This is a genomic window from Micromonospora vulcania, assembly GCF_042658605.1.
Classification (GTDB): domain Bacteria; phylum Actinomycetota; class Actinomycetes; order Mycobacteriales; family Micromonosporaceae; genus Micromonospora; species Micromonospora vulcania.
The window spans coordinates 1-112,917 of the sequence record NZ_JBHSQS010000016.1 but is presented as its reverse complement, the minus strand read 5'-3'; the positions used below and the strand labels follow the sequence as shown (position 1 = coordinate 112,917).

Sequence of the window (112,917 nt, the reverse complement as noted above, 5' to 3'; positions counted from 1 at the left end):
TGATCGACCTGCCCCGGTTGGCCCGGCCGGTGTGGCCGGTGCCCACCGGCACACCGCTGTCCGAGGCCCAGCGCCGGCGCGCGGAGGGCGGTCAGCCCCGCGCCGCGCTGCTGGTCACCGACTCCACCGGCCGGCCGGTCGCGCTGGTCGACCCGGCCGCCGCCGAGGCGGTACCCGCCGCCCGCCGCCCGTGGCTCGCGGTGGACGCCGTGGCCCGGTCGCTGGGCGCGTTCCCCACCCTGGCGGTCGGGCTGGACGGGGAGCGGGTGATGGAGGCCGTGCAGACCCACCCGGGCGCGCAGTACGTGGTGACGTCAGGCGAAGATGTCGTCGGCGTCCTGCACATCGCGGACCTTGCGCAGCTCCTCGAACCCAACCGGAAGATGACATCGTGACCGCAACTCCCTCCACCGTCCCGGCCGACGCCGCCACCCCGGCGCTGACACCCGTGCACCGCGGGCCGTTCCGGCCCGGCGACCGGGTGCAGCTGACCGACCCCAAGGGGCGGATGCACACCGTGACGCTGGAGCCCGGCAAGGAGTTCCACACCCACCGCGGCATCCTCGCGCACGACGCGCTGATCGGGCTGCCGGACGGCAGTGTGGTGACCACCACCGGCGGCGGCACCGCGTTCCTGGCGCTGCGCCCGCTGCTGTCGGACTACGTGCTGTCCATGCCGCGCGGCGCGCAGGTGATCTACCCGAAGGACTCGGCGCAGATCGTCGCGATGGGCGACATCTTCCCCGGCGCGAAGGTGCTGGAGGCCGGGGCCGGCTCCGGCGCGCTGAGCTGCTCGCTGCTGCGCGCGGTCGGCACCGAGGGGGAGCTGCACTCGTTCGAGCTGCGTGACGACTTCGCCCAGATCGCCCGGCGCAACGTCGAGGCGTTCTTCAACGGGCCGCACCCGGCGTGGCAGCTGCACGTCGGTGACGTCGCCCAGTGCCAAGAGACCGGCTTCGACCGCATCATCCTGGACATGCTGACGCCCTGGGAGACGCTCGACATGGTCGAGCGGGCTCTCCTGCCCGGCGGTGTGTTCATCGGCTACGTGGCCACCACGCCCCAGCTCTCCGAACTGGTGGAGGCGCTGCGCGAGCGGGGCGGCTGGACCGAGCCACGGGCCTGGGAGTCGCTGGTGCGGGACTGGCACGCCGAGGGTCTCGCGGTCCGTCCGGACCACCGGATGATCGCGCACACCGCGTTCCTGGTCTCCGCGCGCAAGCTGGCCCCCGGGGTCACCGCGCCGCCCCGGCGACGCAAGCCCAGCAAGGGCACCGAGGCGTACGTGCAGCGCCGGCAGGTGCTGCGCGAGGCCGAGGCGGCCCGGCAGGCGGCCGCCGCACAGGCCGCAGGCGTGCAACCGGACGCGACGGGGGAGATGGACAGGCCGTGATCATCGAGCTGGGCGGGCCGGCGTGAGCGCGCGGGTCGGTGCGAGCGCCCGGGCCGGCGTGCGCGGGCGGGTCGGTGCGGGGGAGCGGGCCGGCGTGGTCGAGCGGTGGGGGGCAACGGTATGAGCCGACCGGGCTACGGCGGCGGTGACCTTCCCGCGGTGTTTCCGGACTGGTCGCCGTACCAGGATCTGGAGTCGGCGGCACGCGCCTACCTGCGTGACCCGGACGTCGCCCTGGAGGCGCTCGGCGGGGTGCTGCGCGGCGCGTCGGTACTCGGCTTCACCCTGGAACGCTTCGTCAACGAGGTCAACGGCGTGTGGCAGGAGGTCGTGGTCTGCGACGGCAGCCGACTGATCCTCTGGCACGGCGAGGACGTGCCACCGACCGAGGGTCCGCCGGGGTCGATGACCTCGTCCCTGCGGGTGGTTCCGGTCTCCACCGTCACCGAGGTCGGCTGCCGACGCCGACTCAACCGCTCCGACAGCGGTGAGATCCGGGTCGACAGCATCGACGTCTACCTGCTGCTCACCTCATTGGACGAGGCACCGCCGAGCGAGGAGATGGCCGGTGCGCCGCGCCACGACGCGCTGCGCTTCGGCAAGACCCTCGACGACGGGGGCGCCGGGCAGATCGCCCGGCTGGAGGAGTTCGCCCGGCTGGTCGCCTCGGTGGTCGGCCGCCCGCTGCTCTGAGCCGTACCTCCCGGGCCCGGCCGGCCCGCGCGCACCGCGCGGCCGGCTGGGTGGCTCAGTCTTCCTCGGCGTCCGGGCCGGCGACCTCGACACCGTCACCGCGCACCACGTGGATGCAGTCGCCGGGGCACTCCTTCGCGGAGTCGATCACTTCGAGGCGCAGGTGCGCGGGCACGTCGACCCGGCTGCCCGGCGCCATCCGCAGCTCACCGTCGACACCCTTGACGTACGCCAGACCGTCGATGTCGAACTCGAAGACCTCCGGCGCGTACTGCACACAGAGCCCATCGCCCGTGCACAGGTCCTGGTCCACCCAGACCTGCAACTGGTCGGTCGCGACCTCGGCCACCGGTGCACCCCCCATGTTCTCGCGTCCTACGCCCCGACGGTACCCGAACACCCGTACCGGCCCGCCAGGCCACCCTTGGCGATCAAGGTTCGGTGACGAGGGCGTTGCATGGGACCGAATCGGCCTCATAGCGGCTAGTGTTAGGGCAGAACGTTCAAGCCCCCCGGGGAGGTGGGACGTGGCAGCACGCAGCGACGACGCGGACTCGCGCGCCGCACGGTGGGAAAAGGAAGCCCACGATCTCTCCACGCAGGTCGCGTTCCTTCAGGAGGAACTCGCTCTGGTGCGGCGTAAGTTGACCGAAAGCCCCCGACACGTCCGGCAGCTCGAAGAGCGGCTGGCGGCCACCCAGGCACAGTTGGCGCGGCTGACCGAAAACAACGACCGGCTGGTGAGCACCCTCAAGGAGGCTCGCACGCAGATCGTGACGCTCAAGGAGGAGATCGACCGCCTCGCGCAACCGCCGAGTGGTTACGGCGTCTTCCTGGCCAAGCACGACGACGGCACGGTGGACGTCTTCACCGGCGGTCGCAAGCTGCGGGTCGCCGTCTCACCCTCGCTGGACGTGGCCGAACTGCGCCGCGGCCAGGAGGTCCTGCTCAACGACGCGCTCAACATCGTCGACGCGTTCGGCTACGAGCGGGTCGGCGAGGTGGTGATGCTCAAGGAGATCCTGGAGGGGCCGGGCGGCGGGCCGGGTGACCGGGCGCTGGTGGTCTCGCACTCCGACGAGGAGCGCATCGTGCACCTCGCCGAGACGCTCATCGGCTCGACGATCCGTGCCGGGGACTCGCTCATGATCGAGCCCCGCTCGGCGTACGCGTACGAGCGGATCCCCAAGAGCGAGGTCGAGGAGCTGGTCCTGGAGGAGGTGCCCGACGTCGACTACTCCGACATCGGTGGCCTCCAGTCGCAGATCGAGCAGATCCGCGACGCGGTGGAGCTGCCCTTCCTGCACGCGGACCTGTTCCGTGAGCACCAGCTCCGGCCGCCCAAGGGCATCCTGCTCTACGGCCCGCCCGGCTGCGGCAAGACGCTGATCGCCAAGGCGGTGGCCAACTCGCTCGCCAAGAAGATCGCCGAGCGGCAGGGCAAGGAGAAGCACACCAGCTTCTTCCTCAACATCAAGGGCCCGGAGCTGCTCAACAAGTACGTCGGCGAGACCGAGCGGCACATTCGGCTGATCTTCCAGCGAGCCCGGGAGAAGGCCGGCGAGGGCACCCCGGTGATCGTGTTCTTCGACGAGATGGACTCGATCTTCCGGACCCGCGGCTCCGGCGTCTCCTCGGACGTGGAAAACACGATCGTCCCGCAGCTGCTCAGCGAGATCGACGGCGTCGAGGGCCTGGAGAACGTCATCGTCATCGGCGCCTCCAACCGGGAAGACATGATCGACCCGGCGATCCTGCGCCCCGGCCGCCTCGACGTGAAGATCAAGATCGAGCGGCCGGACGCCGAGGCGGCGAAGGACATCTTCTCCAAGTACATCCTCTCCGGGCTGCCCCTGCACCCCGACGACCTGGCCGAGCACGCAGCCGACCCCCAGGCCACCGTCGCGGCGATGATCGACGCCGTGGTGCTACGGATGTACTCGGAGACCGAGGAGAACCGCTTCCTCGAGGTCACCTACGCCAACGGCGACAAGGAAGTCCTCTACTTCAAGGACTTCAACTCCGGCGCGATGATCCAGAACATCGTCGACCGGAGCAAGAAGATGGCCATCAAGGAATTCCTCACCTCCGGCCGCAAGGGCCTGCGCCTGCAGCACCTCCTCGACGCCTGCGTCGACGAGTTCCGGGAGAACGAGGACCTGCCCAACACCACCAACCCCGACGACTGGGCGCGCATCTCCGGCAAGAAGGGCGAACGGATCGTCTACATCCGTACGCTCGTGTCCGGCGGCAAGGGCGCCGAGGCCGGCCGGTCCATCGAGACCGCCAGCAACACCGGCCAGTACCTCTGAACCACAGCTAGCACCACCGGAGCCCGGGACGCGACGCGTCCCGGGCTCCGCCCATCGCACCCGACGCGCCGATGCTCCGACGATCCGCACGCTCTGGCATCGAATCGATACGCTGAGTCGTCTGAGCTCTCCGACCGTCGAGGATTCGCGTGCTGTCCGAACGCACTCGCACCGGCCCGCAGGCGCGGCCGACGATCGCCCCGGACCCCTCGTCGCCCGCCCGCGCGTACCGTCGGCTGCTCGTCGCGCTGAGCGCGGCCTGGCTGGTACCCGCGACGGCGTACCCCCTGCGCCTGGCCTGGCTGCTGCCGCCGCTGATCCTGCTGGCCACGGCCAGCCTGCTGCGCGGCGGGCGTAGCCTGCTCGACCGTCTGTTGCTCGCCCTGCTGTTGCTGGCCGGCGCCACCACCGTGGCCGGTCTGCTCTTCTCGATCTGGCCCTGGGGGCTGCATCCGGTACCGGTCAGCGGCACCGCCCTCACCGTGCTCACCCTCACCGCCGCGGCCACCGGCCGGCGCCCCGCCCTGCCCCGCCCCGGCCGGACCGACCTGCCGCCGGTCGCCGCCACCGCCGCCATCGTCTGCTGGCTCGCCCAGCCCTGGCTGCGCGCCGACAACCTCGCCGGACGGCTCACCCTGCTCGCCCTGGGCGAGGACAACTTCCGCCACGTCGCTCTCGTCGACGCCATCGGCCGGCTGGGCGGGTACGTCTTCCTCGACCCGAGCGCCGCCCGCGAGCACGTCGTCTCCGTCCTCGTCCGGTATCCGCAGGGGTGGCACCTGAGCACCGCGCTGCTCGACGGACACCTCCGCTCGGCCACCGGCACGCCCAGCTTCGACACCTACGCCTGGTGGTGCACGGCGACCCTCGGGCTGCTCGTGCTCACCCTGCTCTGGGCCGCCCACCGGCTCGCCGGGCCGCTGCATCCGCTGCACCAGGGCGTACTGACCGTCGTCGTCGGTGCGCTCGTCCTCGGCAGCCAACTGCCCCGCCTGCTGATCGCCGGCTACCCCAGCGAGGCCATGGGGCTCACCCTCGCCGTCGCGCTGGCCGCCCTGGTCGTCCGCCCGCTGCCCGGCAACCGCGAACAGCTCCTGCTGCTCGGTGCGCTGCTCACCGGCATCGGCATCACCTACTACCTGTTCCTCCCGCCAGCCGGGCTGCTGGTGCTCGGCTGGCTGCTCACGCACCGCCGGGAATTGGCCCGGGTCCGCTGGGCGCTGCTCGCCGTCGGCCTGCCCACCACCCTGCTCGCCCCGCTGCCGCTGCTGCTCGGCGTGCTCGGGGCCAGCCAGACCGGGGCACTGGACGCCGAGGCCGGCCCGGGACTCGTCGCGGAGGCCTGGCGGGTCATGCTCTGGCTCGGCCCGATCGTGCTGCTCGCCCTGCTGGTCCGAGCCCGCCGGACCGACCCGGCCTGGCGCCGGCACCTCGCCGCCACGCTGCTGGCGGTCGGGTTCGCCCTCGCCATCGCCCTGGCCAACAACCGGAACGGCACCCAGCCCGCCTACTACTTCACCAAGAGCGTCCACCTCGTCACCGTGCTGCTGATCGTCGGCACCGCCGCACTGGTTCGGCTGCTGCCCGTCCCGTCCGGCGCCGACCGGCCACACCGGGTCCGGTCCACCGCCGTCGCGACCTTCGCCGCCGCTCTGGCCATGGGCACCGCCGCGGCCCTGTGCGGGCTCACCGGCTGGCAGCGCAGCCTGCTGGTGGTCGACAAGCACAGCTGGACCCGGACCTGGGTCGAGCAGCAGGTCGACCAACCGTCGAGAGTGGCCCAGGTCTGCGCCACCGCGTACCGCCGCCATCCGCCCCAGCCGGGCGTCGTCACGATCGTGCTGGACCGTGGCGGATACCGCGGCTACGTCGAATCGATCTGCCTCTCGGCACTGCAGAACACCACCGCCCAGACCGAGCGCGGCACCTACCTGCCGGAGTTCGAGGAACCCGGCCGCACCGCGACGATCCTGAGCGAGGCACGCGGCCCGATCCGGCTGCTGATCAGCGACCCACTCGCGCAGCGGCGGCTCGACCGCCTGCTGCGAGAATCCCCGCAACTGCGCCCCCGGGTCACCATCGTGCCGATGATCGTCGCGTACTGACCGCGGCTCACGTCCGCATTTGCCCCACGACACCGTGACTCCGGCTGCGGCGGCGTGCCCCCGTCACCGAACTGGCGGACTACGCTCGACGTGACGGGGGCCGGGTCGGGCGAGCGAAGCGGGTAGGTCGATGAGCGTAAGACGGATCATGGGCACCGAGGTCGAGTACGGCATCTCCGTGCCCGGCCAGGCCGGAGCCAACCCGATGGTGACCTCGTCCCAGGTGGTCAACGCCTACGGGGCCCGCCCCGAGCTCAATCGGGGCGGCCGGGCCCGGTGGGACTACGAGGAGGAGTCGCCGCTGCGCGACGCCCGAGGCTTCACCTACTCCGGGGCCGCCTACGACCCCGCCGAGGCCCTGGCCGATGAGGACCTCGGCCTGGCCAACGTGATACTCACCAACGGAGCACGGCTCTACGTCGACCACGCGCACCCCGAATACTCCACTCCCGAGGTCACCACCCCGCGCGACATCGTGCGTTGGGACAAGGCCGGCGAGCGGGTGATGGCCGAGGCGTCCCGGCGGGCCGCCACCATCCCCGGCACCCAGCCGATCCACCTCTACAAGAACAACACCGACAACAAGGGCGCCAGCTACGGCGCGCACGAGAACTACCTGATGCGCCGGCAGACGCCGTTCGCCGACATCGTGGCGTACCTGACGCCGTTCTTCGTCACCCGCCAGATCGTCTGCGGCGCCGGCCGGGTCGGCATCGGGCAGGACGGCGGCCAGAGCGGCTTCCAGATCTCGCAGCGCGCCGACTTCTTCGAGGTCGAGGTGGGCCTGGAGACCACCCTCAAGCGGCCGATCATCAACACCCGCGACGAGCCGCACGCGGACGCCGACAAATACCGCCGGCTGCACGTCATCATCGGCGACGCCAACCTCTCCGAGATCTCCACCTACCTGAAGGTCGGCACCACCGCGCTGATCCTCACCATGATCGAGGAGAAGGCGCTCGGCGCCGACCTGGGCATCGCCGACCCGGTCAACGAGTTGCGCGCGGTCAGCCACGACCCGTCGCTGGCGCACCTGATGCGGCTGCGCGACGGTCGCCGTCTCACCGCACTGGATCTGCAGTGGGCATACCTGGAGCGGGTCCGGTCCTTTGTCGACGACCGGTACGGCACCGACGTCGACGAGCAGACCAGCGACGTGCTCGACCGGTGGGAGAGCGTGCTGGACCGGCTCGGCCGTGACCCGATGCTCTGCGCCGACGAGCTGGACTGGGTGGCCAAGCTGCGTCTGCTGGAGGGCTACCGGGACCGCGAGAAGCTCGGCTGGGGCTCGCACAAGCTCCAACTGGTCGACCTGCAGTATTCCGACGTCCGGCCGGAGAAGGGCCTCTACCACCGGCTGGTGTCCCGGGGGGCGATGAAGACGCTGCTCACCGACGAGGAGACCCGCAGCGCGATGACCGAGCCCCCGGAGGACACCCGCGCCTACTTCCGTGGCCGCTGCCTGGCCCAGTACGCCTCCGAGGTGGTCGCCGCGAGCTGGGACTCGGTGATCTTCGACGTCGGCCGGGAGTCGCTGGTCCGGGTGCCGATGATGGAACCGGAGCGGGGCACCCGCGCGCACGTCGGGGCGTTGTTCGACCGCTGCGCCAGCGCCAAGGACCTGTTGGAGACGTTGACCGGCGGCTGAACCCGTGTCCGGATGCCCGTCGGGTGCCGCCAGCCGGCGCGCGGCGGGCTTTTCGTCGCCCGCGCGAGGTAAGTTCATCGCAGACGATCGTGGAGGAGACAGCCATGGCCACTCATGACAGCGGCGGCCAGTCGCAGTCCGGCAAGTCCCGGCAGAGCGAGGACATCGAGGACGTCACCACCGAGGCCAACCCCGAGGTGGCCGAGCGGCACGCCGAGATCACCGAGGACGTCGACGACCTGCTCGACGAGATCGACTCCGTTCTCGAGGAGAACGCGGAAGAGTTCGTGAGGGGTTACGTGCAAAAAGGGGGAGAATAGGGCTTATGTCCGGTTTGGCCGGGCAGTCGGACAAGATGTGCCCGCAGTGTAAGCGGGTGCTGGCTCCGACGGAGTTTCACCGTGACCGTCGGCGAGTGGATGGGCTCGCCTTCTATTGCAAGGCGTGTGCCGCTGTGCGGTCGGCGGCGAGCCGCCGCAAGCGTGGCATGGCGCCGAAGCGGAGATCCGCCGTGCCCGTGGCAGAGGGTCTCAAGTGGTGTCCGGACTGCGATCAGATCAAGCCGCTGGCCGATTTCCCCACCACCAGGACAAAGGCGAGTGGCCGGCACAGCTACTGCAAACCCTGCCATAATGCCCGGGGCAAGGAGACCGCGCAGCGGCTCTACGGCGGAACTCGCGAGTACCACCTGCGGCAGCGGTACGGCGTTGGGGAGAAGGAGTTTCAGGAGCTCCTGGCCGAGCAGGGCGGGGTCTGCGCGATCTGCGGCGGTGCGGACCCGCAACATCTGGACCACGATCATCGCACCGGGTGGGTGCGCGGGATACTCTGCTTCAACTGCAACGGTGGTCTTGGCCAGTTCCGTGACAGTCCCACGAGGCTGGCCAGGGCGATCACGTACCTGAGAGGAACCACGTGGCAGCGGGCTTTGATCCATCCGGGCGTCTACCAGATGTGTTCACCAACGCGGGGACGTCCTCCTTCACCACGTTCCTGAGCCGGGTGGCACCCGAGATGCTGCCCGGTCGACGGCCGCTGCCGCCGGGCATGGCCGCCGACCTGGCGCCGCACGCGACCACCATCGTGGCCATCTCGGCCGCCGGTGGCGTGGTGATGGCCGGCGACCGGCGGGCCACCATGGGCAACCTGATCGCCCAGCGCGACATCGAGAAGGTGCATCCGGCCGACGCGTACTCGCTGGTCGGCATCGCCGGCACCGCGGGCATCGGGATCGAGCTGATGCGACTGTTCCAGGTGGAGCTGGAGCACTACGAGAAGATCGAGGGCGCGATGCTCTCGCTGGACGGTAAGGCCAACCGGTTGGCCTCGATGATCCGGGGCAACCTGGGCGCCGCGATGCAGGGGCTGGCCGTGGTGCCGCTCTTCGCCGGGTTCGACCTGGCCGCCGCCGACCCGACACGGGCTGGCCGGATCTTCAGCTTCGACGTGACCGGCGGCCCGTACGAGGAGACCGGCTACGACGCGATCGGCTCCGGCTCGCTGTTCGCGAAGTCGGCGCTGAAGAAGCGCTTCCGGGCGGGTCTGTCCGTCGACGACGCGACCCGGCTCGCGGTCGAGGCGCTCTACGACGCCGCCGACGACGACACCGCGACCGGCGGCCCGGACCTGACCCGCCGGATCTACCCGGTGGTGATGACGGCGACCGCCGAGGGCACCCGCCGGCTGACCGACGCCGAGACGGCGGCGATCGCCGAGGGCGTGGTCGCCGGCCGGATGGAGAACCCGGGCGGTTAGGCCCCGTCCACCCCCACCAGTCAGCAGTCGTCAGCACAGCGCCGTAAGGAGAACCGCCGCCGTGGCCATGCAGTTCTACGCCTCGCCCGAACAGATCATGCGCGATCGCTCCGAGCTGGCCCGCAAGGGCATCGCCCGGGGCCGCAGCGCGGTGGTCCTGAGCTACTCCGGCGGCGTGCTCTTCGTCGCGGAGAACCTCTCCAGCGCCCTGCACAAGGTCAGCGAGATCTACGACCGGATCGGGTTCGCCGCCGTTGGCCGATACAACGAGTTCGAGAACCTGCGTCGGGCCGGCGTACGGATGGCCGACCTGAACGGGCTCAGCTACGACCGGCGGGACGTCACCGGCCGGGCGTTGGCGAACGCGTTCGCGCAGACCCTCGGCGCGATCTTCACCGAGCAGTCGAAGCCGTTCGAGGTGGAGATCTGCGTGGCGGAGGTCGGTGCCACCCCCGATGACGACGAGCTCTACCGGCTCACGTACGACGGCTCGGTCAACGACGAGCCGGGGCGGATGGCGATGGGTGGTCAGGCCGAGGCGATCACCGGGGTGCTGAAGTCGCAGCATCGGGCGGACATGTCCCTCGCCGAGGCTGCCCGGGTGGCGGTGCAGGCGTTGAGCACGGTCGGCGGGGAGGGCGGCGCCGCTCGGACGATCGCCGCCAACCAGCTCGAGGTGGCGGTGCTGGACCGCCAGCGGATCGGGCGTACGTTCCGCCGGATCACCGGCGCGGCGCTGACCGCGTTGCTCGACGGGGACGTGTCGGCCGCCGAGCAGCCGGCGGAGGCGGGCGGCCCGGACACGCCGGCGCAGCCGACCACCGAGGCGCACAAGCCGACGACGTCGGCGGGGTCGGCCGACCTGGAGGACAAGCCGGCGGACGGCCAGTAACACCGGGCAGGCGACGGCGGGGGCCGGTGTTGCCCGGCCACCCGCCGTCGCGCCGTGAACGGGGTGGCGAGCGCCCTCAGGTGGTCAGTACCGCTTGAGCAGTGGCTTGGCCAGGGTCCAGTAGCCCCCGGCCAGCACGTTGAAGACGCCGAGCCCGGGTGCGGCGACGTTGGACGGGGCGAGCCGGCCGGTCATCAGCTCGGCGATGACGCCGTCGGGCACTCGGCGTTCGGCCTGGAGCTGCCGGCGGCGCGTACGCAGCCAACCCCGGTGCTGCCACAGCCAGCGCCACCCGTGGACCTTCTGCCGGGCCCAGCCGCCGGTCAGTGCGGTGGCGAGCATGGCGGCCTCGGTGAGGAGCAGGCCCGGGGCGAGGACCAGCAGCGTGCGCGTCTGGTAGGTGGTGAGCAGCGTGGCCAGCCGGTTGCGTTCCACCAGGTAGAGCTTGAGCGTGTTGCGGGAGAACTCGTAGTGGTGGCGTACGACCGCGTCCGGCACGTACTCCAGTCGCAGGCCGCGTTGGCGTAGCCGCAGGCTCAGTTCGGTGTCCTCGTGGTAGGCGAAGTACTCGGCGGCGAAGCCGTCGAGCGCCTGCCAGAGCTGCCGTTCGATGACGAAGCAGCAGCCGCTGAGTGACGGTACGGAGCGCCGGCGGGAGTGCGCGGTGGCCGGCTCGCCGTTGCCCCCCGCCCAGGACAGGCCGCTGAAGTGCAGCGGGTTGCCGGCCGTGTTGATCAGGTCGGGTCGGTCGGCCAGCCGGATGGACGCCATGGCGGCGCCGACGCCGTCCTCGGCGGCCACCGCGGCGGTCTTGGCCAACGCGTCGGGTGCCACGATCGCGTCGGAGTTGACGAAGGCGAGCCAGTCCCCGGTGGCCTCGGCGGCACCGAGGGCACAGCCGCCGGAGTAGCCGGTGTTGCGGTCGGGGCGGAGCACCCGAACCCCGGACAGGCCCTTGACGACGTCGATCCCGTCGCCGGTGCAGCCGTTGTCGACGACGATCAACTCGGCCGTCACGTCGGTGCTGGCGAGCACGGCCTGTGCGGCGTCGACGAGGTACGGTTCGGCGCCGTACGCCAGCATGACGACGGTGATCCGAGGTGGTGCCATGGTCAGGTCCCTCCGGGTACTCCAGGCATGACGGCCTCGAGGGGAGGGGCCTTGACAGGGGTCGTGCGAGGGGTGCGGGTGCGCAGCAGGATCGCCATGACGGCGGCCACCACGACCGAGCCGATGGCGTAGCCGAGCTCGACGCGCAGCGCGGTGGTGACCGGGGCGAACGTTGCGGCGACGAGCGCGGCCACGCCGATGGCCCAGGCGAGCGCCTGTGCCCGGTGCCGGTCGAGGGCGAGCAGCGCCTGGCCGAGCACCATCGCCCAGAGGTAGGCGAGGGTGGCGACCGCGAGCCAGGCGAAGTCACCGTGGCCGAGGACAGCCGGCGCGTCGAAGAGGGTCTGCACCAGCCAGGGGCCGAGCAGTACGGCGAGCACGGCGCCGGTGAGGCCGAGCGCGCTGACCACGCCCAGTGCCCGGCGCAGCAGGCTGTGGAAGCCGGCGTGGTCGCCGGTGGTGGCCGTGGTGGCCAGGCCGGGCAGCAGGGACGCCTGCAGCGAGGCGAACACGAACAGCGGGATCCGGACCAGGACCAGTGCGGAGAGCAGCGCCCCGGCGGTCGCCACGTCGGACGGGGCGAGCACCCGAACGTTGATCACACCGATGTTGACCACGACCTGGGAGAGCAGGCTGGACACGGTGAGCAGGCCGAGGCCGCGCAGCAGCGGCGCCCAGGCCACGGGTACGCCGCCGCCCACCGCGCGCAGCACCGGTGGGGCGGTGACGGCCACCCCGATCAGCGGTGCGGCGACCAGCACCGCGCCGTACCAGACGGGGGAGGTGACGCCGGTCAGACCGAGCAGGGCGACCAGGGCGATCCGGAGCCCGCCGTCGACGCCGAGCTGGGTGCCGTACCAGGGGAACAGTTGCAGGCCGGAGAGCACACCGCGGGTGGTGTGCGCGACGGCGAGCGCCGCGAGCGCGCCGATCAGCACCGCGACCATGCTGCCGTCGCCGGCGAAGAGCCGGTCGGCGAGCGGTTCCCGGGCGGCGATGATCAGCGCGACCATGGCGGCGAGCAGGCCGGCGGCCAGGTCGGCGCCCCGGGCCAGCACGTGCCCGTGCGGCAGGCCCTGGCTGTGCCGGCCGGCGACGATCCGGGCGACCTCCTGCTCGACCGGCATGAACAGGCCGATGCCGAGGGTGAAGACGATCGACCACAGCACCGAGAGGGACGAGTAGTCCGCCTCGGTGAGGCTGTGGCCGGCGACGGCCAGGTGTACGTAGGAGGCGAGCCCCAGCAGGGCCAGGCCGGCGCCGACGGCGACGGTGCCCGGTGGGACCAGACTCAGTAGCCGCCGGATCACCGGCGAATGAGCGCCAACGTGAGTACGGCGAAGGCGCGGCCGAGATAGAGCATCGCCTTGGCCGGGGAGTGGCTGGGGGTGCCGGCCATCCGCTTGCGCATGGCCACCGGCACCTGGCGGATGGTGTAGCCGCGGCGGGCGGTGTGCACCAGCGTCTCCACGGTGTCGCCGAGGTATTCCACCGGGTACCAGGTCGCGAACATGTCGATGACCCGGCGGTTGGCGGCCCGGAACCCGGAGGTCGTGTCGGTGAGCTTGGTGCGCGCGACGCGGGACAGCACGCCGGAGAGCATCACCATGGCCCAGCGGCGGGGGCCGCGCACCATGTAGTCGCCCTCGCCGGCGAACCGGGCGCCGATCACCAGGTCGGTCTCGTCGAGCAGGTCGACGAGCTTGGGCACGTACCGGGGGTCGTGCTGACCGTCCGCGTCGATCTGGATCGCCACGTCGTAGTCGTGGTCCCGGGCGTACCGGTAGCCGAGCCGCATGGCGCCGCCGACGCCGAGGTTGTAGGGCAGCTTGGCGACCCGGGCACCGGCGGCGACGGCGACGGCGGCGGTGCGGTCGGTGGAGCCGTCGTCGACCACGAGGACGTCGATGCCGGGCAGCTCGCCGCGAACCTCGCGGACCACGTCGGCGATCGAGCCGGACTCGTTGAGCGCCGGAATGATGATCAGAACCCGCTTGCCGTTAACCATCGCTGGACACCAGTTCGTCTCGGGCCGCCCGGTCCGCGTCGATCTCGGCGCGGAGCAGGGCGAAGTCTTCGGCCAGGGTGCGGGTCTCTTCTTCCAGGGCGCTGACCTCCCAGCTGAGGTGCACGCAGACCAGCAGCAGGAAGACGATGCCGAGGAAGAGCACGAGGCTCACGCCGGAGGCGACGCCGAGCAGTTCGGCGACGTTGTCCAGCAGGCGGGGGAAGAGGGACAGCGGGATGACGATCACCAGGACGCCGAGCCAGAGCATGCCGTACTTCTCGCGCAGCTGCCGGCGGCGCAGCAGCTCCACGATCGTGGCCAGCAATATCAGGCCGGTCAAGCCGGTGACGAGGGTGAGCTTCATGCGACCTTCCACGGGGCGGGTGGAGCGGCGGAGGCGAACGCGGCGGCCAGGGTGGTGTGCCAGCCCACAAGGGGTGACAGACCCGCGGCGGCCCAACGGCCGTGCCCTAGCACACTGTACGCCGGTCGGGGGACGAACCGGGGGAAGCGGTCACTGCTACTCGGCGGGGCCGGCCTTCAATGGCTCCCACCAGGCGCGGTTGTCGCGGTACCACTGCACGGTCCGCGCCAGGCCGTCGACGAGGTCGATGCTCGGGGCGTACCCCAGCTCCTCGTTGATCTTGGTGATCGCCAGCGAGTAGCGGCGGTCGTGGCCCTTGCGGTCGGCGACCGGGACGACCCGGTCCCAGTCGGCGCCGCACGCCTCCAGCAGGCGGCCGGTGAGCTCCTTGTTGGTCAGCTCGGTGCCGCCGCCGATGTTGTACACCTCACCGGCGCGGCCCTTCTGCTGCACCAGCGCGATGCCCCGGCAGTGGTCGTGCACGTGCAGCCAGTCCCGGATGTTGCCGCCGTCGCCGTAGAGCGGGACCGTGCCGCCGTCGAGCAGGTTGGTGACGAACAGCGGGATGACCTTCTCCGGGAACTGGTACGGCCCGTAGTTGTTCGAGCAGCGGGTCACCACCACGTCCATGCCGTGGGTGCGGTGGTAGGCCAGCGCGAGCAGGTCGGAGCCGGCCTTCGAGGCCGAGTACGGGGAGTTCGGGGCCAGCGGCCAGGTCTCCGTCCAGGAGCCCTCGTCGATCGAGCCGTAGACCTCGTCGGTGGAGACGTGCACGAAGCGGCCGGTGCCGTGCCGCAGCGCGGCGTCCAGCAGCGTCTGGGTGCCCAGCACGTTGGTCGTGACGAACGGCGCGGCGCCGGCGATCGACCGGTCGACGTGCGACTCGGCGGCGAAGTGCACGATCACGTCGTGACCGGCGACAACCTCGTCGACCACGGCCGGGTCGCAGATGTCGCCCCGCACGATCTCCAACCGCGGGTCGGCGCGCACCGGCTCGAGATTGGCCAGGTTGCCCGAGTAGGTCAGCTTGTCGAGCACGGTCACGCCGGTGGGCTCGATCGGGGGCACGCCCGACGAACTGCCACCCGGCACGCCCAGCAGCATGCGGACGTACTCCGAACCGATGAATCCGGCACCGCCGGTGACGAGGATCCTCACGGGTCCAGGAGTGTACGCGAACCGGCGGCACGACCGTCGAACGGCGACCGCTGACATGCCGGACGCTCGGGTGCGGCTAAGCTCCCCGGGTGCGTGGAATCCTACTCGCTGGCGGCACCGGCTCCCGGCTCTGGCCGATCACCCGGGCGGTCTCCAAGCAGCTGATGCCGGTCTTCGACAAGCCGATGATCTACTACCCGCTCTCCACCCTGGTGATGTCCGGGGTGCGGGAGATCCTGGTGATCACCACTCCGGAGGACCAGGACCAGTTCCGTCGCCTGCTCGGCGACGGGAGCCAGTTCGGCCTGCGGCTGGAGTACGTCACGCAGGCCCGACCCGAGGGCATCGCACAGGCGTTCGTGCTGGGCGCGGACTTCATCGGCGACGACTCGGTGGCGCTGATCCTGGGCGACAACATCTTCCACGGCGTCGGGCTGGGCCGGCAGTTGGCCGCCCACGGCGACCTGGTCGGCGGCCGGGTGTTCGCGTACCCGGTGGCCAACCCGCAGGAGTACGGCGTGGTCGACTTCGACGCCGACGGACGGGTGCTGTCGATCGAGGAGAAGCCGGCCCGGCCGAAGTCCCGGTACGCGGTGCCCGGCCTGTACTTCTATGACAACCGGGTGGTGGACATCGCCGGCAAGCTCACCCCCAGCGCCCGGGGCGAGTTGGAGATCACCGCGGTCAACGAGGCGTACCGGGAGACCGGTGAGCTGTCCGTGACCGTGCTGGACCGGGGTACCGCCTGGCTGGACACCGGCACCTTCGCCTCGATGATGCAGGCCGGCGAGTTCGTCCGGGTGATCGAGGAGCGGCAGGGCCTCAAGATCGGCTGTGTCGAGGAGGTGGCCTGGCGGGCCGGCCTGATCGACGACGCGCAGCTGCGCGCCCTGGCCGAGCCACTGACCAAGAGCGGCTACGGCGACTACCTGTTCGGCCTGCTGGCCGAGAAGCACGGCACGCAGGTGGGTCGATGAAGATCCGCGAGCTGGGCATCGAGGGCGCCTGGGAGATCACGCCGCAGCAGCACGGCGACCCGCGCGGCATGTTCATGGAGTGGTACCGCTTCGACAAGCTCGCCGAGGTGGTCGGGCACCCGCTGCGGCTGGCCCAGGCCAACCTGTCGGTCTCCGCGCGTGGGGTGGTGCGCGGCATCCACTTCGCCGACGTCCCGCCCGGGCAGGCCAAGTACGTCACCTGCGTGCAGGGCGCGGTGCTCGACGTGGTGGTGGACCTGCGGGTGGGCTCGCCCACGTTCGGCCGGTGGGAGGGCGTCCGGCTGGACGACACCGACCGCCGGGCGGTCTATCTCAGCGAGGGCCTCGGGCACGGGTTCTGCGCGCTGACCGACGACGCCACGCTGAGCTACCTCTGCTCGGCCACGTACAACCCGACCGGCGAGCACGCGGTGCACCCGTTGGACGAGGAACTGGGCATCGAGTGGCCGGCGGACGTACCGCTGCTGTCGGCCCGCGACGACGCGGCGCCGACGCTGGCGCAGGCCCGCGAACAAGGGCTGCTGCCGCGGTACGACAGCTGCCAGCGGTTCGTGGCGAGCATCGGGACGGACGGAATGTCGCACTCAGCCGGTATGTGACCGTACCCGGGGCACGACCTGTGGTGTGACAGTGACGAACCGGGCCTCCGGGCGGCTAATGTCACATCATGGAGCGGCGAATCTTCGGCCTCGAGACCGAGTACGGCGTCACCTGCACCTATCGCGGGCAGCGGCGGCTGTCCCCGGACGAGGTCGCGCGGTATCTGTTCCGGCGCGTGGTGTCCTGGGGCCGGTCGAGCAATGTCTTCCTGCGTAACGGGGCCCGGCTCTACCTGGATGTCGGGTCGCACCCGGAGTACGCCACGCCGGAGTGCGACTCGGTGACCGACCTGGTCGCCCACGACCGGGCCGGCGAGCGGATCCTGGAGGGCCTGCTCGTCGACGCGGAGAAGCGGCTGCACGACGAGGGCATCGCGGGTGAGATCTACCTGTTCAAGAACAACACCGACTCGGCCGGCAACTCGTACGGCTGCCACGAAAACTATCTGGTCTCCCGGCACGGCGAGTTCGGGCGACTCGCCGACGTGCTCATCCCGTTCCTGGTCACCCGGCAGTTGATCTGCGGGGCCGGCAAGGTCCTGCAGACCCCACGCGGCGCGGTCTACTGCCTGTCGCAGCGCGCCGAGCACATCTGGGAGGGCGTCTCCTCGGCGACCACCCGCAGCCGCCCGATCATCAACACCCGCGACGAGCCGCACGCCGACGCCGAGCGCTACCGGCGGCTGCACGTGATCGTGGGCGACTCCAACATGAACGAGGTCACCACGCTGCTCAAGGTCGGCACGGCCGACATCGTGCTGCGGATGATCGAGGCCGGGGTGGTGATGCGCGACCTGTCGCTGGAGAACCCGATCCGGGCGATCCGGGAGGTGTCGCACGACATCACCGGCCGCCGCAAGGTCCGGTTGGCCTCCGGCAAGGAGGTCAGCGCGCTGGACATCCAGCAGGAATACCTGGCCAAGGCCACCGAGTTCGTCGAGCGGCGCGGCGGCGACCAGGCCGCCAAGCGGGTGGTCGAGCTGTGGGGCCGGGTGCTCAACGCGGTCGAGACGGGCGACCTGGAGCCGGTCTCCCGGGAGATCGACTGGGTCAGCAAGCTGCGGCTCATCGAGCGCTACCAGCGCAAGCACGATCTGCCGCTGTCGCACCCCCGGGTGGCGCAGATGGACCTGGCCTACCACGACGTGCGCCGCGGTCGCGGCCTCTACGGGCTACTGGAGCGCCGGGGCGAGGTGGACCGGGTGGCCACCGACCCGGAGATCTTCGAGGCCAAGGAGACCCCGCCGCAGACCACCCGGGCCCGGCTGCGGGGCGAGTTCATCCGGCACGCCCAGGAGAAGCGGCGGGACTTCACCGTCGACTGGGTGCACCTCAAGCTCAACGACCAGGCGCAGCGCACCGTGCTCTGCAAGGACCCGTTCCGGGCGTACGACGAGCGGGTCGAGCGGTTGATCGCCAGCATGTGACGGGTGTGGTCGGCTCCGGCGGTGGTGTCCGCCGACGGGGCCGACCGGCCCGGTAGGCTGGGCGCGCCATGACGACTTCCGGACCTTCCGACCGCTCGCAGCGCGGCACCGAGCGGCAGAACTGGGTCGAACGCCGCCGGGAAAAGATCCGCGCCGAGATCGACCGTAACCGGCGCGGCGAATACACCGTGCCGACCTGGGTGTTGGCCGCCGCGTTGGTGCTCATCGTGGGCGGCTGGCTCGCCCTGATCTTCCTCGTCTGATCCCGCCTCCCGGGCGGCGTTCGTCGGGTGACCCACCGGGGCCAGAGGTTGGCCCGGCCGGGTCGCCCCGGCGGGTACCCGTTCGGCGTCGCCGCCGCGGTCAGCGTTCTTCAGGTCAACCGCATCGGCGGCACCAGGACGCGACGACGCGGGAGGCAATCATGGTCGACGACAAGACGGTGCCACAGCCGATACGGGACGGCGGCGGCTGGCAGGACCCCGGCCCGCGCGACGTGGTCCGGGACCGGCAGAACCCGAACCTGCTGACCCCACCGAGCACGGACGCGGGCACGCTGCCCAACCTGAGGTTCTCCTTCTCCGACACGCACACCCGGATCCAACGTGGCGGCTGGACCCGCGAGGTCACCGTGCGGGAGCTGCCGATCGCCACCGAGCTCAGCGGCGTGGACATGGCGCTGGAGCCGGGCGGCTACCGGGAGATGCACTGGCACAAACAGTCCGAGTGGGCGTACGTGTCGCACGGCAGCGCCCGGATCAGCGCGGTCGACCAGGAGGGCCGCAACTTCCTCGGCGACGTGAGCGCCGGCGACCTGTGGTTCTTCCCGCAGGGCGTGCCGCACCACATCCAGGCCCTCGACGAGGGGGTCGAGTTCCTGCTGGTCTTCGACGACGGCGCGTTCACCGAGAACGGCACGTTCCTGATCAGCGACTTCTTCGCGCACACGCCGAAGGACGTGCTGGCGAAGAACTTCGGCTGGCGGCCCGAGCAGCTCGACTCGATCCCGGAGCGGGAGAAGTACATCTTCGCCGGGGAGGTTCCGGGGCCGCTCGATCGCGACAAGGTGGTCAGCCCGACCGGCGACGTGCCCCGCTCACTGAGTTACCGACTGCTCGCCCAGAAGCCGGAGCGGTTCCCGGGCGGTCAGGTGCGCATCGTCGACGTGAACAAGTTCCCGGCGGCCACCACGATCTGCGCCGCGCTGGTCGAGGTCGACCCGGGTGGGATGCGGGAGCTGCACTGGCACCCCACCGACGACGAGTGGCAGTACTACCTCTCCGGGCACGGTCGGATGGGTGTGTTCGCCAGCCAGGGCGTGGCCGGCACCTTCGACATGCGCTCCGGCGACGTCGGGTACGTGCCGTTCGCCTACGGCCACTACATCGAGAACCTCGGCACCGAGCCGCTGGTCTTCCTGGAGATGTTCCGCAAGCCCCGGTTCGAGAGCGTCTCGCTGACCCAGTGGATGGCGAACACCCCGGCCCAGGTCAGCGCGGACACCCTGAACCTGCCCCGGGAACTGATCGAGGCCCTACCCCGCGACATGCGCCCGGTCGTCCGCTAACCCGCCGCCCACCCCACCCGGCCCCGCGTGCCCCGTGCGCGCCGCCCGCGCGGGCAACAACTTAATGATCAACGCGGGCGGGTGGGGCGGGGGGACTAGGAAAGGAGGGTGCTGGCGTGGCGGCCGGCTGCGGCGGCGGCCAGGAAGTAGGCGTGGTCGGCGTCCAGGGCCCGGCCCATCGTGGACAGGGGCACGGGGCTGGCGCGTAGCGCGGCGTCCAGGCCGTCGGTGGGTACCCGGACGATCCGGTGCCGGGACTCCAGCGGGGCCAGTGCCGTGTGCACCTCGTCGGCCAGCTCCGGGTCCAGGTCGGCCGGCACCACCAGGTCCGCGGCGGCGAGGGCCACCCGGCCGTACGCGGTGAGGCTGTGGTGCGACACGCCCCGATGCCGGGGGCGGGGGTCGGCCGCGGAGATCCGCAGCGAGCCGATCGGCCGGCCGCCCAGCGTGGCGATCGCGTTGACCGCCTCGCCGACCGCGACCCCGGAGAAGCCCCACCGGGTGCCGGTGCCCAGGTTGCCCGGACCCTGCGCGACCACGGCCACGTCGGCGCGCAGCACGTACCGGGCGGCGAGCAGGCCACCGTGCAGGGTGGTGGCCTCCAGATCGCCGCCGAAAGCCTGCCCGACGGTGATCGTGCCGACCAGGTCGTCACGCAGCCCGGCCAGGGTGCGGGAGAACCAGGCGGGTAACGCTCCGCCGTCGGTGAGCAGGTACGCCACCCGCGCGTGCGGGGCGTCGGCCCGGATGCCGGCCAGGATCGCCGGCAGGGCCGAGTGCAGGTCGGCGGTGACCACCGGCAGCCCACCCAGGTCGTCCGCGTCGGCCAGCAGGTCCCGGTGCGGGGACGCCTCCTCGTCGACGCCGAGCAGGATCGGCTGCAGCGGGGTGTAGCGGGCCTTCACCAGGTGCCCGGAGTCGCGGGTGTCGCCGGCGGCCGGCGGGTCCGGCGGCAGCCGGTCCGGCAGGGCCACGACCAGGGCGTACCCGCCGGTGCCCAGGCCCATCAGCAGCGCTCCGGCGTTGAGCAGCACCCGGTCGCCGGGCTCGGGCATGCCGACCAGCTCGGGGTAGGCCAGCGCCCGCAGTCGGGTGCCGTCGGGCAGGTCGACGTCCAGCTCCACCGCCCCGGTCCACTGCCGTCGCAGCGCCGCCACCGTCCCCGCCCGCCATCGCACCATGACGGGCACGCTAGCCGCGCGGGCCCGACACCCCGCGTCCGGGTGGTCCGGCGGGGCTCAGGTCGACCCGGGTTCGCCGCCCGCGTCCGGATCCGGCGGGGCCTGGGTGTGCCGGGCCTGGCCCTCGGCGCCGGGCTGCGACCGGGTGGGGTCGAGGAAGACGTAGCGGATCTCCGGGTACCGCCCGGTGAGCCGCCGTTCGGCCTCGTCGGCGGTGGCCTCGATGGCCGCGCCGGTGGCCTCGTCCCGGAAGTCGACCTTCGCGGCGACCAGGATGTCGTCCGGGCCGAGCTGCATGGTCAGCAGCGTGTCGATCCGCTCCACCTCGGGCAGCCTGGCCAGGTCCTGCTCGATCTCGCGGCGCAGCCGTTCCGGGACCGCCCGGCCGACCAGCAGCGACAGGTTGTTGCTGGCCAGGATCCCGGCGACGGCCAGCAGCAGCAACCCGATCAGGATCGACGCGACGCCGTCCCACACCTCGTCGCCGGTGGCCTGGGACAGGCCGACCCCGAGCGCGGCCAGGACCAGACCGATCAGGGCCGCGCTGTCCTCCAGGAAGACCGCCTTGACGGCGGTGTCGGCGGTCAGGCGCAGGAACCGCCGAGGCGTCGTACGCCACCGCTTGGACTCGCGGCGGACCTGGCGTACGGCCCGGGCCAGCGAGATCGACTCGATGACGAACGACACCGCCAGCACGATGTACGAGACCAGGTAGTCGCCGCTGTGCTGGTGCACGAGGATCGTGGTGACGCCGTGGGTGACGGCGAAACCGGCGCCGGCCACGAAGGTGAACATGGCGGCGAAGAACGCCCAGACGTAGCTCTCCTTGCCGTACCCGAAGGGGTGTCGGGTGTCCGCCGGGCGCGAGCCCCGGCGTATCGCCTGGTAGAGCAGCACCTCGGTGGCGGTGTCGGCGACCGAGTGCGCCGCCTCGGAGAGCATCGCGGCCGAGCCGGAGATCAGCCCGGCGATGAGCTTGGCCACGGCGATGGCGAGGTTGGCCGCACCCGCGACGACCACCGTGCCGACGCTCTCGCTCTCGGTCTTGACGTCCGCTTCCGACATGAGGGTCACCTTATGGCCGTCACCGCCGACGCGTCGGGCGAGTAGCCCGGACAGCACCGATCCGAACAAGTGTGCGGCACGCCCGCGCGGGTGCGTGTTCCGGGCGCGTCGGCTGCTAGCGTCTACCCGTGTCGCGGACCCGCACCGAACGCCTGGTCAACCTGGTGATCTGCCTGCTGTCCACGCGACGGTTCCTGACCGCCGCGCAGATCGCCGCGACCGTGCCCGGTTACGAGCACGATCCCGATGACGCGCGGGATCACGAGGCCTTCCAGCGCAAGTTCGAACGGGACAAGGCCGAGCTGCGTGAACTGGGCGTCCCGCTGGAGACCGGGACGGCCAGCGTCTTCGACGCCGAGCCCGGCTACCGGATCGCCCACCGCGAGTACGCCCTGCCCGACATCCCGCTCGAGCCGGACGAGGCCGCCGCGGTGGGCATCGCGGCTCGGTTGTGGCAGCACGCCGGGCTGGCCGCCGCCGCGTCCTCCGGGCTGGCCAAGCTGCGCGCCGCCGGGGTGGACGTCGATCCGCAGGCCACCCTGGGCCTGGAGCCGATGGTCACGGTCGACCCGGCGTTCGCGCCGTTGACCGCCGCCGCCCGGGACCGCCGCGAGGTCGGCTTCGACTACCGGGTGCCCGACCGGGACGCGCCCAGCCGCCGCCGTCTGCAACCGTGGGGCGTGGTCTGCTGGCGCGGCCGGTGGTACGTGGTCGGTCACGACCTGGACCGCGCGGCGACCCGCTGCTTCCGCCTGTCCCGGGTCGTGGGGGCGGTCCGGGTGACCGGCACGCCCGGCGGTTACGAGCCGCCGGCCGGCGTGGATCTGATCAGTCACGTGGCCCGCTGGTCCGGGCCGGTGGAGCGCACCGGCCGGGCCACCGTGCTGGCCGCACCCGGTCGGGCCGCCGGGCTGCGCCGCTGGGCGGTGCAGGTGACCGCCGGCCGGGACGGTGACCTGCTGGTGCTGCCCTACGCCGACCCGGACGGGCTGGCCGGCCAACTCGTCGGCTACGGTCCGGACGTGCGAGTGCTCGATCCACCGGAGGTCCGTGAGGCGGTCATCCAGCGGCTCAAGGAGATCGCCGTCCGGCACGACGACCTGGCCGCCACCGGTGGTGCCCGATGACCCGTCCGGCCGCCCGTGGCGGCTCCCGGGCCTCCGCCGACCGGCTGGCCCGACTGCTCAACCTGGTGCCCTACCTGCTGGCCCGGCCGGGGATCGAGATCGCCGAGGCGGCCGGCGACCTGGGCGTGACCGAGCGGCAGCTGCGCGAGGACCTGGAGCTGCTCTGGGTGTGCGGGCTGCCCGGGTACGGCCCCGGTGACCTGATCGACATGGCGTTCGACGGCGACCGGGTGACCATCACCTACGACGCCGGCATCGACCGACCGCTGCGGCTCACCCCCGACGAGGCACTCGCGCTCGTGGTGGCGCTGCGGATGCTCGCCGAGACGCCCGGCGTGGCCAACCGGGAGGCCGTGGAGCGGGCCCTGGCCAAGATCGAGGACGCCGGAGACCTGGTCGGTGCTCCGGTGGCGGTCCGGCTGCCCGGGGACAACCGCCGGGTGGAGGCGCTGCGCGCCGCCGTGGAGGGCGGCCGGGCGCTGCGGATCACCTACTACACGGCCGCGCGGGACGAGACGACCGAACGCGTCATCGACCCGCTGCGGATGCTGATGGTCGGCGGTCGGGCGTACGTGGAGGCGTGGTGTCGTCGCGCGGAGGCGGTCCGGCTGTTCCGGGCCGATCGGATCGACGCGATCACCGAGCTGGCCGAGCCGGCCACCGTGCCGCCGCAGGCCCGCCCGCACGACCGCACCGAGGGCATCTTCCGTCCCTCGCCCGACCTGCCACTGATCACCCTGCGGATCGGCCGCAGCGAGCGGTGGATCACCGAATATTATCCGTGCGAGCTGGTGGAGGCCGGCGACGGCGACCAGTGGCTGGTTTCGCTGCGGGTCACCGATCTGGGCTGGGCCCGTCGTTTCGTGCTCGGCCTCGGCCCGGACGCCACCGTGGTCGCCCCGGTCGAGTTGGCCGAGCAGGTCCGGGCGACGGCGGCAGCCGCGCTGGCGGCGTACGCGGTCCCCGGACCCAGCACCGCGCCTCGGCTGCCGGTACCCGACCCGGCGACTCCTGACCTGGCGGATCGGGCGGGCACGCCGTCGGGCGACCCGGCGGTGGCCGGCCGTACCCAGTAGGCTGACCGCCGTGCTGATCTGGATCGTGCTCGCGGTGGTGCTGCTCCCGCTCGTGGTGCTCGCCCTGGCCGTGCGCCCGGTGCTGGCCCGACTGCCCGGTCTGCGCCGTGCCGCGGTGGCGTTGCAGCGGCGGGCCGCCGCTGCCGAGGAACTGCGGGAGACCGCCGAGGCGCTCCAGGAGCGTGCCGAGGGCGTGCAACGTCAGCTCGACACCACCCAGCGACGGCTCGCCGTGATCAAGGCCCGTCGGGGCTGATCGACCCTCGTCACAGCGCTGGCCCGGCCGGCCTGGGCCGGCTGCGCGGCCGACCGTTCGGTGACGGTTGACGGATCATCGCGGTTGGTCAAGACTTCACCGGCCGGGCCCGGACCACCACCACCCGGCGGGTGGCATCCGGCCGATCCGCACGTACGATGGGCTGCGTACCACCCCCGGACACACAGAGCGACTGGAGTTTTCCATGGGTGCCCTCAAGCCGTGGCACATCGCCGTACTTGTGGTTGTGCTGGTCCTGCTCTTCGGTGCGAAGCGGCTCCCCGACGCGGCCCGCTCGCTGGGCCGCTCGCTGCGGATCATCAAGGCCGAGACCAAGAGCCTGCAGGACGACGACCGCGACCTGGCCGAGAAGGCCGACGCGCAGGCCGGCTACCAGCCGCTGCCGCCGCACGCCGGGCAGCCGCAGCAGGCGCCGTACCAGGCCCCGCCGCAGCAGCCGGTCGTCGACCCGGTGCACCGCGTCCGCGACAACTGACCGAGGGGCCCGATAACCGTGGCCTTCGCACTCCGTAAACGCGGCCCGAGCACCTTCGAGCGAGCCGCGGACGGCTCGATGACCCTCATCGAGCACGTCCGCGAGCTGCGCGATCGGCTGTTCCGCGCGTCGCTGGCGATCGTTGCTGGCCTGATTCTCGGCTTCTTCCTGGCCCAGCCGGCATTCAACCTGCTCAAGGAGCCCTACTGCAGCCTGCCGGATGCCACCGACGCACTCGGCAACTGTCGGTCGTTCCTTCAGTTGTCGCCTGCGGACGGCTTCATCCTGAAGCTGAAGTTGGCGCTCTGGATCGGCCTGATCGCTGGCGCGCCGGTGTGGCTCTACCAACTCTGGGCCTTCATCGCGCCCGGGCTGCACCGACACGAGCGCAAGTGGGCGTACGTCTTCGTCGCGATCGCGGCTCCGCTGTTCGCGGGTGGTGCGGTCCTGGCTTACCTCGTCGTGGACAAGGGCCTCGCGTTCCTGTTGGAGGCGGGCGTGACGGGCCTCTCCACCCAGTTGGAGGTCACCCGCTACATCTCGTTCGTGACGAACATGATCCTGTTGTTCGGAGTCGCCTTCGAGTTCCCGCTCATCCTGTTGATGCTCAACTTCACCGGCGTAGCCAGCGCCCGGCGACTGTTGAGCTGGTGGCGAGCGGTGATCTTCATTTCCTTCGCCTTCGCGGCGATCGCCACGCCGGACCCGGGTCCCTTCGGGATGACCCTGCTGGCAGCCTCGCTCTCCCTGCTCTACTTCGTCGCGGTCGGGGTGGCGTTCATCAACGACAAGCGACGCGGGCGTGGCAAGGAGGTCTACGCCGGTCTCGACGACGACGAGGTGTCGCCGCTGGAGTTCGACCCGGAGCCGGTCGAGGCCGGGCAGCGGGTCGACGCGACCGCGCCGATCGACGTACCCGAGCCGATCGCCAAGCCGGCCCCGATCGACCGTCGCTACGACGACATGACCTGACGGCCCCGCGCCGCCTGGTTCGCCGACGCCGTCCCCGTTCGCCGGGGGCGGCGTCGCCGCGTTCAGCCCGCTCTCACGGTCACCGATCGCACCGGTTCCGGGACCGCTCGTGACGTCGTCCGCCCCCGGTGAACGGCGGGTGTCCGACCGGTACGGTGCTGCCCGTGACCGCAGACGCTCACCTGTCCGGCCCGATCGCCGTGCTGGTCAACCCGACCGCCGGCCGGGGCCGCTACCGGGGCCTGCTGCCCCAACTGCTGGACGGGCTTGCCGCCGCCGGCCGACCGGTCCGGCTGCTGCCCGCGTCCAGCCCGGACGAGGCGGAGTCGGCCTGCCACGCGGCGGTCGCCGACGGTGTCGCCGCGCTGGTCGCGATCGGCGGGGACGGCACCGTACACCGGGCGATGCAGGCCGTCGCGGGCACCGACGTGCCGTTCGGCCCGGTGCCGGCGGGCACCGGCAACGACTTCGCCCTCGACACCGGCTTCCCGGCCGACTCCCTCGCCGCGGTGGCGATGATCGCCGACGCGTTGCGCGCCGGCCGGACCCACCCGGTGGACCTGGCCCGGATGACCGGCACGGACGGCACCGAGCGCTGGTACGGCGCGGTCCTCGCGGCCGGCTTCGACGCGATCTGCAACGAGCGGGCCAACCGGATGCGCTGGCCGCGCGGCCCTCGCCGGTACGACCTGGCGATCCTCGTCGAGCTGGCCCGGCTCCGGCCCCGCCGCTACACCCTGCGGCTGGACGGGGTGCCGCACGAGCTGGACGCGGTGCTGGTGGCGGTGGGCAACTGCCCGACGTACGGCGGCGGAATGCGGATCTGCCCGGACGCCGACCCGACCGACGGGCTGCTCGACGTGGTGGTGGCCGGCCGGGTCAACCGGCGCACCCTGATCCGGGTCAAGCCGCGCATCTACCAGGGCACCCACATCAGTCACCCGTTGGTGAGCAGCTACCGGGCCCGAACGGTGGAGCTGACCGCCGAGGGCATCACCACGTACGCCGACGGGGAGCGTTCGCTGGACCTGCCGGTGACGATCAGCGCCGTGCCGGGCGCGCTGCGGCTCTTGCGCTGACCCGTACCGCGCCGATGCTGGCCGCGATGACCAGTGCGATGGCCACGCACTCCAGCACGGTCAGCGCCTGGTGCAGCACCAGCCAACCGGCCAGCGTGGCGATGGCCGGGCCGAGGCTCATCAACACCGCGAAGGTGGCGGTGGGCATCCGGCGCAACGCCAGCAGCTCCAGGGTGTACGGCAGCCCGGAGGCGAGTACCGCGAGGGCCGTGCCGAGCGCCAGCACCTCCGGTTCGAGCAGCACCGGGCCGCCGTCGAGGATGCCCAGGGGGAGGGTGACCAGCGCGGCGAGGGTCAACGCCAGGGCCAGGCCGTCCGCGCCCGGGAACCGGCCGCCGACCCGGGCGCTCAGCACGATGTACGCGGCCCACATCGCCCCCGCGCCGAACGCGAAGGCCACCCCGGACGGGTTGAGCCGGTCGAAGCCGCCCTGACCGAGCAGCGCCACCCCGGCCAGCGCCAGCCCCGCCCAGCACCAACTGCCGAGCCGGCGGGCGGTGAACACCGACAGTGCCAGCGGGCCGAGCACCTCCAGCGTCACCGCCGGGCCCAGCGGGATCCGTTCGATGGCCTGGTAGAACAGCGAGTTCATGCCGGCCAACGCCAGCCCGAACGCGCCCGCCGCCATCCAGGCGGACCGGTCGTGACCGCGCAGTCGAGGCCGGCACACGACGAGCAGCAGCACCGCCGAGATGGTCAGCCGCAGGGTCACCGCGCCGGCCACCCCGGTACGCGAAAAGAGCAGCGCGGCCACGGCGGAGCCGAACTGCACCGACAGGGCCCCGCCGAGCACCAGCCCCACGGCAGCGACACCTCCGCGCGGGGCGGCCGGCGCGTCGGCGGCTCGTGGCTCGGGCAGCAGGGTCTCTGTCACGGGCACGACGTTATGCGGTCTGCTCCGGCTGCCCTGCGGCGGTCCACCAAACCGAGCAGGGCGTGGCTGAGGCGATGGCGATCTACCGGTGATTCACATCCCGGTCTGACGGTCAGGCCGGCAGGGCCAGGTCCAGGACGGCACCGAGCCCGTTGTCCCGGCCCGGGTCGGCGGCCGGCAGCACCAGCACCGCGCAGCCGGCGCGCACCGCGCCCGCGTCGGCCGGCGTGTCGCCGACCATCAGCGTCTGTTCCGGGTCCACGCCGAGCAGCCCGCAGGCGCGCAGGAAGATCGCCGGGTCGGGCTTGCACCGCCCCACCTCGTAGGAGAGCACGAACGCGTCGATCAGCCCGGTCAGGCCCCAGGCGTCGAAGAGCGGCCGCAGGTCGAAGCCGATGTTGCTGACCACCGCCACCCGTACCCCGGCGTCGCGCAGCGCGGCGAGGGTGGGCGCGGTGTCCGGGTACGGCACCCAGCCGTCGGCGACCAGCAGCCGCTCGTACAGCGCGTCGGCGAACCCCTCGATGCCGGCGTCGACGGTCTCGGCCAGCCCCGTGTAGGCGCCCCGGTGGGCGTGCGCGTAGAGGTCCCGGTCGGCCCACAGCTCGGCCAGCCGGGGCGGTACCCGGGCCGGCAGCGGGCCGCCGGCGCGTCCGGCGGTCAACAGCCGGTCGGCCAGCGAGGTGGCCCGGACCCGGTCCAGGGTGACCCCGCAGGCCGCCGCGGCCGTCTGCACCCACCGGCGGGGTTCCTCCACCTGCGCCAGGGTGCCGTGGAAGTCGAAGAGCACCGCCTTGACGGGCCGGCGGGACGCCCGGGGAGCGGCGACGTCCTCGGCGCTGCCCGGCGAACGAGTCTGGGGGGTTTCGACATGGTCCGGCACGCCGTGCACCCTACCGACCGCCGCCGACGGCCCTCCCGGACGGCCTTGTGGGGTGCCGTGTCCAGGCACGCACTAATCTTGGTGCCATGTCGAGCCCCGCCGAGCGGTACGCCGCGGACCGCCGCCGGGCCGCGCAGGCCTCCGAGTTCCCGGCGCTGGACGAATTCGCCCGTGACCTGGGCTTCGACCTCGACGACTTCCAGCGCGAGGCGTGCCAGTCGTTGGAGCGGGGCAGCGGCGTGCTGGTCTGCGCCCCCACCGGCGCCGGAAAGACGGCGGTCGGCGAGTTCGCCGTACACCTGGCGTTGCGCGGACGGCCCGACCAGCCGGCGGCGGCCGACGACCCGGCCACGCCCCCGGCCCGGCGCAAGTGTTTCTACACCACCCCGATCAAGGCGCTCTCCAACCAGAAGTACCACGACCTGGTCGCCCGGTACGGCGCCGAGCAGGTTGGTCTGCTCACCGGGGACAACGCGATCAACGGCGACGCGCCGGTGGTGGTGATGACCACCGAGGTGCTGCGCAACATGCTCTATGCCGGTTCCAGCACGTTGCAGGGGCTGGCCTACGTGGTCATGGACGAGGTGCACTACCTCGCCGACCGCTTCCGTGGCGGGGTGTGGGAAGAGGTGATCATCCACCTGCCCGCCTCGGTCACGCTGGTCTCGTTGTCGGCGACCGTCTCCAACGCCGAGGAGTTCGCCGACTGGCTGGTCACCGTGCGTGGCGAGACCGCGGTGGTGGTCAGCGAGCACCGGCCGGTGCCGCTGTGGCAGCACATGCTGGTCGGCAAGCGGATGTTCGACCTGTTCCACGACGCCGACGCCGCCCGCAAGCACGACGTGCACCCGGAGCTGCTGCGCTACACCCGCGAGCAGACGCGTCGGCTGGAGCTGGGCGAGGGGCGCGGCGCCGGCCCGGGTGTCGGCCGACGCGGCCCCCGCTGGCGCGGGCCGATGCGCCCGGACATCGTCGACCGGCTGGACCGGGAGGGCCTGCTGCCGGCGATCCTGTTCATCTTCAGCCGGGCCGGCTGCGCCGCCGCCGTGCAGCAGTGCCTCGCCGCCGGTCTGCGGCTCACCTCGCCCGAGGAGCGCACCGAGATCCGCCGGGTGGTCGAGTCCCGGGTCACCGCCATTCCGGGCGAGGACCTGTCGGTGCTGGGCTACTGGGAGTGGCTCGACGGGCTGGAGCGCGGCCTGGCCGCCCACCACGCCGGCATGTTGCCGGTGTTCAAGGAGGTCGTCGAGGAGCTGTTCGTCCGGGGCCTGGTCAAGGCGGTGTTCGCCACCGAGACCCTCGCGCTGGGCATCAACATGCCGGCCCGTTGCGTCGTGCTGGAGCGGCTCGTCAAGTACAACGGCGAGGCGCACGTCGACCTGACCCCGGGGGAGTACACCCAGCTCACCGGCCGGGCCGGCCGGCGCGGCATCGACGTGGAGGGCCACGCGGTGGTGGTGTGGTCCCCGGAGACCGACCCGCGGCACGTGGCCGGGCTCGCCTCCACCCGCACCTACCCGCTGCGCTCCAGCTTCCGGCCCTCGTACAACATGGCGGTCAACCTGGTGGGCACGGTCGGCGCGGAGCCGGCCCGGGCCCTGCTGGAGTCGTCGTTCGCGCAGTTCCAGGCGGACCGCTCGGTGGTCGGCCTGGCCCGGCAGGTGCAGCGCAACACCGAAACCATCGAGGCGTACGGCGCGGAGGCCGCCTGCCACCACGGCGACTTCGACGAGTACTTCGCGCTGCGGGTGGCGATCGCCGACCGGGAGAAGGCCATTGCCCGGCAGGGGCAGACGCAGCGCAAGGCCGCCGCGGTGGCCTCGCTGGAGCGACTTCGGGTGGGCGACGTGATCCGGGTGCCGTCGGGCCGTCGGGCCGGGTTGGCCGTGGTGCTGGACCCGGCGACCGGCGGGTTTGGTGAGCCCCGGCCGTTGGTGCTCACCCAGGACCGCTGGGCCGGGCGGGTCAGCCCCGGCGACTTCAACACCCCGGCCGAGGTGTTGGCCCGTATCCGGGTGCCCAAGCACTTCAACCACCGTTCGCCGGCCGCCCGTCGGGATCTCGCGGCCGAGGTCAGCGGCACGGGGTTGGACCGGCACGGCGGGCGGCGCGGTGGCCGTTCCCGGCAGGCGGCCGGCGAGGACCACCGGCTCACCCAGCTGCGGTCCGAGCTGCGCCGGCACCCGTGCCACAACTGCCCCGAGCGGGAGGACCACGCCCGCTGGGCGGAGCGTCGCCGGCGGTTGGAGGGCGACACCGAGGAACTGCGCGAGCGGGTCTCGGGGCGTACCGGGTCACTGGCTCGGACCTTCGACCGGATCGTCGCGCTGCTGACCGACCGCGGCTACCTCGCCCGCGATGGTGCGGTGACCGACGCCGGCCGGATGCTCGGCCGGATCTGGACCGAAGCCGACCTGCTCGTCGCCGAGTGCCTGCGCCGGGGGGTGTGGGACGGGCTGTCCCCGTCCGAGTTGGCCGCCGCCGTGTCGGTGGTGGTCTTCGAGGCGCGCCGCGACGTCGACGAGCGGGCGTCGCTGCCGCGCGGGCCGGTGGCCGACGCGGTGGACGAGACGCTGAAACTGTGGGGCGAGATCGAGGCCGACGAGGCGGCGCGGGGCCTGACGGCGACCCGGGAGCCGGACCTCGGCTTCGCCTGGCCGGTCTTTCGGTGGGCGCGGGGCGAGGCGTTGTCCAAGGTGCTCGGTAGCGGTCACGAGATCGACGGCGAGATGCCGGCCGGTGACTTCGTCCGGTGGGCGCGGCAGGTGGTCGACCTGCTCGGCCAGCTGGCCGATTCCGGGGGCGCATCTGCGGAGCTGCGTTCCACCGCCCGGCAGGCGATCGGCGCGATCAACCGGGGCGTGCTGGCGTACCACACCACCGCCTGATCATCACTTTCGGTCATAGACCACCGCGCCGGACAGTCACTGTGACAGCACCCCTCGGATTGAAGGGGGGTGCTGTCACGCCTGTCCGGGACACCCTCGATCATTGCCCGGACGCAAGCTTTACGCGCCGGTAACCAATGGGGGGGAAGGCCGCTGTGGCGGAGATCAATCACTTTGAGTACGGGTGGATCACACCCGCGTTGAGCTACGCGCTGTCCGTGCTCGGCTCGATCCTCGGGCTGGTCTGCGCCGGGCGTATCCGTATCGCCGGCAGCGCCGGCCAGCGCGCCCTGTGGGGGCTGCTGTCCGCCTGGGCCCTCGGGGGCACCGCCATCTGGGCGATGCACTTCATGGCCATGCTCGGCTTCGCCGTGCAGGGCACCCGGATCCGGTACGACGTGCCGCTCACCGCCGCCAGCACGGTCATCGCCGTGGTGGCGGTCGGCATCGGCCTGGCCATCGTGGGCACCGGTCGGCTCAATCCGGTACGGCTCGTCGGCGGTGGGATCTTCACCGGTGTCGGCGTGGCCGCCATGCACTACACCGGGATGGCGGCGATGCGCCTCAAGGGCAGCCTCGGCTACGACGGCACCCGGGTGGTGCTGTCGGTGGTCATCGCGATCGTGGCGGCCACCGTGGCGCTGTGGCTCGCGATGACCGTCCGCCGGCCGCTGGCGATCGTCGTCTCCGCGCTGGTCATGGGCGTCGCCGTGAACGGCATGCACTTCACCGGCATGAGCGCTCTCTCGGTGCACCCGCACGAGGGCCAGGAGGACGTGTCCGGGGCCGGGGTGACCACGCTGCTGGTGCCGATCGTGCTGGCGGTGATTTTCGGGGTGGTCGGTCTGGTCTACGCCCTGCTCGCCGCGCCCACCGCCGACGATCGGGCGGCTGCCGCGTACCTGGACGGGCGGCGGATCCCGGAGCCGGTCGCGCCGGCCCCCGCCGCCGCGCCGGACCCGGTCGGGCTGCGCGCCCGCTCCACCCTCGGCACGCCCGGCACCCCGTTCCCGTCCCGCCGGGACATGCCGCCCCGCTGACGCGGACGGTCGGCCAACGGTGCGCGCCGATTCCCGGCGCGGCGCGCACCGTCCGCCGCGCGGTCGGTAACCCCGATCGCGAGTACGAACGAGGCGTCCCGCGCCGAGCGACGTGAAGTGTCACAGCGATGGTGGATGCTGTCGGCCGTGGACGTGAATGGCTTTTGGGAAATCGTGGAGCGGGCCCGAGGAGCGGCCGGTCCAGCAGCGGACAGGGCGAAGGACGACGGCCAGCCGAGTGAGGTCGCCGAGGCACTGGTGACGGAGTTGGCGCGCCTCACCCTGCCGGAGATCGTCGCGTTCGACCGGGTGCTCAGCGACGTGATCGACGGCATCGACACCTGGGACGTCGCGGCGGCGTGCTGGATCATCGAGCACGGTTTCCTCTCCGACGACGGCTTCTCCGACTTCCGCGCCGGGCTGGTCGGCCTCGGTCGCGGGGCCTTCGAAGCCGTCGCCACCGATCCCGACACCCTCGCCGGGAACCCCGCCGTGGCGGAGATCGCCGCATCGGCCGACGACAAACTCTGGATCGGCGACGAGGAGCTCCTGTTCGCGGCGCAGAAGGCGTACGAGCGGCGCACCGGCGACTCCGACGCGTTCTGGGAGGCCGTCGAGGTTGGACCCGCTCCGCAGGCCGACGGTCCGGAGCCCGAGGAGGAGCGCTGGGACCTGCACGACGCAACCGAGTGGCGTACGCGGCTACCCGGGCTGGCCGGGCTGTTCCTGGCTGTTCGGCGCGTACCGGATTAGGCCCCTGCCGAGCTGGTTCAACTCGTCCGCGCCACAGCGGCCGCACAGAACTCGGGTGGTGGCAGGTACTCGTGAGCGGCCACGTAGTGGGTCATCAGCTGCGGTGCGGCGTACACGACGTCTCGGCCCCGTACCCGGAACTCAGCGCTCTCGCGGGCGATCAGGCCCTGCCGAACGGCATCTCTGGCGTCGTCGCCCAGGTCCCGGACGCAGAGTTCGCAGTAGTGGTAGCCGCGCGTTTGGCAGACTCGGACCGTGGCCAGCTCCGTCAGTGCGGGCAGCAACCCGTCCGGGGCGACGCCCGTCACGAACGGATGCGAGGAGTCCAGCCACCCGACGTTGAGCAGGGGCACGTCCGGCCACGGCTCGTCGGGTGCCCACCGGCCGTTCCGGTCGTCCGGCTCAAAATAGGTGTACGGCGTCAGGTCCTCGAAATAGGCCATGAGCAATGCCTACCATCGGCCCGCCCCGATCCGGGCACCACCTCGCACGGATCACGAGACGCGCGGAAGCGCGAGCCACTCCTGCCAGGTGATGTCACGGCCCAGGTAACGGGGCTGCCGGAAGGGCCAATCGGTGGCGATCCACTGCGGCACCAGCGCGTCGAGGGCGCGCTCGACGTCACTGCCGACCAGGTCGTCGACGACCCACCAGGAGATCTCGCCGTCCGAGCCGGTGCGCTCGGGCGGGTCGACGTAGACGCAGCCGAGCAGCGCCGTCTCCTCCGCGTTCAGCAGCGCATAGTTGAACGACACGTGCGCGGCGATCTCCCTCTCGTGCCGCAGCAGGTCGATGCGGTCCTCTTCGTAGGTCATCGTCGCCGGGGGCCACGCCCAGGCCGGGCCGAAGATCTCCCACATCAGGCAGCCAACTCACGAGGCCCGAGGCTACCGTCCGCCGGCGCGGACTGATGTATGCGGTCCGACGACCACCGGCCTCCGAACATGGCCGCGGTCGGGGATGCTGGTTCACGTGACTGCCGTGCGCTCCGTGGTCCTGGTGGGCTTGTTCTCCGCGAAGGACCGCGACCACCAGGAACGCCTCGATGCACTGGAGGCGCGGGTGATGGCGCTGGGGGGACGGGTCCTGGACCGTTTCACGCAACGCAGGGGCGTCTCCGACGGCGGCGTCCGGCTGATGACGACCCCGTTGTCGCGACGCTTCCTCATCGGTCGGGGAAAGTTGGAGGAGATCGTCGCGACCTGCTCCAACAAGGACGTTGACGTGGTGGTGTTCGTCAACGACCTGAACGACTATCAGCGCCGTTGGCTGTCGACCCGGCTCGAACGCCCCGTCCTCACCCAGGCCGACCTCGATCGGTCGGTGCCGAGCCTGGACAGCCTGGCCCGATCCCAACCGCCCACACGTCGGAGATCCACCCGCCGTTCCCGCCAGTACGGTCGTTGAGTTGCTGCCCCGACCTGCCGCTCTCGCGAACCGCGCTGCTGGTCCGACAAGGTGAGCACGGACGCCTCTGGTGGTGTGATGATCACCTGCGTCGTGCACCACGGCTACTTCCTGCCCGCCGAAGGCGCCAGCGACCAGGCGGAAGCGTTGTTCAGCTTCGAGAGCCTGGCCGCCTACGAGCGGTACCGCGCACAGTTCGGCACGGACCCCGAGTTCGTCGCGGCCGACCGCATCCGCGACGACTCGGGCTGTGTCGTGCGGTACGAGCGGACCTTCATGCGCCCGCTCCTACCGACCGACTGAGTCACCTGGCGAGCTGCCGGAGCACCGTGGTGTCGGTGATCTTGTCGTCGGCGGCGAGCATGATCGCCTTGGACAGGATCGTGGACAGCATGGGGTCGTCATCGAAGGGCAGGTGCAGCCGCCCGGTGCGGTCGCGTGCCTGGACGATGCACAGGTAGGCGTCGTCGGGCTCCATCATGATGTTGCCGGAACCGAGGTGTATCCGGTAGCTGCGCAGGTTGCCGCGCACGTGCAGGAACCGATCCGAGAGGTCCACCCGATCGGCGATGGTCATTCGTGGAAGCAGCCGGGTCAGCGCGTCCCGGCGTACCTCCGCCGACGGGGTCAGCGCGCCGATGACGGCGCTGCGCCAGTAGGCCTGGAACCGGTCCTCGCCGCGATCGGCCCACTCCGGGTCGTTGGCGATCGAGGTGACGCCGACGAAGAGGTCCACGTCGCGCATGGCCTCGGTGAAGACCAGCGGTGGTACGTCCACGACCGACGCCGGCTGCCAGGTCGCCCCGTCGCGCCGGGCGAAGCGCACCTGGTCGGTGGAGCAGTACTGGACGTCGTACCTCTGTGGGTCGGCGTTGTCGACGAGTTGGTGGTCGAAGGACGCCCGCCAGGCGCCGCCGCCGAACAGCTTGGTGGCCTCGCTGTGGTAGCCGCCGTCCCAGGTGCCGAGGTAGCCGGCCTGCCAGCCCCGGACCCGCATCAGCGCATTCGCCTGCCGGTAGCGCAGGATGTGCGCGGCGAACCGGTTGGAGTAGCTGAGCGTCTTCTCCTCGGCGGGCGTGAGCAGGTAGACCTCTCGAAAGGCCTGCTTGAACGGCTGTGCCAGACCAGCGGCGAGCAGGTGCCCACGCCACGCGAGAACCTCGTCCGTGCTGGCCCGGATGGGATGCCACAGCCTGACCCGCTCGCTGGGAAGGGCGCGGCCATCCAGGTCGGCGAGCGTCCATCCGTCGGCATCGAGCCGGGGCAGGCCCGCCGACCAGCTGCCTCCGTCGGCGCTGGTCTCCCACAGCAGCCGTCGACCGTAGGGCCCGGTGATCGGGTGTTCGAGGAGCCGGGACACCCAGTCCGGGTACGCCCAGACGCGGTCCTCGGACAGCAGCCCCTCCACCCGCTGACGCTCGGCCACCAACGTCGCACCGATGCTCTTGACCAAGCCACGCAGCGCCTTGAGCTCGTCGCCGTACGCCTGCTTGACCTGGGCCGGGACGCCCTTGCGCGGGACGCCGTCGCGAGCGAACGTCAGGCGTGCCTTCTCGCCGAGAACGTCGATCGTCGCCTCGTAGGGCCCCACCTGTGCGCGCAGGCACCCGTCGGCACCGAGCCCGTGGTCATCGACGGCGAGTTCCAGCACTTCGCTGAGCGACCAACCGCGCAGTGCGCCGAGGCGGGCCAGCGCGTTCTGGACCCGGCTCCGCACAGCCTTGTTCTTGACTGTCACGGCCAGCCTCGCCAACGTCCGCACCGGAACCTCTCCGGCGCGCCCTGCGAGCAGCTGCACCGCCGCGATCGCCGCGCGCTGGGCATGGGGGAACCCGGACGACTGGCGGGGTGCCGCCGCCGCGGCCGCGGTGACTCGCGCCAACAGGTCCGTCGCCGCGTCGTCAGCCTCCTGCGACAACGCCCAGACCAGCCCACGGATGAGGCGGTCCGAGTCGTCGTGCACCGCGCGTCCGTGGGCGGCAAACGTCTCCAGGATTCCGTGAACCGCCTGGGAAGCATCCCGTGCGGTCGCGCGGAGTTCATCGAGGCGGCGCAGCCATTTCGCCGGTGCTGCTGGCTTGTCGAGCGAGGCGCAGTGCGCCAGCAACTCCGGCACGCCCGGCGTGGCGAGGATGTCACCCAACTGGGCGCGGACCCGGGGCCCGAAGCTGTCCCCGTCATGCAACAGCCAGGACGGCACGCGGCGACCGGCGGCATGATCGAGCGCCTGCCCGATCAGCTGGACGGCGCGTCGTCGAGGCTCCACCGCGATGAAGTAGTCGTCGGCCAGTTCCGTGAGCAGCGCGGACAGGGCCGGTATCAGGTCGGCCAGCTCCGCGGGCGCCAAACGCTGGGCGATCACCGTCGGTAGCTCCAGGTGGGTGCCGTTCTGGTAGCAGTATCCGCGCCCGGCAACCTCCAGGCACCACAGGAGATCCGCCCGCGTCCAGGGCAGGTCACGGTCGGCGAGACGCCGCACCGCATCGTTCAGCGCGTTGGGAATCGACCCGGCCGCCGCCTCCAGGTGCATGGACAGGGCGGCACGACGACGGTCCTCGACCGGCCAGGACTCCACGACAGCCCACGCCGGCTTGCTGGTCACGACGGACGCCCAGTAGTACGTGTGGGTGGTCGTGTCCGGGAGCAGGGCCCTGATCCGAGCGTCGACCTCAACGAGACCAGACTCGATCTGCCGACGCTCGGCATCGGTCAGGGCGGGAAGCAGATCCGTCCAGTCACCCACGTCAGCCACCCACCAGCGCAACGAGCCGTACGAACGCCACGTCCGGGTCGGCGAGCAGGTCGATCTCCTCGTCGAGGTCCTCGACCTGGTGGTCACCGACCAGCAGCACGAACCCGTTACGGGCGAAGGCGGCGCAGGCCTTGTCCGCCTGTTGCTCCCAGTCGAGCCGCCTGCCCCGGGCGACCCGATAGCCGTTCAACGTGGCCTCCGTATCGGTCGGCTGCACCAGCCCTCGGAAGTGCTCGGGCTGGTTGGCGTTGAAACGTGCCACCTCTTCGCGGACCCGCAACCGGACCAGCTCCCGAGCGGAGATGCGCTCCGGCAGGCCCGCTATCGGCCACCGATCGATCGCCCTGCCGGTCGCAGTCTCGTCCCGAACGAACACCGTGGCCATGCCGCTCTGCTCCTCGCCTTGGGGTGAGCGGCATCATGGCATGGCGCTCCGACGAAACCGGGAGACGATCCGCCCAAGCGGCGACTTGCGACTATCCCGTTGGCGTCGCCTCGTCGAACGGCTCGTCACTCCAGCGCCACCACGCCTCGTCACCCTCGATGTGGAGAAGGAATTCAGGAACGTCCTGCCCGTTCGGGTACCGAAGTGTGACGTCGTTCCGGACCGCGTCGTACGCGCATTCCCAGGATTCGACATCCTCGTCGATGCCATCGAGCAGCCGTAGTTCCTCGGCGAAGAGCGGACGAACCTCGGCGAGTTCTCTCCGCGGTTCGACACGAGCGTTGAGCCATGGGAAGTCGCCACCGGTCACCACGAGATCAGCGAGTAGTCCGCCGTCGTCGCGCCTGTGCAGCGTCCAGACATCGCCGTGATGATCGCCCATCGGGACGACGCTAGGGCACGCCACACCCGCCGGTTTCGGCCCCCACACGGGGCTCGGGTCGACCCGAGCCCCGTATTCGAGTGAACGGCAGCCGCGCCTACGCGCCCGCGATGGCCTTGAGTGCCGTGTCGAGTGCCTGGTCTGCCGGGACGGGTACGTCGGGGACCACTCCGACGCCCTCCCAGTTGCTGCCGGTGACGCTGTTGATGGTCCGGGCGGTCGGCACGGTCACGAGGATGTGTTCGGTGACCGGGTGCCGGGCCGTCGGGTGCGCGCCGCCACGTGTCGTCTCACCGACGACGACGGCCCGGCCGTGGGCCTGAAGGGTGTACGCCACGTCCTCGCCCCCGGAGAACGTCATCGCGCTGGTGAGCGCATAGATCGGGCGGTCCGTATAGCGTGGCGCGGGGAGGTGCGCGGTCGTCCAGAACTGGCGTGTGGCACCGGTGGACCGTTCGTAGAAGTCGTTGAGGTGCACCTGGTCGTCGCGGAAGAAGTAGCTGCACCACATCGCGGCTCCCTCCGGCGCTCCGCCGGCGCAGGCGCGCAAGTCCAGGATGAGCGCGGAGCTGAGGGCGACCAGTTGCATGGCCGCGCCGATCGCGTCGGCGCCCTCGACCGCGTACGCGATGCGCCGCACGTCGATGAGCCCGACGTTCCCGTCCAACTGCTCGACCCGGCGGATCCCCTGGTTCTCCGTCCTGAGCAGCGCTTGGAACGCGGCCTGCCCCCCGTCCTCGTCCGCTGGATCCAGCGACTGCGGCTGGTCCGTCCACAGCAGCCGCAGATGCTTGTCCGGGCACACCTCCTGAAGGTGGGCGGTCACCGTCTGGCAGAGCACCGGCCCGTACAGGCCCTCGTACTCGCCAGCCGCGAGACGGCGCCGGATCGCGGTGTCGATGTCCGCGACCTTCTCCGGGAAGACGTACCCTGCCCCGATCCGATCCAGGGCCTGTCCGATTATCTGTTCGTTTGAGAGCACGGCGGGCCATGCTAGACCGCTAACAGCCTCATGACCATCGAATTGCCCGCTGGCCCCGGCGCCAGGAGGTTGCCCGTAGCCGCCCCGCCGGCGGGAACTCGCCGACGCAGGGTCAGCGGAGACGGCTCGCGCGCCGATCCAGTCTGGCCAGGAGCGCGTCCAGGGGCAGATCCGCCGCACTGGGCAGCAGAAGGTCCGCGGCCGTGAAACGGCGGTGGTCCGCGTGTGGGTTCGGCACCGCAACGCACCGAAGCCCACAGGCGTGCGCCGCCGCCACGCCGTGCGCGGTGTCCTCGAACGCGACCGCCTGATCCGCGGGCAGTCCGAGTCGATCCAGCGCCAGCAGATAGACAGCCGGATCGGGCTTGTGCGCGGGAACTTCCTCGCCGGTCGCCAGCACCTCGAACCGCGCCCGCAGCCCCGCCTGGTCCAGCATCGCGCCCACGTGTGTGATCGGGGAACTGCTCGCCACGGCGAGCCGTAGCCCCAGCTCGGCGGCCCGATCCAGCCACGCGACGATGCCGGGTGCCGGCTCCAGCGCCGCATTCAGCTTCGCCCGGTGCGCCATCCGCAGCGCGTGGCTCGACGTACGGTCGTAGGCCCGACCGACCGCCGCTTCGAGCGCGGTGTAACGCGCCTCGTTCGCGTCGCCACCGTGGTCGGCGAAGAAGCCCGTCGGGTCGAGCTGCAGGCCGTGCCGCCGCCACTCCCAGCGCCAGCTCTCCAGCAGCGTGGTCTCCGTGTCCATCAGCAGACCGTCGAAGTCGAAGATGAGGGCCTTGATCGTCACCGCAGCAGTATCCCCTGGCAGGTGAAGAGCGCGTCCGGCCGTCACCGCGCGCCGGTGCGGGCGTCCGTCGTCGTCCAGGCCACGCCCGAGAGGTACGCCCTCCGTCGCTGCGGTTCGAACTTCTCGATGGCGTACCGCAGCATGACCCGCGGCATGACCCGGTAGGTCCGGGCCAGGAACTCCTCCTCGGCGGCCCTGTCGCGGTTGCCGACCTCGCGCAGCATCCAGCCCACCGCCTTGTGCACCAGGTCATGCGGGTCGTGCAGGAGCCGCTCACTGAGCCGGAAGGTCCAGTCAAAATCGCCGGACTTGATGAACGCGAAGGTCGCCATGATGGCGATCCGCCGGTCCCACACCAGGTTCGACGTGGCCAGCCGATCCAGGACGCCGCGGTCCTTGTCGAGCAGCCAGGGACCGACGATGTACGGCGCCGACGAGTCCGCCAGGTCCCAGTTGTTGATGCGGCTGGTGTTGGCCAGGACGAGGTCGAAGATCCGGCCCCGTTGCTCCTCGTCGCCCTTGGCGAACTGGCGCACCAGGATGAACAGCGAGGTCAACCTCACCTCGTGCACGCCGTCGTTCAGCAGCTCCGCGGTCTCGGTCAGGGCGAGGTCGCGCCAGTACCGGGCGGCCACCCGACGCTGGTCCGGCACCGAGACACCGATGGCCAGGTCGCCCTCGCCGTACCCGCCCGGCCCCATCTGCAGAAACCGGCTCGACGCCTCCGCCCGACGCGGGTCGGCGAGGCTGGCGAGGTCGTGCCGGACGTCGGCGGTCGTGGCCATGACTACGCAAACTACGCGACCGGGGGTGTGGAAGGTGCTGCGTTCAGATGAAGGCTGGTGCCTTTCGCGTACGACGGCGAGATGATCTTATGGGCAGTCGGTTGAATCCGACGTCGGGGCCAGTCAGGAGGGGCGCAGTCTCGTGGCTAAGAACAAGGGTGCCGGGACGGTGCTCGGAGCAATCGCGGTGGTGGCGCTGGCGTTGCTCCTTGCACCGATTGTCGGCGCGGTGTGGGGACTGTGGGTGGTGGCGACCTGGGTCGTGCGCCGAGGCAGTGAAGAGGGACCCTCGAACGGCAAGGCGGTCGGCGGTGCGGTTGTCGCCCTCGCCTCCGTCGCGTTCGGCGCCGCCTTCTATCCCGCCGTCTTCGCGAGGCAGGACGGCGTATCGGCATCGACGTCGTCGATGGCCGCCTCGCCGGCTCCGTCTCGCTCACCGTCGGTGGCCCCATCCACTCTGGTGCCACCCACCGTTCCCTACGCGGTCGGCAACAAGCCTTACGCCGCGACCGAGCTGATCGGCGGCGTCGGCCTGCGCTCGACGGTCCGGGACGCCTCACCGCTCGACCGGCATGTCCTCGTCGAGAAGAACTGGCTCGTCGTCGCGATGGAACCGCCCGCCGGCACGCCGGTCGCGCGGGGCTCGGAAGTCACGGTGCTGGTGCTCAAGAACGAGGAGGCCGCCTGGTTCGCCGCACACCCGAAGATGCCGCGCCTACCCAAGGGCATGCCGGCCGGCTCTCTGTCGAGCAACAACGGGGTGCTCGCCGGAATGAGCGAGCTTGTCCTCTACCGGTACGCCAAGGGCCAGGCACCGAAGTCCGCGACCGAGCCCAACGACAAGTACACCATCGACGGTTGGGAGCCGGCCGAGGAGACCAGGGCCCGGGCCGGGCTGAAGATGGCGTACGAATCGGGTTCGGTCGTGGTGGACGGCATCCCGGCCGCCGGTCAGGTTCTCCGACCCGGTCGCCTTATCGTCGTGACGGTGAAGGACGCGCCCAAGATCAGCGGGCAGGGGAACAGCGGCGGACGCCTTCCCTCCGTGCCTCGGAACAATGACGGGGACGATGACGTCAACGTGCCAGGCTGGCTCTGCCCGACGAGATTCTGTTGACTCTCCCGTGGCCGGACAATCAGATCCAGCACGGGTACGTCGCTGCTCCGACATCGAGACGCCGTCGAGGGGCTAGGGCGCGGGCTCCGGAAAGCTTCTGCGGCCGGCCCCCCGCGCTCGTCCTCGGAACAGCCGAGATGCCGCGACCGATGGCCGACCGCAACGCGGAAGTGCCGCTTGAGCACCAGCCAGCTGCGCGAGCCCACTCGGAAAGGCATTGCATCGATCACGAGTCAGTCGAGCGCCTGAAACAAGCTATCCGCGACGAGTATTCGAGAATTTTCGGAGTTGAACCATGACCGCGCCTCCGCCGCCCAGCCTCCCGGTTCCACCGGTGCGGGAGATGACCAACGAGGGGTTGGCGGACCTGGCCGCGAGCGGTGGCCCGTACCGGGGCAAGGCGGTCTTCGAACTGGTCGACCGCGCGCGATCGGACGACGATGCCGCAACCCGGCTTGATCAGCTGAGTCGGCTCCCCGCTCTGCGCGAGGACAGCGCATTTCACCTGGTCTCGCTTGCCTGGGCAGCGATCATCGGTCTGCTGGCCGCTGAAACTGCGCACGCACGGGCGAGTGCCTACTCCGCGTTCGCTGCCCTTGGTCGCACCGAGCAGGCCGGCTTCCTTGCGTACGTGAAAGCGGGGCGGATCGAGGATGCGCGTCCGAGAATCTGACGATTGCACCTGCACACATCTCCGACGGCGGTCGCTCGCGAGAGACGGGGTTGTCAACGCGGGGTCCGCCGATGGCCAGCGGCTCGGCATTGCCGCGAGCGCCTCAGCGCTTACCACATGGTGGTGGCATGTGCGGCGGCGTCCACAGGTGCCTGCACCGTCCACAGCTGCCCCGGCAGGGGCGGCATTCAATCGGTGGTCGGGGCACGGTGGGGCGCGTGGACGCGACCCTGGAAGCCCTGCTCGGGCAGAGCGGTGGGCTCGTCACCCGGCGGGACGTGTTGCGGGTGGCACCGGCCTGGACGATCCAGGCCTCCCGCCGGGCTGGTCGGCTGGTTCGGCTGCTTCCGGAGGTCTACGTTGACGCCGCGTTGGTGTCGGAGCGGAACCCCGACTTCCCGGCCCTGGCCCGGGTCCAGCCGGAGTTGGCCCGTCGGGCGGCGCTGGCGTACGGGGGTGGGCGCGGGGCTCTGAGCCGGCTGACGGCACTCGACGTGTGGGGTCTACGCCGGCAGCGGCTGGAGGAGCCGGTGCACCTGGACGTGCCGATCGCGTCGGGTCTGTGCAGCCGACCGCACCTCGTGGTACGTCACCGTCCGGCGTTCGCCGCCGAGCCACCGCAGGTGGTTGTTCGGAGTGCGATGCCGGTGACCCGACTGGAACGGACGCTGGTGGACTGCTGGCCGCTGCTACCGCCAGCGGACCGGCCGGCACCGCTGATTCGGGCGGTCAACGATCGGCTGACCACCCCGCAGCGGTTGATCGCCGCCGTTGCCGAGGTGCCGCAGCTGACCGAGCGTACGGCGCTGCGCGAGCTGGTGGACCGACTCGCTGCCGGCTGCCGCAGTCCGTTGGAGATCTGGGGCCACGACCACGTCTTCACCGGCCCCGGTATGCCGGCATTCACCCGCCAGGCGCGGGTACGGGTGGGAGCCCGGACCAGCTACCTGGACCTGTTCGCCGAGGCGGAACGGGTCAACATCGAGCTGGACGGCGCAACCAGTCACGGAGACCCCTCCGAGCGCGAGATCGACCTACGGCGCGACGCACTGTTGGCCACCCTGGGCATCCTGGTGGTCCGCTTCAGCCACCGCCGCCTGTTGGCGGACCCCGCCCAGGTCCGGCGCGAAACCCTCGCCATCCTCGCCACCCGCCGCACCCTTCGAACCCCTCCATGAGCACTTTGTCGTCAGTAGTTGTCAGAAGGCGTAGACAACTACTGACGACAAAGTGCTCATGAAATCGGGGCGGACTCAGCGCGGCGGGACCGGGCTGGGCTGGGGCGGGATGGGGGACAGCGACGGAGATGGGGATGGGGATGGGGACGACGGGTCGCTGTGGTGGCGGAGGAGTTCGTTGATCCAGCGGGTGGCGTTGCGCTGGGCGGTGAGCATCTCCTGGCGGGCGTTCGCGACGTCCTGGCGGGCGTTCGCGTCCAGGTGCTCGTCCAGGAGGGTTGCCCACCGCTGGCTCAGTTGTTCGGCGTACCGGGCCTGCCGCAGGTGCTCCTCGAACTGGTACTCCAGCTGCACCAGCCGGTCGACGTGCGGCTGGAGCGTTGGCTTGATCCGCTCGTCGAGGCGGACGGCGGCGTCGGGCTGGCAGGTGATGACGATCTCGCCGCGCTGGTAGCGCCACGTGTCCTCGGCGAGCGCCCGCTGCACCGCCAGTTCCAGGTCCGCTGCCCGGTACGGCGGCAACTCCCGGGCGGCGTCTGCCGCGATCCGGGTCAGCCGCTGGATCGCGTGCGGCAGGTAGTACTGCGCGTACCAGCTCAGCACCTCGGCCCGCAGGTTCGCCGCCGACGACCAGGCGAACGTGGCGCGGATGTAGAAGGAGTACACGTACCCGCGGGCGGGCACCGCGATCAGCCCGGGGGCGTCGCGTTGTTCGACGAGCGGGCCGGCCTGGGACGTCGCGGCGGCCAGCCCCACCGGCTCCTCGTTCTGCAGCGCCGCGACCAGGCGATCCCAGCTTCGCGCCAACAGGCGCCAGCCGCGGACGCTCACCCGCCGGGTGATGACCAGCCCGCGCAGGCCCCGGTGCCGCCACTGTTGTCCAGGCTTCGGCCTGCTGTCGGGGGCGTCCGTCATGCCGCGCTCCCTTCTCACGTATCCGAAATATCACGCTAACAACCGGTCAACGATCTGCTCGCCGCCACGCCGCCACGAGAAACGCCGCCACGAGAAACGCCGCCACGAGAGACGCCGCCACGAGAGACGCCGCCGCGAGAAACGCGCGCCACGAGAGACGCCGCCGCGACACCGCGTCGTCGCCTGGTGCTCGTCGCGCGGTCGCGAGCAGGTCAGGCTGGGGCGACATCCTGCCCGGGTGCGCACACTGTCGACCGTCGTCGGATACCGGCTGCTCGGCGGAGCCGGCGCCGCGCTGCTGGCCGGTGCCGGCCTGGCCGCCGGCGCGCTTCCGGTCGGCGCGCACACCGCCTGGTGGACGGCGCTGCGGCAGCTCGCCGGGCCGGGGCTGCTCTGCGGGTACGCCGGGCTGACCCTGCTCGCCGTCGCCTGGTGGTGGGCGGGCCGGCACCTGCGCCCGGCCCCGCCAGCCGTTGAGACGCAGGTCGGGCACCCCGTCCCCGCGCCGCGGGTAGCGGCGGCCGACGTCGGGCACCCCGTCTCCGCGCTGCGGGTAGCAGCGGCGCAGGTCGGGCACCCCGTCTCCACGCCGGTGGGCGACCCGCGGGTCTGGCGCTCGGCCGCGCTCACCCTCGCCTGCTGGGCCGCACCGTTGCTGGTGGGGCCCCCGCTGTTCAGCCGGGACGCCTACAGCTATCTCGCGCAGGGCGCGATGGTGCTCGCCGACATCGACGTGTACCGGCACGGTGTGGCTCAACTGGGCGGGGGACTGGCCGCCGAGGTGCCGCAGATGTGGCAGCAGACCCCCGCGCCGTACGGGCCGGTGTTCGTCGCGATGGCGGCGGTGGTCTCCGCGGTGACCGGCGGCAAGCTGGTGCTGGGCGTACTCGGGCTGCGGTTGGTGGCGCTCGCCGGGGTGGGGCTGCTGGTGGCGTACCTGCCCCGCCTCGCCCGGCACTGCGGCGTCGACCCCGCCGCCGCGCTCTGGTTGGGCGTGCTCAACCCCCTGGTGCCCTTGCACCTGGTCGCCGGCGCGCACAACGACGCGGTGATGCTGGGGCTGCTGGTGGCGGGGCTCAGCCTCGCCTTCGAGCGCCGCTACGGCGTGGCCACCGTGCTGGTGACCCTCGCCGCGCTGGTCAAGGTGCCGGCGGTGGTGGGGCTGCTGGTCGTCGTCTCGCTCGCCGCGCGGCACCGCGGGCTACCGGCCTCGGTGGCGCGCACCGGCGGCGTCGCGGTGGGCACCGCCGCCGTGGTCAGCTGGGTCACCGGCATCGGGTACGGGTGGATCGGCGCACTGGGCACGCCGGTGTACCGGCACAGCTGGTCGATCTCCAGCGCGCTGGGCCGGGTGGCGCTGCGTACCGCCGGCCGGCTCGACCTGCACGTGGGCGACGCTCCGATGCGGCTCTGCCTCGGGCTGGGCGTGGCCGCCGCGCTGGCCGTCGCGGTCGCCGCCTGGTGGCACCGGCGACGGCTCGGCCCGGCGTACGCGCTGGGTCTGGTGCTGGTGGCGGTGGCGCTGCTCGGCCCGGCGACCCGGCCCTGGTACGCGCTGTGGGGTCTGGTGCTGATCGCGGCGGCGGCGCCGCACGGGCGGGCCCGGCCCGCGGCGGCGCTGGGCGCGGTGGTGCTCGCGTTCGTGGCGCTGCCCAGCGGCTTCGGCCCGGACGCGGCGCAGGTGGTGCTCGCCGCGACCGGGGTGCTGGTCGGGCTGCTCGCGGTCGGCTCGCTGCGCCTGCTGCTGCCGTCGGCACCCGTGCGGGTGGCCCCATGAGCGCCGTGCTGATCCCACCGGCACAGCGGCGATCGACGACGCGCCGGCGGGTACTGGCCATGGCCGCGCTGGTGACCGTGCTCGCGGTGGCGATCGCGGTGCTGCCCGGGCACCGGGGCTGGTTCGACGTCGGGGTCTACCACGGCGCGGTCGGGCACTGGGTACGCGGCGGCGACCTCTACCAGTGGACCACCGGGAACGGCTACGGCTTCACCTATCCACCGTTCGCGGCGGTCAGCATGCTGCCGATGGCGGCACTCGCGTGGTACCCGACGATCGTGGCGAACCTGCTGCTCACCGCGCTGGCCGTGGCGTTCCTGCTGCACCTGCTGGTGGACCCGCTGGCCCGGCGGTACGGGTGGAGCCGCTGGTACGCCCTCGCGCTGGCCTGTTGCCTGCTGGCCGGCCTGAACCCGGTGCGGGACACGGTGAGCTTCGGCCAGGTCAACCTGCTGCTGGTGGCGCTGGTCTACCTGGATCTCTGGCTGCTGGAGCGGGGCAGCCCACTGGCCGGCGTCGGGGCTGGGCTGGCCGCGGCGGTCAAGCTCACGCCGGCGATCTTCATCGGGTACCTGCTGGTCACCGGCCGCTGGCGGGCAGCCGCCACGGCCATCGGCACCGCCGTCGGCGCGACCGTGCTCGCCGCGGCGGTCGCCCCGGACGCCACCCGGACCTTCTTCACCGAGGCGCTGTGGGACACCGGCCGGGTCGGTGAGCTGTCGTACGTGTCGAACCAGTCGCTGCTCGGCCTGGTCGCCCGGCTCGACCCGGCGCACCCGGACCGGCGGCTGTGGCTGGTGCTGGTCGTCGCCGTGCTGGTGGTGTGGGCGGTGCGGGTACGCCGGGCCGTACGCGCGGGCGACGAGCGGGCCGGCTTCGCGCTGACCGGTGTCACCGCCTGCCTGGTCAGCCCGGTCACCTGGGTGCACCACCTGGTGTGGCTGGTGCCGGGGCTGGTGGTGCTGGCCGCGTCGACGTTGCCCTGGCCGCCGGTCGACGCGACGGTCCGCCGTCGCCTGCGCGCCGGGGTCGCCGGGTACGTGCTGCTGTGCAGCGGGCTGGTCTGGGTCTTCGCCAACGGCTCGTCCGGCCCGCTGGGCCTCCTCGGTGCCAACGCGTACCTGTGGGTCGGCATCGGGATGCTCGTGCTGCTTCCGATCGGCGCCGAGTTCACCAACCATTGTGGAGTCGTTGGGGCACTGGGGACTGTTGCGGCGGGCCGACAACGGTGAGACTGGGTCCGATCCGACAGTGACGCGGATCGATGGATCGGATGCTCAGGAGGCAGCCCATGTCCACCCTCGTGTCCCCGCTGGCCACGCTCGGCGCGATCCGCCGACGTACCGCCACCCTCGCCCTGCTCGTCGCCATGGTCGCCGCCGCACTGGTCGGACCATCGGTGGTGGCACCCCGGTTGACGGACTCCGCCTCGGCGGCGGTCTACAGCTCCTGCACCATCAGCCGCTGCGCCGACGCCCGTACCGCCCGCTCGGGGTGGTCCGCCAAGGGCTTCCCGACCAGCCGAGGCTGGTATTCCTGGAGCGGCGGCAAGTCCAACTTCGCCGGCGGCCGGTTCTACAACTACGAGGGTCAACTGCCCACCAACGCCACCTACTACGAGTACGACGTGTACCCGCGTACCCAGGGCGCGGCTCGCGACGCGTACCGGATCGTGGTGAACCGCAGCACCGGCGCCACCTGGTTCTCGCCCAACCACTACACCGACTTCTACCGGATCTGACCGACCCGGGGCCGGTCGGTCCACCCGACCGGCCCCGACCGTCGAGACGTCAGGAGGCACCGATGTCGCAGCGGGACGACGATCAACTGCCGGACTGGCTCAGCGTGCGCCGGGACGCGATGACCGACGTACCCGGCGTGGTGGTGCTGCCCGGTGCGGCGGCCCGGACCCGGGGCGGTTTCTTCGCCGCGCTGGCCGCCGGGCTCGCGCTGCCGGCCTACCGGGGCGACACCTGGGACGCGCTCGCCGACGTGCTGCGGGACCGACTCGACGCGGGCCCGCTGATCGTGTGCGTCGACGATGCCGACCACCTGCTCGCCGACGAGCCGGCGGGCCAGTACGCCCTGTTCCTGCGGGTGTTCGGCGACCTCGCCGGCACCGCCGCGCACCCGCTGCGCGTGCTCCTGCGGAGATAGCGCGACCGGGTCAGTTCGGCTGGTCCAGGATCGCGCTGAACCGCTCCTCGGCGAGGTCGAGCTGGCCGAAGATGTGCCGCTTCACGGCCTGCGAGAGCGGCGTGTCCGGGCGGCCGATCAGGTCCCGAAAGAGCGGCACCAGCGGCCGGTACTTCGTCGCCGAGGACACCACCTTCGGCCCCACGGTGTGGATCACTCCGACGCCGTTGTCGGTGAAGTCCGACACCTTGATCACGCGGGCCCAGGGCTCCCGGTCCAGGCTGACCGCCAGGTGCTCCCGGTACTGGACGTTGCGATCGCGCTCGGGGTCGTACACCGGGTTGGTGACCGCCGCGACGAGCGTGGCCACCCGCGGCCCGAACCGGTCGGCGAGCACCGCGAGCGCGGCCGCGGTCGGGTCGTCGCCGGCGTCGGGCCCGGCCAGCTCGGTGGGATGGTCCTCCACGGCGTCGTGCAGCAGGCCCGCGACGATCACGTCCACGTCCAACACCTGGTAGTGGTGCATGAGTCGGATGGCCACCCGGAGCAGGTGGTTGAGGTACGGCTCGCGCACCCGCCGGTCGTCGCGGTGCAGGTCAGCGGCCAGATCGAGCGCGGCGGTCAGCCGGGCTCGGGCGGCGTCGTCGAACTGTTGGATCTCCAGCCGGAAGCGTTCGAGCAGGCCGGGCTCACCGTGGATTTCGGTGATCGCGTGCATCGGCATGCTGCCCAGGTGCGGCGGGAAGTCCATGCGTCACTTATAGCCGATCTTCTCGGTGTCGATGGCCCCGTACGCTGCCGACCCGCCCGGATGCGACCCGACCGCAACCGGGCCGACGCCCACGCGGCGTTCGGCCCGGTCGTCGGGGTGCTCGGGTCAGCCGGTGATCCGCCCGGTGCCCGCCCCGGCGGTCACCGTCGACTTGACGGTGCTGGCGGCGTCCAGCGAGTACGAGTAGGGGATGGTGGCCACCGAGCCGGCCGTCTGCGGTGTGCCCGAGTTGACGAACACGTTGTTGCGGGCGACCAGGTTGCCGCCGGGGGAGGAGCCCTCACCGACGTGCGTCGGGTCGGTCATGTTCTCGAAGTAGTTCCCCTCCACCAGCACGCCCGCGTTGTTGGTGGTGGCGATGCCGTAGCTGTAGGACGGGTTGGCCGTGTTCACGTAGTAGTTGTTGTAGACGTGCACCGGATTGCCGAACCGCACCCGGGGGTTGCGCTGGAAGCAGTTGCTGAACGCGTTGTGGTGGTAGGTCACCTTCAGCTTGCCGGTGTCCTCGCCGGAGTTGCTGTCGCTGTGCCCGACCAGCGAGCACTTGACGTGGTCGTGCAGCCGGTTCCACGAGACGGTGACGTAGTTCGACCCGTGCGTCATGTCGACCAGGCCGTCGTAGTAGTCGGTGCCGCTGGTGGTGTCGCTGGACAGGTCGTTGTGGTCGATCCAGACGTTGGTGGTGTTGTCCAGGTGGATGGCGTCACCGTTGCCGACGCTGGCGCGCACCTTGGAGATGTTCAGGTTGCGCACGATCACGTTGCTGGTGTCGGCCAGGTTGAGACCGCAGCCGGACCATCCGGCGCCCGAACCCACTCCGATGATCGTCTTGTTCGAGCCGCTGCGGATCTCGGTCGAGCAGGTGAAGCTCCCGTTCACCCGGACGGTGGTCGGCGTGTTGCCCTGCACCGCGCTGGCCAGCGCCGACGCGCTGCTGACGGTCACCGTGCCACCGCCGGCGCCCCCGGTGGTCCCGCCGTTCTGGGTGGCCCAGCCGACCAGCCCGGTCTGCGGCGGCGTGGTCGGCGGCGGGTCGGTGGGCGGCGGGTCCGTGGGCGGCGGGTCGGTCGGGCCGCCGACGCCGTCCACCGCGACGTCGTCGAAGACCGCGCTGGCGTACGCGGTGACCAGCGCGATCCGGCCGGCGGCGTACGCGGTGTTCGTGCCGGCGCCGATCTGCGTACCGTTGACGAAGCCGCGGATGGTGCCTCCGCTGGCCTCCAACCGCAGCGTGTACCAGGTGCCGGTGGCGACGGTCAGCGTGGTCGAGCCGAGCACGGTGATCGCGCTGCCGTTGACCACCTGGAGTTCGGCCCGGTTGGCGTTGATCAGCGCAAGCCGGTACATCTTCGTGGCGCTGGTGGAGCGGGCGCCCAACGCGACCACCCGACCGGTGCCGTTGAACGACAACGGCTTCACCCGCGCCTGGACCTGGTAGTCGGTCCAGCTCGTCTGCCCGGCGAACGCCCGGGCCAGTTCGCTGCCGGCGTTGGCCTGGCGGTAGGCCGGCGAGCCGTCGGTGATGACCGACCAGTCGCCGCCGGACTTCGACCAGCCGTCGGCGTTGCCGTCGTCGAAGGTGTCGCCGAACAGGGTGGCCGCCTGGGCGCCGGTGGTCACGCCGACGGCGAGCGCGACGGCGATGAGGCCGGCGCCGGCCGCGGCCAGCGCTCCTCGCGGGAGGTGTGGAATGCGCACGGGATCTCCTCGGGGGTGGTGGTGGGGTGCGGGGGGTTAGACCGGCAGCCGGTCGGCGCCGGCGAGCGGGCCGACCAGGAGCGGAACCAGGGGCGTCGGCAGGACCGGGTCGCGGCGCAGCGTGGGCGTCCAGCCGGCGTCGGCGCCCAGGTCGGGCTCGTGCGCGGCGTTGTACGCGGCCAACAGGTCGACCGGGCGGGCCGGGCCGCCACCGTGCCGGACCCAGGTGCCCCGCTCGGTGAGCGCGGTGCCGCCCCAGTCGTAGAGCAGGTCGGCGTCCTGGATCGTCGCGTCCAGCGTGAAGAAGTTGTTCTGCGCGTACAGCGCGGACTGCACGCCGACACCGAGCGCGTACTGGAAGTCGGCGCCGCCGAGCCGGTAGTGGTTGTTGTAGACGTCGACCTGGCCGAAGCGCACCCGGGGCAGCCGTTGCAGGACGCCGTCGAAGAGGTTGTGGTGCAGGGTGACCTTCAGCCGTCCCACGTCCGGGCCGACGGTGTTGGACGAGCCGATGAGCATCAGCTTGTCCCGCCCGGTGAAGCGGTTCCACGAGGCGGTGACCAGGCTGGCGGTGTGTGTGACGTCCAGTGAGCCGTCGTGCACCTGGTACGGCCGCCCGAAGTAGGTCGGCTGCCCGCTGTCCGGGTTGTCGCCGTCGGTGAAGGTGTTGTGGTCGATCCAGACGTGCTCGCTGCGGCGTACCGAGATCTGGTCGTACTGGCTGTTCCAGTTGCCGGCCTCGCCGTCGGTCGGCGACCAGGCGGGGAAGCAGTCCCGCGCGTCGACGAAGGTCAGGTTGCGGACGATCACGTTCGACGCTCGGTCGATCATGAGGGTGAGCCCGGTCAGCCGGGCGCCGCGCAGCCCGATGATGGTGGTGTTCGGGCCGACGTTGATCTGGGTCTGCCGGGTCTGGTTGGCCACCGACCGCGCCCGGGCCTCCTCCAGTGCCCCGGTCGGTGCGACCCGACCCCACACCGCCGGGTCGTACGCGGCCAGGTAGGCGTCCAGTCGGTAGCCCGGATCGGCCAGATCCGCGCAGTTCAGCGGGGTGCCGTCGGGCCCCTCGAACCCGTCGACTGCCCCGTCCACATAAATGATCTTCGGAGTGGCGTCGGCGGCGTTGCTGGCGTTGTCGCCGCCGAGCGCGGCGACCAGCTCGGCGCGGCTGCGGACCACCCGGGTCCGCTCGGGAGTCGCCGTCGAGCCGCCGGTGGTCCCGGTGCCCTCGGCCGCCCAGCCGTCCCGCTCGGGCAGAGCCTGCCGCCCGAGTTGGCGGGCCGCCCAGGAGAGCCGCTCGCCGTCCGCCGGCTCGCTACGGGGAGCGGCGCCGGCCGGTGCGGCCGAGAGCAGGAGCGCGAGCACCGTGGCGCCGGTGAGTGATCTGCGCATCGATTCTTCCCATTCGCTGGTGGTGGTTCGGCATTCACCAGAAACGGTAGGTACGCAGATTAATGGGAGTCAATATATAGTGTGTGCAGGAATGTTGCAGTTGTCCGGCTCGACCGGCATTGCCCCAACCGTTGCCGGTGGGATATCCGGGTGTCTGTCCGATAAGGCCCCAAGGCGTCCGGGCGATGTTTGCACTCCGGTTGCGGTCGCCCCCTATCCCGCCAGCTTCGCGCGGTACGCGGGGACCGCCCAGGGCACCGCCAGCTCGCTCGGCAGCAGACCCTGCTCGGCCGAACGGCGCAGCACCTCGACCACGCCCCGCAGGTGGCGTACCCGCTCGGTGCCGTCGCCCACCGCGGCGACCAGGTCCCCGTCGAGCAGCCGGGGTTCCGGCGCGGCCCGCAGCGCGTCCAGCAGCGCGGTGAACGGGGCGGTACGAGCCAGCGGCGCGATCAGCGGCACCCCGAGCGGGTCGGCCCGGTGGGCGAGCAGGTTCTCCAGCAGCCCACGCCGCCCCGGAACCCGGCGGGTCACCGCGTCGCCGGGCAGCCGCAACCGGTCCGTCGGATATTCCAGCACCGCGTGCCCCGCCGTGCCGGTGACCATCACCTCGCCCGCCACGAACTCCTCCGCGGCCAGGGTGACCGCGGCCAGCACCGGCGGGGCGGCACGGAACCCGACCCGCAGCACGGCCGTGTCCTCCACCTCGATCGGCCGGACCCGGTAGCGCTCCACCTCGATGGTGACCGGCCAGGGCGGTGTCCCGCCGAGCGACTCGGCGACCGCCAGGCACTGCATCACCGCGTGTGCGAGCGGGTTGGCCAGCGCGCCGTCCAGCACCGGCCGGCCGTCCAGGGTCCGCCGACCGGCCCACGGGGAGCGGGCGTAGTAGGCGTCCGGCCGCTGCCACGCGGCGACCGTGGCGATGCCGGTCACGGTGCCCAGCCGGCCGGCGGCCAGCGCGTCGGTCAACGCGGTCAGCGCCGCCGAACCGAGCGCCTGGAAGCCGACCTGGGCCACCCGGCCGGCGTCGGCCAGTGCGCCGGTCAGCTCGTCGTGCTCGGCCAGCGACAGCACCGGCGGCTTCTCCAGCAGCAGGTCCGCGCCCGCGGCCAGGGCGTCCCGGGCGATCGGGAGGTGGGTGTGCGGCGGGGTGCAGATCACCACCACGTCCGGTCGGGCGTCGGCGAGCATCGCCCGGTGGTCGGTGAAGACCCCGACCTCGGGCGGCACCGGCGCGTCCGGGTCGTCCTGCACCGGCTGGACGTCGACCAGGGCGACCAGCCGTACCCGACCGGCCGCGTGCAGCGGCGCGATCACCCGCCGGTGCCACCGGCCGTGCCCGTTCGCCCCGATCACCGCCACCCGGGCCGGCCCGGTCATCGGGCGCCGGCCAGCATCGGCCCGGTCATCGGGCACCGGCCAGTGTCGCCTCGACGCCGTGCCGCTCCAACGCGGTCAGCCAGCCGGTCACCTCGGCCCGTACCTCGTCGTCCTGGGCCACCTCGACCGGGACGATCTCGCGCAGCGCGAAGACCGCGTCCACCGCGCCGGCCGGGCTCTGCGTGCCGGCGTCCAGCGCGGCCCGGATCGGCCCGGCGAGGGGATCCTGCAGCGGCAGCGGCCGGCCGTCGTCGGCGTAGCCCAGCGTGAAGCGCAGCCAGGCGGCCACCACCAGCGCGGCCCAGCGCGCCGACCGACCGGCCGCGCGCAGGTCGACGATGGTGTGCAGGACACGCTGCGGCAGCTTCTGTGAGCCGTCCGTGGCCACCTGGAGGGTGCGGTACCGGATCGCCGGGTTGCCGAAGCGCGCGAGGACCTGCTCGCCGTAGTCGACCACCCGGACCCCGTCCGGCGGAGTGAAGCTGGCCGCGATGTCCTCGGCGATCAGCCGGCGCAGCACGTCGGCCAGGTGGGGGATCTCCAGTGCGTCGGCGACCGTCTCGTGGCCGGCCAGCGCGCCCAGGTACGCCACGGCCGAGTGCACGCCGTTGAGGGTGCGCAGCTTCAACCGTTCCCACGGGCCGGCGTCGTCGGTGAGCACCGCCCCGGCGTGCTCCCAGCCCGGCCGGCCGGCGGGGAAGTCGTCCTCGATGACCCACTGCGCGTACGGCTCGGCGGCCACCGCCGCCAGATCGGTCACGCCGAGCGCCCGGCGGGCCATCTCGATCGTCTCCGGGGTGCTGGCCGGCACGATCCGGTCGACCATGCTGCCCGGGCAGGTGACGTTGCCGGCGACCCAGTCGACCAGCCCGGCGGGGACCCGGTCGGCCCGAACGACCGCCTGGTCGAGCATGCCTCGCAGCCGTCGGCCGTTGGCCGGCAGGTTGTCGCAGCTGACCAGCGCCACCGGTCCGGCATCCGCGGCGGCCCGGGCGGCCAGCCCGCGCAGCAGCAGACCCGGCACGGTGGTCGGGGGCCGTCCGCCGGCCAGGTCCGCGGCGAGCGCCGCGTCCAGGCACAGCTGGCCGGTCACCGGGTCGAGTTGGTACGCCTTCTCGGTGACGGTCAGCGTCACCACCCGTACGGCCGGGTCGGCGAGCAGCGCCACCACGGCGTCCGGGTCGCTGGCGGCGTGCCGCACACCGCTGAACGCGCCCACCACCCGGGTGGCGCTGCCGGCGGCGGAGAGGGCGCTGACGCTGAACAGGTTGTCCTGCGCGGTGAGCGCCTCGACCAGGGTGGTGCTGCGCGGGGCGACCGCGATGATGCCCCAGTCCCCGCCGGCCGCGCCGATCGCCGCCTCGGTATAGACGGCCTGGTGGGCCCGGTGGAACGCGCCGAGCCCGAGGTGCACCACGCCGGCCGCGACGGCGCCCGGCCGGACCAGTGGGCGGGCCTCGGCGGGCAGCCGGCGCAGCGCGCCCAGGCCGAGCCGGGAGGCGCCGACGGTCACCGCCATGCCGGGCCGTCCGGGAAGCGGAACTCGGCGATCGACGCCGGTTTCATGGTGGCGCTGTAGCCGGGCCGCTCGGGCAGCAGGTAACGGCCCTCGCGGGTGCGTACCGGGTCGACGAAGTGCTCGTGCAGGTGATCGACGTACTCGATCATCCGACCGTCGAGGGTGGTGCCGACCCGCAGGTAGTCGAAGATCGCCAGGTGCTGGACGTACTCGCAGAGGCCGACGCCCCCGGCGTGCGGGCAGACCGGCACCCCGAACTTCGCCGCGAGCAGCAACTCGGCCAGCACCTCGTTGACGCCGCCGACCCGGCACGCGTCGATCTGCATCACCCCGATCGCCTCGGCCTGGAGAAGCTGCTTGAAGATCACCCGGTTGGCGGCCACCTCGCCGGTGGCCACCCGGCACCGCCCACCGGTCAGCTCGGTGACCGCGCGGGCGATCCGGGCGTGGCCCAGGATGTCGTCGGCGTGCGTCGGCTCCTCGATCCAGTACGGGTCCACCTCGGCCAGCGCGGTCATCGCGGCGATCGCCTCGTCGACGTCCCACACCTGGTTGGCGTCCATCATCAGCAGCGCGTCCGGGCCGATCTCGGCCCGGATGATCCGGGCCCGCCGCAGGTCGTCGGCGAGCGGGCCGCCGACCTTCATCTTCATCGCCCGCCAACCGTCGTCGTACGCCCGCCGGGTCAGCGCCCGGACCTTGTCGTCGGGGTAGCCGAGCCAGCCGACCGACGTCGTGTACGAGGGGAAACCGTCGCGGTCCAGCGTGGCCAGTCGGTCGGTCAGCCCGTCGCGGCCCTTGTCGAGGATCGCGGCGGCCTCGTCCGGGGTGAGCGCGTCGGTGATGTGTCGGAAGTCGACGCTGGCGACCAGTTCGTCGGTGGGCAGCTCGGCGAGGAACCGCCACATCGGCTTGCCGGCCAGGGTGGCCCGCAGGTCCCAGACCGCGTTGACCAACGCGCCGGTCGCCATGTGGATGACGCCCTTCTCCGGACCCAGCCAGCGCAGCTGCACGTCGGCGCTGAGCGAACGCCAGAACGCCACCGGCTCGGCCGCGATCTCCTCGACCGTCCGGCCCCGTACGTGGTGGGCCAGCGCGCGGACCGCCGCGCAGGTGATCTCGTTGCCGCGTCCGTTGGTGAAGGTGAACCCGGCGCCGGTCGGCCCGGCGTCGGTGCCCAGCGCCACGTACGTCGCCGAGTAGTCGCCCCGGTTGATCGCGTCGGAGCCGTCGCCCCGTTCGGCGGTCGGGAACCGCACGTCGTGCACCTCGACCGAGGTGATGGTCACGCTCATCGATCCTGCTTTCCGAAGTTGAAGACCCGCTTGGGCAGCCGGTACGCCAGGTCGACGATGGTCTCGGCGGCCTCGTCCAGGGGCAGCCGGTGCTCGGCGACCAGCCGGGCCAGGAAGCCCGCGTCGACCCTGCGGGCCACGTCGTGACGCACCGGGATCGAGCAGAACGCCCGGGTGTCGTCGACGAACCCGGTGGTGTTGTAGAAGCCGGCGCTCTCGGTGACCGTCTCGCGGAAGCGACGCAGCACCTCGGGGGAGTCCAGGAACCACCAGGGCGCACCGAGCAGCAGCGCGGCGTACCCGCCGGCCAGCGGTGCCAGCTCCCGGGTGAAGGTGTCCTCGTCGAGGGTGTAGAGCACCACCCGCAGGCGCGGGTCGTTGCCGTAGCGCTCCAGCAGCGGGGCGAGCCCGTGCACGTACTCGGTGGCCTGCGGGACGTCGCCGCCGACGTCCCGGCCGTGCCGGGCGTGCAGCCACCGGTTGTGGTTGCGGACCGCGCCCGGGTGCAGCTGCATGACCAGGCCGTCGTCGAGCGACATCCGGGCGAACTCCACCAGCATGTGTGCCCGGAACGCCTCCGCGTCGGCCGGGTCGGCCAGTCCGCGCCGGCCCCGGTCGTAGAGCCGCGCGGCCTCCGCCGGGTCCAGGTCCAGGGTGCGCGCGGTGGGGTGACCGTGGTCCGACGAGGTCGCACCGGCCGCGATGAACGCGGCCCGGCGCACCCGCAACGCGGCCAGGTAGCCGACGTACGTCGAGGTGTCCTCGCCGGCCACGTCGCCGAGCCGGTCCACGTTGGTCGACCAGCCCTCGAACTCCATGTCCACCACGTCGTCCGGGCGGAAGGTGGTGACCACCCGGCCGCCCGGCCCGCCCCAACCGTCGGCGGCGAGCTTGGCGTGCTGGCCCAGGTCGTCCAGCGGCGACTCGGTGGTGGCCAGCACCTCGATGCCGAACCGCTCGAACAGCGCCCGGGGCCGGAAGTCCGGCTCGGCGAGTCGCGCCGCCAACTCGTCGTAGAGGGTGTCGGCGGTGGCCGGGCCGAGCGGCGTGTGCACCCCGAACACGGTGCGGAAGGTCTGCTCCAGCCAGAGCCGCGACGGGGTGCCCCGGAACAGGTGCCAGTGCGCGGCGAAGCGCCGCCAGATCACCCGGCCGTCGGTCTCCGCCGGGCTGCCGTCGCGGGTGGGCACGCCCAGCTCCGCCGGGGGTACGCCCTGGCTGAGCAGCATCCGGGTCAGGTAGTGGTCGGGCACGATGAGCAGCTGCGCCGGGTTGGGGAACGGCCGGTCCTCGGCGAGCAGGGCCGGGTCGACGTGCCCGTGCGGCGAGATGATGGGTTGGTCCGCGGCCAGCGCGTACAGCTCCCGGGCCAGCGCGCGCAGGCCGGGCTCGGGCGGCAGGAGCAGGTCGGTGTGGTCGAACGTCGGCACGGGGGGTGTGCTCCTCGTCTCCTGGGTCAGCGGGGGGTGAGCAGGTCGGCGACCCGGACCGGTTGACCGGTCTCGAACGACCGGTTGGCGGCCAGGCCGGTGAGCAGGGCCAGTGCGCCGTCGTCGGCGGTCGCGGTGCGCTCCAACGGATCGGGTACGCCGCCGAGGAGCACCGCGGTCATCCGGGCGTCCGCGCCGCCATGCCCCGCACGGGTACGCCCCGGCACGGGGATCTGCTGCGGCGGTGCCCAGAACGGACGCAGGGTGAGCGTCGCGCCGCCACCCTCGGCCGGTGCCTCGGTGCCGTGCAGCGCGGCGCCCTTGACCGCGCCCGCGGTGCTCCGGTCGACGAAGTCGTTCTCGGTGACCTCCAGCTCCAGCCGGCCCCGGCTGCCGTTCACCATCACCCGGTAGCCCTCCCAGGGGGCGTACGCGGTGAGGTGGTAGGTCATCGTGGCGCCGGTGGAGTAGCGGGCGAGCACCGCCATGTCGTCCTCGATGCTCACCCCGGGGGCGAAGACGTTGCGGTCGCGCTGGTAGCCGTCCTCGGCCTCGGCGTCGAGATAGAGCTCGCGCAGCCGGGGGTGTGCGTCCAGTCGCAGCGCGAACGGGTCGTCCACGGCGGCGGGGGAGCCATACGCCCGGTCGTAGTCGCGGGCGTAGCCGTGCCGGCGGCCGTCCTCGCCGTAGAAGAACAGCCGCCCGGCCGCGTACACCTCGACCGGGCTGGCCGCCAGCCACCAGTTGACCAGGTCGAAGTGGTGGCTGGCCTTGTGCACCATCAAGCCGCCGGAGGTGGCCTTGTCGCGGTGCCAGCGGCGGAAGTAGTCGGCGCCGTGCCGCACGTCGAGCAGCCACTCGAAGTGCACCGAGCCGATCTCGCCGACCGCGCCGTCGGCCAGCAGCCGGCGGACCTGCTCGTGCAGCGGGTTGAAGCGGTAGTTGAAGGCGACCGTCACCCGGCCGTCGGTCTGTCGTACCGCGTCCAGGATCCGCCGGCACCGCGGCGCGTCCACGGTCATCGGCTTCTCGGTGATGACCTCCCGGCCCGCCCGCAGCGCCGCCACCACGTACTCGTCGTGGGTGACGTCCACACTGGTGACCAGGACGACGTCCACCCGCTCCTTGTCCAGCATGGCCGCGAAGTCACCGGCCGGGTAGGTCGGCACCGGGCGGTGGTCCAGCTCGGTCAGCCAGCGGTTGTGCGCGTCCATCCGGGCCTGGTTGACGTCGGCGAAGGCGACCAGCTCGGTGGTGTCGGCGTGGTCGAGCACCAGTGCCCGGACGAACATCTCGGCCCGCGCGCCGGCACCCACGACGGCGTACCGGATTCGACCGTCGGCTCTCGGTGACATGTCGGCCGCCTCCCCGATGATCCTGCAAAGGTTTGCAGTGAAGTAACCATGTTCGATCCGATCGCGTCAACGAGCGCGGCACAATCGGCGGTAAATGTCAGTGTTTGCGCGGCTAGAAGTCACCAACGGGAGCGTCGGCGCAACAAAACCGTAACCGTCCACCGTTGACACTGGAGCAACCGTTTGCATTAATTGGCCACACCCACGTGACCGCCGCCACATCGGACGAAGGGGCCGCCGTGCCAGTCACCATTCGGGACGTCGCCCGCGCCTCCGGGGTGCACATCTCGACCGTGTCCCGCACCTTCTCGGCACCGCACCTGGTCAACCCGGAGACCCGGGTCCGGGTGCTGGCCTGTGCGGAGGATCTGGGCTACCGGCCGAACCGGGCCGCCCGCGCCCTGATCACCGGGCGGACGCACAACATCGGGCTGATCATCGCGGACATCGCGAACCCGTTCTTCCCTCCACTGATCAAGGCGGCCGAGAGCCAGGCGCGGCACCGCGACTACCACGTCTTCGTGGCCGACACCAATGAGGACCCGGCCGCCGAGGAGGAGTTGGTCCACGCGTTGGCCAAGCAGGTGGACGGGGTGCTCCTGTGCAGCCCACGGATGAGCAACAGCCTGATCGAGCAGCTCAGCCGCGAGGTGCCGCTGGTGGTGGTGAACCGTCAGGTGGCCGGTCTGCCCTGCGTGCTGATGGACGTCGGGCAGGGTGCGCGCGCGGCGATCGAGCACCTGATCGGCCTGGGCCACACCCGGATCGCGCTGCTCGGCGGTCCGCGCAGTTCGTGGACCAACCGGGAGATGCGCCGAGCCGCCGCCACGGCGGCCCGCGCCGGTGGCGCGGAGTTGACCCTGCTCGGCCCGAACGCGCCCACCGAGACCGGTGGCTCCGCGGTCGCCGAGCAGGTGCGGCGCAGTGGCGTGTCGGCGGTGCTCGCCTACAACGACCTGATGGCGATCGGCCTCATCGAAGGGCTGGACGCGCTCGGGGTCCGGGTGCCGCAGGAGGTGAGTGTCGTCGGTGTCGACGACATCGCCCTGAGTCGGCTCACCCGCCCCAAACTGACGACCGTGGCCACGCCCACCGCGGCTGCCGGCCGGACGGCCGTCGACATGTTGCTGCAACAGGACACCGAGTCACCGCGCGGTGCGCGGGGGCCCGGTGCCGGCACAGCGATCGGCGTCCGTCGTACCACCGCACAGGTAATGCTCCAGACCGACCTGGTCATCCGCGACTCGACCGGTCCGGGCCCGCAGGCCCGACCGGCACGTCCCCTGGCCGCGCCGCAGGGCCCGGACCCGCATTGCCCTGCGGGCCCGGGCACCCCGACCGCGGCCACCGGTGACGCCGTCGCCTCCTAATGCCGAGGAGTGAGCGCACATGCACCCCGCAACGTCCCCCACCGCCAGCGCGCCCATCGGGCGCAATCACCGTACCCCGCTGCCCCGACGGCGGTTGCTGCGCGGCCTGCTCGCCGTGACGGTGGCCGCGCCGCTGATGTTCGGCGCCGCAGCCTGTGGCGACGACGACGCACCGGCCGACCCGAACGCCCCGGTCAAGCTCTCCATCTTCTGGTGGGGCGGCGACGCCCGGGCCAAGTTGACCGAGGACGCCCTCGCCCTCTACACCAAGAAGCACCCGAACGTGACCTTCGAGAAGACCTGGCAGGCCAACCAGGGCTACTTCGACAAGCTGGCCACGCTCACCGCCGGCGGTAACCCGCCGGACCTGTTCCAGATCGACGACAACTACCTGGCCGAGTACGCGGCGCGCAGCACCACGCTGGACCTCACCTCCTACCAGAAGTCCGGCAAGCTGGACACCTCCAAGTTTCCGGAGAGCCTCTGGCAGTACGGCGTGGTCGACGGCAAGCTCGCCGGTCTGGCCGCCGGGGAGAACACCCAGGGCCTGGTCTACAACAAGACGCTGCTGGCCAAGCACAGCCTGCCCGAGCCGACCACCGGCATGACCTGGGAGCAGCACATCGCCTGGGCCGAGCAGGTCACCGCCAAGACCAAGGTCCCCGGCACCCAGGACCCCAGCGCCGACTACAAGGCGTTCTGGGTGTGGCTGCGTCAGCAGGGCAAGGACCTCTACAAGGGCAAGGATCTGGGCTTCACGGCCGAGGACGTGACCAAGTGGTTCGACCTGTGGAAGGGCGCCCGGGACCGCAAGGCGACGCCGACCGCCGACGTCATCCACGAGGGCAACTCCAGCGACATCACCAAGCAACTGGTGGTCACCGGCAAGTCGGCGACCTCCTGGGTCTGGGCCAACCAGATGCCCGACCTGAAGAAGAACACCAAGGACGAGCTGGGTGTGATCGCCTACCCGGGTGACCCGAGCGCGCAGTGGGCCCGGGCGTCGATGTACTGGTCGGTGTTCAAGGGCAGCAAGAACAAGGACGTCGCGGTCGACGTGATCAACTTCCTGAACAACGACCAGGAGGCGGTCAAGCTGCTCGGCACCGACCGGGGTCTGCCGTCCAACCAGGACCTGCGCCGGGTGGTCAGCGACGACACCACCGACCCGGCCATGAAGCAGTCGATCGCCGTCGAGGCCGAGCTGACCCAGAAGTTCGGCAAGTCGCCGCAGGTGCCGATCAAGGGGCACAGCAAGGTCCGCTCGGAGCTGATCAAGGCCGCCGAGAACGCCCAGTACGGCCGGGCCACCACCGCCGCGGCCGCCGCGCAGTTCGTCGAGGCGTGCAAGTCCGCCATCGCCTGACCGCCCCACCAGGCGAGGAGAGGAGTTGCTCGTGGCGTTGACCACGGCACCCGACCCGACCCGACCTGATCCCGGATCCGTCCGGGCCCACGCCGACCGGCGTGGGCCCGGCGGCTTCCGGCTCAGCGAAGGTCTGGCGGGGTACGTCTTCCTGTCGCCGTGGCTCATCGGCCTGATGGGCGTCACGGCGATCCCGATGCTGCTGTCGCTCTACCTGAGCTTCACCAACTACGACATCCTCACCCCCTTCTCCGAGGTGCAGTGGGTGGGGCTGACCAACTACGAGCGGATGTTCACCGCCGACCCGTCGTACTGGCACGCGGTGCGGGTCACCCTGACCTTCGCCCTGGTCGCGGTGCCGCTCAAGCTGGCCGCGGCGCTCGGCGTGGCGCTGCTGCTCAACCGCGCCTGGCGCGGGGTCGGCGTGTTCCGCGGGCTGTTCTATCTGCCGTCACTGCTCGGCGGCAGCGTCGCGCTGGCCATCGTCTGGGTCAACATGTTCAACCGCGACGGCGCGTTCAACTCGCTGTTGAGCCTGTTCGGCATCGAGGGCAAGCCGTGGGTCAACGACCCGGACTGGGCCCTGGAGACGTTGATGGTGCTGGCCATCTGGCAGTTCGGCGCGCCGATGGTGATCTTCCTGGCCGGGCTCAAGCAGGTGCCCACCGAGCTGTACGAGGCCGCCTCGGTGGACGGCGCCGGCCGGTTCCGCAAGTTCCGCAACGTCACCCTGCCGATGCTCTCCCCGGTGATCTTCTTCAACCTGGTGCTGGAGACGATCAACGGTTTCCAGGGCTTCACCGCCGCGTTCGTGCTCAGCAACGGCACCGGCGGCCCGGTCGACTCCACCCTGATGTACACGCTGAACCTCTACATCACCGGCTTCACCGACCTCAACATGGGCTACGCCTCGGCGATGGCCTGGGTGTTCCTGCTCGCCATCGCGGTGCTCACCGCGATCTTCTTCAGCACCGGGCGGTTCTGGGTGCACTACTCCGACGGGGAGGACCGGTGACGGTGACGGTGACGCGGGCACCGGTCGCTCGCCGACGCCCCAGTGGGCGGCCCGTGCTGCGGCTGGTGATCCTGGTGGCGATCGTGGCCGTGGTGCTCTATCCACTGATCTGGATGGTCGGCACCTCGGTGAAGTCCCAGGAGGAGATCGTCAACAACATCGGGCTCCTGCCCGAGCGGTTCACCCCGGGCAACTACACCGCCGGGTGGTCCAACTTCGACGTCAGCTTCGGCCGGTTCTTCCTCAACAGCACGATGGTCAGCCTGCTCACCGTGGTCGGCAACGGCCTCTCCTGCCTGCTGGCCGCGTACGCCTTCGCCCGGCTGCGGTTCCGGCTGCGCGGGATGTGGTTCGCCGTGATGATCGGCACGCTGCTGCTACCCCAACACGTGCTCATCGTGCCGCAGTACATCCTGTTCCGCACCCTGGGGCTGGTCGGCGGTGAGTGGCCGTACCTGCCGCTGCTGATCCCGCAGTTCCTGGCCACCGAGGCGTTCTTCGTCTTCCTGATGGTGCAGTTCATGCGGGGCATCCCACGCGAGCTGGACGAGGCGGCCCGGATCGACGGCGCCGGCCCGTACGGCATCTTCCGGCACGTCATCCTGCCGCTGAGCCGCCCGGCGCTGGTCACCACGGCGATCTTCTCGTTCATCTGGACCTGGAACGACTTCTTCCGGCAGCTCGTCTTCCTCTCCCAGCTGGAGGACTACACCGTGCCGGTCGCGCTGACCCTCTTCATCGACTCCACCAGCCAGAGCGCGGTCGGGCCGATGTTCGCCATGTCGGTGCTGTCGCTACTGCCGGTCTTCCTGTTCTTCGTCGCGTTCCAGCGGATGCTCGTCGAGGGGATCAACACCAGTGGCATCAAGGGCTGAGCCGACGGAGACAGGCGAACGCCGGGACTGGCGCGACGTCGTACGCGACGCCGCCGACCTGGCACTGCTCGGCATCCTGCTGGTGCTGGCGTCGGCGCCACTGGTCACCGCCGCCGCGGCGGTCGGCACGGCCAGCGCGGCCGTGCACGACTGGACCCGTACCGGCAGCTGGCCGTCGGCGCGGACCACCCTGGGCCGGTTCGGCCGGTCGGTACTGCCCGGCGTACCGGTCAGTCTGCTCACGATCGTGGTGGCCGGGCTGCTCGCGGCGGACCTGGCGGCGTTGGCCACCGGCCGGGTGCCCGGGGGTACACCCACGCTGCTGGTGACCGCGCTGGTCACGGCCGGTCTGGCCGGGTGGGCCGGGCTGGTCGTCGTCGAGGTGGGCGGCAACGGGGGCGGGCGGTGGCGGGCCGCGGCCCGGTCCGCCGCCCGGGCCTGCCTCGACGCGCCCACCCGCTGGGCCACGCTCACCGGGGTGACCGCGCTGGCCGCGCTGCTCGCCGTGCTGGTCACTCCGGTCGCGGTGCCGATCCTCGCCGGCTACACAGTGGCCGCCCTGCACGCGGTCGCCCGTCGTCGGCCGGTCCCCGCCCGTCCGGAGCTGCCGTGAACGCCGAGGAGCCGGCACGACTGCTCGTCGGCGGCACCGAGGTGGCGCGGTACGTGGTCGACCCCGCGCTGGACGCGCGGCACGGACCCCGGCCCTACCTGCACCCGGTCCGCACACTCGGCGGCACGGTGGTGACCGACGCGCTGCCCGCCGACCACGTGTGGCACCTCGGAGCCTCCCTCGCCGTGCAGGACGTCAACGGCACCAACCTGTGGGGTGGGCGCACCTACGTCCGCGACGTCGGCTACACCTGGCGCGACGACCATGGGCGGATCGCGCACACCGGCTGGTCGGCCCGGTCCGCCGACCGGCTCGCACACCGACTCGAGTGGCGCGACCCGCACGGCGCGGTGCTGCTCACCGAGCGCCGCCAGCTCACCGCCGTCGCACTGCCCGAGGCCGGGCCGTCGGACGGCGGCGGGCTGTCGGCCTGGCGGCTGGACTTCGAGTACGCGCTGAGCGCCCCGGCCGGGCAGAACGTGCGGTTGGGCAGCCCGGCGACCAACGGCCGCCCCGACGGGGCCGGCTACGGCGGCTTCTTCTGGCGGGCGGTGTCGGCCGAGCCCGCGTCGGCGTTCAGCGCCTCGGCGACGGGGGAGCAGGCGGTCAACGGCTCCGCCGAGCCGTGGGTCGCCCTGCACGGCACCGGGCCGGACGGTCGTGCGTACACCCTGGTCTTTTCCGGTCTCGGCGACGGCGACCGCTGGTTCGTGCGGGCGGCGATGTACCCGGGTGTGGGGGTGGCCTTCGCGTTCGAACGGCCGGTCACCATCTCCGCCGGCACCGAACGGCGAGGCCGGCACCGCGTGGTGATCGCCGACGGCGCCCTGGATTCCGCCACGGCCGCGGCGCTGGCCGCGCCCAGCACCCCCACCGTCAGTCCGAGCCGCCAGCCCGGGCGGGCGCCGCGACCGTCACCCGCAGGGCCTTGACGATCGCCGGGATCGAGCCGATCAGCAGCACCAGCCCCCAGATGATGGCGATCACCGCGAAGACCAGTGCCGCCACGTCGTCCACGATGCTGACCAGGATCACCGGCACCAGGTTGTGCAGGAACTCCAGCACGACCGTGCACAGCAGGGTGGTGAGGATCAGCAGGACGAGGCCCTTGTTCTGCAGAAAGCGTGGCTGCGCCAGCACCAGCAGCCCGGCCCAGACCAGCTTGAGCAGCAGCACCAGGCCGAGCAGAACCGCCGCCTCGCCGACCGGGAAGAATCCCCACAGGGCCAGGTACGCCAGCGTGCCGAACGGGACGGCCAGGAACAGCGACACCATGATCATCAGCTCGATGAAGGCGATGATCAGTGCGATCAGCCCGACGATGATCAGGATGATCGAGAAGATCAGGGTGGCGACGCCCTGCACCCGGCCCTGGATCCGTTCGGGCAGCAGCATGCCCAGGCAGAACAGTCCGGTGCTCCAGACCGCCACCGCGTCGATCAACGCCAGGTAGCCGGTGCCCCGGCCGGACGGCTCGCTGACCCCGGACACGTCGTCGAGTTCCACGTCCAGCGCGCCGGCGCTGTCGGCCAGGGCGGCACCGGCGTCGGCGCCGCCGAGCAGCAGCCCGGCGCCCAACTCCACCCCGATGGCCAGGACGACGGCGAGCATCGCCAACAACAGGAACGGCTTGCGCAGGTCACCCACGACGGCGCCTCCCTCTCGATGCTCTTCGGCTCAGGACGGGGCGACGGTGACCGTGCAGCCACCGAGGCCGGGACAGGTGACCGCGATCTCGGTGGCCTCGTCGACGGCGACCTTCGCCACCGCGCCGGTGCCGTCCGAGGCCGGCTCGACCTCGTCGCGGATCGTCAGGTCGGCGTCCCCGGGCGCCGGCGCGGTTACGGTGAACCGGGCCGCGCTGCGCAGCACCAGGGTGCGCAGCCCACCGGGGTCGGCGACCCGCAGCACGCAGGTGCCGGAGAAGACCAGCCGATCCGGCTCCTCGGCGCAGTCCGCGCTGACCGTGGCCGGGTCCACCGCGCTGCGCTCGCCGCCCAGCGCGCCCAGCCGCTCGATCAGCCCGTGCTTCGCGCCCGGGTCACCCGGGTCGTCGCGCCCGGCGCTGACCGCGACCACGAACAACGCCACCAGCAGGACGGCGAGCAGCCCCAGCAGCGCCTTCTGCCGGCCGCTCATCGCGCGGCGGCCGGCGTCACGACCTCGGTGAACCGGATCGTGTCGACCCCGGCGAAGTAGAGGTTGGTGCCCTGCGTCTTGCCGACCACCACCAACGTGAGCCGGTGCGGACCCTTGGTGAGGCGGACCGTGCCCACGTCCAGGAATTCGGTCTTCTGCACGGTCGGGGTGAAGCCGAGGAACGCGCCGCCGACCTGGCTGCCGTCGATCGCGAAGACGGTGTTGGCGTAGTCGAAGGACGTGGTGCGCACCGCGGCGAGACGCCAGGTGGCGTCGGCCGAGATCTGCACGGTCAGGGTGACCTGGTCGCCGATGGCCAGCCCCTGGAAGAACAGCTGCTTGTCCTCGGACCAGGTCAACCCGCAGCAGTTGGGCTGCGCCACCACGGCCGCCTTGCTGCCCTGTGGCGTCTCGACGACCGCGCCGTCCACCAGGCTCTCCGCCTCGATGGTCACCACCCGGGGCTTGCCCGGCGCCGGCTCGCCGCGGGTCAGCAGGACCACCGCCACGGTCGCCACCACCAGCACCAGCGCCGCCGCCGCGGCGATCCACGGCCACGGGGTACGTTTCGGCGGCGCGACCGCGCGCACCTCGTAGGTGACCCGGCCGCTGGACCGGGAACTCTCCTCCGGCGCGGTGTTCGCCGAGTACGCGAACCCGGTCATGTCGTAACGCCGGGGCGGGGTGCCCGCCGGCACGGCGAGCTTGACCAGGAACGACACCGAGCCCTGGCCGGGTACCACCCGCTGCGGCTCGGTCACGGTGAACCAGGCGCGCTGGGAGCCGTCGCCGGGGGCCACGTCGAACACCACCGTGTCCGGGGCCAGGCCCGGGTTGGAGACGGTGAAGGTCAGCTCACCGGAGTTGCGCGGATCGAGGGTGAACTGCTCGGCGGCGGCGACGACCGCCCACTCGGTGGTCATGGGGACTCCTTCGTGACGACGATCTCGACGGTGGCCGAGGCGGGCTTCTCCGCCTCGACGATGCGGGTGATCACGGCGAGCTGCCCGGCGGCGACCGCCGGAAGCCGCACCACGACGTGGAACGGCCGGTCCGCGGGTTCGTCGATCGCGAAACCACTCAACCCGGTGGCCAACTCAAGGGCCCTGCGCATGCCGTACGGGGTGCCGCGCCAGCGGGCCAGCAGCGCGGCGTTGGCCACCAGATCGCGCAGCCGACCCACCGGCAGCGGCAGTGGGGCGTCCGGCCGGGGCGAGGCCACCACATGATCCATCGCCACCCAGCGGGTGAGCTGCGCGACCAGCCGGTCCGGTGCCCGGTACGGGTCGAACAGGGCGTCCACCTCGGCGAGGATCGCCTCGTCCGGGGCGTGCAGCTCCTCCATCACCTCCAGCAGCGCCCAGAGCACACTGCCCGGTACGCAGGCCCGCTGGTACGCCGCGGGCAACAGCCGTTCAATCGCCGAGCGTCGCATCCTGCCGCACCACCTCGATGTCGTGCTCGCCGGAGCAGAGCAGCCAGGTGTCCGGGACGGTCACCACGTCGGCGGTGGCCTGGTTGGCGCTGGCGGTCCAGTCCACCCCGGTCGCGCTGCGGTAGACACCGCGTTCGCCACCGGCCAGGATCAGCCGCTCCGCCGCCGGGTCGGCACCACCGGTGGCGGTGGCGCCCGCGTGACCGCTCACCGCGATGGCGTCCACCGGCACGAACCGGGTCCGGTCGCGCAGTGGCAACCCGCAGTTGACCATCACCGGTTGCCACTGCGGCTGGGCGGCCAGGGTGTCCAGTCGCAGCACGCCGCCGCTCTGGGTGGCCGCCAGCGCCAGCTGCCCGGCGAAGGTGAGATCCCGACAGGTGCCGCCGATCCAGCCGGCCTGCACCGCCTGCCACTGCACGTCGGACTCGAACAGCCGGGTGCGATGGCAGCCCTGACCGGGCTTCTTCGGGTCCGGCTCGCCGGCGCCGCTCCACAGCAGGGTGGCCGGGCCGTCGTACTGCACCGCCAGCACCCGGTTGTCGACATTGGACAGGCCGACGTGCTTGAAGCTGTTCGGCCGGCCACCGGCGGTCGACAGGTACACCCCGAAGCTGGCCTGCGCGGCGACCGCCACGCCCGGCACGCCCCGCTCGGAGACGAACGTGCGTACCGCGTAGAACCCCCGGTCGGCGTCGGACGGGTCGACCAGGATCTGCAACGGCACCGCGCCGGGCAGCAACGACACCTCGTACAGGCCGGTGTCGGTGGCCACCAGCAGCGCACCCGCGCCGTCGCGGTCCAGCCAGGCCACGTCGGAGATCCGCGAATCCAGGTCGGTGAGCAGCGACCACGTCTCACCCAGGTCGGTGCTCAGGTGCACCCGTGAGCCGCCGGAGGCACGCAGCGTCACCACGGCCACCGAGCCGGGACGCGGCACGATCCCCGGTCGCACCGGTGCCGGCGCGGGGGCCACCCGCAGCACCGTCTCACCGTCGAACCGCCCGGCCGGCTCCCAGCCGGCACCGCCGTTGCTGGAGCGGAACAGCACCGCGCCGCGCCCGGCGTACCAGGTGCGGGGCTGGTACTGGTCGACGGCCAGCGCGCGCACCTCGGCGTCGGGCGCCTCGTCGACCACGAACCGCACCGACTCGACGTACCGCACGCCCGGCTCGGCGTGCTCCAACAGCCGGTACACGTTGGACGCGCGCAGCGGCTCACCGAACGGCCAGCCGGTCGGGTTGAGCGCGGTGGGCAGCGGGCTCAACGTCTGGTGCAGCCGGTCGTGGATCCGCCGACGGACCGCGTCCACGTCCTCCTCCCGCCGGACCACCACCCGCGCCCGGATCGAGACCGCCTTCAACCGCACCCAGGTCGCCCGCGACTGGATGCCGACCATCCGGCGTTGCTCCAGGTCCAGCTCGACCCGACGCCGCGCCTCGGGCACCTCGTGCTCGCGCAGCACCGCCACCGGCAGCCGTCCGCCCGGTCGGGCCGTCGCCGGCACGTACGGCACCAGCACCACCTCGACCTCGCCCGGACGGGCGAAGCTGTACACGGCGGCGCGGGTGAACGCCCGGGCCCGGGCCACCGCGCCGGAGCTGGTGGCCAGCACCTCGAAGTCGCGGGCGGTGACCGCCCGCTGCTGGGCGAAGAACTCGTACGGGCCGCGCAGCAGCACCGACTCCAGCGCCTCCATCTCCCGGCCGCCGGCCGCCGGCGCCGGGTTGTCCACCCGTACGCCGGGCAGCGGGTCGCGCAGGCTGGTCAGCGTGCCGGCGGCCACGTTGCCGGTGGGCCCGCCGCCGGCGCGGTACCAGAGCCGGATCTGTCGTCCGGCCGGTGGCACCGCCGCCACGGTCACCGGTGAGGGCGCCGTCCCAGCCGACGCCGAAGCCGGCGTCGGGTCGCCGGGCTGGGCCGGGTCGACCGGCGTCGGTTCGCCGGGTGCGGCCGTGTCACCGTCGGCCGGCGGGAGCTCGCCCGGTACGGCCGGACCGGCGGCGGGCCGCAGGTCCAGGGCGGGCGCGAAGGTGACCGTGCCCGAGCAGCGGTCCACCAGGTACACCTTGGCCTGCGGGCCGAGTCCGGCGAAGCTGTCCACCGGCCGCCAGATCTCGAACGTACGGCCGTCGTGCTCGCGGGCCGCCGCGCCCAACTCCACCGTGCCGGCCGGCACCTCCACACCGAGCAGCAGGTCCAGTGCCTCGGCGGTGTGCGCCAGCGGGGCGTGTGCCGCGCGCAGCACCTGGCCCGGCTGGCCGGTGCCGACGCCGATCAGCTCCGCCTCGACCGGCTCGCAGTGGTGCATCCGGACCGTCACCGACGCCTCGCCGGCGGGCAGCAGCGTCGGTTCGGTGGTGACGAACACGACCGGCCGGGGATCGGCGCCCCGGGCCGCCGCGACCCGTTGGCCGACCGGGATCCGTACCGCGCCCCGGTCGCTGCCGGTGCGGGTGAACCGGACGTCCGCCCAGGCCGCGGTGGGCCCGTGTCGGGTCACCCCGAGCAGGTTCAGGAACGAGACGTACGCCTTCTCCGGCAACTGGTTCAGCCGGTAGATCATCACCTCGGTCAGGTGGGCGAACGCCTCCACCAGCGCCATTCCCGGGTCGTGCGCGGACAGGTCGGTCCAGGCCGGGCAGGACTGCCGGATTCTCTCCCGGGCCTCGGTGACCAGGTCGAGGAACGCGCGGTCGTCCAGGTGCGGCACGGGCAGCGTCATGACGGTCCTCCCGATGCCGGTTCGTCGATGGGGAGCAGGTCCACGGAGAAGACCAACTGGCCGGGTGTCAGGCTGGCCCGGACCCGGTAGTCCAGCCGGATCACCAGCCGCCACGCGTCGTCCGGATCCGGCCCGGCGTCCACGTCGATCACCTCGACCCGCGGCTCCCAGCGCAGGATGGCCTGCCGGACATAGTGGATGGCCAGCCCGGCCGTGGTGTCGTCGTTGGGCGCGAACACCAACCGGTGCAGCCGCGAGCCGTACCCGGGCCGCATCAGCCGCTCGCCCGGCGTCGTGGACAACAGCAGGAACAGCGCCTGGCGTACGCTCTCGTCGCCCTCGGTCATGGCCAGGCCGCCGGCCGCGGTGAGCGCCAACCCGCCGTTGCGGCCGGCGTCGAAGCCGGCGCCGACGAAGCGGAACGCCCTCATCGGTCCGCCCCCAGGAAACGCTGGCGGGCGTCGCGCACGGTGTGGTGGACCAGGCCCGGAGGGGTGCCGTTGGTGAACCCCTCCAGGTTCGACAGCACCACCCGGTGCCCGTCGATCCGGAGCCAGTCGCTGTAGCCGACCCGGACGTTCTGCGTCTTCGAGCAGGCCTTGATGGTCGGGCCGTAGTTCGGGCAGGCGATGATCTTTCGTCCCTCCGGGTCGTCGTCCACCAGCACCGGTACGGCGGTGATGGTCACCCACTGCTGCGACGGCCGGTTCTCGACCCGGCCGTCGTGGTCGCAGAGGATCACCGAGTCGCGGTGGATCCAACGCATCAGCCGCCTCCTTCGTGGTGTGCGAGGGCGAGCGCGCGGGCCCGTTCCGCCGCGGTGGTCGGGTCCTCGGTCGACTCGGCGTGCAGGAAGTCCACGCTGCGGGCCCGCACCACCAGCGCCCGGCCGGGCGCCGAGATCACCAGGTCGGTCGCCGCGTGCAGGGTGGCCAGGTCGGGGGTGAGCTCCAGCCAACTGCCCCCCTCGGTGCCGAGCCGCAGACTGCGCTGGACATCGTCGACGACGATCGACTGCCCGCCGGCGGTACGCAGCGTCCACCGGCGGGCCCGGCCGTCGTCGATGCCCGTGTCGTACGGCTCGACGGTGCCGAACAGGGAGCCGAGCACGATGCCCGACGCCGGCTCGCCGCCGGGCAGCACCACCAGCACGGTGTCGTCCGGGTCGGGCAGCGCCACCAGACCCTTGCCGCGCCCGGCGCCGGGGCAGAGCACGGCGAGCCAGCCGGCGTCCAGGTCCCCGTACGCCGGCAGGGTCAGTCGTACCCGGCCCAGCCCGTCCGGGTCGTCGACGTCGGTGACGGTGCCGAGGGTGACCACCGCGCCGCCCGATCCGGTGCCGCTGGCCGGGGCGGTCGGCGGGAGGGTGGAGAAGCGGGTCAGGTGGCCGTCGCCGTCCACGGTGTGCACCACCTCGGTCAGCACGTACGCCCCGGCGACCGGGTCGGGCACACCGGTCAGGTCGATCCGCCGACCCGGCCGTAGCGCCGGGTCGCCCTCGGCCACCCCCTCGGCCGTGACCAGCGCGGCGGCGCGGGTGTCCAGCCGCGCCTGGGCCAGCGCCGCCAGCTCGTCGTCGCTGCGGCCGGGCTGGTCCACGGCGGTACGCACCCCGTCGGCGCCCACGTCGGCCGGGTCCGGGCGGTCCCCGGCCGGTCGACCGCAGCGCGCCTCGTCGGCCTGCTGGCTGATCGGTTCGGCCCGCTGCGGATGCCAGCCCAGCGCCGCGCTGGCACCACTGGCCTGGTCCAGGTTGGTGGCCAGCCGCAGGCTGTGTACGCCAACCCCGAGGGCGAGCGCGACCGGTTCCCCGTAGCCGGCGAGGGTGATCAGCCGGACCCCGTCGCCGTCGGCGGCCAGGTGCAACCCGGCCCGACCGGTCACCTCGCGGAGCAGTTCGAGGTCGCTGTGCCGGTGTTGCAGCAGGCGCTCCAGCCGTGGCCCGTCGGTCTCCGCCGTGACGTCCAACCCGACCTCACCGCACAGCTCCCGGGCCAGCTCGGCGGCGGTCACCGAGGTGAAGACCCGCAACCCCTGTCGTTTGCGCAGCCGGTGCAGCGCGTCGTACGCGCGCAGCCGCAGCACCGCCGCGCCGTCGGCGGCGTACTCGACCTCCACGCAGGTGACCTCCCCGGTGAACAGCGCGTCGGGGTGCTCGGCGAGCCGAACGTCCAGCGACGTGCCGGGGCGTACCGCCGGGTCGAACGCGCCGCCCCCGGCGGTGGTGGAGAGCACCAGCTCCGCCTGGGTGGGCTGGTCGAGTCGGGCCGCCACCCGGAGCGAGCGGATCCGTTGACGGGCCGCGTCGGCCAGCTCGACGCCGTCCAGGAGGACGGTCAGCGCCCGGGGCGCGACGCTGGTCACGGCGTACCCCCGGTGCTGCCTGGTCCGGTGGCGGCGGGGCTGCTGCCGGGCGGTGTTCCGGTCGTACCGCCCCAGGCCGCTGGCGCGGTGGCGATCGAGGCGCCCACGAACGACGCTCCGGCGCCCACCGCGTTGGCGACCGCACGGGCCACCCCGGCCAGGGCCGATCCGCCGCCGGCCGGGGTCGCACCGGTCGGCGGGATGGCCAGCGTGGTGCCCGCCGGCACGGCTAGGGGGTCGGTGATCCGGTTGTGCTCGGCCAGCAGCCGCCAGCGCAGCGGCGAGCCGAGCGCGTCGTTGGCCAGCAGGTCGAAGCGCACCCCGGAGCGGCCCGGCTCGGCCGCGCCGTCGCCGGCGGCGACCACCGCGCTGCCCGGGGCGGCGGTCGGTGTGCTCGCCGCGGCCAGCTCCTCGGCGAGGCCGGCTTCCGCCTGGTCCGCCGTCTCGGCCGCCCGGACCAGCTTCAGCCGCAACCAGGAGCGCCGCGGTGAACCGGTGCCGGTGAACGCGTCGAACCGTTCGGCCACCGCGATGATCACGCCGGGCACATTCCAGGTCTTGCCCCAGACCAGCCGGACCAGCGGCGGTCGCAGCCACCCGTGCTCGGCGGCGGAGTTCTCGGCCAGCATCCACAGCGGGCGGGTGAGCACCCGTACGTCGCTCGGACGGACCTGTGCCTCCACGAAGTCGACGTCGAAGAGCAGGTCGAGCACCAGCTCGGTCCGGCCTCCGCCGGTGAAGACCAGCGGGTCGTCGGCCAGCCCGGACCCGGTGAGCTGCCCGCCGGCGACACCTCGCTGGCGTACGCCGGCGAGCCGGGTCACCTGCACGGTCTCCGGGTTGAGCAGACAGTCCACCCGCTCCCCGGAGGAGTCGATGAGGAAGGCGACGCGCTCCATCAGTCGCCCGCCTGTTCCCGGTCCAGGCGACTCACCTGGGTCGCGTCCAGCGCCGCACCGGGCACCGTCCACAACGACCGGTCGTCCGGCAGCTCCGGCCACAGCCCTCGGAACGCCGCCGACCAGTCACCCGATTGTGCTCCCAGCCCGCCGGTGACCGGTCCTGCCCGGTAGGCCCCGTGCCCTGCCCGACCACCTCCGATCCCTGCCCCTGGCTGGTCGTCCGGCAGCGCCGGCCAGGGGCCGCTGGCTGCGAGGCGGGCACTGTCGGGTGCGCGGTCACCTGTCCCGGACGCCGTGTGCGGTGGACCGGCCGACCTGCTCCAGTCGTCGGCCGGGTGCTGCCCGCTGCCCGCACCGCTCGGTGACGCGCTGCCCGGCCGCCCGCCCGGCCCACGATCGACCGTGAACCCGGCCCGGTCGGTGCCGAACCCGTTTCGGCGGGCCGTGAACCCGTCTGCGTCGGCCGTGAACCCGTCTGCGTGGGCCGTGAACCGGTCTGCGTCGGCCCCGAACCGGTCTGCGTCGGCCCCGAACCCACGCACGTTCGTCACGGGCCTGTTCAGGTCGAGCTTGTGATCTCGACTGCCTGGTTCGGGCCTGTTCTGTCCGTTGTCGATCGAGGTGGCAGCAGATCTTGGAGGGAAAGCGCCCCGGGAAGGGCCGGAATCATCCAAGATCCGGTTCGATCTGTTCAACCTCAGCGTCGGGGCGGGAGTGGTGGGGGTAGCTGCCGCCTCGGTGTGCTCGGCCCGAGGGTGCGGTGCGGCGGTGTCGGAGGGTGCGCCGAGTGGCCCGGAAGCTGCGGGGCGGATCGTCGGCCAGGACGGTGCGGCACCCCGCCCTGCCCGTCCAGACCCCGCCGACCCGCCCTCGCCCGTCCCGCCAACGGTGCCGTGCCTGCCCGCCACGCCCCCGGGCGCCGATCCAGCGAGCCCAGGCGATCCAGGCGGCCCTGCCGATCCAGCCGATCCAGCCGGCCCTGCCGATCCAGCCGATGCTGCCGAGACGTCCGGACCGTTCGGTGCACCAGGCCCTGCTGGCGAGCCGAACCGGCGGCGAAAGCCCAGCCGGGCCGGCCTCGTCCCGCCGGCCGCCGGTTCACCCGGCGTCCGGAATGCCATCCCGGTCGCCGACGAACCGGTGGCGCCGCCAGCGCCAGTCGGGTCAGAGACACCGCCGCCGCCCGACGAGGAGGAGCCACCGAGCCCGTGGACGCCGGACGCACCCGCCACCTGTCGCTCGTCCGGCCGCAGGAATGCGTCGCTCGTACCGGAGAACCCGAAGTCACCCGACGGCCCGGCGGGGGACCGGTGGCCCGGCTCGGCAGTGCCGGGGTCGGCCGGCGGCGCACCAGCGAACCCGGCCCAGCCGACCGGCCCGTCGGCGTCCGAACGGCCAGGCTGGTCGTCGCCGGCACCCCGGTCCGCGGGGTCGGACAGGCCCCGCTCGGCCGGGGGTACGTCGAGTTCCAGGTCGCGCAGGAGACCGGGGGCGTGCGTGGTGACCAGGTCCAGCCAGTGCTGGGGTGGTTCCCCGGAGCGGCGGGGCCTCGCCGGCTGGGTCCCCACCGGTTGGGGCGCGGTCGAAGCGGTGGATTCGACCCGCCCGGCGAGGCGCTGCACCGCCCCGGCCGCCGAGCGCAGACGCCCCGCCAGCCAGCTACGCGGGAGTCGGCGCGGTGGCACCGCCGGACTCCAGCTCCAGGCCCTCGTAGCGCAGGGTCAGCGACGCTATGGCGATCTCGTGGCTGAGTGTGTTGAGGTGCGCCCCGCGCCACCGGGTGGGCCAGGCGTCGATCAGGTTCCAGCGCAGCACCTCGGCGGTGCCCACGGAGTCCAGCAGCACCACCGAGACGTTGCGGCGGTTGAGCGTGCCCTGGGCGGTGGCGTTCACCCAGTCCCACAGTTCGCGGGACGCGGTGAGCCCGAAGTGCAGCGTCACCGGCTCGTACTCGGCCTGGCCCGGGACCATCCGCATCCGGCCCAGGCCGTGCTCCCGGTACGGCTGACCGGGGATGTTCACCTCCAGCCCACTCATCTCGGTGAAGTGACCGTTGGTGACGCCGTTGATGAGCAGCCGGAAGTTGTAGGCCCGGTACGGGTCAACCGGGGCGCCGGGCTGAGGGGTGGCTGTGGTGGGCGGCATGTCAGCCTCCGATCGTCTCGGTCTCGGTGCCGCCGGCCCACTGGCTCAGCTTGAACACCACGAATTCGGCGGGCTTGACCACGGCGATGCCGATGTGGGCGATCACCATGCCCGCGTCGCGAACCTCCACCGGGTTGGTCTCCTCGTCGCACTTGACGAAGAACGCCTCCTCCGGGTTGCGTCCGAGCAGCGCACCGTCGCGCCACACCCGGGTCAGGAACGCCCCGATGTCCCGCCGGATCGAGCGCCACAGGGTGAAGTCGTTGGGCTCGAAGACCATCCACCGGGTGCCGTTGGCGATCGCCTGCTCGATGGCGATGCTGAGCCGGCGGACGTTGAGGTAGCGCCACTCGCTGGCCTCGGCGGCGAGCGTACGAGCGCCCCAGACCCGGATGCCCTCGCCGGCGAAGTAGCGGATCACGTTGACGCCCTTGGGGTTGAGCACGTCGTGCTCCGGTCGGGTGACCAGGTAGCCCAGGTCGACCGCGCCGCGTACCGGCTCGTTGGCCGGTGCCTTGTGTACGCCCCGCAGGGCGTCGGTGCGGGCCCAGATGCCGGCCAGGTGCCCGCTCGGCGGGGTGAGTTCCAACTCCCCGCTGATCGGGTCGCGTACCCGTATCCAGGGGTAGTAGAAGGTGCCGAACTCGGACTGGCGGGGCCGGAACGCGGCCCCCTCGTGGCCGCCGGAGCCGCCCGGCCCGGCCGAGCCCCCGGACCCGCCCGAACCTCCGGACCCGCCCGAGCCGCTGGCCGGGGCGTCGCTGGGCTTGGGCGGTTTGCCGGAGGACGGCGTGGCGACCCGGGTCAGCGCGGAGATGTCCTCGATGTCCGGCGCTGGGTCGCAGATCGCCACCATGGTGCGGGTGCGCTCGGCCATGCTCAGCAGCGCCTCGTGGGCCACCACGTCGTGGAACCCGGGTGCGGCGATGATGGAGATCTCGTCGACCGCCTCCAGCAGTTGCAGGCCACCGCGCCGTTGCCCGGTGCCGGTGATCGCGCCGCCCTCGCCGACGTTGACCACCCAGCAGCGGGCGCCTCCGTTGTCCAGGAAGCCGAAGACCGCCCGGGCCAGCGGGGTGCTCTCCGTCTCCTCCCCGCCGGCGAAGAGCCGCAGGAACTCGGTCCAGTTGTTGACCGGCACCGCTCTGCCCAGTTGGGCGTTGCGGTCCGGTGCGACGCCGACGAACGCGGCGATGCTGGTGCTCGCCGGTCCGATCGGGCGTGCGCCGCTGGGGACCTCCTCGACATAGATGCCGGGGGAGAAGTAGCTGGGCATCGGTCCTCCTGTGCGGGTGAGCGTCAGTGGGTCGGTGGCGCGCAGACGATGACGATGTCGTGGTCGGCAGGGTCGACCTCGGCGGTGAGCACGAGGCCGCGCCCGGTCAGCCGGAGCCGGACCGGGCCCGGGTGCTCCGGGTCGTGCGGGACACCGACGATCAGGAACCGGCCGTCGGGGTCGGTGCGGGTGGCGGACGCCATGCCGGGCAGTTCGACCCGCATCTGGGCCAGCGGCTGGTCCTCGGGGCCGACGACGCGGCCGGCGAGCGTACGCATCGTGAGCTGCCGCAGCCGCAGCGGTTGCAGCACCGGCGGCGCGGCCGGGGTCGGGTGGTCCACCTGGGCCGGTACGTCGATCAACAGCGCCGGGCGGGGCGCGACGCCGAAGGCGGTCCACAGTGCCGCGTCGCCCGCCTCCAACACCACCGGGTAGCTGCCCTCGCGGGTCGCGGCGGTCAGAACCCGGTCCAGGACGGGCAGCCCGGCCGGCCCGGTCACGCAGAGCAGGTAGCGGACGGTGAACCGGTATGGCTCGCGGACCGCCCCGCTGGAGCGGGTCTGTCGGGCCGGGCGCAGATCCATCGGCCAGAGGGTGAGCCCAGCGGTGTCGTCGTCGGTCCGGGGCGGGCCGACCGGGACGGGTGCCCCCGCCGCGCTGGTCAGCCAGGCTGCCAACTCGGCGGTGGCCGTCTCGATCGGACCGCGCCCGTCGTTGCTCATCGCGGCGGCGTCCCCTGGATCCGGTACGCGATGGCCTCGTTCCAGACGTGCGGGTAGACGCCGATCTCGAAGTAGCGGGTGAAGCGGTTGATCGGCGCGTTGGTGTGGTCGTGGTAGAGCAGCCACACCGGTGCGATGGTGAACAGCACGTAGTTCGCCAGCACCAGCGGGATGTAGAGCGGACCGAGCAGGCGTCCCTGGAAGATGTGCACGTCCTCGTGCCGCTGGATGCCCGAGCTGGAGCCCGCGCAGACGGTGCCGATGGTGGTGGCGTAGCGGGGTGAGACCCCTTCCACCACGCTGACCCGGCCGCTGCCCAGCGAGGTGGGCCGGTCCAGCGAGTGCCCGAAGATCAGGTGCACGGCCAGGTAGATGGCCCCGACGAATGTGTTGAGCAGGCTCCAGGTGTGGTCGACGATGAAGAGCAGGACGCCGCGGGCATCCGAGCCGTAGACCCCGGCCGAGGCCACCGCCCAGCCGAAGACCCCGCCGACGAGCAGGCCCAGGACGGCGCCGACGAGCAGGCCGACCGGACCGCCGGCCAGGAGGCCGACCAGGGCGCCGAAGGCGATCTGCACCGCCGCGCTGATGATTCCGAAGATCATGACGTCACCCCTCAGACCCAGGAGCGCAGGATGCGAGGCTCACGACCCGCGGCGACCTGGGTAGGCGACGCCTGGGTGGGCTGCCGGTTGCCGGGAGGGAACTGGTTGATGCCGAGGGCGGCCGAGAAGATGACCAGCGCGTTGAAGAACGCGATGATCCACTTCTCGCCGCCGGCCTCGTCGGCGAACGCTGCGGTCAGGTAGGACAGCACGAGCGCGACGCCGATGGCGATCCACTTGCGGGCCTTGTCGCCGCTGGGGCCGATGAGCCCGCCGATGACGTTGGCGGCCAGCAGGGTGGCGGCGCTCGCGCCGGCGATGGTGCCCAGGGCGGTCCAGGTGAAGAGATCGTTCATGGCGATCCCCCTTCGATTCTGCGAGGTGCGACCGGAATGAGGTGGTGGGGAGGTCCGGTGCTCCCGGCGGGAGCACCGGTGCCGGTCGCCGTCGTCGCGGGGCGCCGGGGCCGGACGTGGCCGGCGGGGCCGGCCACCAGGTGGGTCAGCCGGGCCCGGGTGTGCCGGCGGGCGGGCCCGGCGAGGTCGGGCCCGGCGCGGCCGCGGCCGGCGCCGTCGGGCGGCGGCGTCGCAGCAGGAGTACGCCCACCGCGGCGAGCACGAGCAGCAGGAGCAGACCGCCGCCAGCGACCAGCAGCCAGGGGAACCCGCCCTCGTCCTCGCCGGCGACCGGTGAGGCGGAGGGGCGGGGTGGCGCCTCGGCGACGGCCCGCAGCTCGGTCGGCTTGTCCTGGTTGGGATCCACCTTCCAGCTGACCGACCGGCCGTTGACCGTGCCATTGGTGTCGATCACCCGGCCGGGGAATGTCACCGAGATTTCGAACGACATCAGCTTGAGGAATGCCTGCTGCTGCTGCGGATTCTGTTCCGCTATCTTTCCGCCGTATTTCTTTGGGTCGAGCGGCAACGTGAAGCGGTAGAAATCGCCGTCTCGGACCAGTTTGACGCTCGCGCTGTCGAAGCCCTTCAGCGGCGCCTTGCGGTAACTGATCTGGGAGCCGAAGAGTTTGGCGTCCTCGTAGACGGTCTCCTCGCCGGGCGGCAGCGCGGGGATGTTCTGGCGCAGCTCCGCGAAGGCGGCCGGAACGTTCTTGTTCCGCGCGCTCAGCAGGCTCTTCTGGGCGGTCAGCAGGAGCTGCCCGTCGACCGTGTCGTCGGCGTTGACGGTGAGCCCCATGTTGAGTTGCATGCAGCCGCTCAACGCGGCGAGAAGGAGGAGACACACCGCGGCGCGGAGTGTCTTACCGCGGTTGACTCTCCTGTTCATGCGCTCAGTGTGTGTGATCGCTTTCACAGCTAGCAGTCAGCGATCAGTCACAACGCAGTCGCCGATCTTACCGGCGCACTGTCATGTTCGGCCGAGGGTGGAATTCGGGTTGGCTGGATATTCTGGGGGGTTGTGCCGCAGGTCAGAAGCGTGGTCGAAATGACCCGCCCCCCGTACGGCCGCATCCCGATCTTCGTACCGCGCGACGAGGTGCTCGACGGTCGTCGCCAGCACGACCTCCGCCGGCTGCACGAGCCCCAGGCTCAGCCGGCGGGCTGCTCAACGGCGCCGAACCGGTGCTGACTCGGGCTGATGCCGCGGACCCGACGGAACGCGGTGCTCAGCGCGTACGGGCTGGCGTAGCCGACCCGCCGGGCCACCGCGCCCAGCGTGGCGTCCGGCTCGCGCAGCAGGTCGGCGGCGAGCGCCAGCCGCCATCCGGTCAGGTACGCCATCGGTGGCTCGCCGACCAGCTCGGTGAAGCGACGGGCCAGCACTGCCCGGGAGACGCCCACCTCGGAGGCGAGCACGGCCACCGTCCACGGTCGGGACGGGTCGTTCTGCACCAGCCGTAGGGCCGGGCCGACCACCGGATCGCCGGCCGCCCGGTACCAGCCCGGCGCTGCGTCCGAACGGTTGAACCAGGTCCGCAGCGCGCCGATCAGCAGCAGGTCCAGGAGGCGGTCCAGCACCGCCGCCTGGCCGGGCGCGTCCCGGGTCACCTCCTGGGCGAGCAGCGAAACCAGAGGGCTGCGCCACTCGTCGGCGGGCACCACCAACAGTGCTGGCAGCGCGCTGAGCAGCCGCCGGCTCACCTCGCCGGGCAGTTGGTAGGTGCCGGTCAGCAGCACCGTCGACCCGTGCGGACCGGTGCCCCAGGTGCGTACCCCCAGCGCCATCGACTCGGCCAGCGGCGCACCGCGCAGGGTGGTGCAGCGTTGACCCGGATGAATGATCACCTGCGGTGGGGTGGCCGGGTCGTCCGCGACGAGGTAACCGTCCGGGCCGCGCAGCACCGCCACGTCGCCGGGGCGCAGTGACGCGGGAGCGGCGTCGTCCGGCACCAGCCAGGCGGTGCCACGGACCAGGGCCACCACGGTCAGCGGCGCCCGGTCCTCGATCCGCAGCGCGTACGGCGGGTCCAGCACCGAGCGGAGTAGGAACGCGCCCCGGGCTCGGGGACCGTCGAGCAGCCCGGTGAGGGGGTCCATCGCGCGATGGTAGACGATCGCGAGGGGCGCTGACGGTGCCGCGAGCTGCGGACACTGTCGACCGGCTGGACGGTGCGGCGCGGCGTACGGGGGGTGGGTGATGGCGCGGCTCAACGGCCTGCGGGTGGCCGGGGGACGGTTGCGGCACGGCTGGCGGCCGGTGCTGGAGGCGACCGTCGCGGCGACCGTGGCGTGGCTGCTGGCCACCCGGCTGCTCGGGCATCCGCAGCCGTTCTTCGCCCCGGCCGCCGCGCTGATCGTTCTCGGTCAGGCCCGGGGGCAGCGGATCCGCCGGGCCGTCGAGGTGATCCTCGGGGTCGCCGCCGGGGTGCTGGTCGCCGACCTGGTGGTACAGGCGCTCGGCCCGGGCAGCACGTGGACCGTGTTCACCGTCATCCTGCTCACCGTCCTGCTCGCGGTGGCGTTCGGTGCGACCGGGGTGACACTGGTGCAGGCTGCGGTCTCCGCGCTCTACCTGGTGGTCGTCGCGCCCCCGGACGGGTCGCTGGTGCCGTTCCGCTTCATCGACGCGCTGATCGGCGGCCTGGTCGCGCTCGCGGTCAGCCTGCTGGTCGATGCCCGGCACCCGCTGGCGCCGCTGGCCACCGAGGTGCGGCGTACCTCCGACGAGCTGGCCGAGCTGCTCGGCGCGATCGCCGAAGCGTTGAGCCGTCGGGACGAACCCGCGGTGGCCGCGGCGCTGGGTCAGGCACGCGCAATGGACGCCCAGATCGACAGGCTGCGCGACGGGGTGCTCGCCGCCGGCGAGGCGCTGCGGCTGCACGTGCGCCGACGCCGACACATCGGCCGGCTGCGGTCGGTGGACGAGTCGATCCGGCAGATCGACTACGCGGTACGCAACGTCCGGGTGCTCGCCCGCGCCGGGGTGAGCCTCAACCGGCTGCACACCACGGTGCCGCCCGAGCTGGGTGCCGCGCTGCGATCCCTGGCCGAGGCCGTCCGGGAGGCCGGCGCGGCGCTCGCCGCAGACCTGGACGGGCAGGACGAGACCGCCGAACGGCACGCCGCTCGTGCGGAGACGGCCGCGCTGGCCGCCGTACACACCGCCGGACAGCTCTTCTCGTCCACCCAGACCCTCCCGCTCGCCATGATCATCGGGCAGGTCCGGGCCACGGCGATCGACCTGCTGCGCGGCGTCAACCCCGACGACGACGCCGTCCTCACCCGCGTGGACGAAGCCCTGGGCGTCCTCCCCCCACCCTGACCACCCGGACCCGCCCCGATCATGGACTTGTGGTGCCCGGCAGAAACGGCGCAGCAGGCCGGACCGCCCAGCACAACGCCATGATCGACAAGGTTGTCAGGGTGGGGTGGTCAGCCAGCGGGCTGCTTTGTCGCGGATTGGGGTGGGGAGTTCGTGGGTGCCGGGGAACTCTTCGTAGGTCACGTCGTAGGCGAGGCTGCGCAGGTGGGGGACCAGCCGGCGGCTGCACACGTCGATGGGCAGGACCGGGTCGTCGATCCCGTGCGAGATGAAGATCCGCGGCTGGCCGTTGGTGACCGGCGGTGCGGCGAAGCCGGGGGAGAAGGCCACCACCCGGTCGACCAGGTCGCCGTTGGCCAGGCCCAGCGAGAGGGCGTACGAGGCGCCGTCGGAGAAGCCGCCGAACGTCACGTCGCGTACCGGATAGCCGTCGAAGACGGTGGACAGCAGCCCGTCGATGCGCCGCACGTCGACCCCGAAGCCTCCGGCGATCAGGTCCCAACTGCTCGCCGCGGCCTGCGGGGCGAGCAGCAGCAGGTGGTGCGCGTCCGCGACCGGTGACAGCAGGTCCAGCCCCTGCCGCGCGTTGCCGCCCGCCCCGTGCAGCAGAACCACCAACCGGTACGCGTCGTCGTCGGCGGTCGGCTCCGGGGCGTACGCCATCGCCATTGGCGTACCGCCGGTGCCGGTCAGCGGCACCAGCCCGGCGGGCGCCGGCCGCACCGGCGGATGGCGACGGGCGGTCAACCGGCCGGGGCGAGGCTCCTGGGTGGGCCCTGGGTACGGCGGCGCGGGGTCGGACACGGGCACCGCTCCTCGCTGTCGGCGACGTGTGCGCCCGCGGTTACCCGGCCCGCCCGGGGTTAACCGCCGCCGGCCCGCGCCCGGGTCAGGCGCTGTCCCGCACGACCAGGGCGGACGGGAAGAGTGTCTCCGGCGCGGCCGGGCGGCCGTCCAGCACGGCGGTGGCCGCGGCGACGGCGATCCGACCCACCGGGTGACTCGCGGTGGTCAGCGCCGGGGCGGTCATCGCCGCGAGCGGGATGTCGTCGAAGCCGGCCACCGCGACGTCACCGGGTACCCGTACGCCCCTGTCGCGCAGCGACGCGATCACCCCGAGCGCGGTCTCGTCGCTGATCGCGTAGACGGCGTCGAGGTCCGGCCAGCGCCGCAACGCCTCGCCGGCCGCCGCTCGGCCCCGCGCCGCGGTGAAGTCCCCCGGCAGCACCCGTTCCGGCAGACCGGCCTGGCGCATCAGCTGGCGGTACGCCTGCACCGGGCGCTGCGAGCACGGCAACCACTCGGGCCCGGTCACCATGGCGATCCGGCGGCGACCCGTGGCGTACAGGTGACGCAACACCTCGCCGGCGCCACTGAGATTGTCCACGTCGAAGGAGGGCACGTCGGCAGAGCCGATGCCGATCGAGACCACCCGACCGCGCAGTGACCGTGGTACGGCGTCCAACAGCTCCGCGGTGGTGTTGACCAGCACCACGCCGCACACGCTGCGGTCCCGGGCGAGTTGGCCCAGGCTGCCCGGCTCGCCCAGCGGCAACCAGTGCAGCGCCACCCCGACACCGGCCGGCGTGCAGACCCGAGCCGCCGAGCCGACCACCCGGTGCACGTACGGGTCGTCCAGCACCGCCGCGCTGGTCCCGGCGACCGCGACCACCAGTCGTACGCCGTCGCCGCGGACCAGCGCCCGGGCCGCGGGGTTGGGCACGTAGCCGAGGTGGTCGACGGCGGCCGCGACCCGCTCCCGGGCGGCCGGCGAGGCGAACCCCGTCCCGGCGACCACCCTTGACGCGGTGGACCGGGACACCCCGGCGATCCGCGCGACGTCCTCCAGAGTGGCCGGCCGGTGTGCCGCTGCGGTCATCGTCCCCTCCTTCGGCTGACCGTCCGAGCGGACGAAGCCTCTGTTCGGAATCATGCCCCCGCCGAACCGTCGTCGGTAAGGGGCGGTAGTCGGTTGTGGTGGTAGCGCTCTCAGGTGTGCGATCGTGCCAGGAGATCACCCCCCGGAAAGAGGACCACCCGCTGTGAGCGCCGCCGCCAGTCCACCCGTACCCCCGATCACCGCCCCGGTTCCCGCGCCGGCCGTGCGGGCCGCGCGCAACGGCGTGGCCGTCGTCTTCACCCTCAACGGGCTGGCCGTCGGCAGCTGGTTCTCCCGGGTGCCGGCCGTCCGAGAGGGGTTGGACCTCTCCGCCGGCAGGCTCGGGCTGGTGCTGCTGGCGATGAGCGTCGGCGCGCTGCTCGCCATGCCCACCTCCGGTCTGCTCGCCCAGCGCCTCGGTGCGGCCCGTACCGTGAAACTGGCCACCGCGCTGCTCGCGGTCGGCCTGACCGTGGCCGGTCTCGGTGCCTCGGTGGCCGGTTCGATCGTCGTCGTCGCGGTGGGACTGGTCGCCTTCGGGTACGGCTCCGGCGCCTGTGACGTCTCCATGAACGTCGAAGGCGCGGCGGTGGAGCGGCGACTGGGGCGTACCGTCATGCCCCGCTTCCACGCGGCCTGGAGCCTCGGTTCGGTGGCTGGCGCGGGGCTCGGCGCCGGGGCGGCCCGCTTCGACGTGTCGGTCGGCGCGCACCTCGTCGTGGTGGCGGTGGTGGTGCTGACCGGCACCGTGCTCGGCTCCCGGGCGTTCCTGCCCCAGCCGACCCCCGACGCGGCCGAGCGGCCGGAGGACGCCAGCCCGGCCGCCGGTCGTCGGGCGCAGCTCGCCGCGTGGCGGGAGCCACGGACCCTGCTGATCGGCCTGTTCGTGCTGGTGGCAGCGTTCACCGAGGGCAGTGCCAACGACTGGCTGGCGGTCGCCTTCGTGGACGGCCGCCACCTGAGCGAGGCGGCCGGCGCGGCGGTCTTCGGTGTCTTCGTCGTCGGCATGACCGTCGGGCGCACCGCGGGCACGATCGCGCTGGACCGATGGGGTCGGGTGGCGGTGCTCTCCGGCACCATCGGCCTCGCCGTGCTCGGCGCGGGCCTGGCCGTGCTGGCCGGCTCGGGACCGGTGGCCATCATCGGCGTCGCGCTCTGGGGGCTCGGCGCGTCGCTGGGCTTCCCGGTCGGCATGAGTGCCGCGGCCGACGAGGAGGCGCACGCGGCGGTCCGGGTCAGCGTGGTCGCGGTGATCGGCTACACCGCGTTCCTGGGTGGGCCGCCGCTGCTGGGCATGCTCGGCGACCGGGTGGGCACCCTCCACGCTCTGCTGGTGGTGCCGCTGCTCCTGCTGCCGACACTGGCCCTGGTGCCGGTGCTACGCCAACCCCACAACCCCTAACCGTCCCTGGTGCCTCGGCCTCAGTCAGTCGCGGAGCCAGACGCGGAGGGGTCCGGCTGGGGTGAAGCCGGCTTCGCGGGCAGGGGGTAGGTCTGGTTCGGACTCGTAACCGACCAGGGGTGTCTGGGGCAGGGTGGCGAGGACGCCTCGCCAGATGTCACCGGGGTCGGCGGTGCGGGCGAAGAGGTTGGAGACTCCGCAGGGGCCGTCGCCGCTGACCACCGCACCGCCGGTCACCGCGCCCTGGTCGTCGTAGCGGGCCAGCACCCGTACCCGTGCATCGGTCAGCAGTGCCGGGCGGAACAGGTCCCCGCCGCCGTGTGCCGCCGCCCAGGCGGCCAGTGCCGCGGGCGTGGTGACCGGGCTCAGCGGCGTACCCGACGGCGGATCGGTCGGCGCACGGTAGATCCACTCCGCGTCGAAGAGCACCCGGAATCCATGATCGGCGAGGTCGAGATCGGCGAAGCTGTCCTTCACCGACGCCCCGGGCCCCGCGTCGATCCGCCTCAGCAGGGCGGCGACGTCGACACCGGGACGCAGGGTGACCGCATCCGGGTACCACATCGGTGAACGCCGCGGGACGCTCCAGGCGTCAGCGTCGGTCAGCCCCTGTAGGCCGTGGCTCTCGCAGACGATCCCGCACCACACGGCGTTGTCCCGAGCCGCCACCGCCTGGAGATCCACCACCCGCCAACCCTAACCAGGCCTCGGCCCGGTGGCCCCAGCCCTGCCCTCGGCCCGCCCCCGGCCGCGCCGGGCTGGGCCGGGGGGCGGGGCTGGGCTGGCCGGGGTCAGCGGGTTTGCAGGCGGGGTGCAGGGGGTTGTCAGGTTGGGGTGGTGCACTGGTGGGGGTGTTGAGGAGTGGGGGTTCGACATGAGCTGGTTCAATCGGCGGGCGCGGGGCGCTGAGGTGACCCCGACGAAGCTGGACCGGGAGGCGACCCGGGACGACCTGGCCGCACTGGAGGCGTTCATCGCGAGCCGCCAGGGTGTGGAGTTCTACCTGGAGCCGGAGACCACCGCCACGGACACGACGGTGGTGGCGATCGCCCACGACGGCGAATGGATCCGTCGCCGTACCGGCACGCCACGCGCGGCGGGCACCATCGCTCGTAAGCACGCCGTGCCGCTGTACGAGGCGGGCCGCACCGGCTACCCCGAGCGGATGCGGGTGTGGAGTCGAGCCCACCCGGAGCGCCACGCCCGTTGACCAGCGCGAAGACTCGGCAGCGCAGCATCGAGAGCGCTGCGTCGGTCCGGATGTCGCGGGATTGGCGCGAGCGGCCGTGCGTGCGCCTGCGGTGACGTCCGCACCTGCCGGAGACCGTACGCATCGGCGGCTGCCGGCGGCTATTGCGTCTGTGGCAGACGGCGTGCGCCGGGGCCCTCGCGACCGAGCACATCGCGTGGGTTTGTCAGATGGCAGGCCCGCAGCGACAGACAACCGCATCCGATGCATTCGGTCAGGTCGTTCTGGAGCGCCTGCAACTGCGCGATGCGCGCGTCGAGTTCGGTGTGCCAGGCTGCGGATAGCCGGGCCCAGTCTTCCCGGGTCGGGGTGCGTTCGTTGGGTAGCTGGTCCAGGGCTTCCCGGATCGCCGTTAGCGAGATACCCACGTGCTGGGATGCCCGGATGAAGGCGACCCGGCGCAGCGTGTCGCGACTGTACCGACGTTGGTTGCTGGCCGTCCGGGTGCTCTGGATGAGGCCCTTGCGTTCGTAGAAGTGCAGCGCGGAGATGGCGACGCCGCTGCGGTCGGCGACCTGCCCGACGCTGAGTTCGTGGAATGTGGTGCGAGCCCTCGGCATCGGTAGACCCTAGCGCTTGCCCTCAACCAAAGTTGAGGCCAGAGAATCGGCGTCGTCCACAAGCTGCGATCAAGGAGCAACTGCTGTGACCACCGTTCTCGTCATTGGCGCCACCGGAAAGCAGGGCGGCGCTGTCGCCGAACTGTTGCTCAATCACGGTCATGACGTCTCCGCCTACGTGCGGTCGCCGGAGTCGCCGGCCGCCGTGGCACTGTCCGCCGCTGGGGCACGGATCGTCACCGGCGATTTGGCCGACCCGCAGGCGCTCGCCAGTGCCACGAGGGGCGCCGCTGCGATCTTCGGCCTGTCCGTGCCGTTCGGTTCGGGCGGCAAGGAAGGGGAGGTCGCCCAGGGTCGCCTCCTGGTGGACACCGCGGCTCGGGCCGACGCGCACCTGGTCTACTCCTCGGTGCGCGGTGCCGACCGGATGGTGAGTACTGACATCGACCACGCCGACAGCAAGCAGCTCGTCGAGGCGTACCTGCGGGATCAACAGGTACGCGCCACGGTCCTTGGGCCGGTGTACTTCATGGAGAACGCATTGAACGTCGGGTTCAGCCGCCTCACCGACGGCATTCTGGCCAACCCGCTCACTGCGAGCAAGCCGCTGGACCAGGTCACCGTCCGGGACATTGCCGGGCTCGCCGTGTACGCCATCGAGCATCCGGACCGGTTCATCGGCGAGCGGATCGACGTCGTCTCCGACCGGGTGACCGGCGAAGAGGCGGCCCGGATCCTCGGCGATGTGCTCGGCCGCGAGATCCCGTACCAGCAGCTACCGTTGGACCAGGTCCGTCAGTGGGCCGGCGATGAAATCGCCGACATGTTCCAGCAGTTCGAGGACAACACCGACTTCGTCGACATCGAAACACTGCACGCGAGATACCCGGACGTGGCCTGGCACAGCTACGCGGATTGGGCCCGCACCATCGACTGGGACCACGTTCTAGGAAGCCGGACCCCCGCGCGATGACCACGCGTACTCGATGAAATCGCCTCGGCCGCGGTGCGGGGCCCAAGCGGCGGAGGCGCGATCCTGCCCCTGGTCGCGGCCGAGGCCGACAACCGTGACCGGCTGACCCCGTCGGGTGCCCCTGGCAGGGTCAGCCGGTCAGGGCCCCGGCCAGGGCGTAGCCGACGGTTGCCGCAACGAGCCCGGCGGCCACACTGGCCAGTACGTTGGCCAGCGCGAGGAGACGGTTGCCGGTCCGGGTCAGCCGAAGCGTCTCGTAACTGAAGGTGGAGTAGGTGGTCAATGCTCCGCAGAAGCCGGTGCCGACCAGCGCGCTGGTCGCCGGGCCGGCCGGCAGCGCGACGAGTACGCCGAGCAGCAGCGACCCGACCACATTGACGGTCAGCGTGCCCCAGGGGAACGCCGAGTCGTGCCGGGACTGCACAGCCCGGTCGGTGAGATAGCGCAGCGGGGCGCCGACGGCCGCGCCCAGGGCGATGAGCAGGACGGTCATCGGGTGGCCTGCCGGTCGGCTCGGGCGACACGACCCAGCAGCCGAGCGGTGACGGCGTCACCGACCCCGACCGCGACCAGCGCCCCGAGCACCGTCGCGGCCAGGTACGTCAGCGCAACGGCTGGTGCGCCCGCCACCACGGCCTGCTGCACGTCCACCACATAGGTGGAGAAGGTGGTGAACCCGCCAAGCACGCCGACCCCGAGGAACGGCCGGACCAGCGGGCGCCCGCCGCCAACATGCCCGAGCGCCGCCATCAGTACGCCGATCAGCAGGCAGCCGGTGAGATTGATCCCGAAGGTCGCCCACGGGAAACCGGTCGGCTCGTGTGGGACGGCGTGTTGCAGGCCGGCCCGGGCCAGTGAGCCGAGCACCCCGCCGGCCGCGATCGCGGCGAGCACCGTCGCGGGGCGAGCGGCCAGCTCACCTCGGTCGGCGGGGACGCGCAGATCGACGTCGGGGTCGGTCCGGGGCTCGAATGGTCCTGACAAGGGTCCTCCCCACCAGCACGGGCGCAACTGGCAGGGACCGTTGGCGAGCGGTCTCGCGGTTTTCCCGGTGCGTTCGGGACGGCGGGCCCCACCACCGGGAACCGACCGGCTCCGGCGCCAGCATATCGCTGGAGCGACGGCCGCCAGCGCGGACCGCCGGGCCGACCACCGACGCCGACGGCCGGGCGGCCCGAAGCGGTGGGTGCGACGGCCGGCCGTCGCACCCACCGCGCCCGCTTTGACTGCCGGGGGCTGGTGGGTCAGCGCACCGCCACGACTGCGGCGTCCGCGCCGCCGCGCCACAGGGTGCCGACCTCGGTGAAACCGGCCGTGGTGAGCGCGGCCAGGTGCCAGGAGACCGGCGGGTTCCACTCCGGGCTGTGGCCGGTGGGGTAGATGGCGTGCCGTTGCGTGACCAGTGGGCCGAGCACCGGGTCGGCGCCGGCCCGCTCCCACCACTGCGACCAGGAGACGGCCGCGCCGGCCGCGTACCGGGTGGCGCGGCGGGACTGCGCTCGAGCGATCAGCCGTTTGGTCAGCTCCGCAAGGGTGTCGTCGGGCATGTGGTCGGCGTTGGCGAGGATGCCGCCCGGCCGCAGCACGTCGTGGACCTCGCGGTAGAGCTGCCCGAGCCGCTCGGCGGGCAGCCAGTGCAGTGCGGTGGCGGTGAGCACGGCGTCGTACTCGCGGTGCGGCAGCGCGGACAGCCAGTCGGGGGTGCCGAGGTCCGCGGTGACGATGGTGGCCCGGTCGGTCAGCGAGGCGCCGGCGATGGCCAGCAGAGCCGGGTCGAGGTCGACCAGGGTCACCTCGGCGGTGGGGAAGCGCGCCAGCGCGCGCAGCGAGATGGTGCCGGTGCCGCCGGCCAGGTCGAGCAGTCGTGGGGGTCGGCCGTCGAGGACCGCGTCGACGGCGTCGAGCATCGCGGTGAACCGGTGTTCCCGGTCCGGCAGGTACGCCTCCTGTTGGCGGTCCCAGCTCTCCTGCCACACCGACGGATCCGTGATGTAAGGACTCATGGGAGTCAGGCTAGTTACGGCCCGAGACGCGTGTCCAGACCTTGTTGCACATAATTTGCAATTGCGAGATGATGGCGGAGCGATGATCAAAGACGACGGGTCGGGCGGTACCTTGCGCCCGACCCGTCGTCTGCGCGACGGTCAGGCCGCCGTCCGCACCAGCTCGGCGTCCGCCGTCGCCGGCTCGCTTCGGTGGGCCAGCCGCAGCGCCCCGAGCAGGACGACCAGCCCGGCCAGGGTGATTCCGGCGCCGGCCCAGATCGGCGCGGTGTAGCCGAGCCCGGCGGCGATGGTGACTCCGCCGACCCAGGCGCCCAGCGCGTTGCCGAGGTTGAACGCGGCGATGTTCGCCCCGGAGGCGAGGGTCGGTGCTTCGTGGGCGTACCGCATGATCCGCATCTGCAGCGGCGGCACGGTCGCGAAGCCGAACGCGCCCATCAGCACCAGCGCGACGATGGTGAGCACCGGACTCGTCGCGGTCAGGGCGAAGCCGACGAGCACCACGGTGAGCACCCCCAGGACGGTGACCAGGGTGCGCGACAGGGACACGTCCGCCGCCCGTCCACCGAGCAGGTTCCCGACGAACAACCCCACCCCGAAGAGCACCAGCAACCACGGCACGGTGCTGGTGGCGAAGCCGCTGACCTCGGTGAGCGTGTAGGCGATGTAGGTGAACGCCCCGAACATGCCGCCGAAGCCCAGGATCGTGATCACCAGGGAGAGCCAGACCTGCGGGTGGGTGAAGGCCCGCAGTTCACCGCGCAGCCCACCGGCGGGCCGCTGGGCATCGACGGTGCCGCGACCGGGGACGAGCAGCGCCAGCCCGATCAGCGCGACCACCCCGATGCCGGTGATCGCCCAGAACGTCGACCGCCAGCCGAAGTGCTGGCCGAGGAGAGTGCCGAAGGGTACGCCGAGCACGTTCGCGATGGTCAGCCCCGCGAACATCATGGCGATCGCGCCCGCCCGGCGGGCCGGCGCGACCAGCCCGGCGGCCACCACGGCGCCGATGCCGAAGAACGCGCCGTGGCAGAGCGCGGCGACGATCCGACCGGCCAGCATCACGGCGTAGTCACCGGCGACCGCGGAGAGCAGGTTGCCGATGATGAAGAGCACCATCAGGCCGAGCAGGACCGGCTTGCGCGGCAGCCGGGTGACCGCCGCGGTGAGGGCCACCCCGCCGACGGCCACGCTGAGCGCGTAGCCGGAGATCAACCAGCCGGCCACCGGCTCGGTGACCGCGAAGTCGGTGGCCACCTCGGGCAGCAGGCCCATGATCACGAACTCGGTGAGCCCGATGCCGAAGGCGCCGATGGCCAGGGCGATCAGGCCGGGTGGCAGGGACTTGTGGCGTACGGACGACATGGTCTTCCCATCAGCGAGAGGTCGGATAGCTGGCGCGTGCAACTACACGCGTCAGCAACGAAATAGTTGCACGCGCCGGATACCTGCGCAAGCGTGGTAGCCTGGGGCCGTCCAGATCACATCCCGGGAGGCTGGCATGGGCATCGCCGACGACGCGGTCGAGATCCGTGCCCAGGGTTGGCGCACCCTCGCCGCCCTGCACGGGTTGATCGAGACATCGCTGGAGCGGGCATTGCAGGCCGGCCACGACCTGTCCGTCGTGGAATACACGGTGCTCGACGCGCTCTCCCGCCAGGACGGCTGGCACATGCGGATGAGCCAGCTCGCGCGCGCCGCCGCGCTCTCCGGCAGCGCCACCACCCGCCTGGTGACCCGGCTGGAACAGCGCGGCCTGCTCACCCGGATCCTCTGCGCCGACGACCGGCGCGGCATCTACACCGAGCTGACCCCGGCCGGCTCCGAACTGCTCGCCCAGGCCCGACCCAGCCATGACCGGGTGCTGGCGGACGCGCTGGCCGAGGCGGAGGCCACCCCCGAGCTGGCCCCGCTCGTCGACGCCCTGCACCGGCTGCCGACCGCCCGCTGACCGTCCCGCCCCAGGGACGCGAGCGGCCCGATCCGGGCGTACGGTACCCGGGGCCGCGCCGTGGGCCGTCGCGCGAAGGAGGCAGGCGATGCAGGACCGTACCCCTCGTCCCGAGGAGTTGGAGCCGATCGAGCGCGCCGGCGTCGACGAGCTGCGCGCCCTGCAACTCGAGCGACTGCGCTGGTCGTTGCGGCACGCGTACGACAATGTGCCGCACTACCGGCGGGCGTTCGAGGCGGCGGGCGTGCACCCCGACGACTGCCGGGACCTCGACGACCTGGCCCGCTTCCCGTTCACCGGCAAGGCCGAGCTGCGGGAGAACTACCCGTTCGGCATGTTCGCCGTACCCCGGGAGCGGGTGGCCCGGCTGCACGCCTCGTCGGGCACCACCGGCCGGCCGACCGTGGTCGGCTACACCCGTGACGACCTGCGAACGTGGGCCCGGCTGATGGCCCGGTCGATCCGCGCCTCCGGTGGCCGTCCGGGCGACCGCGTGCACGTCGCGTACGGCTACGGGCTCTTCACCGGCGGCCTCGGCGCGCACTACGGCGCCGAGGAGCTGGGGTGCACGGTCATCCCGGTCTCCGGCGGGATGACCGAGCGTCAGGTGCTGCTGATCCGCGACTTCGAACCCGAGGTCATCATGGTCACGCCGAGCTACATGCTGGCCATCGTGGACGAGATGCAGCGCCAGGGCGTCGACCCACGCGGCACCTCGCTGCGGGTGGGCATCTTCGGCGCGGAGCCGTGGACCGAGGACATGCGCGTCGAGATGGAACGCCGGTTGGACATCCACGCGGTCGACATCTACGGACTGTCCGAGGTGATGGGTCCCGGTGTGGCCACCGAGTGTGTCGAGACCAAGGACGGGCTGCACCTCTGGGAGGACCACTTCTACCCGGAGATCATCGACCCGGTGACCGGCGCGGTGCTGCCCGACGGCGAGCAGGGTGAGCTGGTGCTCACCTCGCTGACCAAGGAGGCGATGCCGGTCGTCCGCTACCGCACCCGGGACCTGACCCGACTGCTGCCCGGCACGGCCCGCCCGATGCGCCGGATCGAGAAGATCACCGGCCGTACGGACGACATGATGATCGTGCGCGGGGTGAACATCTTCCCGACCCAGATCGAGGAGCTGATCCTGCGTACCCCGCAGTTGTCACCGCACTTCCAGTGCGTACTGGACCGTCAGGGTCGGCTGGACACCCTGACCGTACGGGTCGAACGCCGGGCCGGGGTCGCCGTGGACGACGCAGCGCGGGCCGGCGCCACACTGGTCGAGCTGGTCAAGAACACCGTCGGGGTGAGCGTGGCCGTCGATGTGCTGGCCCCGGACTCGGTGGAGCGCTCGATGGGCAAGATGCGCCGGATCGTCGACCAGCGGCAGTCCGGCTGACGCGGCGCGGTGGCGCGTACCGCATAGGATCTGGCCCATGCGTGTCCTGGTGGTGTCCGCGCCGCTGGTCGGCCACGTCTTTCCGCTGGTGCCGCTCGCCGTCGCGTTGCGCGACGCCGGCCACGACGTCCTGGTGGCCACTGGTGGTGGTGGCGTGGCCGCCGCCGAGGCGGGCCTCTCGGTGCACGACGTCGCGCCCGGTTTCGACTTCGGCCGGATCGCGCTGCGGGTCCTGCCCCGCCATCCGCTCATCGCCCGCGCCGAGATGGCCGGCACCGCCGGCACCCGGGGCGCCGGGCTGCTCTTCGGCGCGCTCAACGACCAGCTCACCGACCCGGTGGTCGCGCTGGCCACCCAGTGGCGACCCGACCTGGTGCTGCACGAGCCGTTCGCGGTGGCCGGCGCGGTGGCCGCCGCCCGACTGGGCGTGCCCGCCGTCCGGCAGGAGAACTCGCTGTTCGATGGTCGGGAGCTGGTCCGCGCCACCAGCGCGCGGCTCGGCGTCGCGCTGCGCCGGCACGGCCTGACCGAACTGCCACCCAGCGCCGCCGCCCTGTCCGTCGCGCCATCCAGCGTGACCACACAGGACGGCTGGCCCATGCGGTACGCGTCCTACGTCGGCGGCGGGGAGCTGCCAGCCTGGCTGCGTGAGCCGGGGGAGCGGCCCCGGATCCTGGTCACCCGCAGCACCCTGACCGGCCCCGGCGACCAGGGGCCGATGCCCGCCGTCGCGGCGGCGGCCGTCGAGCGGGACGCCGAGTTCGTGCTGGTCCGGCCGGACCGTCGTACGGCGGCTCGCACGTTGCCCGGCAACGTCCGGGTGGTGGACTGGGTCCCGCTCGACGAGGCGCTACCGGCGAGTGCGGCGTTGGTCCACCACGGCGGCGCGGGCAGCGTCTTCGGCGCTCTCGCCGCCGGCCTGCCGCAGCTGGCCACGGTGGGCCCGGGGGACCGGCGGCACAACGCCGAGCTGGTGGCCCGCCGGGGCGCCGGGCTGGCGTTGCGTCCCCGGGACATCACTCCGCAGACGCTGACCCGGCTGCTCACCGACGACGGCCTACGAACGGCAGCCGAGCAGGTCAGCCGGGAGATCGCGCAGATGCCGGCACCGGCCGAGCTGGTGGCCCGGCTGGAGGCACTGGCCTGACCGTCGTCCCGCGTGGCCCCGCCGTCCGTCCGGCCTGGTCCGGCAGGATGGCCGGATGCGACACGTCGTGCTGTTCCACTCCGTGTACGGGCTGCGGCCCGCCGTGCGTGCCGCCGCGGCCCGGCTGCGCGCCGCCGGACACCAGGTCGTCACCCCCGACCTGTACGGCGTCCCCGCCGCCGACACCGTCGAGGAGGGCTTCGCGCTGCTCGACAAGATCGGCCAGGACGTGGTGCTCGACCGGGCCCGGGCGGCCTTGCGGGAGTTGCCGGCCGAGACCGTGCTCGCCGGTTTCTCGATGGGTGCCGGCGTGGCCGGCGCGCTGCTCGCGGAGCGCCCCGACACCGCCGGTCTGCTCCTGCTGCACGGCACCGGCGGCGCGTCGGAGTCGGTCCGCCCCGGCCTGCCGGTGCAGCTGCACCTCGCCGACCCGGACCCGTACGACGCTCCGGACGAGGTCGACGAGTGGCAGGAGGCGATGACCGACGCCGGTGCCGACCTGACGGTGTTCCGCTATCCGGCGGTCGGGCACCTGTTCACCGATCCGGCCCTGCCGGAGTACGTCCCGGATGCCGACGCGGCCGTCTGGCCGCGGGTGCTGGCCTTCCTCGCGGCCCGCTGACCGTCTACGACCGCCTCGGCCTCGGCCTGGCGGCGGAGCGCGACCGAGCCGGGCAGGGCCGACGCCCACGTCAATCCGCGCGGGCTCCGAAGGCACGCAGGAGCGCGAGGGTCGAGCGGTGGCCACCGACCAACGCCCACTCCGACGCCGTACGTCCGCTGCCCCCGTCCTCCCGCAGGTTCGGGTCGGCACCAGCTAGCAGCAGTTCACGCACGCTGTCGTCATGCCCCCAGACAGCGGCGCCGCACAGCGGGAGGCCCTCGCTGCCATCCCCACTCTCGGTGTTGGGCATCGCGCCGGCGGCCAGCAGCACCCGGACGTTGCCGGCCGCGCCCTGAACACTGGCCAGATAGAGCGGCGTCGTGCCGGACCGGTCGGGCAGGTTCGGATCCGCCCCCGACCGCAACAGCGCCGTCAGCTGCTCCGGCGAACCGAAGCCCGCCGCGTTCAGAAACCGTTCCTGCACCTTCTTACGCTGACGTGCGTTCACCCGGGCATCGTCGCAAATCCGTGCGAGAAAGCTCGCATCGATATTGGGCGGGGCAGAGCCGGGCTTCCCCGGTGTTCTGGGAGGCCGGCGGGTGGTCCGCGTCGCCTTTGCGCTGCTTCAACAGACGCACCGCCCGGTGTCCGGTTACCGGACGCGTGGTGTTGCGCCGGGTGAAGCAGAGCAGAGGGCGCAGACCAGGTGCCCGATCCCCGCGCCGGACCGACTCGGTCCTCAGGCGGGGAAGGCCAGTCCGGTTGACCAACGGATCAAGGGCGGCCGGGGTACGGCGTGCACCGTGCCACGTTCGTCCGACGGCTCGGCCGGCACCTCGCGGGTGGCTATCGGCGGTCGGCCCACGCTCGGGCTGCCGTGGCCGCCCGCTCCAGCCACGGTGAGCGTGGCGGATCGCTTCGGAGCCGCGTCGCCCGGGGGCGCGACGGCTCGGAGTCGTCGTACGGCCGGTGGCCGTCGGATCCCGGGTACCGGGGCGGGTGGTGCGACGGCCGCCGTCGGGGCGGGAAGGTGTCGGCGCGACGTCGCCGGGGCGGCGGGACCGGCCGTCCCTGTCGCGGCCAGGGCCGCGAATGCGGCGTTGAGGCGGCGGGACCGGGAGCGGACGGCGTCGAGCCGAACGACCTCGGCGCGGGCGGTGGCAGCCGTGGTCCTTTCGGCACCGGCGACACCGGCCGCGGTGCTGACACCGGCCGCGGAGCCGGCGTCCCGCTGAAGAGCGCCGGCTCGGCTGCCGAAGACGGCCCGCAGCGCGCGGGGCAGCCGCTGGGTGGCGACCGTGCGCAGGGCGGGAGCGGCGAACGCGTACCCACCCGCGCGGCGGGGGAGTAGCAGTCCGGCGGCGACGAGCCCGCGCAGCGCCGGCGCGGACCGCCCGGGCGTCCAGCCCAGGACCCGGTCCAGCGCGGCGCCGGAGAACACGGCCCCGAGGGTGCCGGCGGCCATCAACGCCGCCCGCTGCTCGCCGTCGAGCCGGTCCAGCTCCGCGTCGACGGAACGACGCACCACCTCGGGCAACGCGAGTGCCGCCAGGTCCGCGCCCTTCACGATGGAATCGGCGTACGCCGCCGCGTGCCCGGGTCGACCGCCCACCAGTGGCAGGAGTCGGTCGAGCAGGGTCGCCGGCCGCCCGGCTCGGGCCAGCAGGTGCCGCAGCAGCCGTCCGGTCTGCACCGGGGTCAGCGGCCGGACCGGCAGCCGGTGCCGTCGTCGTGTCGGACCGGGCTGCGTGTCGGCCCAGTGCGGCTGGTGCAGGGTGACCACGGCGAGCGGCAGAGCCCGCGTGGTGGCCGCGGTGAACAGCGCGTGCAGGAAGCGGCTCACCGCCGGCGCCGCCCGGTCCAGGTCGTCCACGGCGACGATCAGCGGCCGGTGGGCCGCGAGGCGGAGCAGGACGTCCCGGCAGACCGCCGCGCCGGCCAGCGCCGCCGCCGAACCGTCCGGGGTGGCCAGCAGACCCTCCAGGGCCGGCACCGCCTCCGCGACCCGGGCCGGCGGGAACAGCGGGGTCAGCGCGGCGGTCAGTCGGTCCCGGACCGCCGTCGGGGTGTCGGTATCGCGGATCCCGGCGAGCCGGCGCAGCAGCTCCGCGACCGGCGCCAGCACCTGATCGGGGTACGGCGGGCAGGCCGCCACACACCAGCGCACCGGTACGCCGTCCACCGTGGCCAGCGCCCGGGTCAGCTCGTGCAGCAGTCGACTGCGGCCGCTGCCGGTCGGACCGACCACCGACACCCACTGAGGGCTGTGCTCGCGGACCGCCCGACTCAGCTGGTCGCGGGCGGTGGCCAACTCACGGCGGCGCCCGACCAACGGGCCGTCGTGCCGGTCGGCGCGGGGGCGCAGCAGGCCGACGGCGTGCCAGACCGGCATCGGTGACACCCGGCCGGCGACCGGCACCGGCGTCAGTTGGTGCTGGGCGACCAGGCCGGCGGTGGCCCGGGCGGTGGCCGCACAGAGCGCGACGGCGCCGGGTGGTGCGTACTCCTGTAGGCGCGCCGCGGTGGTGATCACCGCGCCGCTGGCCACGCCGTGGCCGCCGCTGACCGCGCTACCCAGGTCGACCACCACCTCGCCGGTGGCGACCCCGACCCGGACCCGCAGCGCGACGCCGGCGAGCAGCGGCTGGCGGTCCAGCGCGGCCTGGATCTCCAGTCCGGCACGGACCGCCCGGTACGCGTCGAAGCCGTCCGAGTGTCGCGCGCCGAAGAGCGCCATCACCGCGTCACCGACGTACTTCTCGACCACCCCGTGCCATCGGTGCAGCACCCCCGCGACAGTGTCGAAGTAGGCCCGCTGCAGCGCCCGGACATCCTCCGGGTCCAGTCGGTCGACGAGCGCCGTGGAGCCCACGATGTCCGCGAAGAGCACGGTGACCGTGCGTCTCTCCTGGGGTACCGGCCAGTGTGGGGATGCCGCCCGCTGCGTGTCGATGACGGTGGTGGTCATGGGTGTCGCACCGGCCTCTCCCTGCGGTTATGCCTGATGACCTCCGGAGATTGGCATCCCTGGGCCGACAGGGGATCTGCCGAACGACGTATGTCGGCCACACGCAACCTTTAGTCGCAATGTCGACGCGAGGAGTACCACAAGCGGCAGATGGCCGTAGAACGGTACGGGGGCGTGTGATTAGGCTGCGTGCCATGGCCAGCGATGTGGACACCGCACCGCTCGTGGGCCGAGCCGAGCTGGTGCAGACGGTTCGGGCCACGCTGCTCGACGATCTCGCGCAGGGGCAGACCGCCGCGGTCTTCCTGACCGGCGAGAGCGGTGTGGGCAAGACCCGGCTGCTTGGTGAGATCGGTGCCCGATTGCGTGACCAGGGCGCATTGGTGCTGACCGGGAGTTGTCTGGACATCGGCGACGCCTCCCCGCTGCACCCGCTGCTGCAGGCGTTGCGGCGCTTCGACGCGGACCTGTCGGCCGCGCACGCCCGGACCTCCTCGGCCGTCCGTGGGCTGTTGCAGATGTTCGCCGACGAGACCGCCGGCCCGGACGGCGCGGGCGCGCTGCTGGAGCGGGTCTCCCGAGGGCTGCACCTGATCGCCGAGGGTCGGCCGCTGGTGCTGATCCTCGACGACCTGCAGTGGGTCGACCGCAGCACCCGGCAGCTGCTGCTCTATCTGCTCGCCGGGCTCGGCGACCTGCAGCTCTCGGTGCTGGCGGCGGTACGCGCCGAGTCGTTGCAGGGCGCGCACCCACTGCGCCGGGTGCTCACCGAGCTGCGCCGGCTGCGTACGGTGCGGGTGCTCGACCTGGCCCCACTGGACCGGGTGGACACCGAACAACTCGCCAGCGCGGTGGTCGGTCGGGCGCTGAGCGCCGACGCGGCCGAGCAGGTGTGGCAACGCAGTGGCGGCAACCCTTTCGTCATCGAGGAACTGGCCCGCGACCTGCGCGACGGCCGGGACGGCCTGTCCGAGACGCTGCGCGAGATCTTCCTCGACCGGGTCGACGCGTTGCCCCAGCACGCCCACTCGGTGGTGCACGCGGTGGCCGCCGGCGTCGAGCCGGTGCAGCACTGGCTGCTGGCCCAGGTGCTCCGGCTACCCGAGGACGAGCTGATCGACGCGGCCCGTGCCGCCGTGGCGCACCGGCTGCTGGTCGGCGCCGACGACGGCTACCGGCTGCGGCACAAGCTGGTGGCCGAGGTGCTGGCACACGAGTTGCTGCCGGCCGAGCGCTCCGGGCTGCACCGCCGCTACGCCGAGGCGTTGACCGCCGCGCCGGGCGAACTGCACCAGGCCCGGCTGGCGCACCACTGGCGACTCGCCGGCGAGCCGGCCCGGGCGTTACCGGCGGCGGTGGCCGCCGCGCAGGAGGCCGAGCGGCTGCACGGTTACGCCGAGGCGCACCGGCACTGGTCGGCGGCGTTGCAGCTGGCCGGCGACCCGGGCCCGCTGGCGGTGGATCGGGTCGAGCTGCTCGGCAACGCCGCCGAGGCGGCCCATCACTGTGGGGAGCACGCCCGAGCGCTGGCCCTGCTGGAGGAGCTGGCCGTGCTGCAGGGCGGTGCGCCGAGCTGCGCGCTGCACATCCGCCGGGCCCGCTACCTGGCCGCCGCCGGGCGCTCGGCACTGGCCGAGGAGGAGTACCAGCGGGCGCTGGAGGCCGAGGACTGCTCGCCGCGGGACCGGGCCACCGCCGCCGCGCACCTGGCCGAGCTGTTGCTGCACCTGGGCCGGTACGCGGACGCCGGCCGGCGGGCCCGCGAGGCACTGGAGTTGGCCGCCGCCGTGGAGGGGTCGGTCACCGAGGTGGTGCTGGCCAGCTCGGCGCTGGGCTTCAGCGACGCTTACCTGGAAGACCCGGACGCCGGGCTGGCGGTCATGCGTGAGGCGCTCGACACGGCCGAGCGCGCCGGCAAGCCGGAGGACGTGGCGTGCGCGTACCTGCACCTGGCCGAGCTGCTGACCGGGCCGCTGAACATCCTCGAGGAGGGTGTGGTGGTCGCCCGGCGCGGTGCCGAACGGGTTGCCGAGCTGGGGCTGGGCCGCACCTGGGAGACCCGGCTGCTGGCCATCGCCACCAACGGTCTGTTCCGGGTGGGTCAGTGGGCCGAGGCGGAGAAGGTGGTCGCCGCCGCGCTGCGGCACCGTCCGTCCGGCGCGGACGCCGTCGAGCTGCTGCTGGCCCGGTGCCGGCTCTCAGTGGGGTACGGCGACATCGAGGCCGCCGACCGTGATCTCGACGCGGTGGCCACGGTGCTCGCCGGCGGCGGGGCCCGGCACGTCATTCCGCTGCTCACCCTGCGCGCCGGCCTGGCCATGTGGGAAGGCCGACACGACGTGGCACGGCAGGCGGTGCAACGCGGCCTGACCGAGAGCCGCTCCGACGACGTCACGATCATCTCGGCGCTGGTCTGGCACGGTCTGCGCGCCGAGGCCGAGGCGCACGCCAGCCGCACCGTGGCGGTGGACCCGACGGCGGTGCGCCGGCTGCGCGACGTGGCCGAGCGGATGGCCCGCAAGAGTGCGTCCGCCGCCCGACCGGTGCGCTCGGTGGTGGACGGCTTCCTCGCGCTCTGCGCCGCCGAGGTGAGTCGCCTCGACGGCAGCGATCCGGAGCTGTGGGCCCGTTCGGTCGCCGAGTGGGACCGGCGCAACCACCCCTACCCGGCGGCGTACTCGCGGCTGCGTCAGGCCGAGGCGCTGCTGGCTCGGCGTAGTCGGGTGGCCACTGCCGGCAAGCTCCTGCGCGAGGCGTACGGGGTCGCGCAGGGGTTGGGCGCGGTGCCGTTGACCTCCGAGATCCGTGAGTTGGCCGGTCGGGCCCGGGTGCCGCTGGAGCAGCACGAAGCCACCGAGGGTGTCCGGGGCGCGACGCCGGTCGAGCCGGTCGACGACGAGTTGGCGACGCTCACCGCGCGCGAGCGCGAGGTGCTCGCCCTGGTCGCCGAGGGGCTGACCAACAAGGAGATCGGGCAGCGGCTGTTCATCAGCGAGCGGACCATCGGCGTGCACGTGTCGCATATCTTCGACAAGCTCCAGGTGCGTACCCGCGTCCAGGCCAGCGCGATCCAGTTGCGCAACCGGCGCGGCTGACCCGACCCGAACGACGTATCCCGGCGCGTGTGCGCCGGGATACGTCGTTCTACTGATTTGGCGGACGGGTGTCGGCTGAAAGGCTGAGCACCGTCGACGGCGGCACGGGGGTGCCACAGACCATCATGGAGGAAGAATGACCGAACCGGTCTGGGGGCCTGTCCACCGGGACATCGTCGACCTGCTCGCCGATCATCCCGCGGACGTGCCGGCCGTGGTCGATCACCTCACCAAGCTCCAGGACATGCTGGTGCGACTGCCTCCGCTGGAGGAGAGTTGCCCGCTGGCCGACTTCAACAAGCTCTACCTGACCATCACGAGCAGCGTCCTGGACGGGCTGTACGACGACCGGTTCGTCGACCCGGTGTTCCTGTCGCGGCTGGACGTCGAGTTCGCCGCGCGGTATTTCGACGCGCTGCGGCTGTGGACCGACTCCAGCCCCGGCACCCCGAAGGCGTGGTCGTGCCTGTTCGAGCGGATGCGGGGGCCGGACGCGCGCCCGCTGCCCTCGGCGGCGGCCGGCGTCAACGCGCACATCAACTTCGACCTGCCGTTCGCCCTGGTCACCACGTTCGACCACCTGGAGTCGGAGCCGGTCGACGGCAGCGACCAGCATCACGACTACCTCGAGATCAACAACATCTTCGCGGACAAGATCCCCGGCCTGCGCCGGGGATACCTGGAGCGGTGGCAACTGCTCATCGACATGCTCAACGGCGACATCGACGACTGGTACCAGGGGGAACTGGTCGAGTACACCCGCGATGTCGCCTGGCGCAACGCGCAGAAGATCTGGCGGTGCCGGCACGATCCGGACGCCCGCGAGTGTGAGCGCACGCGGTTGGACGACAACGCCGCTGCGCTCGGCCGGCTGCTGCTCTCGCCCCTGGGGGCGTTCCTGCAGTAGTCGGGACGGGGGGTCCCCGCGCTTCGCCCCGGGGGGGCGGTGGAGCGCGGGGACGCGTCCCGCCCGCCAGCTCCATCCGCGCCATCCGGGCCGCCCGTGATCCGGGCCGGGCCCGGGGCGCCGCTCGGCCCGGGGGGCGCCGACCGGATGCCACCGTCGGCCGACCCGGGGGGTGCCGGCCGCCGGTGGGGGAGCTGGCGGGCCGGGACGGCGGGGGCTTCCGCGCCGTTCTCGGGGGACCGGGGGTGTCGCCGGGCGCGTACCGGGTACGCCCGCGCCATGACCGTCCTGGCCCGGCGCCGGCCCGCCGCCCGACCCCGGCCCGCGCGGCCCGGCCCGCTGCGGCCGGGCGGCCCGGTGCCACGGCCCACCGTCCGACCCGGTGCGCGATGACCGGCGCCGCGACGCGGTTCCCGTTCCGCTTCGACCCGGTGTTCCGCCCGGCGCTCGCGTTACTGGGCGTCCGGCCGGCGACCGCCTGGGTCGCCGTCACCGACCGGGAGGTGCTGATCCGGTACGGGCCGTGGCGGCTGCGCACCGAGCGGAGCAACCTGACCGCTGCCGAGCTCACCGGACCGTACCGCTGGTGGCGGGCGATCGGGCCGCGGGTGTCGATGGCCGACCGTGGCGTGACCTTCGGCAGCAGCGCGGCCGGCGGGCTCTGCCTGCGCTTCGGCGTACCCGTGCCGGCCCTGGCACCCGGGCCGTGGCTCCGGCATCCGGGGGCCACGGTGACCGTCGCCGATCCGCCCGCGCTGGCCCGGGTGCTCGCCGGCCCGGGCGCGTCCTGAGCTCCCCACCCGCCTGCCCGGTTCCACCGGTCGGGCCGCCAGCTACCACCTACCGTCAGATCAGGACCTGCGAGAGTGGAACGGGCGATGTCTGACGAGCACCGGGCGAAACCGCGACACGGGAGTGGGCGTCGCCACCACCCGCAGAACGGCCTTGACCCGGCCCTGCGTGCCGCCCGCGACCCGTCCCGCCCACACCGGGGCGGCCGGCAGGGTGTCGTGGTGCCCGAACGGGTGGCCCGGCCGGTCCGGCCGGCGTCGCCGCCCGGCCCGCTGCGCCAGTGGCTCTTTCGGCACCGGGTCCAGCCGCCCGGCCCGGAGGCGGCCGAGGGGCAGACCCGGGCGCACGCCTGGTGGCAGGTGATGTGCCTGACCGGCGTCGACTACTTCTCCACCCTGTCCTACCTGCCGGGCATCGCCGCGGTGGCGGCCGGGGCGCTCTCGCCCCTGGCGACCCTGTTGATCGTCGCGCTGACCCTCTTCGGAATGCTGCCGATGTACCGGCGGGTGGCCCAGGAGAGCCCACACGGGCAGGGCTCGGTGGCGATGCTGGAGCGGCTGTTGCCGTTCTGGCGGGGCAAGCTCTTCGTGCTCGTGCTGCTCGGCTTCGTGGCGACCTCCTGGATCATCACGATCACGCTCTCCTCGGCCGACGCGACCGTGCACCTGCTGGAGAACCCGTACCTGCCGGACGCCCTGGGCGGGGAGGGCGTCGCGGTCGTGGTCACCGTGGCGCTGCTGCTCGTCCTCGGCGGGGTGTTCCTGCTCGGCTTCCGCGAGGCGGTGGTGGTGGCCATCCCGCTGGTCGCCGTGTTCCTGCTGCTCAATGCGGTGATCGTGGCGGTAGCGATGTCGCGGATCATCGACGACCCGGGCATCGTGTCGAACTGGACCGCGGCGCTGACCGCGGGAGGCGGAGGGTCGCACGTGCTGCTCACCGCCGTACTGGCCTTCCCGATGCTGGTGCTGGGTCTGTCCGGCTTCGAGACCGGGGTCAGCATGATGCCGCTGGTGGCGGCCAGGGGGCCGGACCGGGCGGCCCGGTTGGCCGCCCGGATCCGCAACACCCGCCGGCTGCTCACCACCGCCGCGTTGATCATGTCGGTGTACCTGATCTCGACCACCTTCGTGACCACGGCGCTCATCCCGGCCGAGCAGTTCCAGCCGGGTGGCGCCGCGAACGGTCGAGCGCTGGCGTTCCTGGCGCACACCTACCTGGGCGAGCAGTTCGGCACGGTCTACGACCTGAGCAGCGTGCTCATCCTCTGGTTCGCGGGCGCCTCGGCCATGGCTGGTCTGATCAACATCGTGCCCCGCTACCTGCCGTCGTACGGCATGGCCCCGGAGTGGGCGCGGGCCGTACGCCCGGTGGTGATCGTCTACACCCTGGTCAGCGTCGCCATCACCATCGCCTTCCGGGCCGACGTCAACGCGCAGGCCGGGGCGTACGCGACCGGGATCCTGGCGATGATGGTCTCCGGCGCGGTGGCGGTGACCATCTCCGCGGCCCGCCACCACCGGCGGGGCGCCGCCGTCGGCTTCACCGCGCTGACCCTGGTGCTGCTGTACGCCCTGGTGGACAACGTGATCGAGCAGCCGGACGGGATCACCATCTCCGCGCTGTTCATTCTCGGCATCATCGCCGTCTCGTTGATCTCCCGGGTCACCCGGACCACCGAGCTGCGCGCCGAGCGGATCGAGTTCGACGAGCCCGCCCGCCGGTTCATCGCCGAGTCGCTGGCCCACGACGGGCAACTGCACCTGATCTCGAACAAGCGGCAGAGCGGTTCGGTGAAGGAGTACACGGTGAAGGAGCGGGCGCAGCGCGGGATGAACCCGGTGCCGGGCGCGGCGGACGTGCTGTTCCTGGAGATCGACGTGGTCGACCCGTCGGAGTTCAGCCAGGTGCTGCGGGTGCACGGGGTGGAGGTGGGCGGGTTCCGGGTGCTGCGGGCCAGTAGCCCGGCCGTGCCGAACGCGATCGCCGCGATCCTGCTGGCCCTGCGCGACGCGACCGGGGTCCGGCCGCACGCGCACTTCGAGTGGTCCGAGGGGAGTCCGATCGCGCACCTGCTGCGCTATCTGATCCTTGGGCGGGGGGACACCCCGCCGGTTGTACGGGAGATCATCCGGCGCAGCGAGCCGGATCCGTTGCGGCGGCCGGGCATCCACGTCGGGGGGTGATCGCGGTTCCCGTACGCCAGCTTTGAACGCGAATGGCAGCACTATTCATGTTCACACCTTCCTGTCCGTATTGCGGCCCTATCGTGACCTCTGGTGGTCGGCGGTACGTCGAGCACCCCGCGACCGGATTGTCGCGGTCACGTCACGCAGGCAGGAAGGTGGGGACCTAGATGTCCACGTACCCCGGAGGCGACCGCCCGGCACGACCCAGGCGGCGGTCCCGATGGTTCTTAGCCGGCGGGTTCCTGGCGGGGAGCCTGGTGGTCGGGGTGGCCGGCGTCGCGACGGCCGCCGACCGTGACCTCTCGTTGCCGGGCCTGGCCCGGCTGACCGCCGCCACCCGGTATGACGACGGCCGGCGTGCCGACGACCGGGCCCAACCGGAGCGTGACGGCGACAGCGCCGAGCGGGCCCGGCCGGACACCCCGGGCACCGGCAAGCGGGGCGTGGTGTCGGTGCCCTGCGACGCGGCGAAGCTGGTGGCGGCGCTGGTGACGGCCAACGCCGAGGGCGGCGCGGAGCTGCGGCTGGCGCCGAAGTGCCGCTACACGCTCACCGAGGCGTTCCACGAGACCGACCAGTACGACGGCGGGATCCGCGACGCGCGGGAGCAGGCCGACGCCGCGGAGACCCCCGGGGACGCCGACGCTCCGCCGCACAACCCGGCCGACGACACGGCCGGCCTGCCGGTGATCTACCAGCCCATCGTCATCGACGGCGCCGGTGCCACCATCGCCCGCGACGTCCAGGCCGCGGCGTTCCGCTTCTTCACCGTCCGCGACGGCGGCGAGCTGACCCTGCGCGACCTGCAACTGCACAACGGCCGCTCGGCCATCGAGGGCGGCAGCGTGCACGTCGTGCACGGCGCCACCGCCGTGGTGGAACGGGTCACCGTCACCCAGAGCACGTCGCTGTCCCCCGAGGGCGGCGGCGGTGGGATCTTCAACGACGGCAACATGGTCGTCACCGATTCCACCTTCATCGGCAACAGCGCCTCCGGTGCCGCGGGCAAGGGCGGGGGCCTGCTCAACGGCGGGGTGCTGACGTTGAAGCGCTCGGAGTTCCACCACAACAGCGCCAACGCGTACGGCGGCGGGCTCGGCAACTACCGGGGCGCGGCGGACGTGGACACCACCACGTTCGCGCAGAACAGCGCCGGCCAGGGCGGCGGGCTGGCCAGCTTCTCGGCCCGGACCAAGGTCTCCGACACCGAGTTGCTGAACAACACCGCGCAGATCGGTGGTGGCGCCGCGAACTCCGACGCGGTGCTGGTGATGCGCAAGATGACGATTCGCGGCAACACCTCCACCGTCAACGGGGGCGGCCTGTCCACCGTCAAGGGCCTGACGCCGCTCGACGACAGCGTGGTCGACGGCAACACGACCCACGGCATCGGCGCCGGCATCTACGCCGAGAAGTCGAACCTGCTGGTGCGGGGCAGCGACGTGACCGGTAACGAGGCCGTCGGCGCGACCTCGAAGGGCGGTGGCATCTACGCCACCGCGGGCTCGCTGGCGCTCTACACCACCAAGGTCACCCACAACGCGGCCACGGTGAAGCCGGGCGGCATCTTCGCCGAGCACGCACAGGTCAAGATCGACGACGAGAGCGTGGTCGTCGAGAACGAACCGACCAACTGTGAGGGCAGCGCGGCACCGATCGCGCACTGCTTCCGCTGAGCGGCGATCCGCGCACCCATCCCGAGCGCAGCCGGCCGCCCGGACGATCGCACTGATCGTCCGGGCGGCCGGTCTCGTCTGCCGCCCATCGTCGGCCGAGGTCAAGGGCACCTCAGCGCAGCGAACGACCCGCGCCCCGGACGGGCGCGGGCCGGCGTGAGCGTCCTACTTGGACGGCTCCGGAAGCTTGCAGTCGATCTTGGGGTTGGCGCCGATGTAGTTCAACGGTCCGGCCACGATGGTGACCAGGATCGTGCCTGCCTCGGCGCAGTTGGTGTCGTCGCCGCTGTAGTAGCCCCGCTGGCCGGCAGCGATCGCGCCGATCACCAGCCAGATCACGACGATGACTCCGAGTATCGAGGTGCCGCGCATCGCTGCCTCCTGAAGGAATGTGGTGGATCCGAGGTGCAGGCCATGTACCCAGTTGCGTCTCGCGGCTAACGGGTGTCCGCGACGACCCGTGGATCGTCCTTACGGCCGGTGTCGTCCGCCGTCGGTACGGGCGGGCATCGGCCGCCCGCACCGGGTCCGGGCGGTCGGCTATCGGATCAGCGACCGACCCGGCCGTCGTACGGCTCGCCGACGTAGAACTGCCTCACGGCCCCGCCGAGGAGGACTCATGAAAGCCCCGATGCCGCACCTGTACATGGACCGCCCGGACGACGTCGCCGTCGCGGCTCGCGCGCTGGCCGGGGGTGCGGTCGTGGCGGCGGCCTTCGCCAACTTCTACGTCATCGTCACCCGTCCGGACGTGGCCACCGTGCGCCGGGTCAACCTGGCCAAGGGCCGCCCGGTCGACCAGGTCGGCAGCATCACCACCGCGATCGGCCGGATCCCGGGAATGTTCGACTGGACCAGGATCTCGCCACGACTGCCGGTCGGTCGGGTACGGGCGCTGATGGACGCCCTCTACGGCGCCGGGCCGTTCGGCTTCCGGGGCCCGGCGGCCGAGCGGCTTCCCGAGCACCTCACGCAGGTCGACCAGGGACTGCGTACGACCCAGGTGATCGCGCCCGGTCTGACCTGCCCGTCCAACGCCTTCTTCGAGCGGGCGCTCGCCGAGACCGGCTCGGACCACCTCTACATCACCTCGGCGAACCGGTCCCGGCACCTCACCGGCGCCGCCGAGGAACCGGCGCACTGGAAGGCCGACGGGCTCGCCGCCGACTTCGCCCACCTCGACGACCTGGTGGTGCTCGCACACCGGGACGAGGTGGCGGCCCGCGCCGCCTACCCCGGCTACCTCACCACCTCGGTTACCCTGCTGTCGTTTCACGCGCCCGAGGGTGAGCTGGAGGAGCCGCCGGTGCTCACCGTGGACCGGCACGGCTCGCTGCACCTGGACGAGGTTCGCCGCGCCGCCGCACCGCTCGGGCTCCAGGTTCGCCTCGGCGGCACCGCCGGGCAGCGGTTGCAGGTCCGGGGGTACGCCGGAGCGTTGGTGTGACCGGCTACCGGATCGGGCTGGTAGTGCCCAGCTCGAACACCACCATGGAGACCGAGATCCCGGCGATGCTGCGCCGCCGCGAGACGGTCGACCCGACGGTCCACTTCACCACCCACGCCAGCCGGGTACGGCTGCACCAGGTGACCCCCGACGAGTTGGCCCGGATGAACCGCTCCGCGGTCCGCTGCGCGGCCGAGCTGGCCGACGCCCGCTGCGACGTGCTCGCGTACGCGTGTCTGGTGGCGGTGATGTGCGAGGGCGCTGGCGCGCACGAGCGGGCCGAACGGCGACTGGGCCGCGCGGCCGGTCGTGCCGGGCACGACATGCCGGTGGTGACCAGCGCGGGCGCCCTGGTCGCCGGGCTGCACGCGCTGGGTGCCCGCCGGGTGGCGCTGATCGCGCCGTACCTGCCGCCGCTGACCGCGACCGTCGTCGCCTACCTCGCCGCGTACGGCGTCGAGGTGACCGAGGCGGTCAGCCTCGCCGAGCCGGACAACGTGGCGGTCGGCCGGATACCGACACGGCGGCTGGTGGACCTGGCCGACCGGCTGGACGTGACCGACGTGGACGCGGTCGTCCTGTCGGCCTGCGTGCAGCTCCCGTCGCTGGCCGCGGTGCCGCAGGTGGAGGCCCGCCTCGGGCGCCCGGTGCTCACCGCGGCCACCGCCACCGTGCACCAACTGCTCACCGGGCTGGGTGTCGAGCCGTACGTGCCGGACGCCGGTCGGCTGCTGGCCGGGCCGGCTCAGTGCGGCGGGGCGGGGGCCTCCGGCGGCTTGCCGTGGCTGCGTCGGAAGTCCGCGTAGGCGACTCCGGCCAGCACCAGCAGGGCACCGATGGCGGCGAAGATCGGCGGCAGGTACAGCGCCGCGGGCGCCACCGTCAGCAGCGCCAGCACACCGCCGGGGCGCGACGCCGACACCCGGCTGAAGACCTCGTACTCGAAGGAGGCCCGACCGGCCAGGAACAGCGCCGGGCCGCCGAGGATCACCGCCAGCCAGGCCGGCGGCGTGTGCCCGGCCGGCTCGTGCAGCACCAGCTCGAAACCCGAGGCGGTGGTCACCACCCCGGCGATCATCAACAGATGGGTGTACGGCGCGCTGAACAGGAACCTGCTGGGCGAGTCGGCCGCCTTGATGGCCCTGGGCAGCAGTTCGCCGGACTTGTGCACGTAGATCCGCCAGAGCAGCAGGGTGGTCAGGAACGCCACCGCGAACGCCCCGACGTTCTCCCCCTCGGAGTGCTGCAGGCTGAACATGGTGCCAATGGTCAGGATGGCGTCGCCGAGGGCGATGATGAAGAACTGTTGGTACCGCTCGGAGAGGTGCTCGGCCTGGACGTTGCGCTGCTGCTCGGGCACCACCCCGAGCCCCGGCACCGGGTACGCGAGCCGGAAGCCGCCGTAGTCGATGGCGAGCGCGATGGCCCAGCAGAGCATCCGGGCGTCGCCGCTGACGTACGCGCCGATGATCCACGGGATGCCCGACACGGCGAACCAGATGAAGATCCGCGCCGCCCGTCGCTGGGTCTGCGGTTGGCGGCGTACGGCCGGGATCAGGAAAAGGCCGCGCCCGAGGTGGATCGCCACGTAGGTGCCGGCGAAGGCGAGCCCCCGGTCGCCGAACGCGTCGGGGATCGCGGTGGTCATCATCAGCGCGCCGAACATCACCGCGCTGATCAGCAGCTTGATCTCGGTGCGTCTCGGGTCGTACAGGTCGGTCACCAGGGTGGTGATCGTCCAGGTCCACCAGATGGCGGACAGCAGGATCAGCGCCTGCCCGGCCCGGTGCCAGTCGAGATGCTCGACCAGTCCCCGGGAGATGAGCGCGAGCGCCACCACGTAGACCAGGTCGAAGAAGAGTTCGAGCAGGGTCACCCGGCGCGGCGAGTCCGGGTCGCGCACCAGCGGGCGGTCCCACCGGGACCCGGGCTGCGGCGCGGCGAAGGGCACGGGCTGCTCCAGCGGTACCGGTCGAGTGGGCGGACCGTCCGACCCACCGTGACCGACGGTAGCGAGCAGTCGAGTGCGGCAGGCCCGATAAGTCCGGTTTCCCCCGACCGGGGATGGCCTGAAGTTGTCCGCCCACGCCGGGAGACGGCCGAACCCCGACCGGCCGCCCGGAGGACGACCGGCCGAGGGCTCGGATGTTCGGCGTCAGCCCTGGGCGTTGCCCGGCAGCACCGCGACCACCTCGTCGCCGGCACCGGCCAGTACCCGGGCCTGCTGCGGCCAACTCGCCAGACCGGGCGCCGCGCGCAGGCCGGCGGTGCGGATCAGGTCGCGCAGCGCCGGCTCGTCCAGCTCGGCAAGCTGGCCGTACGTACGCACACCGGCGGCCTGCAACGCGGCGGCCATCTTCGGCCCGACACCCTGGATCCGGCGGAAGTCGTCGGCCTGGTCGGCGGCCGCACCGTTTGGCGTGGTGTCGGCGGTCGCGAGGACCGACGTGGCGGTGTCGGCCGACCGCACCGGCGGCGTGGCCCGCTCCGGCTCCGCGTCGGCGTCCACCGGCTCGCCTTCCACAGCTGCCGAGGTCGTGTCGGCTGGCGTCGTGTCGGCCGGGGTCGTGTCGATCGGCGTCGTGTCGATCGGGGTCGAGTCGACCGGCGTCGTGTCGACCGGCGTCGTGTCGGCCGGGGTCGAGTCGGCCGGGGTCGTGTCGGCTGGCGTCGTGTCGAGCGGGGTCGAGTCGACCGGCGTCGTGTCCTCCGGCGCGGCCTCGGCCGGCGCGGAGTCGGTCGAGGTGGAACCGGCCTGCGACAGGTCGTCGTCCGCCGGCTGGCGGGGGGCGATGACCGGTGCCGGGGCCTGCTGCTCCTCGACCGCGACCGGCTCGGGCGCCGGCTCGGCGGCCAGCTCGGAGCGGAGGTCGGCCTCGTCGGACCCCTCGGCGGTGGGGGCGGCCGGCGGTGCCTCGGTCAGCGCGATGTCGGCCGGGTCGACGGTGCTCGGGGCGTCCGCCGGAGCGGGGTCGTCGGATTCGGTGGCGGCGGTGGTCACCGCGGCCGGAGCGCTGATGGTGTCCACCGGGGCCGGCTCGTCGATGACCGCGGGCGTCGCCGGGTCGACCGCCGCCGGCGGCCGGTCCTCGTCGATGGTGGCCGCCGGTGCCGGCGTGGCGACCACGGCCAGGCCGGCGACCGGGTCACCGTCCACGATCGAGCGACCCTGCCCGCTGGCCCGTACGTCCTGCCGGCCGCGCAGCACCCATCCGGCCGCCAGGCCCAGCAGCAGTGCCACTACCACTATCAGCAGGTGTCCGATAGACCACTCCACGGCGAACCTCCCTCTCACCTCGTCGGAAAAGTCACGAGAAAAACTCGCCGCAGCTTCGCACATGCGTGTTTCCGACGACAGACAGGCTCGGTCGGAAACGGTGTAGGTGGAACGACGGCCCCGACGGGTGCCCGCCGAGTAACACAGCGTCGCGCCCACGTCCCCCTCCTCCCCGCCCCCGACCCCTCCCCTCCCCTCCCCGCCCCCCCGCCCCGCCCCCTCTCCCCTCGA

General features: G+C 72.3%; 109 protein-coding genes and 1 pseudogene (1 of these 110 only partly in view). 54 read left to right on the top strand and 56 right to left on the bottom strand.

The genetic code is table 11. The annotated features are described in order from the left end of the window. The 3 genes from ACFQGL_RS24025 to ACFQGL_RS24015 all read left to right on the top strand — a co-directional run. Positions 1-395: the 3' end of a M50 family metallopeptidase gene (locus ACFQGL_RS24025; protein WP_377514661.1), read on the top strand. 664 nt of this gene lie to the left of the window's left edge; 395 of the gene's 1,059 nt are visible here — the last part of the coding sequence; the start codon falls outside the window, past its left edge; its stop codon occupies positions 393-395. Then, complete coding sequence (locus tag ACFQGL_RS24020) at positions 392-1,393, top strand: tRNA (adenine-N1)-methyltransferase (protein WP_377514636.1); 1,002 nt, start codon at positions 392-394, stop codon at positions 1,391-1,393. Before ACFQGL_RS24025 ends, ACFQGL_RS24020 begins: the two co-directional genes overlap by 4 nt. Positions 1,394-1,513: 120 nt before the next feature. After that, positions 1,514-2,086, top strand: a complete 573-nt coding sequence (locus ACFQGL_RS24015; protein ID WP_377514634.1) for a hypothetical protein — start codon at positions 1,514-1,516, stop codon at positions 2,084-2,086. A gap of 55 nt (positions 2,087-2,141) precedes the next feature. Here the strand turns inward: ACFQGL_RS24015 and ACFQGL_RS24010 are convergent, their stop codons facing one another. Continuing rightward, complete coding sequence (locus ACFQGL_RS24010) at positions 2,142-2,435, bottom strand: ferredoxin (protein WP_377514660.1); 294 nt, start codon at positions 2,433-2,435, stop codon at positions 2,142-2,144. Between the two features lie 178 nt (positions 2,436-2,613). Here ACFQGL_RS24010 and arc point away from each other — a divergent pair, with 178 nt between their 5' ends. The 7 genes from arc (at position 2,614) to prcA (ending at position 10,798) form a co-directional block, all read left to right on the top strand. Beyond that, on the top strand, positions 2,614-4,398 hold the full coding sequence (arc, locus tag ACFQGL_RS24005; protein WP_377514632.1) for a proteasome ATPase: 1,785 nt from the start codon (positions 2,614-2,616) through the stop codon (positions 4,396-4,398). 149 nt (positions 4,399-4,547) lie between these two features. After that, complete coding sequence (locus ACFQGL_RS24000) at positions 4,548-6,503, top strand: hypothetical protein (protein ID WP_377514631.1); 1,956 nt, start codon at positions 4,548-4,550, stop codon at positions 6,501-6,503. Between the two features lie 130 nt (positions 6,504-6,633). After that, entirely contained in the window at positions 6,634-8,151 is a 1,518-nt protein-coding gene (gene dop, locus ACFQGL_RS23995; protein ID WP_377514630.1) for a depupylase/deamidase Dop, read from the top strand. A 104-nt stretch (positions 8,152-8,255) separates the two neighbouring features. After that, positions 8,256-8,471, top strand: a complete 216-nt coding sequence (locus ACFQGL_RS23990; RefSeq protein WP_377514628.1) for a ubiquitin-like protein Pup — start codon at positions 8,256-8,258, stop codon at positions 8,469-8,471. Positions 8,472-8,476: 5 nt separating this feature from the next. Beyond that, positions 8,477-9,148 (top strand): endonuclease VII domain-containing protein, encoded by a 672-nt coding sequence (locus ACFQGL_RS23985; protein ID WP_377514627.1) that lies wholly within the window; start codon positions 8,477-8,479, stop codon positions 9,146-9,148. Then, a complete protein-coding gene (prcB, locus tag ACFQGL_RS23980) occupies positions 9,067-9,906 on the top strand; it encodes a proteasome subunit beta (RefSeq protein ID WP_278139398.1) in 840 nt (279 codons plus the stop codon). Before ACFQGL_RS23985 ends, prcB begins: the two co-directional genes overlap by 82 nt. 61 nt (positions 9,907-9,967) lie before the next feature. Next, positions 9,968-10,798, top strand: coding sequence for a proteasome subunit alpha (prcA, locus tag ACFQGL_RS23975; protein ID WP_377514626.1), 831 nt, complete (start codon positions 9,968-9,970; stop codon positions 10,796-10,798). 84 nt (positions 10,799-10,882) lie between these two features. Here prcA and ACFQGL_RS23970 read toward each other — a convergent pair whose 3' ends face one another. The 5 genes from ACFQGL_RS23970 to rfbB all read right to left on the bottom strand — a co-directional run bounded on the left by ACFQGL_RS23970 (position 10,883) and on the right by rfbB (position 15,438). Continuing rightward, positions 10,883-11,908 (bottom strand): glycosyltransferase family 2 protein, encoded by a 1,026-nt coding sequence (locus tag ACFQGL_RS23970; protein WP_377514624.1) that lies wholly within the window; start codon positions 11,906-11,908, stop codon positions 10,883-10,885. Positions 11,909-11,910: 2 nt separating this feature from the next. Continuing rightward, positions 11,911-13,218: a lipopolysaccharide biosynthesis protein gene (locus ACFQGL_RS23965; RefSeq protein ID WP_377514623.1), complete on the bottom strand. Its 1,308-nt coding sequence runs from the start codon at positions 13,216-13,218 to the stop codon at positions 11,911-11,913. Next, positions 13,215-13,916, bottom strand: coding sequence for a glycosyltransferase family 2 protein (locus tag ACFQGL_RS23960; RefSeq protein WP_377514622.1), 702 nt, complete (start codon positions 13,914-13,916; stop codon positions 13,215-13,217). The genes ACFQGL_RS23965 and ACFQGL_RS23960 overlap by 4 nt, the downstream gene beginning before the upstream one ends. Further along, a complete protein-coding gene (locus ACFQGL_RS23955) occupies positions 13,909-14,280 on the bottom strand; it encodes a DUF2304 domain-containing protein (protein ID WP_377514621.1) in 372 nt (123 codons plus the stop codon). The genes ACFQGL_RS23960 and ACFQGL_RS23955 overlap by 8 nt, the downstream gene beginning before the upstream one ends. 156 nt (positions 14,281-14,436) lie before the next feature. Continuing rightward, on the bottom strand, positions 14,437-15,438 hold the full coding sequence (rfbB, locus tag ACFQGL_RS23950; RefSeq protein WP_377514620.1) for a dTDP-glucose 4,6-dehydratase: 1,002 nt from the start codon (positions 15,436-15,438) through the stop codon (positions 14,437-14,439). 89 nt (positions 15,439-15,527) lie between these two features. Between rfbB and rfbA the strand changes: the two genes are divergently transcribed. The 5 genes from rfbA to ACFQGL_RS23925 all read left to right on the top strand — a co-directional run bounded on the left by rfbA (position 15,528) and on the right by ACFQGL_RS23925 (position 20,029). After that, a complete protein-coding gene (gene rfbA, locus ACFQGL_RS23945; RefSeq protein WP_377514618.1) occupies positions 15,528-16,415 on the top strand; it encodes a glucose-1-phosphate thymidylyltransferase RfbA in 888 nt (295 codons plus the stop codon). After that, positions 16,412-17,035 carry a dTDP-4-dehydrorhamnose 3,5-epimerase gene (gene rfbC, locus ACFQGL_RS23940; RefSeq protein ID WP_377514617.1) on the top strand — a complete coding sequence of 208 codons (624 nt, stop codon included), beginning with the start codon at positions 16,412-16,414 and terminating at the stop codon, positions 17,033-17,035. Before rfbA ends, rfbC begins: the two co-directional genes overlap by 4 nt. A 68-nt stretch (positions 17,036-17,103) precedes the next feature. Then, positions 17,104-18,462, top strand: a complete 1,359-nt coding sequence (gene pafA, locus ACFQGL_RS23935; protein WP_074309747.1) for a Pup--protein ligase — start codon at positions 17,104-17,106, stop codon at positions 18,460-18,462. Between the two features lie 68 nt (positions 18,463-18,530). Beyond that, on the top strand, positions 18,531-18,725 hold the full coding sequence (locus ACFQGL_RS23930; RefSeq protein WP_377514616.1) for a hypothetical protein: 195 nt from the start codon (positions 18,531-18,533) through the stop codon (positions 18,723-18,725). Positions 18,726-18,886: 161 nt separating this feature from the next. Next, a complete protein-coding gene (locus ACFQGL_RS23925) occupies positions 18,887-20,029 on the top strand; it encodes an oxalate decarboxylase family bicupin (RefSeq protein ID WP_377514615.1) in 1,143 nt (380 codons plus the stop codon). A 95-nt stretch (positions 20,030-20,124) separates the two neighbouring features. Here the strand turns inward: ACFQGL_RS23925 and ACFQGL_RS23920 are convergent, their stop codons facing one another. Then, positions 20,125-21,210, bottom strand: coding sequence for a DUF3866 family protein (locus ACFQGL_RS23920; protein ID WP_377514614.1), 1,086 nt, complete (start codon positions 21,208-21,210; stop codon positions 20,125-20,127). Positions 21,211-21,267: 57 nt separating this feature from the next. Next, positions 21,268-22,275: a cation diffusion facilitator family transporter gene (locus ACFQGL_RS23915; protein WP_377514613.1), complete on the bottom strand. Its 1,008-nt coding sequence runs from the start codon at positions 22,273-22,275 to the stop codon at positions 21,268-21,270. 128 nt (positions 22,276-22,403) lie between these two features. Here ACFQGL_RS23915 and ACFQGL_RS23910 point away from each other — a divergent pair, with 128 nt between their 5' ends. The 6 genes from ACFQGL_RS23910 (at position 22,404) to ACFQGL_RS23885 (ending at position 27,281) form a co-directional block, all read left to right on the top strand. Then, entirely contained in the window at positions 22,404-23,402 is a 999-nt protein-coding gene (locus tag ACFQGL_RS23910) for a helix-turn-helix transcriptional regulator (protein ID WP_377514612.1), read from the top strand. Beyond that, complete coding sequence (locus ACFQGL_RS23905) at positions 23,399-24,478, top strand: helix-turn-helix transcriptional regulator (RefSeq protein ID WP_377514610.1); 1,080 nt, start codon at positions 23,399-23,401, stop codon at positions 24,476-24,478. Before ACFQGL_RS23910 ends, ACFQGL_RS23905 begins: the two co-directional genes overlap by 4 nt. 10 nt (positions 24,479-24,488) lie before the next feature. Beyond that, positions 24,489-24,734, top strand: a complete 246-nt coding sequence (locus ACFQGL_RS23900) for a hypothetical protein (RefSeq protein WP_377514609.1) — start codon at positions 24,489-24,491, stop codon at positions 24,732-24,734. Between the two features lie 205 nt (positions 24,735-24,939). Continuing rightward, positions 24,940-25,230 (top strand): Sec-independent protein translocase subunit TatA, encoded by a 291-nt coding sequence (tatA, locus tag ACFQGL_RS23895; RefSeq protein WP_377514608.1) that lies wholly within the window; start codon positions 24,940-24,942, stop codon positions 25,228-25,230. An 18-nt stretch (positions 25,231-25,248) separates the two neighbouring features. Next, positions 25,249-26,202, top strand: coding sequence for a twin-arginine translocase subunit TatC (gene tatC / locus ACFQGL_RS23890; protein ID WP_377514607.1), 954 nt, complete (start codon positions 25,249-25,251; stop codon positions 26,200-26,202). 155 nt (positions 26,203-26,357) lie between these two features. After that, on the top strand, positions 26,358-27,281 hold the full coding sequence (locus tag ACFQGL_RS23885) for a YegS/Rv2252/BmrU family lipid kinase (protein WP_377514605.1): 924 nt from the start codon (positions 26,358-26,360) through the stop codon (positions 27,279-27,281). Here the strand turns inward: ACFQGL_RS23885 and ACFQGL_RS23880 are convergent. After that, on the bottom strand, positions 27,244-28,155 hold the full coding sequence (locus ACFQGL_RS23880; RefSeq protein WP_377514603.1) for an EamA family transporter: 912 nt from the start codon (positions 28,153-28,155) through the stop codon (positions 27,244-27,246). The two genes, ACFQGL_RS23885 and ACFQGL_RS23880, sit on opposite strands and share 38 nt — an antisense overlap. Before the next feature lie 112 nt (positions 28,156-28,267). After that, on the bottom strand, positions 28,268-29,038 hold the full coding sequence (locus ACFQGL_RS23875; protein WP_377514602.1) for an HAD family hydrolase: 771 nt from the start codon (positions 29,036-29,038) through the stop codon (positions 28,268-28,270). 86 nt (positions 29,039-29,124) lie between these two features. Between ACFQGL_RS23875 and ACFQGL_RS23870 the strand changes: the two genes are divergently transcribed. The 3 genes from ACFQGL_RS23870 (at position 29,125) to ACFQGL_RS23860 (ending at position 33,719) form a co-directional block, all read left to right on the top strand. Then, on the top strand, positions 29,125-31,926 hold the full coding sequence (locus ACFQGL_RS23870) for a DEAD/DEAH box helicase (RefSeq protein ID WP_377514600.1): 2,802 nt from the start codon (positions 29,125-29,127) through the stop codon (positions 31,924-31,926). A 155-nt stretch (positions 31,927-32,081) separates the two neighbouring features. After that, the gene (locus ACFQGL_RS23865; protein WP_377514599.1) at positions 32,082-32,966 is read left to right on the top strand and encodes an MHYT domain-containing protein; all 885 of its coding nucleotides are present in this window, start codon (positions 32,082-32,084) and stop codon (positions 32,964-32,966) included. Between the two features lie 135 nt (positions 32,967-33,101). Continuing rightward, on the top strand, positions 33,102-33,719 hold the full coding sequence (locus ACFQGL_RS23860; RefSeq protein WP_377514598.1) for a DUF4240 domain-containing protein: 618 nt from the start codon (positions 33,102-33,104) through the stop codon (positions 33,717-33,719). 17 nt (positions 33,720-33,736) lie between these two features. Here ACFQGL_RS23860 and ACFQGL_RS23855 read toward each other — a convergent pair whose 3' ends face one another. Together ACFQGL_RS23855 and ACFQGL_RS23850 are read right to left on the bottom strand one after the other, a co-directional pair. Beyond that, on the bottom strand, positions 33,737-34,162 hold the full coding sequence (locus ACFQGL_RS23855) for a DUF7919 family protein (RefSeq protein ID WP_377514597.1): 426 nt from the start codon (positions 34,160-34,162) through the stop codon (positions 33,737-33,739). Between the two features lie 51 nt (positions 34,163-34,213). Next, positions 34,214-34,579 (bottom strand): hypothetical protein, encoded by a 366-nt coding sequence (locus tag ACFQGL_RS23850; RefSeq protein WP_377514596.1) that lies wholly within the window; start codon positions 34,577-34,579, stop codon positions 34,214-34,216. Between the two features lie 112 nt (positions 34,580-34,691). Between ACFQGL_RS23850 and ACFQGL_RS23845 the strand changes: the two genes are divergently transcribed. Together ACFQGL_RS23845 and ACFQGL_RS23840 are read left to right on the top strand one after the other, a co-directional pair. Continuing rightward, positions 34,692-35,126 (top strand): HflX-like GTP-binding protein, encoded by a 435-nt coding sequence (locus ACFQGL_RS23845; protein ID WP_377514595.1) that lies wholly within the window; start codon positions 34,692-34,694, stop codon positions 35,124-35,126. Between the two features lie 78 nt (positions 35,127-35,204). Beyond that, positions 35,205-35,429, top strand: a complete 225-nt coding sequence (locus tag ACFQGL_RS23840; RefSeq protein ID WP_377514594.1) for an NIPSNAP family protein — start codon at positions 35,205-35,207, stop codon at positions 35,427-35,429. A gap of 1 nt (position 35,430) precedes the next feature. Here the strand turns inward: ACFQGL_RS23840 and ACFQGL_RS23835 are convergent, their stop codons facing one another. From ACFQGL_RS23835 to ACFQGL_RS23810, 6 genes are all read right to left on the bottom strand, one after another. Further along, positions 35,431-37,869 carry a DUF4132 domain-containing protein gene (locus tag ACFQGL_RS23835; RefSeq protein ID WP_377514593.1) on the bottom strand — a complete coding sequence of 813 codons (2,439 nt, stop codon included), beginning with the start codon at positions 37,867-37,869 and terminating at the stop codon, positions 35,431-35,433. 1 nt (position 37,870) lies between these two features. Further along, positions 37,871-38,263, bottom strand: a complete 393-nt coding sequence (locus ACFQGL_RS23830; RefSeq protein WP_377514592.1) for a hypothetical protein — start codon at positions 38,261-38,263, stop codon at positions 37,871-37,873. 91 nt (positions 38,264-38,354) lie between these two features. Continuing rightward, positions 38,355-38,705, bottom strand: coding sequence for a hypothetical protein (locus ACFQGL_RS23825; RefSeq protein ID WP_377514590.1), 351 nt, complete (start codon positions 38,703-38,705; stop codon positions 38,355-38,357). 97 nt (positions 38,706-38,802) lie between these two features. Further along, positions 38,803-39,687: a S41 family peptidase gene (locus tag ACFQGL_RS23820; RefSeq protein WP_377514589.1), complete on the bottom strand. Its 885-nt coding sequence runs from the start codon at positions 39,685-39,687 to the stop codon at positions 38,803-38,805. Positions 39,688-39,799: 112 nt separating this feature from the next. After that, complete coding sequence (locus ACFQGL_RS23815) at positions 39,800-40,477, bottom strand: HAD family hydrolase (protein WP_377514588.1); 678 nt, start codon at positions 40,475-40,477, stop codon at positions 39,800-39,802. 41 nt (positions 40,478-40,518) lie between these two features. After that, positions 40,519-41,262 carry a DNA alkylation repair protein gene (locus ACFQGL_RS23810; protein ID WP_377514587.1) on the bottom strand — a complete coding sequence of 248 codons (744 nt, stop codon included), beginning with the start codon at positions 41,260-41,262 and terminating at the stop codon, positions 40,519-40,521. A gap of 142 nt (positions 41,263-41,404) precedes the next feature. On the opposite strand from ACFQGL_RS23810, the gene ACFQGL_RS23805 reads away from it, so the two are divergent. From ACFQGL_RS23805 to ACFQGL_RS23795, 3 genes are all read left to right on the top strand, one after another. After that, positions 41,405-42,379, top strand: coding sequence for a hypothetical protein (locus ACFQGL_RS23805; protein WP_377514586.1), 975 nt, complete (start codon positions 41,405-41,407; stop codon positions 42,377-42,379). 343 nt (positions 42,380-42,722) lie between these two features. Beyond that, a complete protein-coding gene (locus tag ACFQGL_RS23800; RefSeq protein ID WP_377514585.1) occupies positions 42,723-43,052 on the top strand; it encodes a hypothetical protein in 330 nt (109 codons plus the stop codon). 218 nt (positions 43,053-43,270) lie between these two features. Beyond that, on the top strand, positions 43,271-44,230 hold the full coding sequence (locus ACFQGL_RS23795) for a DUF559 domain-containing protein (protein WP_377514584.1): 960 nt from the start codon (positions 43,271-43,273) through the stop codon (positions 44,228-44,230). A gap of 75 nt (positions 44,231-44,305) precedes the next feature. Here the strand turns inward: ACFQGL_RS23795 and ACFQGL_RS23790 are convergent, their stop codons facing one another. Then, entirely contained in the window at positions 44,306-45,145 is an 840-nt protein-coding gene (locus ACFQGL_RS23790; protein WP_377514583.1) for a hypothetical protein, read from the bottom strand. A gap of 238 nt (positions 45,146-45,383) precedes the next feature. Here ACFQGL_RS23790 and mptB point away from each other — a divergent pair, with 238 nt between their 5' ends. The 4 genes from mptB to ACFQGL_RS23770 all read left to right on the top strand — a co-directional run bounded on the left by mptB (position 45,384) and on the right by ACFQGL_RS23770 (position 49,079). After that, a complete protein-coding gene (gene mptB, locus ACFQGL_RS23785; protein ID WP_377514582.1) occupies positions 45,384-46,922 on the top strand; it encodes a polyprenol phosphomannose-dependent alpha 1,6 mannosyltransferase MptB in 1,539 nt (512 codons plus the stop codon). After that, positions 46,919-48,154, top strand: a complete 1,236-nt coding sequence (locus ACFQGL_RS23780; protein ID WP_377514581.1) for a glycosyltransferase 87 family protein — start codon at positions 46,919-46,921, stop codon at positions 48,152-48,154. Before mptB ends, ACFQGL_RS23780 begins: the two co-directional genes overlap by 4 nt. Positions 48,155-48,213: 59 nt before the next feature. Beyond that, positions 48,214-48,663, top strand: a complete 450-nt coding sequence (locus tag ACFQGL_RS23775) for a ribonuclease domain-containing protein (RefSeq protein ID WP_377514580.1) — start codon at positions 48,214-48,216, stop codon at positions 48,661-48,663. A 62-nt stretch (positions 48,664-48,725) separates the two neighbouring features. Further along, positions 48,726-49,079, top strand: coding sequence for a barstar family protein (locus ACFQGL_RS23770; protein WP_377514579.1), 354 nt, complete (start codon positions 48,726-48,728; stop codon positions 49,077-49,079). Positions 49,080-49,089: 10 nt separating this feature from the next. Here the strand turns inward: ACFQGL_RS23770 and ACFQGL_RS23765 are convergent, their stop codons facing one another. The 8 genes from ACFQGL_RS23765 to ACFQGL_RS23730 form a co-directional block, all read right to left on the bottom strand. Next, complete coding sequence (locus tag ACFQGL_RS23765; RefSeq protein WP_377514578.1) at positions 49,090-49,809, bottom strand: HD domain-containing protein; 720 nt, start codon at positions 49,807-49,809, stop codon at positions 49,090-49,092. Between the two features lie 126 nt (positions 49,810-49,935). Further along, a complete protein-coding gene (locus tag ACFQGL_RS23760) occupies positions 49,936-51,528 on the bottom strand; it encodes a pectate lyase family protein (protein WP_377514577.1) in 1,593 nt (530 codons plus the stop codon). 36 nt (positions 51,529-51,564) lie between these two features. Then, positions 51,565-52,920, bottom strand: coding sequence for a pectate lyase family protein (locus ACFQGL_RS23755; RefSeq protein WP_377514576.1), 1,356 nt, complete (start codon positions 52,918-52,920; stop codon positions 51,565-51,567). 213 nt (positions 52,921-53,133) lie between these two features. Further along, positions 53,134-54,303, bottom strand: a complete 1,170-nt coding sequence (locus ACFQGL_RS23750; RefSeq protein ID WP_377514575.1) for a Gfo/Idh/MocA family protein — start codon at positions 54,301-54,303, stop codon at positions 53,134-53,136. Between the two features lie 25 nt (positions 54,304-54,328). Beyond that, the gene (locus ACFQGL_RS23745) at positions 54,329-55,822 is read right to left on the bottom strand and encodes a mannitol dehydrogenase family protein (protein ID WP_377514574.1); all 1,494 of its coding nucleotides are present in this window, start codon (positions 55,820-55,822) and stop codon (positions 54,329-54,331) included. Continuing rightward, a complete protein-coding gene (locus tag ACFQGL_RS23740) occupies positions 55,813-57,117 on the bottom strand; it encodes an enolase C-terminal domain-like protein (protein WP_377514573.1) in 1,305 nt (434 codons plus the stop codon). Before ACFQGL_RS23740 ends, ACFQGL_RS23745 begins: the two co-directional genes overlap by 10 nt. Next, a complete protein-coding gene (gene uxaC, locus ACFQGL_RS23735) occupies positions 57,114-58,547 on the bottom strand; it encodes a glucuronate isomerase (protein ID WP_377514572.1) in 1,434 nt (477 codons plus the stop codon). The genes ACFQGL_RS23740 and uxaC overlap by 4 nt, the downstream gene beginning before the upstream one ends. A 26-nt stretch (positions 58,548-58,573) precedes the next feature. Beyond that, positions 58,574-59,902, bottom strand: coding sequence for a Gfo/Idh/MocA family protein (locus ACFQGL_RS23730; RefSeq protein WP_377514571.1), 1,329 nt, complete (start codon positions 59,900-59,902; stop codon positions 58,574-58,576). 239 nt (positions 59,903-60,141) lie between these two features. Here ACFQGL_RS23730 and ACFQGL_RS23725 point away from each other — a divergent pair, with 239 nt between their 5' ends. From ACFQGL_RS23725 to ACFQGL_RS23700, 6 genes are read left to right on the top strand one after another with little or no spacing between them, the layout of a single operon-like run. Further along, positions 60,142-61,272 (top strand): LacI family DNA-binding transcriptional regulator, encoded by a 1,131-nt coding sequence (locus tag ACFQGL_RS23725; RefSeq protein ID WP_377514570.1) that lies wholly within the window; start codon positions 60,142-60,144, stop codon positions 61,270-61,272. A gap of 19 nt (positions 61,273-61,291) precedes the next feature. Continuing rightward, a complete protein-coding gene (locus tag ACFQGL_RS23720; protein ID WP_377514569.1) occupies positions 61,292-62,638 on the top strand; it encodes an ABC transporter substrate-binding protein in 1,347 nt (448 codons plus the stop codon). 31 nt (positions 62,639-62,669) lie between these two features. Beyond that, complete coding sequence (locus ACFQGL_RS23715) at positions 62,670-63,653, top strand: carbohydrate ABC transporter permease (protein WP_377514568.1); 984 nt, start codon at positions 62,670-62,672, stop codon at positions 63,651-63,653. Between the two features lie 8 nt (positions 63,654-63,661). Beyond that, a complete protein-coding gene (locus ACFQGL_RS23710) occupies positions 63,662-64,528 on the top strand; it encodes a carbohydrate ABC transporter permease (protein ID WP_377514659.1) in 867 nt (288 codons plus the stop codon). Continuing rightward, positions 64,512-65,141 (top strand): hypothetical protein, encoded by a 630-nt coding sequence (locus tag ACFQGL_RS23705; protein WP_377514566.1) that lies wholly within the window; start codon positions 64,512-64,514, stop codon positions 65,139-65,141. Before ACFQGL_RS23710 ends, ACFQGL_RS23705 begins: the two co-directional genes overlap by 17 nt. Further along, the gene (locus ACFQGL_RS23700) at positions 65,138-66,073 is read left to right on the top strand and encodes a DUF6807 domain-containing protein (RefSeq protein WP_377514565.1); all 936 of its coding nucleotides are present in this window, start codon (positions 65,138-65,140) and stop codon (positions 66,071-66,073) included. Before ACFQGL_RS23705 ends, ACFQGL_RS23700 begins: the two co-directional genes overlap by 4 nt. Here ACFQGL_RS23700 and ACFQGL_RS23695 read toward each other — a convergent pair. From ACFQGL_RS23695 to ACFQGL_RS23620, 16 genes are all read right to left on the bottom strand, one after another. After that, the gene (locus ACFQGL_RS23695) at positions 66,018-66,788 is read right to left on the bottom strand and encodes a hypothetical protein (protein WP_377514564.1); all 771 of its coding nucleotides are present in this window, start codon (positions 66,786-66,788) and stop codon (positions 66,018-66,020) included. The two genes, ACFQGL_RS23700 and ACFQGL_RS23695, sit on opposite strands and share 56 nt — an antisense overlap. 30 nt (positions 66,789-66,818) lie before the next feature. After that, on the bottom strand, positions 66,819-67,280 hold the full coding sequence (locus ACFQGL_RS23690; RefSeq protein WP_377514563.1) for a hypothetical protein: 462 nt from the start codon (positions 67,278-67,280) through the stop codon (positions 66,819-66,821). After that, entirely contained in the window at positions 67,277-68,203 is a 927-nt protein-coding gene (locus tag ACFQGL_RS23685; protein ID WP_377514562.1) for a hypothetical protein, read from the bottom strand. Before ACFQGL_RS23685 ends, ACFQGL_RS23690 begins: the two co-directional genes overlap by 4 nt. Then, positions 68,200-68,715: a phage tail protein gene (locus tag ACFQGL_RS23680; protein WP_377514561.1), complete on the bottom strand. Its 516-nt coding sequence runs from the start codon at positions 68,713-68,715 to the stop codon at positions 68,200-68,202. The genes ACFQGL_RS23685 and ACFQGL_RS23680 overlap by 4 nt, the downstream gene beginning before the upstream one ends. Then, on the bottom strand, positions 68,696-71,440 hold the full coding sequence (locus ACFQGL_RS23675) for a putative baseplate assembly protein (protein WP_377514560.1): 2,745 nt from the start codon (positions 71,438-71,440) through the stop codon (positions 68,696-68,698). Before ACFQGL_RS23675 ends, ACFQGL_RS23680 begins: the two co-directional genes overlap by 20 nt. Beyond that, positions 71,437-71,871 carry a GPW/gp25 family protein gene (locus ACFQGL_RS23670; RefSeq protein ID WP_377514559.1) on the bottom strand — a complete coding sequence of 145 codons (435 nt, stop codon included), beginning with the start codon at positions 71,869-71,871 and terminating at the stop codon, positions 71,437-71,439. The genes ACFQGL_RS23675 and ACFQGL_RS23670 overlap by 4 nt, the downstream gene beginning before the upstream one ends. Beyond that, a complete protein-coding gene (locus tag ACFQGL_RS23665; protein WP_377514557.1) occupies positions 71,868-72,206 on the bottom strand; it encodes a hypothetical protein in 339 nt (112 codons plus the stop codon). Before ACFQGL_RS23665 ends, ACFQGL_RS23670 begins: the two co-directional genes overlap by 4 nt. After that, on the bottom strand, positions 72,206-73,804 hold the full coding sequence (locus ACFQGL_RS23660) for a phage baseplate assembly protein V (RefSeq protein WP_377514556.1): 1,599 nt from the start codon (positions 73,802-73,804) through the stop codon (positions 72,206-72,208). Before ACFQGL_RS23660 ends, ACFQGL_RS23665 begins: the two co-directional genes overlap by 1 nt. Continuing rightward, positions 73,801-74,703: a CIS tube protein gene (locus ACFQGL_RS23655; RefSeq protein ID WP_377514555.1), complete on the bottom strand. Its 903-nt coding sequence runs from the start codon at positions 74,701-74,703 to the stop codon at positions 73,801-73,803. The genes ACFQGL_RS23660 and ACFQGL_RS23655 overlap by 4 nt, the downstream gene beginning before the upstream one ends. A 1,662-nt stretch (positions 74,704-76,365) precedes the next feature. Beyond that, positions 76,366-76,851, bottom strand: a complete 486-nt coding sequence (locus ACFQGL_RS23650; protein ID WP_377514554.1) for a phage tail protein — start codon at positions 76,849-76,851, stop codon at positions 76,366-76,368. Between the two features lies 1 nt (position 76,852). Then, positions 76,853-78,127 carry a phage tail sheath family protein gene (locus ACFQGL_RS23645; protein WP_377514553.1) on the bottom strand — a complete coding sequence of 425 codons (1,275 nt, stop codon included), beginning with the start codon at positions 78,125-78,127 and terminating at the stop codon, positions 76,853-76,855. A 23-nt stretch (positions 78,128-78,150) separates the two neighbouring features. Continuing rightward, a complete protein-coding gene (locus tag ACFQGL_RS23640) occupies positions 78,151-78,849 on the bottom strand; it encodes a carboxypeptidase regulatory-like domain-containing protein (protein WP_377514552.1) in 699 nt (232 codons plus the stop codon). Further along, on the bottom strand, positions 78,846-79,454 hold the full coding sequence (locus ACFQGL_RS23635; protein ID WP_377514551.1) for a glycine zipper family protein: 609 nt from the start codon (positions 79,452-79,454) through the stop codon (positions 78,846-78,848). The genes ACFQGL_RS23640 and ACFQGL_RS23635 overlap by 4 nt, the downstream gene beginning before the upstream one ends. Before the next feature lie 11 nt (positions 79,455-79,465). Then, a complete protein-coding gene (locus ACFQGL_RS23630) occupies positions 79,466-79,810 on the bottom strand; it encodes a hypothetical protein (protein ID WP_377514550.1) in 345 nt (114 codons plus the stop codon). 145 nt (positions 79,811-79,955) lie between these two features. Then, positions 79,956-80,738 (bottom strand): LppM family (lipo)protein, encoded by a 783-nt coding sequence (locus tag ACFQGL_RS23625; protein WP_377514548.1) that lies wholly within the window; start codon positions 80,736-80,738, stop codon positions 79,956-79,958. Between the two features lie 263 nt (positions 80,739-81,001). Next, complete coding sequence (locus tag ACFQGL_RS23620; RefSeq protein WP_377514547.1) at positions 81,002-81,949, bottom strand: AraC family transcriptional regulator; 948 nt, start codon at positions 81,947-81,949, stop codon at positions 81,002-81,004. A gap of 100 nt (positions 81,950-82,049) precedes the next feature. Between ACFQGL_RS23620 and ACFQGL_RS23615 the strand changes: the two genes are divergently transcribed. After that, positions 82,050-83,174 (top strand): FUSC family protein, encoded by a 1,125-nt coding sequence (locus ACFQGL_RS23615; RefSeq protein ID WP_377514546.1) that lies wholly within the window; start codon positions 82,050-82,052, stop codon positions 83,172-83,174. A gap of 96 nt (positions 83,175-83,270) precedes the next feature. On the opposite strand, the gene ACFQGL_RS23610 is transcribed toward ACFQGL_RS23615, so the two are convergent. After that, positions 83,271-83,978, bottom strand: coding sequence for an alpha/beta hydrolase (locus ACFQGL_RS23610; protein WP_377514545.1), 708 nt, complete (start codon positions 83,976-83,978; stop codon positions 83,271-83,273). 85 nt (positions 83,979-84,063) lie between these two features. Beyond that, on the bottom strand, positions 84,064-85,053 hold the full coding sequence (locus ACFQGL_RS23605; RefSeq protein ID WP_377514544.1) for a LacI family DNA-binding transcriptional regulator: 990 nt from the start codon (positions 85,051-85,053) through the stop codon (positions 84,064-84,066). Positions 85,054-85,216: 163 nt separating this feature from the next. Between ACFQGL_RS23605 and ACFQGL_RS23600 the strand changes: the two genes are divergently transcribed. Next, positions 85,217-86,455 (top strand): MFS transporter, encoded by a 1,239-nt coding sequence (locus ACFQGL_RS23600; protein ID WP_377514543.1) that lies wholly within the window; start codon positions 85,217-85,219, stop codon positions 86,453-86,455. Between the two features lie 24 nt (positions 86,456-86,479). Here ACFQGL_RS23600 and ACFQGL_RS23595 read toward each other — a convergent pair whose 3' ends face one another. Continuing rightward, positions 86,480-87,142 carry a hypothetical protein gene (locus ACFQGL_RS23595; protein ID WP_377514542.1) on the bottom strand — a complete coding sequence of 221 codons (663 nt, stop codon included), beginning with the start codon at positions 87,140-87,142 and terminating at the stop codon, positions 86,480-86,482. Positions 87,143-87,329: 187 nt separating this feature from the next. On the opposite strand from ACFQGL_RS23595, the gene ACFQGL_RS23590 reads away from it, so the two are divergent. Continuing rightward, the gene (locus tag ACFQGL_RS23590; protein WP_377514541.1) at positions 87,330-87,665 is read left to right on the top strand and encodes a hypothetical protein; all 336 of its coding nucleotides are present in this window, start codon (positions 87,330-87,332) and stop codon (positions 87,663-87,665) included. A 140-nt stretch (positions 87,666-87,805) separates the two neighbouring features. On the opposite strand, the gene soxR is transcribed toward ACFQGL_RS23590, so the two are convergent. Continuing rightward, a complete protein-coding gene (soxR, locus tag ACFQGL_RS23585) occupies positions 87,806-88,264 on the bottom strand; it encodes a redox-sensitive transcriptional activator SoxR (protein ID WP_377514540.1) in 459 nt (152 codons plus the stop codon). 85 nt (positions 88,265-88,349) lie between these two features. Between soxR and ACFQGL_RS23580 the strand changes: the two genes are divergently transcribed. Continuing rightward, a complete protein-coding gene (locus ACFQGL_RS23580; protein ID WP_377514539.1) occupies positions 88,350-89,237 on the top strand; it encodes an NmrA family NAD(P)-binding protein in 888 nt (295 codons plus the stop codon). A 130-nt stretch (positions 89,238-89,367) separates the two neighbouring features. Here the strand turns inward: ACFQGL_RS23580 and crcB are convergent, their stop codons facing one another. The 4 genes from crcB to ACFQGL_RS23560 all read right to left on the bottom strand — a co-directional run bounded on the left by crcB (position 89,368) and on the right by ACFQGL_RS23560 (position 92,605). Beyond that, positions 89,368-89,730 (bottom strand): fluoride efflux transporter CrcB, encoded by a 363-nt coding sequence (gene crcB, locus ACFQGL_RS23575; RefSeq protein ID WP_377514538.1) that lies wholly within the window; start codon positions 89,728-89,730, stop codon positions 89,368-89,370. After that, entirely contained in the window at positions 89,727-90,221 is a 495-nt protein-coding gene (locus tag ACFQGL_RS23570) for a fluoride efflux transporter FluC (protein WP_377514537.1), read from the bottom strand. Before ACFQGL_RS23570 ends, crcB begins: the two co-directional genes overlap by 4 nt. A gap of 260 nt (positions 90,222-90,481) precedes the next feature. Beyond that, positions 90,482-91,240, bottom strand: a complete 759-nt coding sequence (locus tag ACFQGL_RS23565) for a class I SAM-dependent methyltransferase (RefSeq protein WP_377514536.1) — start codon at positions 91,238-91,240, stop codon at positions 90,482-90,484. Between the two features lie 141 nt (positions 91,241-91,381). Further along, entirely contained in the window at positions 91,382-92,605 is a 1,224-nt protein-coding gene (locus ACFQGL_RS23560; protein ID WP_377514535.1) for an MFS transporter, read from the bottom strand. 136 nt (positions 92,606-92,741) lie between these two features. On the opposite strand from ACFQGL_RS23560, the gene ACFQGL_RS23555 reads away from it, so the two are divergent. The 4 genes from ACFQGL_RS23555 (at position 92,742) to ACFQGL_RS23540 (ending at position 96,356) form a co-directional block, all read left to right on the top strand. Continuing rightward, positions 92,742-93,191: a MarR family winged helix-turn-helix transcriptional regulator gene (locus ACFQGL_RS23555; protein WP_377514534.1), complete on the top strand. Its 450-nt coding sequence runs from the start codon at positions 92,742-92,744 to the stop codon at positions 93,189-93,191. Positions 93,192-93,279: 88 nt separating this feature from the next. Continuing rightward, entirely contained in the window at positions 93,280-94,587 is a 1,308-nt protein-coding gene (gene paaK / locus ACFQGL_RS23550) for a phenylacetate--CoA ligase PaaK (protein ID WP_377514532.1), read from the top strand. Positions 94,588-94,624: 37 nt separating this feature from the next. Then, the gene (locus tag ACFQGL_RS23545) at positions 94,625-95,734 is read left to right on the top strand and encodes a nucleotide disphospho-sugar-binding domain-containing protein (RefSeq protein ID WP_377514530.1); all 1,110 of its coding nucleotides are present in this window, start codon (positions 94,625-94,627) and stop codon (positions 95,732-95,734) included. A 55-nt stretch (positions 95,735-95,789) separates the two neighbouring features. Then, positions 95,790-96,356, top strand: a complete 567-nt coding sequence (locus ACFQGL_RS23540) for a dienelactone hydrolase family protein (protein WP_377514528.1) — start codon at positions 95,790-95,792, stop codon at positions 96,354-96,356. Between the two features lie 70 nt (positions 96,357-96,426). On the opposite strand, the gene ACFQGL_RS23535 is transcribed toward ACFQGL_RS23540, so the two are convergent. Then, complete coding sequence (locus ACFQGL_RS23535) at positions 96,427-96,846, bottom strand: ankyrin repeat domain-containing protein (protein ID WP_377514527.1); 420 nt, start codon at positions 96,844-96,846, stop codon at positions 96,427-96,429. 231 nt (positions 96,847-97,077) lie between these two features. After that, positions 97,078-99,306 carry an AAA family ATPase gene (locus ACFQGL_RS23530; RefSeq protein ID WP_377514525.1) on the bottom strand — a complete coding sequence of 743 codons (2,229 nt, stop codon included), beginning with the start codon at positions 99,304-99,306 and terminating at the stop codon, positions 97,078-97,080. A gap of 194 nt (positions 99,307-99,500) precedes the next feature. Between ACFQGL_RS23530 and ACFQGL_RS23525 the strand changes: the two genes are divergently transcribed. The 5 genes from ACFQGL_RS23525 (at position 99,501) to ACFQGL_RS23505 (ending at position 107,962) form a co-directional block, all read left to right on the top strand. Continuing rightward, entirely contained in the window at positions 99,501-102,401 is a 2,901-nt protein-coding gene (locus tag ACFQGL_RS23525; RefSeq protein ID WP_377514524.1) for a helix-turn-helix transcriptional regulator, read from the top strand. A 136-nt stretch (positions 102,402-102,537) separates the two neighbouring features. Continuing rightward, complete coding sequence (locus ACFQGL_RS23520; RefSeq protein WP_377514523.1) at positions 102,538-103,308, top strand: DUF5995 family protein; 771 nt, start codon at positions 102,538-102,540, stop codon at positions 103,306-103,308. 185 nt (positions 103,309-103,493) lie between these two features. Beyond that, positions 103,494-104,099, top strand: coding sequence for a hypothetical protein (locus ACFQGL_RS23515; protein WP_377514522.1), 606 nt, complete (start codon positions 103,494-103,496; stop codon positions 104,097-104,099). Positions 104,100-104,186: 87 nt separating this feature from the next. Then, positions 104,187-106,283 carry an APC family permease gene (locus ACFQGL_RS23510; RefSeq protein ID WP_377514521.1) on the top strand — a complete coding sequence of 699 codons (2,097 nt, stop codon included), beginning with the start codon at positions 104,187-104,189 and terminating at the stop codon, positions 106,281-106,283. Positions 106,284-106,453: 170 nt separating this feature from the next. Continuing rightward, positions 106,454-107,962 (top strand): right-handed parallel beta-helix repeat-containing protein, encoded by a 1,509-nt coding sequence (locus tag ACFQGL_RS23505; RefSeq protein WP_377514520.1) that lies wholly within the window; start codon positions 106,454-106,456, stop codon positions 107,960-107,962. A 165-nt stretch (positions 107,963-108,127) separates the two neighbouring features. Here ACFQGL_RS23505 and ACFQGL_RS23500 read toward each other — a convergent pair whose 3' ends face one another. After that, complete coding sequence (locus tag ACFQGL_RS23500; RefSeq protein WP_334628087.1) at positions 108,128-108,334, bottom strand: hypothetical protein; 207 nt, start codon at positions 108,332-108,334, stop codon at positions 108,128-108,130. A gap of 247 nt (positions 108,335-108,581) precedes the next feature. Here ACFQGL_RS23500 and ACFQGL_RS23495 point away from each other — a divergent pair, with 247 nt between their 5' ends. Continuing rightward, complete coding sequence (locus ACFQGL_RS23495) at positions 108,582-109,409, top strand: hypothetical protein (protein WP_377514518.1); 828 nt, start codon at positions 108,582-108,584, stop codon at positions 109,407-109,409. Continuing rightward, positions 109,406-110,215 carry a maleate cis-trans isomerase family protein gene (locus ACFQGL_RS23490; protein WP_377514517.1) on the top strand — a complete coding sequence of 270 codons (810 nt, stop codon included), beginning with the start codon at positions 109,406-109,408 and terminating at the stop codon, positions 110,213-110,215. Before ACFQGL_RS23495 ends, ACFQGL_RS23490 begins: the two co-directional genes overlap by 4 nt. Here ACFQGL_RS23490 and ACFQGL_RS23485 read toward each other — a convergent pair. Beyond that, on the bottom strand, positions 110,155-111,360 hold the full coding sequence (locus ACFQGL_RS23485) for a low temperature requirement protein A (RefSeq protein WP_377514516.1): 1,206 nt from the start codon (positions 111,358-111,360) through the stop codon (positions 110,155-110,157). The two genes, ACFQGL_RS23490 and ACFQGL_RS23485, sit on opposite strands and share 61 nt — an antisense overlap. Before the next feature lie 204 nt (positions 111,361-111,564). Beyond that, positions 111,565-111,804, bottom strand: a pseudogene (locus tag ACFQGL_RS23480) (helix-hairpin-helix domain-containing protein); the annotation flags it as partial. Positions 111,805-112,917 lie beyond the last annotated feature (1,113 nt).

Coding starts and splice junctions, on each gene's coding strand:
- ACFQGL_RS24015 (WP_377514634.1), top strand. CDS start 1,514: ATGAGCCGACCGGGCTACGGCGGCGGTGACCTTCCCGCGGTGTTTCCG.
- dop (WP_377514630.1), top strand. CDS start 6,634: ATGAGCGTAAGACGGATCATGGGCACCGAGGTCGAGTACGGCATCTCC.
- ACFQGL_RS23990 (WP_377514628.1), top strand. CDS start 8,256: ATGGCCACTCATGACAGCGGCGGCCAGTCGCAGTCCGGCAAGTCCCGG.
- ACFQGL_RS23985 (WP_377514627.1), top strand. CDS start 8,477: ATGTCCGGTTTGGCCGGGCAGTCGGACAAGATGTGCCCGCAGTGTAAG.
- ACFQGL_RS23970 (WP_377514624.1), bottom strand. CDS start 11,908: ATGGCACCACCTCGGATCACCGTCGTCATGCTGGCGTACGGCGCCGAA.
- ACFQGL_RS23960 (WP_377514622.1), bottom strand. CDS start 13,916: ATGGTTAACGGCAAGCGGGTTCTGATCATCATTCCGGCGCTCAACGAG.
- ACFQGL_RS23955 (WP_377514621.1), bottom strand. CDS start 14,280: ATGAAGCTCACCCTCGTCACCGGCTTGACCGGCCTGATATTGCTGGCC.
- rfbC (WP_377514617.1), top strand. CDS start 16,412: ATGAAGATCCGCGAGCTGGGCATCGAGGGCGCCTGGGAGATCACGCCG.
- pafA (WP_074309747.1), top strand. CDS start 17,104: ATGGAGCGGCGAATCTTCGGCCTCGAGACCGAGTACGGCGTCACCTGC.
- ACFQGL_RS23930 (WP_377514616.1), top strand. CDS start 18,531: ATGACGACTTCCGGACCTTCCGACCGCTCGCAGCGCGGCACCGAGCGG.
- ACFQGL_RS23925 (WP_377514615.1), top strand. CDS start 18,887: ATGGTCGACGACAAGACGGTGCCACAGCCGATACGGGACGGCGGCGGC.
- ACFQGL_RS23920 (WP_377514614.1), bottom strand. CDS start 21,210: ATGGTGCGATGGCGGGCGGGGACGGTGGCGGCGCTGCGACGGCAGTGG.
- ACFQGL_RS23915 (WP_377514613.1), bottom strand. CDS start 22,275: ATGTCGGAAGCGGACGTCAAGACCGAGAGCGAGAGCGTCGGCACGGTG.
- ACFQGL_RS23905 (WP_377514610.1), top strand. CDS start 23,399: ATGACCCGTCCGGCCGCCCGTGGCGGCTCCCGGGCCTCCGCCGACCGG.
- tatA (WP_377514608.1), top strand. CDS start 24,940: ATGGGTGCCCTCAAGCCGTGGCACATCGCCGTACTTGTGGTTGTGCTG.
- ACFQGL_RS23870 (WP_377514600.1), top strand. CDS start 29,125: ATGTCGAGCCCCGCCGAGCGGTACGCCGCGGACCGCCGCCGGGCCGCG.
- ACFQGL_RS23860 (WP_377514598.1), top strand. CDS start 33,102: ATGCTGTCGGCCGTGGACGTGAATGGCTTTTGGGAAATCGTGGAGCGG.
- ACFQGL_RS23855 (WP_377514597.1), bottom strand. CDS start 34,162: ATGGCCTATTTCGAGGACCTGACGCCGTACACCTATTTTGAGCCGGAC.
- ACFQGL_RS23850 (WP_377514596.1), bottom strand. CDS start 34,579: ATGTGGGAGATCTTCGGCCCGGCCTGGGCGTGGCCCCCGGCGACGATG.
- ACFQGL_RS23840 (WP_377514594.1), top strand. CDS start 35,205: ATGATCACCTGCGTCGTGCACCACGGCTACTTCCTGCCCGCCGAAGGC.
- ACFQGL_RS23830 (WP_377514592.1), bottom strand. CDS start 38,263: ATGGCCACGGTGTTCGTTCGGGACGAGACTGCGACCGGCAGGGCGATC.
- ACFQGL_RS23825 (WP_377514590.1), bottom strand. CDS start 38,705: ATGGGCGATCATCACGGCGATGTCTGGACGCTGCACAGGCGCGACGAC.
- ACFQGL_RS23810 (WP_377514587.1), bottom strand. CDS start 41,262: ATGGCCACGACCGCCGACGTCCGGCACGACCTCGCCAGCCTCGCCGAC.
- ACFQGL_RS23800 (WP_377514585.1), top strand. CDS start 42,723: ATGACCAACGAGGGGTTGGCGGACCTGGCCGCGAGCGGTGGCCCGTAC.
- ACFQGL_RS23790 (WP_377514583.1), bottom strand. CDS start 45,145: ATGACGGACGCCCCCGACAGCAGGCCGAAGCCTGGACAACAGTGGCGG.
- ACFQGL_RS23780 (WP_377514581.1), top strand. CDS start 46,919: ATGAGCGCCGTGCTGATCCCACCGGCACAGCGGCGATCGACGACGCGC.
- ACFQGL_RS23775 (WP_377514580.1), top strand. CDS start 48,214: ATGTCCACCCTCGTGTCCCCGCTGGCCACGCTCGGCGCGATCCGCCGA.
- ACFQGL_RS23770 (WP_377514579.1), top strand. CDS start 48,726: ATGTCGCAGCGGGACGACGATCAACTGCCGGACTGGCTCAGCGTGCGC.
- ACFQGL_RS23765 (WP_377514578.1), bottom strand. CDS start 49,809: ATGGACTTCCCGCCGCACCTGGGCAGCATGCCGATGCACGCGATCACC.
- ACFQGL_RS23755 (WP_377514576.1), bottom strand. CDS start 52,920: ATGCGCAGATCACTCACCGGCGCCACGGTGCTCGCGCTCCTGCTCTCG.
- ACFQGL_RS23750 (WP_377514575.1), bottom strand. CDS start 54,303: ATGACCGGGCCGGCCCGGGTGGCGGTGATCGGGGCGAACGGGCACGGC.
- ACFQGL_RS23745 (WP_377514574.1), bottom strand. CDS start 55,822: ATGGCGGTGACCGTCGGCGCCTCCCGGCTCGGCCTGGGCGCGCTGCGC.
- ACFQGL_RS23740 (WP_377514573.1), bottom strand. CDS start 57,117: ATGAGCGTGACCATCACCTCGGTCGAGGTGCACGACGTGCGGTTCCCG.
- ACFQGL_RS23730 (WP_377514571.1), bottom strand. CDS start 59,902: ATGTCACCGAGAGCCGACGGTCGAATCCGGTACGCCGTCGTGGGTGCC.
- ACFQGL_RS23720 (WP_377514569.1), top strand. CDS start 61,292: ATGCACCCCGCAACGTCCCCCACCGCCAGCGCGCCCATCGGGCGCAAT.
- ACFQGL_RS23690 (WP_377514563.1), bottom strand. CDS start 67,280: ATGAGCGGCCGGCAGAAGGCGCTGCTGGGGCTGCTCGCCGTCCTGCTG.
- ACFQGL_RS23685 (WP_377514562.1), bottom strand. CDS start 68,203: ATGACCACCGAGTGGGCGGTCGTCGCCGCCGCCGAGCAGTTCACCCTC.
- ACFQGL_RS23680 (WP_377514561.1), bottom strand. CDS start 68,715: ATGCGACGCTCGGCGATTGAACGGCTGTTGCCCGCGGCGTACCAGCGG.
- ACFQGL_RS23675 (WP_377514560.1), bottom strand. CDS start 71,440: ATGACGCTGCCCGTGCCGCACCTGGACGACCGCGCGTTCCTCGACCTG.
- ACFQGL_RS23670 (WP_377514559.1), bottom strand. CDS start 71,871: ATGAGGGCGTTCCGCTTCGTCGGCGCCGGCTTCGACGCCGGCCGCAAC.
- ACFQGL_RS23665 (WP_377514557.1), bottom strand. CDS start 72,206: ATGCGTTGGATCCACCGCGACTCGGTGATCCTCTGCGACCACGACGGC.
- ACFQGL_RS23655 (WP_377514555.1), bottom strand. CDS start 74,703: ATGGAGCGCGTCGCCTTCCTCATCGACTCCTCCGGGGAGCGGGTGGAC.
- ACFQGL_RS23650 (WP_377514554.1), bottom strand. CDS start 76,851: ATGCCGCCCACCACAGCCACCCCTCAGCCCGGCGCCCCGGTTGACCCG.
- ACFQGL_RS23645 (WP_377514553.1), bottom strand. CDS start 78,127: ATGCCCAGCTACTTCTCCCCCGGCATCTATGTCGAGGAGGTCCCCAGC.
- ACFQGL_RS23640 (WP_377514552.1), bottom strand. CDS start 78,849: ATGAGCAACGACGGGCGCGGTCCGATCGAGACGGCCACCGCCGAGTTG.
- ACFQGL_RS23635 (WP_377514551.1), bottom strand. CDS start 79,454: ATGATCTTCGGAATCATCAGCGCGGCGGTGCAGATCGCCTTCGGCGCC.
- ACFQGL_RS23630 (WP_377514550.1), bottom strand. CDS start 79,810: ATGAACGATCTCTTCACCTGGACCGCCCTGGGCACCATCGCCGGCGCG.
- ACFQGL_RS23625 (WP_377514548.1), bottom strand. CDS start 80,738: ATGAACAGGAGAGTCAACCGCGGTAAGACACTCCGCGCCGCGGTGTGT.
- ACFQGL_RS23620 (WP_377514547.1), bottom strand. CDS start 81,949: ATGGACCCCCTCACCGGGCTGCTCGACGGTCCCCGAGCCCGGGGCGCG.
- ACFQGL_RS23615 (WP_377514546.1), top strand. CDS start 82,050: ATGGCGCGGCTCAACGGCCTGCGGGTGGCCGGGGGACGGTTGCGGCAC.
- ACFQGL_RS23605 (WP_377514544.1), bottom strand. CDS start 85,053: ATGACCGCAGCGGCACACCGGCCGGCCACTCTGGAGGACGTCGCGCGG.
- ACFQGL_RS23590 (WP_377514541.1), top strand. CDS start 87,330: ATGAGCTGGTTCAATCGGCGGGCGCGGGGCGCTGAGGTGACCCCGACG.
- soxR (WP_377514540.1), bottom strand. CDS start 88,264: ATGCCGAGGGCTCGCACCACATTCCACGAACTCAGCGTCGGGCAGGTC.
- crcB (WP_377514538.1), bottom strand. CDS start 89,730: ATGACCGTCCTGCTCATCGCCCTGGGCGCGGCCGTCGGCGCCCCGCTG.
- ACFQGL_RS23565 (WP_377514536.1), bottom strand. CDS start 91,240: ATGAGTCCTTACATCACGGATCCGTCGGTGTGGCAGGAGAGCTGGGAC.
- ACFQGL_RS23560 (WP_377514535.1), bottom strand. CDS start 92,605: ATGTCGTCCGTACGCCACAAGTCCCTGCCACCCGGCCTGATCGCCCTG.
- ACFQGL_RS23555 (WP_377514534.1), top strand. CDS start 92,742: ATGGGCATCGCCGACGACGCGGTCGAGATCCGTGCCCAGGGTTGGCGC.
- paaK (WP_377514532.1), top strand. CDS start 93,280: ATGCAGGACCGTACCCCTCGTCCCGAGGAGTTGGAGCCGATCGAGCGC.
- ACFQGL_RS23545 (WP_377514530.1), top strand. CDS start 94,625: ATGCGTGTCCTGGTGGTGTCCGCGCCGCTGGTCGGCCACGTCTTTCCG.
- ACFQGL_RS23540 (WP_377514528.1), top strand. CDS start 95,790: ATGCGACACGTCGTGCTGTTCCACTCCGTGTACGGGCTGCGGCCCGCC.
- ACFQGL_RS23530 (WP_377514525.1), bottom strand. CDS start 99,306: ATGACCACCACCGTCATCGACACGCAGCGGGCGGCATCCCCACACTGG.
- ACFQGL_RS23525 (WP_377514524.1), top strand. CDS start 99,501: ATGGCCAGCGATGTGGACACCGCACCGCTCGTGGGCCGAGCCGAGCTG.
- ACFQGL_RS23520 (WP_377514523.1), top strand. CDS start 102,538: ATGACCGAACCGGTCTGGGGGCCTGTCCACCGGGACATCGTCGACCTG.
- ACFQGL_RS23510 (WP_377514521.1), top strand. CDS start 104,187: ATGTCTGACGAGCACCGGGCGAAACCGCGACACGGGAGTGGGCGTCGC.
- ACFQGL_RS23505 (WP_377514520.1), top strand. CDS start 106,454: ATGTCCACGTACCCCGGAGGCGACCGCCCGGCACGACCCAGGCGGCGG.
- ACFQGL_RS23500 (WP_334628087.1), bottom strand. CDS start 108,334: ATGCGCGGCACCTCGATACTCGGAGTCATCGTCGTGATCTGGCTGGTG.
- ACFQGL_RS23495 (WP_377514518.1), top strand. CDS start 108,582: ATGAAAGCCCCGATGCCGCACCTGTACATGGACCGCCCGGACGACGTC.